At 73.9% G+C, this 113,273-nt stretch carries 98 protein-coding genes and 7 pseudogenes (1 of these 105 running past the window's edge); 48 read left to right on the top strand and 57 right to left on the bottom strand.

The window, feature by feature from the left end:
- From OG286_RS06995 to OG286_RS06975, 5 genes are all read left to right on the top strand, one after another.
- On the top strand, positions 1-1,121 hold the 3' portion of the coding sequence (locus tag OG286_RS06995) for an NAD(P)/FAD-dependent oxidoreductase (RefSeq protein WP_396322505.1). 88 nt of this gene lie to the left of the window's left edge; only the last 1,121 of its 1,209 coding nucleotides appear in the window; its start codon lies beyond the left edge, outside the window; the stop codon is at positions 1,119-1,121.
- 105 nt (positions 1,122-1,226) lie between these two features.
- Positions 1,227-3,821, top strand: a complete 2,595-nt coding sequence (gene nirB / locus OG286_RS06990; RefSeq protein ID WP_405362667.1) for a nitrite reductase large subunit NirB — start codon at positions 1,227-1,229, stop codon at positions 3,819-3,821.
- A complete protein-coding gene (nirD, locus tag OG286_RS06985; RefSeq protein WP_396322503.1) occupies positions 3,818-4,192 on the top strand; it encodes a nitrite reductase small subunit NirD in 375 nt (124 codons plus the stop codon). The genes nirB and nirD overlap by 4 nt, the downstream gene beginning before the upstream one ends.
- Before the next feature lie 141 nt (positions 4,193-4,333).
- Positions 4,334-5,692, top strand: coding sequence for a nitrate/nitrite transporter (locus OG286_RS06980; RefSeq protein ID WP_405362670.1), 1,359 nt, complete (start codon positions 4,334-4,336; stop codon positions 5,690-5,692).
- A gap of 171 nt (positions 5,693-5,863) precedes the next feature.
- On the top strand, positions 5,864-6,565 hold the full coding sequence (locus tag OG286_RS06975) for a TetR/AcrR family transcriptional regulator (RefSeq protein WP_405362672.1): 702 nt from the start codon (positions 5,864-5,866) through the stop codon (positions 6,563-6,565).
- A gap of 107 nt (positions 6,566-6,672) precedes the next feature.
- On the opposite strand, the gene OG286_RS06970 is transcribed toward OG286_RS06975, so the two are convergent.
- Together OG286_RS06970 and OG286_RS06965 are read right to left on the bottom strand one after the other, a co-directional pair.
- Positions 6,673-7,461: a DNA alkylation repair protein gene (locus tag OG286_RS06970; RefSeq protein WP_405362674.1), complete on the bottom strand. Its 789-nt coding sequence runs from the start codon at positions 7,459-7,461 to the stop codon at positions 6,673-6,675.
- Positions 7,461-8,180, bottom strand: a complete 720-nt coding sequence (locus OG286_RS06965; protein WP_405362676.1) for a hypothetical protein — start codon at positions 8,178-8,180, stop codon at positions 7,461-7,463. The genes OG286_RS06970 and OG286_RS06965 overlap by 1 nt, the downstream gene beginning before the upstream one ends.
- A gap of 167 nt (positions 8,181-8,347) precedes the next feature.
- Here OG286_RS06965 and OG286_RS06960 point away from each other — a divergent pair, with 167 nt between their 5' ends.
- From OG286_RS06960 to OG286_RS06940, 5 genes and pseudogenes are all read left to right on the top strand, one after another.
- A complete protein-coding gene (locus OG286_RS06960) occupies positions 8,348-8,974 on the top strand; it encodes a GyrI-like domain-containing protein (RefSeq protein ID WP_396322498.1) in 627 nt (208 codons plus the stop codon).
- 147 nt (positions 8,975-9,121) lie between these two features.
- Positions 9,122-9,415: pseudogene (locus tag OG286_RS06955) on the top strand (helix-turn-helix domain-containing protein); the annotation flags it as partial.
- Positions 9,416-9,505: 90 nt separating this feature from the next.
- Positions 9,506-9,982: a hypothetical protein gene (locus tag OG286_RS06950; RefSeq protein ID WP_405362678.1), complete on the top strand. Its 477-nt coding sequence runs from the start codon at positions 9,506-9,508 to the stop codon at positions 9,980-9,982.
- 128 nt (positions 9,983-10,110) lie between these two features.
- Positions 10,111-10,677 (top strand): universal stress protein, encoded by a 567-nt coding sequence (locus tag OG286_RS06945; protein WP_396322496.1) that lies wholly within the window; start codon positions 10,111-10,113, stop codon positions 10,675-10,677.
- Positions 10,678-10,685: 8 nt separating this feature from the next.
- The gene (locus tag OG286_RS06940; protein ID WP_405362680.1) at positions 10,686-11,072 is read left to right on the top strand and encodes a hypothetical protein; all 387 of its coding nucleotides are present in this window, start codon (positions 10,686-10,688) and stop codon (positions 11,070-11,072) included.
- Between the two features lie 5 nt (positions 11,073-11,077).
- On the opposite strand, the gene OG286_RS06935 is transcribed toward OG286_RS06940, so the two are convergent.
- Positions 11,078-11,800, bottom strand: a complete 723-nt coding sequence (locus OG286_RS06935; protein ID WP_396322494.1) for an alpha/beta hydrolase — start codon at positions 11,798-11,800, stop codon at positions 11,078-11,080.
- A 515-nt stretch (positions 11,801-12,315) separates the two neighbouring features.
- Here OG286_RS06935 and OG286_RS06930 point away from each other — a divergent pair.
- Together OG286_RS06930 and OG286_RS06925 are read left to right on the top strand one after the other, a co-directional pair.
- Positions 12,316-12,681 (top strand): annotated as a pseudogene (locus tag OG286_RS06930) (carbohydrate ABC transporter permease); the annotation flags it as partial.
- A gap of 135 nt (positions 12,682-12,816) precedes the next feature.
- Positions 12,817-13,347, top strand: a complete 531-nt coding sequence (locus tag OG286_RS06925; protein ID WP_396322493.1) for a nucleotidyltransferase domain-containing protein — start codon at positions 12,817-12,819, stop codon at positions 13,345-13,347.
- 109 nt (positions 13,348-13,456) lie between these two features.
- On the opposite strand, the gene OG286_RS06920 is transcribed toward OG286_RS06925, so the two are convergent.
- Together OG286_RS06920 and OG286_RS06915 are read right to left on the bottom strand one after the other, a co-directional pair.
- Positions 13,457-14,338, bottom strand: coding sequence for a VOC family protein (locus OG286_RS06920; protein ID WP_396322492.1), 882 nt, complete (start codon positions 14,336-14,338; stop codon positions 13,457-13,459).
- 90 nt (positions 14,339-14,428) lie between these two features.
- A complete protein-coding gene (locus OG286_RS06915; protein ID WP_396322491.1) occupies positions 14,429-15,070 on the bottom strand; it encodes an alpha-ketoglutarate-dependent dioxygenase AlkB in 642 nt (213 codons plus the stop codon).
- A 221-nt stretch (positions 15,071-15,291) separates the two neighbouring features.
- Between OG286_RS06915 and OG286_RS06910 the strand changes: the two are divergent.
- Positions 15,292-15,473 (top strand): annotated as a pseudogene (locus tag OG286_RS06910) (dihydrofolate reductase); the annotation flags it as partial.
- A gap of 17 nt (positions 15,474-15,490) precedes the next feature.
- Here OG286_RS06910 and OG286_RS06905 read toward each other — a convergent pair.
- Entirely contained in the window at positions 15,491-16,720 is a 1,230-nt protein-coding gene (locus OG286_RS06905) for an MFS transporter (RefSeq protein WP_396322490.1), read from the bottom strand.
- A gap of 11 nt (positions 16,721-16,731) precedes the next feature.
- On the opposite strand from OG286_RS06905, the gene OG286_RS06900 reads away from it, so the two are divergent.
- From OG286_RS06900 to OG286_RS06885, 4 genes and pseudogenes are all read left to right on the top strand, one after another.
- Positions 16,732-17,328, top strand: coding sequence for a CGNR zinc finger domain-containing protein (locus tag OG286_RS06900; RefSeq protein WP_396322489.1), 597 nt, complete (start codon positions 16,732-16,734; stop codon positions 17,326-17,328).
- A 69-nt stretch (positions 17,329-17,397) separates the two neighbouring features.
- Positions 17,398-17,487, top strand: a pseudogene (locus OG286_RS06895) (dihydrofolate reductase); the annotation flags it as partial.
- 140 nt (positions 17,488-17,627) lie between these two features.
- A complete protein-coding gene (locus tag OG286_RS06890) occupies positions 17,628-18,167 on the top strand; it encodes an ArsR/SmtB family transcription factor (RefSeq protein ID WP_396322488.1) in 540 nt (179 codons plus the stop codon).
- Positions 18,164-19,480 carry an MFS transporter gene (locus tag OG286_RS06885; RefSeq protein ID WP_396322487.1) on the top strand — a complete coding sequence of 439 codons (1,317 nt, stop codon included), beginning with the start codon at positions 18,164-18,166 and terminating at the stop codon, positions 19,478-19,480. Before OG286_RS06890 ends, OG286_RS06885 begins: the two co-directional genes overlap by 4 nt.
- 112 nt (positions 19,481-19,592) lie before the next feature.
- On the opposite strand, the gene OG286_RS06880 is transcribed toward OG286_RS06885, so the two are convergent.
- Positions 19,593-19,724, bottom strand: a complete 132-nt coding sequence (locus OG286_RS06880) for a hypothetical protein (protein ID WP_396322486.1) — start codon at positions 19,722-19,724, stop codon at positions 19,593-19,595.
- A gap of 1,085 nt (positions 19,725-20,809) precedes the next feature.
- On the opposite strand from OG286_RS06880, the gene OG286_RS06875 reads away from it, so the two are divergent.
- The 4 genes from OG286_RS06875 (at position 20,810) to OG286_RS06860 (ending at position 23,533) form a co-directional block, all read left to right on the top strand.
- The gene (locus OG286_RS06875; protein ID WP_396322485.1) at positions 20,810-21,193 is read left to right on the top strand and encodes a hypothetical protein; all 384 of its coding nucleotides are present in this window, start codon (positions 20,810-20,812) and stop codon (positions 21,191-21,193) included.
- Between the two features lie 118 nt (positions 21,194-21,311).
- Positions 21,312-22,502: a hypothetical protein gene (locus OG286_RS06870; protein ID WP_405362685.1), complete on the top strand. Its 1,191-nt coding sequence runs from the start codon at positions 21,312-21,314 to the stop codon at positions 22,500-22,502.
- Between the two features lie 82 nt (positions 22,503-22,584).
- Positions 22,585-22,971 (top strand): roadblock/LC7 domain-containing protein, encoded by a 387-nt coding sequence (locus tag OG286_RS06865; RefSeq protein WP_396322483.1) that lies wholly within the window; start codon positions 22,585-22,587, stop codon positions 22,969-22,971.
- A 187-nt stretch (positions 22,972-23,158) separates the two neighbouring features.
- Entirely contained in the window at positions 23,159-23,533 is a 375-nt protein-coding gene (locus OG286_RS06860) for a hypothetical protein (protein WP_396322482.1), read from the top strand.
- A 221-nt stretch (positions 23,534-23,754) separates the two neighbouring features.
- Here OG286_RS06860 and OG286_RS06855 read toward each other — a convergent pair whose 3' ends face one another.
- From OG286_RS06855 to OG286_RS06815, 9 genes and pseudogenes are all read right to left on the bottom strand, one after another.
- Positions 23,755-24,186, bottom strand: a complete 432-nt coding sequence (locus OG286_RS06855) for a DUF6188 family protein (protein ID WP_396322481.1) — start codon at positions 24,184-24,186, stop codon at positions 23,755-23,757.
- A gap of 127 nt (positions 24,187-24,313) precedes the next feature.
- A complete protein-coding gene (locus OG286_RS06850) occupies positions 24,314-25,438 on the bottom strand; it encodes an NUDIX hydrolase (RefSeq protein ID WP_396322480.1) in 1,125 nt (374 codons plus the stop codon).
- 108 nt (positions 25,439-25,546) lie between these two features.
- Positions 25,547-26,089 (bottom strand): MOSC domain-containing protein, encoded by a 543-nt coding sequence (locus OG286_RS06845; RefSeq protein WP_396322597.1) that lies wholly within the window; start codon positions 26,087-26,089, stop codon positions 25,547-25,549.
- 486 nt (positions 26,090-26,575) lie between these two features.
- Positions 26,576-27,019 (bottom strand): annotated as a pseudogene (locus OG286_RS06840) (SGNH/GDSL hydrolase family protein); the annotation flags it as partial.
- 179 nt (positions 27,020-27,198) lie between these two features.
- Positions 27,199-28,500, bottom strand: coding sequence for a glycosyltransferase (locus OG286_RS06835; RefSeq protein ID WP_396322479.1), 1,302 nt, complete (start codon positions 28,498-28,500; stop codon positions 27,199-27,201).
- The gene (locus OG286_RS06830; RefSeq protein ID WP_396322478.1) at positions 28,497-29,768 is read right to left on the bottom strand and encodes a glycosyltransferase family 4 protein; all 1,272 of its coding nucleotides are present in this window, start codon (positions 29,766-29,768) and stop codon (positions 28,497-28,499) included. Before OG286_RS06830 ends, OG286_RS06835 begins: the two co-directional genes overlap by 4 nt.
- A gap of 130 nt (positions 29,769-29,898) precedes the next feature.
- Positions 29,899-30,090, bottom strand: coding sequence for a YegP family protein (locus tag OG286_RS06825; protein ID WP_396322477.1), 192 nt, complete (start codon positions 30,088-30,090; stop codon positions 29,899-29,901).
- A gap of 294 nt (positions 30,091-30,384) precedes the next feature.
- Positions 30,385-31,986, bottom strand: coding sequence for a serine/threonine-protein kinase (locus tag OG286_RS06820; RefSeq protein WP_405362689.1), 1,602 nt, complete (start codon positions 31,984-31,986; stop codon positions 30,385-30,387).
- A gap of 277 nt (positions 31,987-32,263) precedes the next feature.
- The gene (locus tag OG286_RS06815; RefSeq protein WP_396322475.1) at positions 32,264-32,944 is read right to left on the bottom strand and encodes an HAD family hydrolase; all 681 of its coding nucleotides are present in this window, start codon (positions 32,942-32,944) and stop codon (positions 32,264-32,266) included.
- Positions 32,945-33,214: 270 nt separating this feature from the next.
- Here OG286_RS06815 and OG286_RS06810 point away from each other — a divergent pair, with 270 nt between their 5' ends.
- Positions 33,215-35,086, top strand: a complete 1,872-nt coding sequence (locus OG286_RS06810) for a serine/threonine-protein kinase (protein ID WP_405362691.1) — start codon at positions 33,215-33,217, stop codon at positions 35,084-35,086.
- Between the two features lie 141 nt (positions 35,087-35,227).
- Here the strand turns inward: OG286_RS06810 and OG286_RS06805 are convergent, their stop codons facing one another.
- Complete coding sequence (locus OG286_RS06805; RefSeq protein WP_396322473.1) at positions 35,228-36,640, bottom strand: MFS transporter; 1,413 nt, start codon at positions 36,638-36,640, stop codon at positions 35,228-35,230.
- A gap of 110 nt (positions 36,641-36,750) precedes the next feature.
- Positions 36,751-38,331 (bottom strand): class I adenylate-forming enzyme family protein, encoded by a 1,581-nt coding sequence (locus tag OG286_RS06800; RefSeq protein ID WP_405362694.1) that lies wholly within the window; start codon positions 38,329-38,331, stop codon positions 36,751-36,753.
- 157 nt (positions 38,332-38,488) lie between these two features.
- On the opposite strand from OG286_RS06800, the gene OG286_RS06795 reads away from it, so the two are divergent.
- The 3 genes from OG286_RS06795 (at position 38,489) to OG286_RS06785 (ending at position 43,181) form a co-directional block, all read left to right on the top strand.
- Positions 38,489-39,382: a LysR family transcriptional regulator gene (locus OG286_RS06795; protein ID WP_396322471.1), complete on the top strand. Its 894-nt coding sequence runs from the start codon at positions 38,489-38,491 to the stop codon at positions 39,380-39,382.
- A 343-nt stretch (positions 39,383-39,725) separates the two neighbouring features.
- On the top strand, positions 39,726-42,905 hold the full coding sequence (locus OG286_RS06790) for an SNF2-related protein (protein ID WP_405362696.1): 3,180 nt from the start codon (positions 39,726-39,728) through the stop codon (positions 42,903-42,905).
- A 57-nt stretch (positions 42,906-42,962) separates the two neighbouring features.
- Positions 42,963-43,181 carry a hypothetical protein gene (locus OG286_RS06785; RefSeq protein WP_405362698.1) on the top strand — a complete coding sequence of 73 codons (219 nt, stop codon included), beginning with the start codon at positions 42,963-42,965 and terminating at the stop codon, positions 43,179-43,181.
- Positions 43,182-43,310: 129 nt separating this feature from the next.
- Here OG286_RS06785 and sph read toward each other — a convergent pair whose 3' ends face one another.
- The 3 genes from sph to OG286_RS06770 all read right to left on the bottom strand — a co-directional run bounded on the left by sph (position 43,311) and on the right by OG286_RS06770 (position 47,569).
- Entirely contained in the window at positions 43,311-44,324 is a 1,014-nt protein-coding gene (gene sph, locus OG286_RS06780; RefSeq protein ID WP_405362700.1) for a sphingomyelin phosphodiesterase, read from the bottom strand.
- 72 nt (positions 44,325-44,396) lie between these two features.
- Entirely contained in the window at positions 44,397-46,493 is a 2,097-nt protein-coding gene (locus tag OG286_RS06775) for an MMPL family transporter (RefSeq protein ID WP_405362702.1), read from the bottom strand.
- Between the two features lie 113 nt (positions 46,494-46,606).
- On the bottom strand, positions 46,607-47,569 hold the full coding sequence (locus tag OG286_RS06770; RefSeq protein ID WP_405364886.1) for a deoxyribonuclease IV: 963 nt from the start codon (positions 47,567-47,569) through the stop codon (positions 46,607-46,609).
- Between the two features lie 554 nt (positions 47,570-48,123).
- Here OG286_RS06770 and OG286_RS06765 point away from each other — a divergent pair.
- Both OG286_RS06765 and OG286_RS06760 read left to right on the top strand, forming a co-directional pair.
- A complete protein-coding gene (locus tag OG286_RS06765; protein WP_396322465.1) occupies positions 48,124-49,218 on the top strand; it encodes a nitrous oxide reductase family maturation protein NosD in 1,095 nt (364 codons plus the stop codon).
- A 127-nt stretch (positions 49,219-49,345) separates the two neighbouring features.
- Positions 49,346-50,377, top strand: coding sequence for a methyltransferase (locus OG286_RS06760; protein WP_396322464.1), 1,032 nt, complete (start codon positions 49,346-49,348; stop codon positions 50,375-50,377).
- A 100-nt stretch (positions 50,378-50,477) separates the two neighbouring features.
- On the opposite strand, the gene OG286_RS06755 is transcribed toward OG286_RS06760, so the two are convergent.
- Positions 50,478-51,167 carry a class F sortase gene (locus OG286_RS06755; protein ID WP_396322463.1) on the bottom strand — a complete coding sequence of 230 codons (690 nt, stop codon included), beginning with the start codon at positions 51,165-51,167 and terminating at the stop codon, positions 50,478-50,480.
- Positions 51,168-51,370: 203 nt separating this feature from the next.
- Positions 51,371-51,778 (bottom strand): hypothetical protein, encoded by a 408-nt coding sequence (locus OG286_RS06750; protein WP_405364884.1) that lies wholly within the window; start codon positions 51,776-51,778, stop codon positions 51,371-51,373.
- Positions 51,779-52,062: 284 nt separating this feature from the next.
- Between OG286_RS06750 and OG286_RS06745 the strand changes: the two genes are divergently transcribed.
- Together OG286_RS06745 and OG286_RS06740 are read left to right on the top strand one after the other, a co-directional pair.
- A complete protein-coding gene (locus tag OG286_RS06745) occupies positions 52,063-52,530 on the top strand; it encodes a PPOX class F420-dependent oxidoreductase (RefSeq protein WP_405364882.1) in 468 nt (155 codons plus the stop codon).
- 89 nt (positions 52,531-52,619) lie between these two features.
- Positions 52,620-53,486 (top strand): hypothetical protein, encoded by an 867-nt coding sequence (locus OG286_RS06740; protein ID WP_405364880.1) that lies wholly within the window; start codon positions 52,620-52,622, stop codon positions 53,484-53,486.
- A gap of 169 nt (positions 53,487-53,655) precedes the next feature.
- Here OG286_RS06740 and OG286_RS06735 read toward each other — a convergent pair whose 3' ends face one another.
- The 7 genes from OG286_RS06735 to OG286_RS06705 all read right to left on the bottom strand — a co-directional run bounded on the left by OG286_RS06735 (position 53,656) and on the right by OG286_RS06705 (position 58,943).
- A complete protein-coding gene (locus tag OG286_RS06735; protein ID WP_396322459.1) occupies positions 53,656-53,988 on the bottom strand; it encodes a TcmI family type II polyketide cyclase in 333 nt (110 codons plus the stop codon).
- 5 nt (positions 53,989-53,993) lie between these two features.
- Positions 53,994-54,449, bottom strand: coding sequence for an SRPBCC family protein (locus OG286_RS06730; RefSeq protein ID WP_396322458.1), 456 nt, complete (start codon positions 54,447-54,449; stop codon positions 53,994-53,996).
- Position 54,450: 1 nt separating this feature from the next.
- Positions 54,451-54,711, bottom strand: a complete 261-nt coding sequence (locus tag OG286_RS06725; RefSeq protein ID WP_396322457.1) for an acyl carrier protein — start codon at positions 54,709-54,711, stop codon at positions 54,451-54,453.
- 39 nt (positions 54,712-54,750) lie between these two features.
- Positions 54,751-55,992: a beta-ketoacyl synthase N-terminal-like domain-containing protein gene (locus tag OG286_RS06720; RefSeq protein WP_405362713.1), complete on the bottom strand. Its 1,242-nt coding sequence runs from the start codon at positions 55,990-55,992 to the stop codon at positions 54,751-54,753.
- 5 nt (positions 55,993-55,997) lie between these two features.
- Positions 55,998-57,254: a beta-ketoacyl-[acyl-carrier-protein] synthase family protein gene (locus OG286_RS06715; RefSeq protein ID WP_405362715.1), complete on the bottom strand. Its 1,257-nt coding sequence runs from the start codon at positions 57,252-57,254 to the stop codon at positions 55,998-56,000.
- Positions 57,251-57,685 (bottom strand): cupin domain-containing protein, encoded by a 435-nt coding sequence (locus tag OG286_RS06710; protein ID WP_396322454.1) that lies wholly within the window; start codon positions 57,683-57,685, stop codon positions 57,251-57,253. Before OG286_RS06710 ends, OG286_RS06715 begins: the two co-directional genes overlap by 4 nt.
- A gap of 91 nt (positions 57,686-57,776) precedes the next feature.
- A complete protein-coding gene (locus OG286_RS06705) occupies positions 57,777-58,943 on the bottom strand; it encodes a SchA/CurD-like domain-containing protein (protein ID WP_396322453.1) in 1,167 nt (388 codons plus the stop codon).
- Between the two features lie 302 nt (positions 58,944-59,245).
- Here OG286_RS06705 and OG286_RS06700 point away from each other — a divergent pair, with 302 nt between their 5' ends.
- Positions 59,246-60,871, top strand: coding sequence for an FAD-dependent oxidoreductase (locus tag OG286_RS06700; protein ID WP_396322452.1), 1,626 nt, complete (start codon positions 59,246-59,248; stop codon positions 60,869-60,871).
- 68 nt (positions 60,872-60,939) lie between these two features.
- Here the strand turns inward: OG286_RS06700 and OG286_RS06695 are convergent, their stop codons facing one another.
- Positions 60,940-62,595 (bottom strand): APC family permease, encoded by a 1,656-nt coding sequence (locus tag OG286_RS06695; RefSeq protein ID WP_396322451.1) that lies wholly within the window; start codon positions 62,593-62,595, stop codon positions 60,940-60,942.
- Positions 62,596-62,987: 392 nt separating this feature from the next.
- Here OG286_RS06695 and OG286_RS06690 point away from each other — a divergent pair, with 392 nt between their 5' ends.
- Genes OG286_RS06690 through OG286_RS06660 form a run of 7 tightly spaced genes read left to right on the top strand, consistent with a single transcriptional unit; the run spans position 62,988 to position 68,175 of the window.
- The gene (locus OG286_RS06690; RefSeq protein ID WP_396322450.1) at positions 62,988-63,290 is read left to right on the top strand and encodes an urease subunit gamma; all 303 of its coding nucleotides are present in this window, start codon (positions 62,988-62,990) and stop codon (positions 63,288-63,290) included.
- Positions 63,291-63,304: 14 nt separating this feature from the next.
- Entirely contained in the window at positions 63,305-63,616 is a 312-nt protein-coding gene (locus OG286_RS06685) for an urease subunit beta (protein ID WP_396322449.1), read from the top strand.
- Positions 63,609-65,360, top strand: a complete 1,752-nt coding sequence (locus tag OG286_RS06680) for an urease subunit alpha (protein ID WP_396322448.1) — start codon at positions 63,609-63,611, stop codon at positions 65,358-65,360. The genes OG286_RS06685 and OG286_RS06680 overlap by 8 nt, the downstream gene beginning before the upstream one ends.
- Complete coding sequence (locus tag OG286_RS06675; RefSeq protein ID WP_396322447.1) at positions 65,360-66,025, top strand: urease accessory protein UreF; 666 nt, start codon at positions 65,360-65,362, stop codon at positions 66,023-66,025. The genes OG286_RS06680 and OG286_RS06675 overlap by 1 nt, the downstream gene beginning before the upstream one ends.
- On the top strand, positions 66,015-66,800 hold the full coding sequence (ureG, locus tag OG286_RS06670; protein WP_396322446.1) for an urease accessory protein UreG: 786 nt from the start codon (positions 66,015-66,017) through the stop codon (positions 66,798-66,800). The genes OG286_RS06675 and ureG overlap by 11 nt, the downstream gene beginning before the upstream one ends.
- The gene (locus OG286_RS06665; RefSeq protein ID WP_396322445.1) at positions 66,797-67,534 is read left to right on the top strand and encodes an urease accessory protein UreD; all 738 of its coding nucleotides are present in this window, start codon (positions 66,797-66,799) and stop codon (positions 67,532-67,534) included. The genes ureG and OG286_RS06665 overlap by 4 nt, the downstream gene beginning before the upstream one ends.
- Positions 67,535-67,569: 35 nt before the next feature.
- Positions 67,570-68,175, top strand: coding sequence for a DUF2254 family protein (locus OG286_RS06660; protein WP_405362721.1), 606 nt, complete (start codon positions 67,570-67,572; stop codon positions 68,173-68,175).
- 14 nt (positions 68,176-68,189) lie between these two features.
- Here OG286_RS06660 and OG286_RS06655 read toward each other — a convergent pair whose 3' ends face one another.
- From OG286_RS06655 to OG286_RS06645, 3 genes are all read right to left on the bottom strand, one after another.
- Entirely contained in the window at positions 68,190-69,116 is a 927-nt protein-coding gene (locus tag OG286_RS06655; protein ID WP_396322443.1) for a serine/threonine dehydratase, read from the bottom strand.
- Positions 69,117-69,283: 167 nt separating this feature from the next.
- Complete coding sequence (locus OG286_RS06650) at positions 69,284-69,601, bottom strand: hypothetical protein (RefSeq protein ID WP_396322442.1); 318 nt, start codon at positions 69,599-69,601, stop codon at positions 69,284-69,286.
- A complete protein-coding gene (locus OG286_RS06645; protein WP_396322441.1) occupies positions 69,598-69,888 on the bottom strand; it encodes an SAV_915 family protein in 291 nt (96 codons plus the stop codon). Before OG286_RS06645 ends, OG286_RS06650 begins: the two co-directional genes overlap by 4 nt.
- Before the next feature lie 232 nt (positions 69,889-70,120).
- Between OG286_RS06645 and OG286_RS06640 the strand changes: the two genes are divergently transcribed.
- The 3 genes from OG286_RS06640 (at position 70,121) to OG286_RS06630 (ending at position 73,355) form a co-directional block, all read left to right on the top strand.
- Complete coding sequence (locus OG286_RS06640; protein WP_396322440.1) at positions 70,121-70,552, top strand: helix-turn-helix domain-containing protein; 432 nt, start codon at positions 70,121-70,123, stop codon at positions 70,550-70,552.
- On the top strand, positions 70,545-70,967 hold the full coding sequence (locus OG286_RS06635) for a DUF4180 domain-containing protein (protein ID WP_396322439.1): 423 nt from the start codon (positions 70,545-70,547) through the stop codon (positions 70,965-70,967). Before OG286_RS06640 ends, OG286_RS06635 begins: the two co-directional genes overlap by 8 nt.
- Before the next feature lie 165 nt (positions 70,968-71,132).
- The gene (locus OG286_RS06630) at positions 71,133-73,355 is read left to right on the top strand and encodes an NADP-dependent isocitrate dehydrogenase (protein WP_396322438.1); all 2,223 of its coding nucleotides are present in this window, start codon (positions 71,133-71,135) and stop codon (positions 73,353-73,355) included.
- A 104-nt stretch (positions 73,356-73,459) separates the two neighbouring features.
- On the opposite strand, the gene OG286_RS06625 is transcribed toward OG286_RS06630, so the two are convergent.
- Positions 73,460-74,458 carry a YdcF family protein gene (locus OG286_RS06625; RefSeq protein ID WP_396322437.1) on the bottom strand — a complete coding sequence of 333 codons (999 nt, stop codon included), beginning with the start codon at positions 74,456-74,458 and terminating at the stop codon, positions 73,460-73,462.
- 70 nt (positions 74,459-74,528) lie between these two features.
- Positions 74,529-75,995 carry an MFS transporter gene (locus OG286_RS06620; RefSeq protein WP_396322436.1) on the bottom strand — a complete coding sequence of 489 codons (1,467 nt, stop codon included), beginning with the start codon at positions 75,993-75,995 and terminating at the stop codon, positions 74,529-74,531.
- Between the two features lie 145 nt (positions 75,996-76,140).
- On the opposite strand from OG286_RS06620, the gene OG286_RS06615 reads away from it, so the two are divergent.
- A complete protein-coding gene (locus OG286_RS06615; RefSeq protein ID WP_396322435.1) occupies positions 76,141-76,860 on the top strand; it encodes a TetR/AcrR family transcriptional regulator in 720 nt (239 codons plus the stop codon).
- A gap of 105 nt (positions 76,861-76,965) precedes the next feature.
- On the opposite strand, the gene OG286_RS06610 is transcribed toward OG286_RS06615, so the two are convergent.
- The gene (locus OG286_RS06610; RefSeq protein WP_405366037.1) at positions 76,966-77,940 is read right to left on the bottom strand and encodes a cytochrome c oxidase assembly protein; all 975 of its coding nucleotides are present in this window, start codon (positions 77,938-77,940) and stop codon (positions 76,966-76,968) included.
- Between the two features lie 295 nt (positions 77,941-78,235).
- Here OG286_RS06610 and OG286_RS06605 point away from each other — a divergent pair, with 295 nt between their 5' ends.
- Positions 78,236-79,435 (top strand): MFS transporter, encoded by a 1,200-nt coding sequence (locus OG286_RS06605; RefSeq protein WP_405364878.1) that lies wholly within the window; start codon positions 78,236-78,238, stop codon positions 79,433-79,435.
- Positions 79,436-79,501: 66 nt separating this feature from the next.
- Here OG286_RS06605 and OG286_RS06600 read toward each other — a convergent pair whose 3' ends face one another.
- The 8 genes from OG286_RS06600 to asnB form a co-directional block, all read right to left on the bottom strand.
- Positions 79,502-80,503, bottom strand: a complete 1,002-nt coding sequence (locus tag OG286_RS06600; RefSeq protein ID WP_396322433.1) for a 2-hydroxyacid dehydrogenase — start codon at positions 80,501-80,503, stop codon at positions 79,502-79,504.
- A 157-nt stretch (positions 80,504-80,660) separates the two neighbouring features.
- Entirely contained in the window at positions 80,661-81,686 is a 1,026-nt protein-coding gene (locus OG286_RS06595) for a 6-phosphofructokinase (protein WP_396322432.1), read from the bottom strand.
- A 364-nt stretch (positions 81,687-82,050) separates the two neighbouring features.
- On the bottom strand, positions 82,051-82,779 hold the full coding sequence (locus OG286_RS06590; protein WP_396322431.1) for a type 1 glutamine amidotransferase: 729 nt from the start codon (positions 82,777-82,779) through the stop codon (positions 82,051-82,053).
- Positions 82,780-82,828: 49 nt separating this feature from the next.
- Entirely contained in the window at positions 82,829-84,091 is a 1,263-nt protein-coding gene (locus OG286_RS06585) for a MurT ligase domain-containing protein (protein ID WP_396322430.1), read from the bottom strand.
- Positions 84,092-84,410: 319 nt separating this feature from the next.
- A complete protein-coding gene (locus OG286_RS06580) occupies positions 84,411-85,847 on the bottom strand; it encodes a GNAT family N-acetyltransferase (RefSeq protein ID WP_405362728.1) in 1,437 nt (478 codons plus the stop codon).
- 90 nt (positions 85,848-85,937) lie between these two features.
- Positions 85,938-87,359 (bottom strand): pyridoxal phosphate-dependent decarboxylase family protein, encoded by a 1,422-nt coding sequence (locus OG286_RS06575; RefSeq protein WP_405362730.1) that lies wholly within the window; start codon positions 87,357-87,359, stop codon positions 85,938-85,940.
- A 124-nt stretch (positions 87,360-87,483) separates the two neighbouring features.
- Positions 87,484-88,617 (bottom strand): hypothetical protein, encoded by a 1,134-nt coding sequence (locus OG286_RS06570; protein WP_405364876.1) that lies wholly within the window; start codon positions 88,615-88,617, stop codon positions 87,484-87,486.
- A 215-nt stretch (positions 88,618-88,832) separates the two neighbouring features.
- A complete protein-coding gene (asnB, locus tag OG286_RS06565) occupies positions 88,833-90,683 on the bottom strand; it encodes an asparagine synthase (glutamine-hydrolyzing) (RefSeq protein WP_396322426.1) in 1,851 nt (616 codons plus the stop codon).
- A 237-nt stretch (positions 90,684-90,920) separates the two neighbouring features.
- Between asnB and OG286_RS06560 the strand changes: the two genes are divergently transcribed.
- Both OG286_RS06560 and glmS read left to right on the top strand, forming a co-directional pair.
- Positions 90,921-91,205 (top strand): hypothetical protein, encoded by a 285-nt coding sequence (locus OG286_RS06560; protein WP_396322425.1) that lies wholly within the window; start codon positions 90,921-90,923, stop codon positions 91,203-91,205.
- Positions 91,206-91,241: 36 nt separating this feature from the next.
- Positions 91,242-93,068: a glutamine--fructose-6-phosphate transaminase (isomerizing) gene (gene glmS / locus OG286_RS06555; RefSeq protein WP_396322424.1), complete on the top strand. Its 1,827-nt coding sequence runs from the start codon at positions 91,242-91,244 to the stop codon at positions 93,066-93,068.
- Between the two features lie 153 nt (positions 93,069-93,221).
- Here the strand turns inward: glmS and OG286_RS06550 are convergent, their stop codons facing one another.
- On the bottom strand, positions 93,222-93,446 hold the full coding sequence (locus OG286_RS06550; RefSeq protein ID WP_396322423.1) for a hypothetical protein: 225 nt from the start codon (positions 93,444-93,446) through the stop codon (positions 93,222-93,224).
- Positions 93,447-93,854: 408 nt separating this feature from the next.
- On the opposite strand from OG286_RS06550, the gene OG286_RS06545 reads away from it, so the two are divergent.
- Both OG286_RS06545 and OG286_RS06540 read left to right on the top strand, forming a co-directional pair.
- Complete coding sequence (locus tag OG286_RS06545) at positions 93,855-94,058, top strand: cold-shock protein (RefSeq protein WP_042388274.1); 204 nt, start codon at positions 93,855-93,857, stop codon at positions 94,056-94,058.
- A 156-nt stretch (positions 94,059-94,214) separates the two neighbouring features.
- Positions 94,215-94,583, top strand: coding sequence for a hypothetical protein (locus OG286_RS06540; RefSeq protein WP_396322422.1), 369 nt, complete (start codon positions 94,215-94,217; stop codon positions 94,581-94,583).
- Between the two features lie 25 nt (positions 94,584-94,608).
- On the opposite strand, the pseudogene OG286_RS06535 reads toward OG286_RS06540, so the two are convergent.
- From OG286_RS06535 to OG286_RS06505, 7 genes and pseudogenes are all read right to left on the bottom strand, one after another.
- Positions 94,609-95,191, bottom strand: a pseudogene (locus OG286_RS06535) (amidohydrolase family protein).
- Positions 95,192-95,343: 152 nt separating this feature from the next.
- A complete protein-coding gene (locus tag OG286_RS06530) occupies positions 95,344-97,398 on the bottom strand; it encodes a SpoIIE family protein phosphatase (RefSeq protein WP_396322421.1) in 2,055 nt (684 codons plus the stop codon).
- A 278-nt stretch (positions 97,399-97,676) separates the two neighbouring features.
- A complete protein-coding gene (locus OG286_RS06525) occupies positions 97,677-98,852 on the bottom strand; it encodes a serine hydrolase domain-containing protein (RefSeq protein ID WP_396322420.1) in 1,176 nt (391 codons plus the stop codon).
- A 123-nt stretch (positions 98,853-98,975) separates the two neighbouring features.
- Complete coding sequence (locus OG286_RS06520) at positions 98,976-99,965, bottom strand: DUF1648 domain-containing protein (protein ID WP_396322419.1); 990 nt, start codon at positions 99,963-99,965, stop codon at positions 98,976-98,978.
- Positions 99,962-100,309, bottom strand: coding sequence for a GntR family transcriptional regulator (locus OG286_RS06515; RefSeq protein ID WP_396322418.1), 348 nt, complete (start codon positions 100,307-100,309; stop codon positions 99,962-99,964). Before OG286_RS06515 ends, OG286_RS06520 begins: the two co-directional genes overlap by 4 nt.
- Before the next feature lie 144 nt (positions 100,310-100,453).
- On the bottom strand, positions 100,454-100,816 hold the full coding sequence (locus OG286_RS06510) for a hypothetical protein (RefSeq protein WP_396322595.1): 363 nt from the start codon (positions 100,814-100,816) through the stop codon (positions 100,454-100,456).
- Positions 100,813-101,352 carry a hypothetical protein gene (locus OG286_RS06505; protein WP_396322417.1) on the bottom strand — a complete coding sequence of 180 codons (540 nt, stop codon included), beginning with the start codon at positions 101,350-101,352 and terminating at the stop codon, positions 100,813-100,815. Before OG286_RS06505 ends, OG286_RS06510 begins: the two co-directional genes overlap by 4 nt.
- 136 nt (positions 101,353-101,488) lie before the next feature.
- Here OG286_RS06505 and OG286_RS06500 point away from each other — a divergent pair, with 136 nt between their 5' ends.
- A complete protein-coding gene (locus tag OG286_RS06500) occupies positions 101,489-102,904 on the top strand; it encodes an amidase (protein ID WP_396322416.1) in 1,416 nt (471 codons plus the stop codon).
- Between the two features lie 16 nt (positions 102,905-102,920).
- Here the strand turns inward: OG286_RS06500 and OG286_RS06495 are convergent, their stop codons facing one another.
- The 4 genes and pseudogenes from OG286_RS06495 to OG286_RS06480 form a co-directional block, all read right to left on the bottom strand.
- Entirely contained in the window at positions 102,921-104,894 is a 1,974-nt protein-coding gene (locus tag OG286_RS06495; RefSeq protein ID WP_396322415.1) for an FUSC family protein, read from the bottom strand.
- Positions 104,895-105,017: 123 nt separating this feature from the next.
- Positions 105,018-105,182: pseudogene (locus OG286_RS06490) on the bottom strand (MFS transporter); the annotation flags it as partial.
- Positions 105,183-105,346: 164 nt separating this feature from the next.
- A complete protein-coding gene (locus OG286_RS06485; RefSeq protein WP_405364873.1) occupies positions 105,347-107,149 on the bottom strand; it encodes an aminotransferase class V-fold PLP-dependent enzyme in 1,803 nt (600 codons plus the stop codon).
- Between the two features lie 160 nt (positions 107,150-107,309).
- A complete protein-coding gene (locus OG286_RS06480) occupies positions 107,310-110,189 on the bottom strand; it encodes an ATP-binding protein (RefSeq protein ID WP_405364871.1) in 2,880 nt (959 codons plus the stop codon).
- Positions 110,190-110,382: 193 nt separating this feature from the next.
- On the opposite strand from OG286_RS06480, the gene OG286_RS06475 reads away from it, so the two are divergent.
- On the top strand, positions 110,383-113,181 hold the full coding sequence (locus tag OG286_RS06475) for an AAA family ATPase (RefSeq protein ID WP_405364869.1): 2,799 nt from the start codon (positions 110,383-110,385) through the stop codon (positions 113,179-113,181).
- Positions 113,182-113,273 lie beyond the last annotated feature (92 nt).

Raw genomic sequence — 113,273 nt, 5'->3', positions numbered from 1 at the left:
GCACCGGCAGGGTCACCGTCTACGGCGCCGAGGCCCGCGCCCCCTACAACCGGGTGCTGCTCGCCGACGTGCTCACCGGCCGCTACGACGCCGAGGCGATCGCGCTGCCGCTGGGCGGGGCCGAACCGCGCCCCGGCTGCGAGGTGGTGGCGCTCGACACCGCGGCCCGCACGCTCGGCCTCGCCGACGGCACCGTGGAACCGTGGGACGACCTGGTGCTCGCCACCGGCTCCAACCCGGTGCTGCCGCCCATTCGCGGCCTGCGCCGCGCGGACGGCCGCGGCCTCACCGAGGGCGTCCACACCCTGCGCAGCCTGGACGACTGCGCCCGGCTGGCCGAAGACGCCGTCGTCGCCCGCCGGGCGGTGGTGATCGGCGGCGGGGTGCTCGGCGTGAGCGCCGCCCGGGCGCTGGCCGTCCTCGGTGTACCCGTCGAAGTCGTCCACCAAGGGCCCTATCTGATCGAGCGTCAACTCGATGCCGAGGCAGGATCGGTGCTCCGGGCCGGCCTGCGTGCGCTCGGGGTCGAGACCTACACCGGCAACCGCGCCCGCGCCCTGCGGGGCGAGGAGCGCGTCACCGGCGTCGAGCTGGCGAGCGGCTACCTCCTGGAGTGCGACCTGGTGGTGCTCGCCTGCGGCACCCGGCCGCGGACCGCGCTCGCGCACACCGCCGGCGTCCCGGTCGCCACCGGAGTCCTGGTGGACGACCGGCTCGCCACCGCCGTACCCGGCGTGTACGCGATCGGCGACTGCGCCGAGCACCGCGAGACCGTCCACGGCCTGGCGCTCCCCGCCTGGGACCAGGCCGACGTGCTGGCGCTCCACCTCTCCGGCGCCGACCCGGACGCCCGCTACACCGGCTCCCGGCCGCCGGCCCGGCTCAGCACCGGCGGCCTGGAGTACGCGGCCTTCGGCGACGTGGACGAGACCCTCGACCCGGGCCTGGACGTGCTGCGGCTCACCGACGCGACCCGGGGCAGCTACAAGAAGCTCGTCCTGCGCGGCGACCGGCTGGTCGGCGCGATCCTGCTCGGCGACCTCTCCGGCGTCGACGGCCTGGCCGAGGCCTGGCAGCGCGACGACCCGCTCACCGGCCACCCCCTCCACCTGCTCACCTGAGCGCCCACCCCTTCCACCTGCTCACCTGAGCACTCCTGCTCACCCGCACACCCACCCCCCTCAACTCCCCACCCGCACGCCCGCACGACCCCGAGGAGTACTGCGATGACATCCCACACGCCCGACCGACCACGGGACCTCGTCCTCGTCGGCCACGGCATGGTAGGCCAGCGCTTCCTGGAGGCCTGGACCGAGCAGCCCGGCGCCGGGCGGTGGCGGGTCACCGTGCTCGCCGAGGAGCCGCGCCCCGCGTACGACCGCGTCCACCTCAGCGCGCTGTTCGACGGTCGGACACCCGAGGACCTCGCGCTCTGCCCGCCCGGTTTCCTCGCCGAGCACGGCATCGACCTGCGCCTCGGCGACCCGGTCACCGCCGTGGACCGGGCGGCCCGCACCGTGACCACCCGGTCCGGCCGGGAGGTCCGGTACGACGCCCTGGTGCTGGCCACCGGCTCCGTCCCGTTCGTGCCTCCCGTCCCCGGCAAGGACGCGGCCGGCTGCCACGTCTACCGCACCATCGAGGACCTCGACGCGATCCGGGCCGACGCCGAGCACGCCAGGACCGGCGTGGTGGTCGGCGGCGGCCTGCTCGGCCTGGAGGCCGCGGGCGCCCTGCGGGCCATGGGCGTGGCCACCCACGTGGTCGAGTTCGCGCCCCGCCTGATGGCCGTCCAGGTCGACGACGGCGGCGGCGAACTGCTCCGACGCAAGATCGAGGACCTCGGCGTCACCGTCCACACCGGCGCCGGCGCAAACGCCGTCGAGACCGCCGCCGACGGCCGGGTCCGCGCGCTCGCCCTCTCCGACGGCCGTGAACTCGCCGCCGACCTGGTGGTGTTCTCGGCCGGCGTCCGCCCGCGCGACCAGCTGGCCCGCGACTGCGACCTGCCCGTCGGTCCGCGCGGCGGCATCGTGGTGGACGAGCACTGCCGCACCGCCGACCCGGACGTACTGGCCGTCGGCGAGTGCGCCCAGACCGTGGACGGCCGGGTCTACGGCCTGGTGGCCCCCGGCTACCAGATGGCCGAGACCGCCGCCCGCGCGCTGGCCGGCAACCCCGGCCCCGGCTTCACCGGCGCCGACACCTCCACCAAGCTCAAGTTGCTCGGCGTCGACGTGGCCAGCTTCGGCGACCCGCACGGCAGCGCCGAAGGCGCCCTCGACGTGCTGTACAGCGACAGCCGTCTCGGCGTCTACCGCAAGCTCGTGATCGGCGCCGACGGCGCACTTCTCGGCGGTGTCCTGGTCGGCGACACCGAGGCCTACGGCACCCTGCGGCCGCTCTCGGTGGCCGGCAAGCCGCTCACCACGGCGCCCGAACAGCTGGTGCTGCCCGCCGGGTTCGCCGCCGCGGGCCCGATAGCGCTCCCCGACGAGGCGGTGCTCTGCTCCTGCCACAACGTCACCCAGGGCGCCGTCCGCGCGGCCGTCCACGAGCAGGGCTGCGAGAGCGTCGCCGCGGTCAAGAAGTGCACCCGGGCCGGCACCGGCTGCGGCAGCTGCATCAAGCAGCTCACCACCGTCGTCAACGAGGAGCTGGCGGCCACCGGCGTCGCCACCCAGACCGGCCTCTGCGAGCACTTCCCGCAGAGCCGAGCCGAGTTGTACGAGATCGTCAGGGTCACCGGCATCGCCGGCTTCTCCGAACTCCTCGACCGGTACGGCAGCGGCGAAGGCTGCGAGGTCTGCAAGCCGACCGTCGCCTCGATCCTGGCCAGCCTCGGCGGCGGCCACATCCTGGACGGCGAACAGGCCGCGCTCCAGGACTCCAACGACCACTTCCTCGCCAACCTCCAGCGCAACGGATCCTATTCGGTCGTGCCGCGGGTGCCCGGCGGCGAGATCACCCCCGAGGGCCTGATCGCCATCGGTGAGATCGCCCGCGACTACGGCCTCTACACCAAGATCACCGGCGGCCAGCGGATCGACCTCTTCGGCGCCGGCGTCGACCAGCTCCCCGGCATCTGGAGCAGGCTGGTGGACGCCGGCTTCGAGTCCGGACACGCCTACGGCAAGGCGCTGCGCACCGTGAAGTCCTGCGTCGGCGAGACCTGGTGCCGGTACGGCGTCCAGGACTCCACCGCCCTCGCGATCGAACTGGAGCTCCGCTACCGGGGGTTGCGCTCCCCACACAAGCTCAAGTCCGCCGTCTCCGGCTGCGCCCGCGAGTGCGCGGAGGCGCAGAGCAAGGACTTCGGCATCATCGCCACCTCGGCCGGCTGGAACCTCTACGTCGGCGGCAACGGCGGCATGACGCCGCGTCACGCCGATCTGCTGGCCGCCGACCTGGACCGCGAGACGCTGATCCGCACCATCGACCGCTACCTGATGTTCTACATCCGCACCGCCGACCGCCTGGAGCGCACCTCGGTCTGGCTGGACCGGCTGGAGGGCGGCCTGGACCACCTGCGCGCCGTGGTGATCGACGACTCGCTCGGCATCGCCGCCGAACTGGACCAGCTGATGGACGATCACATCGCCGGCTACCAGGACGAATGGGCCGCCACCCTGGCCGACCCCGACCGGCTGCGGCGCTTCTCCTCCTTCGTCAACGCCCCCGGCACCCCCGACCCGGCCGTCACGTTCGTTCCCGAACGCGGCCAGATCCGACCCGCCCGCCCCGGCGAGGACGGGCGCATCCTCACCACCCCCACCCCGGTCCTGGTGGCCGGTCCCCGACTGGAGGTGCTCACCCCATGACCGTGGAGATCCACGACGGCACCCGCTGGCAGCCCGTCTGCACCCTCGACGACCTGCAACCCGGACGCGGCGTGGCCGTGTTGCTCGACGGCGCCCAGGTGGCCGTCTTCCGCGACCGCACCGGCGCCCTGCACGCCGTCGACAACCGCGACCCGTTCAGCGGCGCGCACGTCCTCTCCCGCGGCCTGCTCGGCAGCCGCGGCGACCGGCCCACCCTGGCCTCGCCGATGTACAAGCAGGTCTTCGATCTCACCGACGGCCGCTGCCTGGACGAGGACACCGCCCCCGACGGCAGCCCCGCCGTCCTGCGGCTCTGGCCGGTCCGCAGCAGTGACCCCCGCGCCACTTCCCGGACGGAGAACGCGGCATGAGCAACCGAACCATCGAAAGGTGCGTGTGGGCGAATGCCCCTGCCGAGGGAAGCGAGGGGGACGCATGAGCGAGCGGAGCGAGCGAGTCATTGTGGGGTGCGTGTGGGCGAATGCCCCCGCCGAGCGAAGCGAGGGGGACGCATGAGCGCCGTCGTCGAGACGCAGTCCGCCGGCGGCAGAGCCGGCACCGGCCCGCTCACCCACTGGGACCCGGAGGATGCCACCTTCTGGGAGCGGACCGGAGCCCGGATCGCCCGCCGCAACCTGGTCTACTCGGTGCTCTCCGAGCACATCGGCTTCTCCGTCTGGAGCCTCTGGTCGGTCCTGGTGCTCTTCCTCGGCCCCGAGTACCACATCGACACCGCCGGCAAGTTCACCCTCACCGCCCTGCCCACCGCCCTCGGCGCCCTGCTGCGCCTGCCCTACACATTCGCGGTGGCGCGGTTCGGCGGCCGGAACTGGACGGTGGCCAGCGCCCTGCTGCTGCTCCTCCCCACCATGCTGGCCGCCCTGGTGCTCACCCCCGGCGTCTCCTACGGCACCCTGCTCGCCGTGGCCTGCGTCGCCGGGGTCGGCGGCGGCAACTTCGCCTCCTCGATGGCCAACATCAACGCCTTCTACCCGCACCGCCTCAAGGGCTGGGCGCTCGGCATCAACGCGGGCGGCGGCAACCTGGGCGTCCCGGCCGTCCAACTGCTCGGCCTGTTCGTCCTGGCCACCGCGGGCGCGGCCCACCCCAGGCTGCTGCCGCTGCTCTACCTGCCGCTGATCGTGCTCGCCGCGGCCGGAGCCTGGGCACGGATGGACAACCTGGCCGCCCCGCCGCGCGGCCAGGCCAGGGCGTTGCGCGAGGTGGCCCGCGACCCGTACGGCTGGGCGGTCTCCACCCTGTACATCGGCACCTTCGGCTCGTTCATCGGCTTCGGCTTCGCCTTCGGCCAGGTGCTCCAGGTCCAGTTCCACGACCGATTCGACACCCCCGTGAAGGCGGCCGCGCTGACCTTCCTCGGCCCGCTGCTCGGCTCGCTGCTGCGCCCGGTCGGCGGCCGGCTGGCCGACCGCTGGGGCGGCGCCGTCGTCACCCTGGTGACCTTCGTCGCGATGGGCGCCGGGACGGCGGTCGTCCTGGCGGCCTCCCGGGCCCACTCGCTGCCGCTCTTCCTCTCCGGCTTCATCGCGCTCTTCGTGCTCAGCGGCATCGGCAACGGCTCCACCTACAAGATGATCCCGGCTCACTACCAGGCCCGCGCCCGGGCGGCCGTCGCGGCCGGCGCCGACCCCGGCGAGGCCGAATCCGACTCCCGCCGCCGCTCGGCCGCGCTGATCGGCCTCGCCGGCGCGGTGGGCGCGTTCGGCGGGGTGCTGGTCAACCTGGCCTTCCGGCAGTCCTTCCTCGCCAGCCACAACGGTGACGCCGCCTACCTGGGCTTCCTGGCGGCGTACCTGTTCTGCTCGGCGCTCACCTGGGCGGTCTGGCTGCGGCCCCGCGCGGCGCGCTGACGGCGGGTCGATCGCGGGTGACCGGCCCCTGGGCGCTCGACGCCCCGGGGCCGGCGCCCGACCGGGCAGCGCCGGGCTTCGCCTTCCGGGGCGCCGGGCGTCGCCCGCTGCGACGCCGGGCTTGCCTTCCGCGGCGCCGGGCCCCTGCGTCGGGGTTGCTAGGGTCCTGGCATGGCACCAGGCAGCGCACAGACCCCCGGACGGCTGCGGCGCGACGCGCAGCGCAACCGTGACCTGCTGCTCGCCACCGCGCGCGACCTCTTCGCCCGGCACGGTCTCGACGTGCCGCTGGACCAGATCGCCAAGGAGGCCGGGGTCGGAAACGCGACGCTGTACCGGCACTTCCCCACCCGGGAGGCGCTGATCGGCGAGGTGTTCGCGGACGTCGCCGCGGTGCTCGCCGACGCGGGGGAGGAGGCCCTGGCAGCCGAGGACTCCTGGGGTGCGATCGAGCACTACTTCGAGCGGATCTTCACGCTGGTCGCCGCCGACCGCGGCCTCAACGACCTGGTCACCCAGGCCATCCCGGCCGTCCCCGCGATGACCGGGATCAGCCGGCAGAACGCCGAGACGGTGGGCGCGCTGGTCGCCCGGGCGCAGCAGCAGGGCACCATGCGCGCCGACGTCGTCACGCTGGACCTGCTCTTCCTGCTCGGACCCCTCTGCCGTGCCCTGCCCGCCACCACCGAGCTGCGCCCGGATCTCTGGCGCCGATACCTCGCCCTACTGCTGGACGGATTCCGCGCGCAGGCCACCCACCCCCTGCCGGTACCGCCGGTCGGCGAGGAGCACCTGGACGAGATGTTTGCCGGCCTCTGGGGCGCGGACAGGCCGGGAACCGGCGGGTCTGGGGTTGGCGGGCCGGAGGCCTGAGTCGCCCCGACGCCCGACCCGCCCCGAGGCCTGAGTCGCCCCGACGCCCGACCCGCCCCGAGGCCTGAGTCGCCCCGACGCCCGACCCGCCCCGAGGCCCGACGGCCTCACCCCCGCGGGCGGCGTCCGTGCAGTTCGCGGTGGGCCGCCAGCAGCCGGCCCGCGGCCGGCTCGTCCACCGGCCGGATCGCCTCGCGCAGGGTGAGCCCGGAGACCCGGTCCAGCCGCCGCCCCAGCCAGCCGGTGACCTCGGCGGGGTGGTGTTTGACCCCCTCGCGCAGCGTCCAGCCCACCGCCTTGCGGACGAAGAACCGGGGGTCGGTCAGCAGCGGATCGGCGAGTGCGGTGAACTCCTCGAAGTGGTGTGGGAATTCGCCCGGGTCGCGAAGCGCGAGGACGTACGTGAGCACTCCGCCGCGCCGCACCCACTGTTCCTCGTCGCGGCTCCAGCGCAGGAAGTCCGCCGCCGTATCCGGTGCCCGCAGCAGCAGTGCGCCGGCCACCTTGGACGCGAGCAGGTCGACGTGCGCCCAGGTCGCGCACTCCCGCAGCAGGCGCTCCAGAAAGGCGGTGTCCTCCGGGAGGAGGAGTTCGGCGCGGTACTCCAGGAGCAGCAGCGCGCAGGAGCGGGACTCGTGCACCGGCGGTGCCCACAGCTCCTCGGCGAGCTCCAGCACCCCGGCCCGGTCCAGCCCGGGCGCGGCCCGCAGGGTGTTCCGGACCAGCGCCCGCATCGCCGGCACCGGCACCCCGAGGTGGTCCAGCCCGCTCTTCAGGTACGCCCGCTCGGCCTCCGCCCGGCCCGGCACGGCACTGTCCTCCAGTGCGGCCCGCAGCCGCCCAGCCACCACCGCGGCCGGCTCCGGCGCCCGGCTGGGGTCTCCCAGGTGTGCCATCAACTCACCTCGTGGTAAGGAAACTTCAGTTCCGCAGCCCAAAGGTACTCGCAGGCCGGGCGGGCCCCGCGCGGTTCGGTCCGGCGGTAGACCTCCTGCCAGACCGCGCCGACCCGCTCGTTGCGGTACGCGATCCCCGGCCCCTCCCGGCGGTACCAGCGGACGACCTCCAGGAAGAACGGCCCGGTGTCGTCCTCGCCGTAGTACACCACGGCCCGGTCCCCGGTGGTCAGCCGCTCCGCGCGGAGCACGGGCCAGTCGCGCCGCATCAGCCCGTGGAAGTCCGCCACCTGCTCCGGCGGCACCAGATAGTGGGCCAGCCCGGTGTAGGCGTGCGGCGTGGGGAGGTCCGGTTCGTCCTCGAAGTACGCCATCCGCTGTACGGGCGCCTGCTCCACGGCCGGCCGGCCCGCGCGTGCCTCGGTGAGCGCCGTCAGCTCCCGTCGGACGGCCCGGACCTCCGCGACCTCGGCCGCGCGCCGGGGCGCGTCCCGGTCCGTCCAGGTGACCAGCTCGTACAGCACCGGACCGGAGTCGCCGGCGGCGCCGTACGTCACCGCCGGTTCGGCGGGCACCAGTCCGTGCGCCCGCAGCGCCGGCCAGTGCCGTGCGACGGCCTCCCGGGCCCGGTGGGCGCGGTCCGGGCGCACCAGGTAGGTGGTCAGCGTGCGGGCGGGGTGGCCGGCGAGGTGGTTCCTGGGGGAGTCGGGGGTGGTCACCCCGGGGACGGTAGCCGCTCCCGGGCCCGCGCGTTTGACCGTCCTGGACAAGTTCCGCCGCGCACCGCCGTGCCGGGTGGACACCGCCCGCCGCGCCCTGGTTCGTTGAGGCCCGCACCGCCGCCCGGGCGGGCAAGCCATCTGGCAGAGCAGGAAGTTGCCGCCTCATGACCAAGACCGACCACCGCCGGACGGACGCCGCCCTCTACAGTGCCAAGGCCGCCCCGCGGCCCGTCGACGTGCCATGGCTCGACTTCCTCGCCGTCGACGGCGTCGGCGACCCGGCGGGCGACCCCGCCTTCGCCGCGGCGACCGCCGCCCTCTACGCCGCCTCCTACACGCTCAAGTTCGCGGTCCGCGCCGAGACCGGCGTCGACTACGCCGTCCTGCCGCTCGAAGGACTCTGGCGCAGCGACGACCCGGAGTTCGACCCCGCCGACCCCGACGCCTACCGCCCCGAGGCCCGCACCCACTGGGCGTGGACACTGCTGATCCGCCAGCCCGTGCCGTACGGCGACGCCCAACTCGCCACCGCCCTGGCCAAAGCGAAGGCCAAGGCCGGCGCCGAGGCGGCCGCGGGCCTGCGCCGGGTGTCCTTCGCCGAGGGCCGGTGCATCCAGGTGCTGCACCGCGGGCCGTACGCGGAGGAGCCACGCACGGTGAAGCTGCTGCACGAGCACCTGGCCGCCGAGGGGCTCGCCCCCGCCGACCGGCACCACGAGATCTACCTCACCGACCCGACCCGCACCGCCCCCGAGCGGCAGCGGACCATCCTGCGCCAGCCGGTGGCTTGACGTTCACCAGAAGGAGGCGAGTCCGGACCGCAGTGTCGGTGGCGTGTGGCATGTTGATCGCATCGACCGAAGGGGCCCGGTCATTCGTCGGCTTCGGCCGGAGGAGGAGTCACGAGGACCGAGACACTCACCAGCCACGACGAGCGCCTGCGCCGCGCGCTCCCGCTTCTCGTCGCCGGACTGCGGGACGGCCGGGCCGAGCTCCGCCTGGAGGACCTCGCGAGGGCGGGCAACACCACGCCCGACTACCTGCGCCACGTCTTCCGGGACCAGGCCGGTGAACCGCTGCACCGCCACCTCCGCCGGCTCCGCCTCCTGCTCGCCGCCTACCACCTGCTCCACAGTGACCGTGCCGTCATCGGCATCGCGCTCGGCGCCGGCTACCACTCCCACGCCGCCTTCACCCGCGCCTTCACCGCGGTCCACGGCCGCTGCCCGAGCGACCTGCGCACCGACCCGGCCGGCGGCGCCCGCCACGGCGGGGGCCCGGATGCCACCGTCCCGCGGCGGCTCGCCGTCCCGGAGCGCACGGTGGCCTTCCCCGACCACCTCGGCCCGGCCGGCGGCACCGCCACCGCCTGGGAGCGCCTGCGCGACTGGCTCACCGGCGCCGGCCACGGCGCGGCGCTCTTCCCCTGCCCGTCCCGGACCAAGGCGCTCGGCGTCACGGTCGACGACCCCGGCCACTTCCTCGACGCCCGCACCCGTCCGGAGCCACCCGCCCCCGGCGCCCCGGTCCCCCGCGCCCCCGGTGCCGACTTCGCGGCCGCCGCCCGGACCGTCCCCGCCGCCTCCGGCCTCGCGCTGCGGCACACCGGCCCGCCCGAACTGATCCCCTTCACCTACCTGCGCCTCGCGGTCACCGCCGGCACCCACGGCCTGCTCCCCACCGGCCGCCCGCCCCTCCCCTACTACCTGGAGTTCACGCCCGCCTCCTCCCCGCACCCCGAACGGCAGGTCGCCGTCGACGTCTACGTCCTGCCGGGCAACCCGCCCGCGCCCGCCTGACGTCAGGGCCGCGTACGGATCCGCGCCCCGCGCGTCAGAACTCCGTCAACGAACGGCAGGCCCGCGCACCGCCCGGCTTTGCTGGAGCCGACAGCACATCAGCACCAGCCGGAAGGACGGGCAGGGCCATGGCGGACAACGGTGCCGGAGCCGACAGCGAAGCGCTCGACACGCACGAGGCACCCGAGGGCCACCGCCGGATCGTGGTCGGGGTCAGCGGCTCGCTGGGCAGCCTCGCCGCCCTGCACGGCGCCGTCGCCGAGGCCCGCCGGACCGACGCCGAGGTGCTGGCCGTGCACTGCTGGAGCCCGCCCGGCGGCGAGTTCGGCTACCGCCGCTCCCCGTGCCCGCCGCTGCTCAGCGCCTGCCGCGACGCGGCCGCCGCCCGGCTGCGGCAGGCCCTGGACGAGGCGTTCGGCGGCGGATACGCGGGTGTGCGGCTGCGAAGCCAGGCCGTGCGCGGCGAGACCGGCCAGGCACTGGTCCGCTCCGCCGACCGCCCCGGCGACCTGCTCGTCCTCGGTGCCGGCGGCCGCGGCGTGCTCTCCCGCGCACTGCGCCCGTCCGTGACCGCCTACTGCGTCCGGCACGCCACCTGCCCGGTCCTCGCCGTTCCCAAGCCGCCGCTGCAGCGCGAACTCGAAGCGCTCCAACGCCACCACACCCTCCTGCGACCGCTCGCCGTCGGGCGGTGACGACCCCCATGACCCGGCCCTCCCGGCTCCCCGCCGCGATGTCCGCCGCGGTGACCCTGCTCGCCGCCGCCGCCCTGCTGCCCGCGCTCGCCGTCCTCGGGGAGCTGCGCCCGACGTGGGTCGCCCTCGCCGCCTACGCGCTGCTCTGCGCCGCCGTCGGCCGCCACTCCCGCCCGGCCGCCGCCCCGCTGATCGCCCTGGCCGCCTGGCTCTTCCACAACGGTTTCGTCGAGCACCGCCACGGTGCCCTCGGCTGGGCCGGCCCCGCGCCCGAGGCCGGCCACCTCCTCCTCTTCACGGCGGCGGCGCTTCTCCTCTCCCTCCTCACCGCAGCCCGGAGCCCCGCCCGGGCGGCCGCCCGCGACGCCCGCGACGGCTGGCACCGGGCGGCCTGACCGGGCTAGGCCACCCCGGCCGCCTCCGCCAGCACCCGCGCCGTCGCCCGCCCGGCGCGCACCGCGTGCCCGGCCCGTCCGGGCACACAGCGCTGGAGGGCCGGGTCGTACTCCGCGAGGACCACCCCGGCGTGGTCGGAGTCCAGCTCCAGAAGGTGCGAGCCCTGCGAAAGGGCGGTGTTCAGCTCCCGCGAGCACTCCACCGGCACCAACGCGTCGCGCGTGCCGTGCACCAGCCAGAGCGGTATGGGGGAGGGGCGGCCGGCGAGCAGCGGCAGTGGCACCTCGCCGGTGGTGACGGCGGGGCGGACGTAGCTGGAGGCGATGCCGACCGCCGCCGTCGGGCGCACCTCGGCCGGCGTGCTCGGGTGGGTGGCCAGGGCGACCGCCTCCTTCCCGCCCATCGACCACCCGGCCAGCACGAACCGCGCCGGGTCGCCTCCGTATGCGGCCGCGTGCTGCCGCGCGTGGTCGAACGAGGCCCGCAGGTGCGCGGCGCCGCCGTCCTCCTCGTCCGACCGCCAGTCCGGGACCAGCACCAGCAGCCCCAGCTCCGCAGCCTCGCGTGCCAGCGGCCGCATGGCGTCCCGTTCGTCGGCCCCCCGGCCGTGCCAGAGCAGCACCACCGGCAGCGGCCCGCCGGCGCTCCCGGTCGGCCGGTGGATGTCCATGAGCCGGCCGGGGCCGTACTCGACGGTCTCGTGCGTGGTCCGGTCGTTGCTGGTCATACGGGGTTCGCCTCCGGTCAGGGCAGGGGTTGTCAGCTGGTAGTGTTCTTCCTGTTGCGAGAGAGATGATCTCTCGTCAGGCGTCAGTGGTGCTACCGGAGCACGTCCTACTTTCAGTAGGAAGAGTCCGTTCGACCCGGGCCTGGCGCTCCACAGTCGGACGAGGTCCGGTGCCGTTCCAGGTGCCGGGCCTCGTCCGCGTTCGCGGGGCATGCTGGCCGGTGGCCGGTGGCCGGTGGCCGGTGTGCGGCGCGGGTTGCGGGGCAGGGGCTCTGACCTGCTAGTGTTCTTCTCGTCGCGAGGGAGATCATTCCTCGTCAGGCGTCAGTGGTGCTACCGGAGCACGTCCTACTTTCAGTAGGAAGAGTCCGTTCGACCCGGGCCTGGCGCTCCACAGTCGGACGAGGTCCGGTGCCGTTCCAGGTGCCGGGCCTCGTCCGCGTTTCGCGGCGCCGCCGGGAAACCCGCGCGGGCGCCCCGCCGAGGGGCCTGGCCCGCTGAGGGGCCCCGGCGGGATGATGCGCGGCTTCGTCGCCGCAGTCCCGGTCTCCATCGAGGAGGCCGCCCGGATCGACGGCGCGAGCCGGACCCGCATCCTCTGGCGGATCCTGCTCCCGTTGGTGGCCCCCGGCCTGGCCGCGACAAGCGTGTTCTCCTTCATCGCGGCGTGGAACGACTTCGTCTTCGCCAAGACCTTCATCATCAGTGCCACCGAGAACCAGACCCTCCCCTCTGCGCTGCCGGTCTTCTTCAAGCCGGACGAGAACGACTGGGGCGGCATCATGGCGGCGTCCACGCTGATGACCGTGCCGGTGCTGATCTTCTTCATCGCGGTGCAGCGCAAGCTGGTCTCCGGGCTGGCGGGCGCGGTCAAGGACTGACGGCGGTCAGACGCGGACCGGCCATGGCAGGTGCCGGCCAGGGCCGGCCAGGGTCAGGGCCGGCCGGGGTGGGGATTAATGCGGTGTCGAGGGACGCGGGGCGGGTGTAGCGTCCCGATCATGGATGTGGCGCCCGTGAACCGGGAACGTGCCGACGGGCAACTCGCCCTGATCGCCGAGACGATGGGCCTCGCCCGCCGCCTCGGCATCGGCGTCTGGCTGCGTGGCGGCTGGGCGATGGACTTCTTCCTCGGTGAACTCACCCGGGACCACGAGGACATCGACTGGTTCGCCCCGGCCGCCGACGCCCCCGTCCTCGCCGCAGGCCTGCGCGAACTCGGCTACCGCCCGCTCGACGCCGGGCCGCCCGAGCAGCAACTCGACTTCATGAAGGACGACTTGGAGTCCAGCTTCGCCCTGCTGGACTTCGCCCCCGACGGCCGGGCGCTGGTCGCCGGCGGCCCCTGGGCGGGCACCCCCTGGCCGGCAGGCCTCCTGGACGCCGCACCCGGACGGCTCGGCGACGTCGAGTGCCCGATCGTGAGCCCCGAGGCGCAGATCGAGATCAAGCAGATGATGCCGGTCTGGGACGCGCGCAGGCCGCGCCGCGCCAAGGACGCCGCGGACATCGCCCGGCTGCGGGCGGCGCTGGACCGAGTCTCCTGACCGCCGGACCAACACATAGGGCTCGCGGTCGAGTCGGGCCCACAGCACAGCACAGCACAGCCGAGCCCAGGTCTCGGTGAGCACGGTACTCCGCGCCGTCCCGGTCGCGTCAGGCCGTCTCGGCCCGTTCCCCCCTCTCCGCGGCATCCGTCGGCTCGGCTCTCTCCGCCGGCTCCGCCGAGTCGCCCTGGGGCACGGTGATCAGGGTGAACGCCGCCCCGCCGTCGTCCCGCACCACGGCCACCCGTCCGAACGGTGTCGGCTCCGGCCCGTCCAGCACGCTCCCGCCGAGCCGGACCGCCCGCTCCACCGTCCGGTCGGTGTCCGCCGTGCCGAAGTACACCGCCCAGAGCGCCGCCGGACCGTCCGGATCCACTCCCGGGTTCCCGCCGATCCCGCCGGCCGGCTGCCCGCCGGCCCGGAACACCGTGTAGTCGCCCGCCGGGCGCGCGTACTCGTACCCGAGGACCTGGCGGTAGAACGCCCGGGCGCCGTCCGGGTCCGGGGAGAGGTGCTCGTTCCAGGTGAACGTGGCCGGCTCGTTGACCAGGCCCGCCCCCGGGTTCAGCCGGGCCTGCCAGAGGCCGAAGACCGCGCCGAGCGGATCCACCGCGAGCGCGCTGCGCCCCAACTCGGCCACCTCGCCCGGCTCCCGGACGATCCGTCCACCGGCCTGCCGGACCGCCTCGGTGACCCGGTCGGCGTCGTCCACCGCGAGGTAGGTCAGCCAGGCGGAGCCGTCGCCCCCGGGCCCTCGGGCGATCCCCGCGACCTGCGCCCCGCGCAGCGTCGCCACGGTGTACCCGCCCGGACCGTCGTCCGGCTCGTCCTCCGGCCCGTTCTCCGAGCCCTCGCCCGGGCCGTCGTCCGCCCCGACGAACTCCCACCCGAACAGCCCTCCGTAGAACCGCCGGGCCCGGCCCAGGTCCGGCCCGCTGGCCAGTTCGACCCAGCACGGCACGCCCCCCCGGTACCTGCCCGCCTTCGGCATGCCGTCCTCCTCGGTCCTCCCGCCAGCCTCCGCCGCGCCCGGACCTCCGGCAACCGGACCTCCCGGTAACCGGGGTGCCCCCCGCTGCGCTCAGGCCACTCCGCGCGGCCGGAACTGGATGCTGATCCGCGGGCCCACCGGCCGGGCCGTCTTCGGAACGGCGTGCTCCCAGGTCCGCTGGCACGACCCGCCCATGACCAGCAGGTCCCCGTGCCCCACCAGGTGCCGCACCACCGGTCCGCCCCCGCCGCGAGGCCGCAGCAGCAGCGCACGCGGCTCCCCGACCGAGACGATCGCCACCATGGTGTCCTCGCGTTCCCCGCGCCCGATCCGGTCCCCGTGCCAGGCCACGCTGTCCCGCCCGTCCCGGTAGTAGCAGAGGCCGAGTGTCCGGAACGGCTCGCCCAGCTCCCCCGCGTAGTGCGCGCTCAACGCCGCCCGCGCCGCCCCGACCACCGGATGCGGCGGCGCGTCCCCCTCCCCGTACGAGGCGAGCAGCCGCGGCACCTCCACCACCCGCTCGTACATCTCCCGCCGCTCCGCCCGCCACGGGACCTCCGCCGCCAGCTGTTCGAACAGCAGGTCCGCCCCCGTGACCCACCCCGTCACCACGTCCACCCAGGCCCCGGCCCCGAGCACCTGCCGCCGCACCCCGGCGAGCGTTCCGAGCGCGATCCCGCCCGGGCCGGCGTCGTCGAACAGCGAGGGCTGGAGGTGAACGGTGCTGCGCATGGCTCCAGCGTACGCCTGAATCGAACACATGCTCGATATTAAGGGGGCATCGGCGTCCCTGGCGACCGGCCGGCACCAGGCGCCCCGTCGCAGCTGAGGCCGAGCGTTCTCGGCGGAAGGCCGGCCGGTGAGCTTCCTGCTCGCCGAGGCCAGGGGGTCTGGTCGGAGCCGGCGCCCCGTGCGCTGCGAGGACGCCACGCGGCGTCCGTCCGGCCGGCCTCGTGCGTGAGCGACGGCCTCGGGCTGCGGATCAGGTCTGCCCCGGGTATGACGCTGGTACGACTCGGATCATTGCTGACATCTCGATCTCCTCGACGGCTTCGTCACCGGCCCTGGCGCCGGCCCGGACAGCGGTCTGGGCGCCGGCGGCGAGGCCCTGCGCACCTGGGCGCTCTCCGACAATCTTTTCGCGGAGACCGCTCAAGTTGACATCGTGCTGGACTCGGGCGAGTTGGCGGTTGCCGACGGGATCACGAAGGAGACCAGTGCTGCGAGGGCCGCCACGCTCGCTGCGAGTGCCAAAGTGCCTGGAAGAGACCAAGTCGCGACTGGTCCGGCAACTGCTGCCCCCAGGGCGAATCCGGTGATCTTCAGGCTGGCGCCGGTGGTGAAGATCTGGCCTCGCAGGTGATCTGGAGCCTCCCGGTGGCGGACTGCGAACAAGGCGGCCAGTTGGGGTCCTTCCCCTATGCCCACGATGAGTACGGCCACGATGAGTACGACTCGTTGACCCCACGCGGCCAACGCCAGCGCGGCAGCCTGGACCAGGGCACTGGCCCAGATGATCGTGTCGGGGGCGACTGCACGCGGGAACCCAGCGAGTACGACGTTGGCCGCCAAAGCTGCTATCGCCACGCAGGAGAGCAGCACCGCGCCGCGGCTGGCCCCGCCCAGAACACGTTCGCCGAGGAGCGGGATGCATGCCATCAGCATTCCCTGGGCGATGCAGGAGACGGTCGAGGTGAGAGTGGCTCGGGCCAAAGACGGTCTTCCGAGGATGACCCGTACTCCGGCAACAAGGTCGCTGGTCACCGAAGTTGCCTGCACTCCCAGCACTCGACCGAGACGGGAGGGCAGCATCCACGCGGCGGGCAGCGCCAAGGCGATGAGCACCACAGAGACCACCACGGCCATCGGGGCGCCCAGCGCCTCTGCCACGCCGCCAGCGAGAGCCGGACCGGCCAGACTCGCCATATTGAACGTCATGGCATCGAGCGCATTCGCCCGGGGCAGTTGGCCACCCTCCACTACACGCGGAAGTTGGGCCGTCCATCCCCCCGACAGGGCTGGCCCCAGCAGCCCTGTCACCGCTGCGATCAAGATCGTGACAGCGAACGGCCATCGGCCGAGGCCCCCAAGGATTATCCCCAGCCCCACCGCATACAGGACGAGGGCCCCAGCCAGCATGCGTCCCGGCCGATCCGCTCTGTCGAGGAGCGCCCCGAGTATCGGCCCCCCTACCGCGGCAGAGATCGTGATGGCCGCGAGCAGCGACGACGCGGCGATGGTCGATCCGGTCAAAGCAAATGCTGTCAGCATCAGCGCCGGTCCTGACATCTCGTCCCCGGCACGGGCTGCCACTGCTCCGACGAGATAGAAGCGGAGTGAGTAACGCTTTCCCATCGGCAGGACGTTACGGAAGTAACTCAAACCTCCGCAAGATGCGTTACATTCCACAGGTGTCATTCCACAGCGACGATTGGTCCACCCGGCACTCCGTGCTGACCACAGCCCGGCGCACCGCCGCCCTGATCAACGTCCTTGCTGGTGGCTGCCCCGACCCGACTGATGTCGCCGACGTGCTCCGCGCATACGGCGAGACCGACCCCGTCGACCTCACCACCCGCGATATCGCAGAGATGCAGGCAGCTGCCTCCCTGCTGCGGCAAGTCTTCGCCGCCGAGCACGCCGATGGCGCCGCAGCCACCCTCAACCAGCTCTTGACGGACCACACCGGACCGCTCCGCCTGACCTCACACAGCGGCAGCACTCCCTGGCACCCCCACCTCGACAGCGATGACAACGCCCCCTGGGACGAGTGGCTTCTCGCCTCGTCCTGCATGGCCCTGACCGTTCTCGTCTGGGACCGCCAACGTCCGCCCGGCAGGATCTGCGCATCCCCCACCTGCCAGAACGTCTTCATCACCCAGGGCAGCGGCCCGGAGCGTCGCTACTGCTCCCGCCGATGCGCGACCCGCGAACGAGTCGCAGCGCATCGACGCTCCCGCTCTGCCGAGCAGCCGAGCGAAGCCAAATAGGGCGCCAAAGCCAAGCGCAACATCGCTCAACCTTCGATGAGAATCACTCAATCTTCACTGCGACGGGTCACCGACGACCCCGGCGACCGGCGGCTCCTGCGCGAGGGGACCGCCCGCTCGGGCGCCGTCGTCCTCGGCCGCGGGCACTTCGACGTGGTCTTGGAGGATGCGACCGCAGCGGTCGAGCGAGGTCGGGAAGGAGAGTGCAGGAGCGAAGGCCGCACGTGCTGGACAGCCGATTCCAGAAGTCTGGGCAAAACCCCTTGCCTAATGGTCAAGAAGTGTTGACCATTAGGGACATGCCTACCGATGATCTTCCCGGGACGTTCCACGTCACCACTGACGAGCAGCTACGCGCCGTTTCCAATCTCACGCGTCACCGGATCATGGCCGTGCTCCGCTTCGAGCCCGCGACGATCACGCAGATCGCCGAGCGCGTGGGCCTTGCGAAGGGCAGTTCCAGCTATCACGTACGGCTGCTCGAACGGGCCGGCCTGGTGAAGGTGGTACGAACGCGGAAGGTCCGGGGGGTCACCGAGCGGTACTACGCCATGGCCGCACGGGCGATCGTGCTGCCGGATCGGGGCGAGGGAGAGCCGGATGTGCTGATGCGGCATGCGGTGGCGGACCTGGAGGCAGCGCCGGTGGATGGTGAGCGGCACGTCCGGATGGCGCATCTGCGGCTCACCGAGGAGCAGTTCGCGGAGCTGGGGGCGCGGCTGCAGGCACTGGCCGACGAGTACCGGGAGCTGTCCGATCCGTCGCTGCCGGACGCGTCACTCGTCTTCGCACTGTTCCACCCGACACCGCGCCAGCAGCCCGAAGGGGACGCCAAGTGACGTCAGACGTTCGGAAGTTGCCGACCGGGTTCGGACGGCTGTGGACCGCGCAGACAGTGTCCTCGCTCGGTGACGGGGTGTCGCATGCCGCGCTGCCGCTGCTCGCGTTGACGTTGACGCGGGATCCGATGGCGCTCGCCGTCGTCACGGCCACCGGAACGCTGCCGTGGCTGCTCTTCGGGGTGGTCGGCGGTGCGCTGGTGGATCGTTGGGACCGTCGGCGCACGATGTGGGTCATGGACGCGGCGCGTGCGGTGCTGCTCGCGATACCGGCGGCAGCGGCCGCGCTCGACGTGCTGAGCATTCCGCTGCTCGCGGCCGTCGCCTTCCTGCTCGGCCTCGGCGGACTCTTCTTCGACACGGCCGCGACGGCCTACCTGCCGGATCTGCTCGGCCGCGACCCCGCGCTCCTGGAGCGCGCCAACTCCCGTCTGCGCGGCGCCCAGACCGCCGCGTCCGGCTTTGCGGGGCCGCCCGCGGGCAGCGCCCTGCTCGCACTCGGGCGGGCGGTTCCGCTGCTCGCCGACGCGGTGTCGTTCGCGCTCTCCGCACTGCTCGTAAGGTCGCTGCCTGCCGCACCCCGGCCCGTACCGCAGGCCCGTGAGTCGCTGTTGCGGCAGGCGCGGGCCGGCGCCTCGTACGTATTCCGTGATCGGCTGCTGCTCGGGCTCGCGCTGCGTCCGGCGGTCGGGAACATCGCCTTCCTTGCCGTGGAGACCGTACTCGCCCTCTTCGCGCACGATCGCCTCGGCGTCGGCACCTTCGGCTTCGGCCTGCTCCTCACGGCGGAGGCCACCGGCGGTCTGCTCGGCGCGGGCATCGCCTCCTTCCTCGGCCGGCGACTCGGCACCGGCACCGCACTCACCTGCACGGCCGCAGTCGAGGGACTCGCCATCCTGGGCCTTGCCGTCGCCCCGAACCCGTACGTCGCCGGCCTCGCGCTCGCCGTCTGCGGGGCGGGCATGGGCGCCACGATGGTGCTCGGCCCCTCCCTCCGACAGGCGATCGTCCCCGCCCACCTGATGGGCCGGGTCGCCTCCACCTCCCGCATGCTCGCCATGTGCGCCGCCCCGTTCGGCGCCTTCCTCGGCGGCTGGCTGGCCACCACGTACGGCGTGCGCACCCCGCTCTACACCGCCGCCGGCCTCCTCCTCACCATGACCGCCGTCACGTCGACCATGACCAGCAACCGCCAGGTCGAGGCGGCGCTGCGTGCCGCTGCCCCGGCCGATGATCCAGATCACGCGAAATCCGGGGGGCCCGTTCAGGAGGGTGTCATTGAGGGCTCCGCGAGGTCGTTGAGCCAGTGCTGAGCCCAGCTCGGCGTTCCTCGCCTCGGCCTGGAGCATCGGGTGGCGCGTCCGCTCGTCCCACGGTCCGGGTTCCCCGTGGGCTCCGGGGACTTCGAGGCCGCGCGGCGAGGCCCTACGGGAGGTCGCGGCGGACGAGCGCCTCGGCGAACGGCTCGCCCGTGCGGCGGGCGAAGGCCATCCGCTCGCGGACCTCGCCGAGGGTGCGGGGGCGGTAGCCGCCGCAGCGGTTCTTGTGGAAGCGCACGCCGGCGTCGAGCAGGACGGACAGGGTCCGCCAGGCGGCGGTGTCGCGGCGGCGTGGCGCCTCGACGGCGGAGCCCCCGCGGATCAGGGGGCGGGTGCAGCGCGGGCAGGGGCGCTCGCGGGGTGGGTGTCGTCGTACGGCTGCTTGCAGGATGCGCGGCGGGTCAGGCGGACGAACGAGGTGTTGGCGTGGGCCACTCGGTGAGCCCAGGGCCACGACCGGCGGACTTCGACGGCTTCGCGGCGCAGGCTCCCCCGTGCCCGACCGGCGGGCCCCGTGTCCGACCGGCGGGCCCCGTGTCCGACCTCCAGGTCCCTCGCCCCACCCCACAGGTTCGATTTCTGAGCAGGCGTGATGTCCTGCTAATGTTCTTCCCGTCGAGAGGAAATGATCTCTCGGACAGGCGTCAGAGGTGCTACCGGAGCACGTCCTACTTTCAGTAGGAAGAGTCCGTTCAACCCGGGCCTGGCGCTCCACCCCGAGGGGGCCGTTCCGTACCGGAACGGCCCCCTCGTCGTTCCCCACGGTGCCGAGTGGACCTGACCTCACGCGCCGCGCCCCGTCCGGCGGCGACGAACGCCCTGAGCGCGCCGCCTCAGCGCCGTCAACACGTGCGCCGTCCGTCCCGCCCGTACCGCCGCCGGCCCTTGCCGACGGTTCCGGCCGCGCGCCGGATTCCCTCTGCGACGCGGCGCCCAGGCAGGCGGGTGCGAAGCGGCGACGCCGCCCGCCCCGGCCACGGCGTCCGGCGGTGCTGTCGACGGATCGGTCTTATCGCAGTCCGTGGCCGGAACTCTTCCTCGTGGCCGACAACCGGCCAAGGTCCCACTCCAGGTGGGCCGCTGGTTGGTGTCGCGAGGTCGGGCAGCGGGTGGCTCTCGCCAGCGCGTTTGGGCAGCCGGTCCGAGCTGATGAGCCGTCATAGCTTGGCTGAAATCAGCCCCTTGTGGTGTGAATATGCCATTGGAATGTTCGTCATACGGAATCGGCCAGTAGCCTTCCGTGTCGAACCCGCCACTCGTCGTGGCGGTCCGGCCGGCGCCGGCCCAGCGCGCCCGGCTGCCCAACCGCCCGAAGGAGCCCGAGTGCCGGGGATCGACGAATGCCTGTCCGGGGCCATGGCGATCGCCGGGGCCCGCGCGGCCAGCCTCATCGACTGGAGCAGCGGACTCGCCCTCGGCAGCGTCGGCGTCAGCCCCGCCGGCGACCACGAAACCTCGGCTGCCGAGGCAACCGACTTGGTACGCGCGGCTGTTGAGAGCGAGACCTTCACCGCGGCGGAGGATCGCCGGGTGCCGTTACAGGACATCATCGTCACTGCGGGCCGCAGTTACCACCTGATCTGCTTCATTGACACCGTCTTCGACAGCCCGCTCGTCCTGCACCTCTGGCTGGACCGGACCGAGGGCAACCTCGCCGCGGCCCGCTACCGGCTCCAGGCCCTCGCGGAGGAACTGGTGCTGGGATGACTGGTACGCCGATGACGAACGCCCTGCCGGGACAACCCGGTGCCGCTCCCGCCCGCGGCGTCGCGTTTCGGCCAGCGGGCCGCGGTACCGGGCCCGCCGCAGCCCCCGGGCGGCCGGCGTGAACGACGTCGACGCCATGGCCACCGGCGGGGCCTTCGCTGTTGTCGAACAGCTGGCCGGAGAGCGCGCGACGGGTGTGCTGCGCGGCCCCACCGGCACGCTCCACCTCGCCGACGGCCTGGTGGTGCACGCCGAGTCCGACCGCGCGCCCGACCTGGCGACCCTGCTCACCCGCTGCGGCCGGATCACCCGCGAGGCCTGGCAGGAGGCCGTCCGCTCCTTCGGCCCGCACGGCCGGGTCGGCGGCGCCCTGGTCGAACAACGGCTCCTCACCCGGGGCGAGTTGGAGGTCTGCCAGCTCGGCGTCCTCTATGACGCCGCGTTCTTCGTCCTCGGCGCCACGGGCACCCCGGCAGGCCCGTGGTCCTTCGAGCCGGGCGTACGGCACTGGCTCGGCCCGGTCGCGGCGGTGAGCGCCCGGCGGCTGCGGCGGGAGGTGGAGCGCCGGCACCGGCTGCTCGAGCGGATCTGGCCCTGGCCACAGCTCGACACCACGCCGGTCCGCCCGGCGGACACGGTCGGACCGGTCCGTCCGGGTGGCGCCCAGGAGCGCTGCGCCGCCCCGGGCACCCGCGTCGGGGGCCGGCCCTGTCCGCCCAGCCGCCGCCAGCGCGAACTGCTCGACCACGCGGACGGGCGAAGAACCCCGGCGGAGCTGGCCCGGCTGCTCGGCCGCTCGGCCTTCGCCACCACGGCCGACGTCCGCCGCCTCGCGGCCGCCGGGCTGCTGGCCACTCCGGTCCGCGGCGCCCCGCGCCACGCCGCCTGGGCGGCGGCCGCCGCCGGCCGCGCCATGGCCGCGGGTACCTCCGGTGGCGCGCGGCCCGGCCCGCAGCCCGAGCCGAGGCCGGGCCCGCAGCCCGGAGCGAGGCCCGCGCCGCAGTCCGAGCCGCAGTCCGAGCCGCGGGCCGGAGCGCGGCCCGGCCCGCAATCCGAACCGCGGCCCGGTCCAGTGCCCGGCCTGCACCGCCGTGTGCCCGGCGCGGCCCTGGCCGCGCTGCTCCCGGCGGGCGCCGCCCGCTCCGCCCACCACCGCCCGTCCACGGCCCTGGTCCACGCCCCGCCCCTGGCCCACCCGCCGGCCCCGGTCCACCCGCCGGGCCCGGCAGCGGCCCACCCGCTGACCGTCCCCGACCCGGACATCGCGCTGCTGACCCGGGTCCGAATCCTTCTGGAGGCCCGACTTTGAACCACTCTCCGCCCGCGACCCCGCTCTCACGGTCATGAGGCGGGCGCTCAAGCAGCGTGTCGGAAGGAGACAACTGATCGCCTTGGAGACGGACCTGTTGGCCGAACTGCGTGCCCTCAAGCACCGGGTCCCGCACCTCGCGGGCGGCCTGGTGGCCAGCGTGGACGGCCTGTTGGTCGCGCACGACACCCACGGGACCGAGCCCACCGGCCTGGCCGCGATGACCGCCGCCTCACTCGGCCTGGCCCAGCGGCTCGCCGACACCACCGGCCAGGGCGAGTTCCGTGAGTCGCTGGTCCGCGGCGAGCACGGGTACGTCGCCACCTACGCGGCCGGCGGCAGCTGCGTGCTGACCCTGCTGGCGCACCCGGACGTGAACGTCGGCCGCCTGCACCTGGAGGCCCGACGCTCCGCCCGGCGGATCGCCGGCCTCCTCAACGACGCGCTGACCCCGAAGGACCCTCCGTAAGCCCCTCCGACGACCCCTCCCAAGGGCCGCCCTCACCCCGCCGACCTGGATCCCACCGGGCCGGACCCGGTGACGTGGCTCCGGTGACCCGGATCCAGTGACCTGGACCCACCGACCTTTTCCGACCCTTCCGACCCTTCCGGCCCTTCTGATCTTCCGATCTTCCGAACGAACTGGAGACACCGCCATGACCGACGCAGCCGGCGCGCTCAAGCAGACCATGACCGTGATCGAAGGCGCCCTCGGTGCCGCCCTCGTCGACTACAACAGCGGGATGGCCCTCGCCACCCTCGACGGCCCCGGCGGCCTCGACCTCAACGTCGCCGCCGCAGGGAACACCGACGTGGTCCGGGCCAAGATGCGCACGATGGACATGCTCGGGCTGCAGGACGGCATCGAGGACATCCTCATCACCCTCAGCAGCCAGTACCACCTGATCCGCCCGCTCACCGGCCGCAGCGGCAAGGGCCTCTTCCTCTACCTCGCGCTGGACAAGAGCCGCGCCAACCTGGCGATGGCCCGGCACCAGCTCACGAAGATCGAGGCCGACCTGGAGGTCTGACGCCGCGAGGCCGGGGGCTCCCGCACCGGGGAGCCGTGTCCGGTGGAGGGACCCCGCGTCGCGCGGCGCGGGGTCCGTCCGGACGGTCGGTGACAACGCCCGGGCCCGGGCAGCGCCGAGGTCCGGGCGGTGCCAGATCCTGAGCGGCGCCAAGTCCTGGGCAGGGCCCGGGCGTGGGCGGTGTTCTCGGCAGCGCAGCCCACCGCCCCGGACGGACCGGCTCACCCGTCCGATGCCGCCAGGCCCTCCGGCCCCTCCCGCCCCTCCTGCCCCGCCGGCTCCTCCGCCCACGCCACCTCGCCGCCTGCCAGTCCCGCGCAGACGGCGCCGTCGGGCGTGAGCACGCTCCACGGCGCGACCTGCGCGTGCGGCGGCACGGACAGCACGGCGTCACCGTCGAAGGCCAGCTCCAGCCCGCCCGCCATGGTCACCCGGGCGGCACCGACCGTCCGGCCCACCAGGCCGAGCAGCGTCCCGGACGGGCGGAAGGTCAGGGCGGGGAAGAAGTGGTCCACCTCGGACGGCACCGCGAACACGAATTCGTGCGCCACCCGGACGGTCACCGGTCCGTCGAGCGTGATGTCGAGCCGGCCGCCGCCGCTGACCGCCTCGACCCGGCGTCCGGCCAGTACCTTCCCGATCGCGTTCTGCATGGGCCCAGTGTGGACCAGGAACTCCGTTCGGTCCGGCGGAGCGGCCTGCCCGCAGGGCCGTCAGCCTGCGGTCGGTCCGCCGGCCGCTCGCCGCCGGCCGCCCGCTCGCCGCCGGTCCGCCCGGCCGTCAGTCCGCCGGTCGGCCGCCGACCAGTTCGGCCGGGCCGCCCGGGCGGGTGCGGGCGGCGAGCGCGGCCGCCGTACGGTCCCACGACGAGGCGGACAGCAGGGCCCGCGCCTCGGCCGGGTCGCAGAGCCGCCACTCGACCAGTTCGTCCTCGGCCATCGTGATCGAGGCGAGCCGCTCCTCTGTTACCGTCCCACCGTCGAAGACGTAGACCAGTACGGCCGTGTCCCGCCGGCTCGCCGGGTCCGCGTCCCTCCCGGGCAGCCAGTCGAGGGCCAGCAGCCGGCCCGGTTCGCACTCCCAGCCCAGCTCCTCGCGCACCTCCCGGCGGGCCGCCGCCCGGGGCAGCTCCCGGTCCGCCTCGATGCCGCCGCCGGGCAGTACCCAGTACGGCTCCTCGCCGCCCGGGCCGGCCCAGGGCCGCAGCCGTACCAGCAGCACCCGCCCGGCCGCGTCGGTGAACAGCGTGCGCGCCTTCGCCCGGATCCGGGGGCGGGTGGCGATGTACGTCTCCCGGTCCAGCGGGGGAGCGGCGGGCTCGGCCTGGGGCAGGTCGGGCGTGCCGGTGAGCGTGACCCCCGCCGGCCCGGTGTACGCGGGCGCCGGCACGGCCGCCAGATGGTCGAGGGTGTGCCCGGCGGGCCGGCCGTCCTCCAGCTCCAGCGGCCAGGCCTCGCGCGGCGCCCGCAGGCAGGCGCTCACCCGGCGGGAGAGCCGGGGCGGCAGCGCGTGAGCCGCCTGCTCGGGCGTCAGCCACGCCCAGCCGCCGACCTCCGCGGTGTCCGGCGTGAAGGCGGCGCACTCCTCCGGGGTGAGCGGTTCGGCCCAGTAGAGGTGCGCGGCGATCGGCGGCCGGAAGTCGTCGAGCGTCCAGTCGATGCAGGCGAGCGGCCCGAGCCTGGGTGTGAACCCCAGCTCCTCCGCGATCTCCCGGACGGCCGTCCGGCGTGGTGAGAGGTCCTCCGGCTCCCAGCCGCCGCCCGAGATGGCCAGCGGATGCTTCCGGTCGTAGGGCAGCCGGACCACCAGTACCCGGCCCTGCCCGTCCGGGAACAGCACCCCGGCTGCGGCCAGCAACTCGCGCCCCGCACGACCGTCCTGGCTGCCCGAAGGCGGTGACGTCACCACAGCAAGTCCCTCCACCGAACCGGGCGGACCCCCGCCCGCCTGCCCACCACGACACCCCCGCCCATCTCAACGGTTCCCCGCCACCCCCGGGGATCGAACCAGGGGTCAGACCCGTTCGAGCGGCCGGTGCGGCCCCTCCGGCAGCTCCACGGCGATCGCGTCGCCGGGCCGCACCGTGCCGCCGGCCCGCACGACGCCCATGATGCCGGCCTTGCGCACGACGTTCCCGGCCTCGTCCCGGCCGACGACCTGCTTCAGCAGCCCGGCCTGGAAGTTGTCGATCTGCAGGCACGGATTGCGCAGCCCGGTGACCTCGACGACCGCCTCGCCGCCGATCCGCAGCAGCGCCCCGGTCGGCAGGCCGAGCAGGTCGATGCCCCGGGTGGTGACGTTCTCGCCCAGATCGCCGGCCCGCACGCCGAACCCCGCCGCGCCGACCTCGGCGAAGAGCTCCTCGTGGATGAGGTGGACCTGCCGGAGGTTCGGCTGGGTCGGGTCCTGGGCGACCCGCGAGCGGTGCTTGACCGTGACCCCGGCATGGACGTCCCCCTCCACCCCGAGCCCGGTGATCAGGGTGATGGCGGCCCGGTTGGGCTTGGTGAACGAGTACTCGCCGTTGCTGCTGACTGCTGTGACCGTTCCGCTCATTTCGGCGGTCCCCTCCGTTCGTGGCGCCGTTCGCGGCGCTGCCTCTGTTCGTGGTGCTGCCACTGTTCGTGGCGCCGTTCGTGGCGCCGCCTCTGTTCGTGGCCGTACCCCGTCAGGAGCGTAGCCCCGGGCCCCCGGCAGCGGGTCGCCCGCCCCGGCCCGCCCGATCGAGGCGAGCGCCGCCTCCGCCGCGCGGGCCATCCGCTCGTCCTGGCGGCCGGTGGCCCCGCGGAGCCGGGCGAAGCCCTCGACGGCGGCCAGCGCGAGCAGACCCGGGAGCAGATCGGTGCTGCGGTCGGCGACCCAGCGGGTGCCGCGGGTCGCCATCCACCAGAGGTCGGCCAGCGCGCCCGGCGGCGGCTCGGCGGGTTCGGCGGCGGGGGCCGGGCCGAGCGGGCGGCCGGCGGCGGCGAGCAGGTCGTGGAAACCGTGGGCGATCACATGATGCCCCTCGGCGCTGGGGTGGAGCCGGTCCACGCTCAGCAGCTGCCGCTGCGCCGTCCACGGCAGCTCGGCGATGTGCAGGTGGACCGTTCGGTGGCGCACGGAGAGGGCGTGCACCACCGTGTTCACCGCGCGCATCCGGCGGGCCAGCGGACGGGCGAGGGGCTGTGGCAGCCGCAGCAGCGTGCCCGGGTCGGGCAGGCACGCGGTGAGCACCAGCGCGCCGCTGCGGGAAAGTTCACCGAGAGTGGTGTCCAACTCCCGCGTGGTGCGGCCGATCTCGAACCCGGCGCGCAGGGTGTCGTTGCCCCCGACCACGACGGCCGCCACCGCCGGACGCAGCGCCAGCGCGGCGGGCAGCTGTTCCGTCGTCAGATCGGTGCTGAGCGCCCCGCTCCGCGCCAGGTTGGTGAACTCGACGCCGACCCCGGCCGGCGCCAACGACCGTGCGAGCAAGGCCGCCCAGCCCCGCCACCCGCCGGCCACCGGGTCGCCGACCCCCTCCGTGAGCGAGTCCCCGAGCGCCACGAACCGCACCGGCCCGGCCGCCCGCCGCTCGCCTGCTCCTCGCACCCCGCCCGGGAGCGTGCCGCCCGGGAGTGTCCCGCCCGGGGCCGTCCCGCCCGGGGCCGTCCCGCCACCCTCGTCCCCGACCACCGCCGTGCTCACTGCCTGCCTCCCGATTCCCCGTCCCTCGCCGCCGGAGCAGGAAGTCGGCCCGTCCGACGTCCTGTGCGCTGCCGGTTGCCCTCGCTCGCCCGGGACGCCGCCCCGGCACCGCCGCCCCCGCCTTCGCCCGTGCCCCCGGAGCCTCCGCCCGTCCCTGCCGCCCCCGCGCCGTGGGCGGCGAGGAAGGCGGCGACGGCCGCGGGCCAGCCGTACTGCTCCGCCTGCGCGCGGGCCGCGCCGCGGCGGGCGGCCTCGGGGCGGGCGAGGAGCACACGGACCGCCTCCGCGAAGCCCGCGCCGGTGTCCTCCGCGGCCACCCCGGCCGGCCCGACCAGCCCGGGGAGCGCCGAGGAGCGGCTGACCGCCACCGGTGTGCCGCAGGCGAGTGCCTCCATCGCGGCGAGGCCGAAGGTCTCCACCGGCCCCGGTGCGAGGACCACGTCGGCGCAGCCGAGCAGCCGGGCGAGGGCGTCGCGCCCGCCGACGTGCCCGAGGAAGTGCACGGGCAGCCGCAGCCGGGCGGCCCGGGCGGCCAGTCGCGAGCGGAGCGGTCCGGTGCCGGCCACCACGAGGACGGCCGGCACCCGGCTCGCGCGCAGTTCGGCCAGGGCGTCGACCGCCCGCTCGGGGTGCTTCTCGGCGGAGAGCCGCGAGCAGAGCACCAGCAGCACCTGCCCCGGCTGCGCGTACCGCGCCCGCTCCTGCGCCCGGTCCCCGTCGGCCGGCGGCCGCATCCCGGCGAGGTCCACACCGAGCGGTGCGCGCGCCAGGTTCCGTACGCCCAGGCGCCGGAACTCGGCCGCCGCCCAGTCCGTCGTGCAGACCACGGTGTCGTACGCCCGTGCAGTCCGGGCGTTGAGCCGGTCGGCGGCGGCGCCGGCGAGCGGGGCGGGCAGGCCCCAGGTGCGGAGCACCCCGGCGGCGCTCTCGTGCGACACCATGACCGAGCGGATGCCGTGCCGCCGCGCCCAGCCGCCGGTCCAGCGCAGGGTGGTGCGGTCGGAGACCTCCAGCCGGTCGGGCGTGAGCCGGGTCAGCTCGTGGGCGACGGCCCGCCGGTCGGTGAGCAGCCGGTACCCGCCGCTGCCCGGCAGGACGGGCCCGGGCAGGGTGACGACCAGGCCCTGCTCGGTCTCCTCCTCGCTGCGGTGCTCGCCGGGCACGACGAGTACCGGGACGTGCCCGGCGGCCCGGTAGCCGGCGCCGAGGTGACGCAGGGCGGTCCGCAGCCCGCCGGAGACCGGGGTGACGAAGTTCGCCACCCGGACGATCCGCAGCGGGCCCCCGTGCCCGGTCATGCCGACAGCTCCTGCGCCATCGAGGCGTCCACCGCCGCGTCCACTGCCGGGGCGTTCACCGCCGGGACGGCCGCCGTCGGCGCGACCGGGGCGACCGGGGCGGCATCCGCGGCGACGGCGACCCCACGGTGCTCCGCCAGCACCTCCGCGTAGTGCCGCAGCAGCAGGTCCCCGACCGCCTCCCAGGTGCGGGCGGTGACCTCCGCCCGCCCGGCGCGCCCGTAGCGTCCCCGCAGACCGGCGTCGGCGGCCAGCGTCCCGACCGCCCGGGCGACCGCGGCGCCGTCCCGGGGCGGTACCAGCAGACCGGTGCGGTGGTGGGCGACGAGGTCCAGCGGGCCGCCGGCGGCGGGGCCGACCACCGCGACGCCACTGGCCATCGCCTCCTGGATGGTCTGGCAGAAGGTCTCCAGCGGACCGGTGTGCACGAATACGTCCAGGGTGGCGAAGCAGCGGGCGAGTTCGTCGCCGGTCCGGCGGCCGAGGAAGACCGCGCCGGGCATCGCGGCCTTGAGCCCGGCGGCGGACGGCCCGTCGCCGATGACCACCACCCGGACCCCGGGCAGCGCCGACGTGGCGGCCAGCAGGTCGACCCGCTTCTCCGGCGCGAGCCGCCCGACGTAGCCGACCAGCACCTCCCCGCCGGGGGCGAGTGCCCGGTGCAGCGCCTCGTCGCGGTGGCGCGGGTGGAACCGGGCCGAGTCGACCCCGCGCGGCCAGAGCTGGACCCGGGGCACGCCGTGCGCCGTGAGGTCCTGCGCCGCCGGGGTGGACGGCGCGAGGGTGCGGGCGGCGGCCCGGTGGATGGTGCGGATCCGGTGCCAGGCGGCGGCCTCGCCGAGCCCGCGCCCGGCCCGGTAGGCGTGCGCGTAGCCGGCGAGGTCGGTCTGGTAGACGGCGACGGCGGGGACGCCGAGCCGGTCGGCTACCTGCACGCCGCGCGCGCCGAGCACGAATGGGCCGGCCAGGTGGACGAGGTCGGGCCGGTGCCCGGCGATGGCGGCGGTGAGCTGCCGGCTGGGCAGGGCGATCCGCACCTGCGGGTACCCGGGCAGCGGGACGGAGGGGATCCGGACGACCGGCAGTTCGGCGGCGGTCGGGCCGGCCCCGAAGGTGTGCGGCGGGCAGTCGGCGCCACGCGCGGGCGCCGGGGTGATGACGAGTGGCTGGTGGCCCCGGCGGACCAGATGCTCGGCCGTCCGCAGCACGCTGTGGGCGACTCCGTTGACCTCGGGAGGGAAGGATTCGGTGACGATGGCGACGCGCATGCCTGAGTTGTGTCCGGGGCCGGCGTGCAGGCGGCCAAAGGGATCTGTCGTACAAACGAACGCGGGTCGGCGATTTGTCCCGCCGACCCGCGTTCCCGCCCTCACCCCGCCGTCACCGGCGGGCGCCCGCTCAGGCCGGACCGGCCGCCGTCTCCTTCAGCTCCGCGTAGGGCGCGAGCTTGCGGATCGACTCGATGCTCCTGATGCAGTCGTCCCGGCTCTCGTGCGGGTCGCCGGTCACCACGACGGAGCCGTTGCTCGCCTTGAGCCGGAACCGGTGCATGCCGGTGTCGTCGGTGTACAGCTCGAACTTTCCTGCCATGGCAGCGTTCGCCTTTCCTTCGGGTAGCCCCCTCACGTGGCAACGTAGGCCCAAAGGGCTTCTGCTGCTTGTCAGATGAGGCATTCGGGCCTCCGCCGAACGGGTCACGGCCACTGTCCGGATCACCGATATCCACTTCCGGGCCCTGCCCGCCACCCGCCGACAGACCGCGTGACAGGCCCAACCCCTCCAGGGCCTGCCCGGCCCCCGGATCCATCACCGAGGCAACCGGGGGACCGGACGGGTGCTCACGACAGCCTTGTGTGCCCGTCGCCAGAGGCCACGTGCTGCCCGCTAATCCATGCGCCTCAACGTGCGACAGATTGCGTCGACCATCAGGCCGTTTGCCAGGAGCAGTAGCCACCCTCCGTCCATGAGCACGCTACGAACCTTGTATGCCGGGTTGTCATCCGAGATTTCCACGCCGAACGTCATCGCGAGAGGGAACAGAGCGCAGATTCCGGCGACGAGGATCCAGAGGAAAAGGAGCAGGAGTGCAGTCGTGCCCCACATCCTGACCTTGCGGTTCCCGGCCAGCCCCAGCAGGGACAGGACTGCGCAGACGAGCGCGGCCGCTGTGCCGATGAACCCGACCGATACCACCGGCCAGTCCGTGCCCACGCCGGGGATGCCGCTGGGAACCGGTTCCCACAGGTGGTGCAGGTCGAAGAACAGTGTCACGTGCGCCAATTGACTACTGGAGGACATCCCCCTCCAGGACTCCGACATGATCGGCAGGGAGGACGCCCAGGTGAGTGCCACCGCTGCCAGGAGGATCTCTGTCACATGGGCGGCGATCATGCCGCCCACCGAGGCAGGCCCGGTCCGTTTCGACGTCTGCTCCGGCGTGGTCGCAGTGCCCGGCAGGGCGGGGGAAGCCGCCGGCGCGGCCGGCGTGGCGCCGCCTTCGCTCTCCACGGTGCCACGGGTGGAATCGGGTCGGCTGGGGGAGTCGGTGCCGGCTGCTTCCGAGCCGGGGAAGGTGAGGGCGCGCAGGGCGTAGGTGCGCTGCTGGATCGCCGCGCGGGCACCGGTGATCCCCATCCAGATGCCCGGACCGAACGCGTCACCCAGCTCCTCCTCGCACCATTCCTGCACACGTGCCGGTGTCGGGCGCTGGGCAGGATCCTTGTGCAGGCAGGCGGTGATCAGCCCGCGTAGGGGCGGGGCCAGGGGGGAGACGTCAGGGGCGTCCGCGACGATGCGGTGGACAACGGCCCACTCGTTCTCCGCGGCGAACGCCTCACGGCCGGTGGCTATGAAGTACAGGGTGGAACCGAGCGCGAAGACGTCGGAGGCGACGCCTACTGCGTGGCCGGTGGCCTGCTCGGGCGACATGTACAGCGGAGTGCCGATCCGGGTGGAGTGACTGCTGTAGGTCACCGACTGGGTCAGGGACTTGACGATGCCGAAGTCGATGACCTTCGGTCCGCTCTCGTCCAGCATGATGTTTCCGGGCTTGAGATCCCGGTGCACCACCTTCGCGGCGTGGATGTCGGCGAGGGCGTGGGCGATGCCCCAGGCCAGTAGCATCACCTGGGCGGCCGGTAGCGGACCGTGGTCGATCACCAGGTCCCGCAGGGACGGCCCCGCCACATAGGTGGTGGCCAACCACGGCCGCTCGGCCTGGGGGGCGGCGTCGAGCAGCGGCGCGATGTGAGCGCCGCGCACCTTCTGCGCGGCACCCACCTCGCGTGCGAACCGCTGGCCGAACTCCGTATCCCTGGCGAACTCGTTGCGAACGATCTTCACAGCCGCCGGCTGCCCGCCCGGGGAGAGGGCGAGGAACACCTGCCCCATGCCGCCCTCGCCCAGCCGCGCCACCAACCGAAAGCCGCCGAGACTGTCCGGATCGTGAGCCTGCAGTGCAGGGAACCGAAACGCTGCCGTCGACATGTGGCCCTTCCCCCTCTTCTCCCCGCCCTGGAACGCCTCATGACCCGACCACCGGTGAAGGTGGGGCACGTCATGGCTTTCCGGCTGCAGCGTACTTCCGTCTCACCGGACTTCGACCTGTCTCACCGAAGATTGCCGGGTGCTCCGAGCAACACGCGACTGGGCCTGTGCTGCGGGGCGCGGTGGCCACGCCCGGGTCGGCTCGGACCTCGACGACCGACCCGGGCCGGACCCGTCGGCCACGCCGTCGCGGCGCCACCGGACCGTGCCGGGCGCGTCAGAAGAGGTCCAGGAGCTCCGTCAGGGAGGTGATGGAGGGTACGGGGGAGGCGGTCGCGTCCCGGTGCAGTGCGCGTCCCGCGTAGCCGAGGCGGATCGCCGCGGCGACCAGGTCGGGATCGTCGTCGACGAACAGGCACTCCGCGGGTGCGAGGTCCAGGGCGTCGCTGGCGTGGTGGTACATGCGCGGGTCCGGCTTGGTGCAGCCGAGGACGGCGGAGATGGCGTACGCCTCGAAGAACCGGTCGATCCCGAGTCCGGCGTGGAGCGCGGGCAGGTTGGGCCAGGCATCCGACACCACGGCCATCCGGACTCCCCGGCGGCTCAGCTCCCGCAGGGTCTCCTCGACCTCCGGGTACGTCTCCAGGAGTACGCGAGGGGGGACTTCGCGGCGCAGGTCGGCGAGCAGGTGCGGGGTCGGGTCCACGCCGAGGTGGTGGAGCATCACCCGGTGGTAGTCGTCGTAGTCGGGCGTCGACGACGAGGCGGCGAAGAAGTGGTCCCCCACCGCGATGGCTGCCGCGAACTCCTCCGCTGTGGTCGAAGGGGCATGGGCGAGGACGGTCTGCTCGAAGTCCGCTCGCGGGTTCCATCGGCCGCCGATCGGCCGTATGAGTACGCCGCCCGAGTCGAAGAGAACGGCGCGGAGACGGTCGGAAGAGGCCGGGGATGTCGTCACCCGTCCAGTCTGGTGGGCGAACGCCGTTGTCGACCCCCTTCGAATCGGACATCGGCAGCCACGCCCGCCCCGGCGAGGACGGGCCATTGCGCGTGCCGGACGCGCCGGTCGGGTCTCCCGCGCCGCGGGCTCCGTCCAGGGGGGCGATCGGCCTGCCCGGCCGCTGGTGGGCGGCCCCGAGCGCCGGCGCGGCGGCGGCGAACACGACCGTCCCGGCGGGGCGGTGACGGTCGGTCGCTATCATGGCGCCGGTCGACGAGGGGGTATGCGGTGGCAGCCGTACGCGACGGGGTGGCGGGCGAGGGGGAGCACGAGGGCCTGGTCATCGCCGGCAGATACCGGCTGGTCCGGCGGCTGGGTGCCGGCGGCTTCGGACAGGTCTGGCAGGCGTCCGACCTCGCTCTGCATGTCGACGTCGCGGTCAAGCAGGTCTGGCTGGCGCCTTCGATGAGCCCGGCCCAGGCCGAGGAACGGCTGGTCCGGGCGCAGCGGGAGGCCCGCAGTGCCGCCCGGCTGCGGGACCACCCGCACGTCGTCGCGGTGCACGACGTGATCGTGGCGGACGGTGTGCCGTGGACGGTGATGCAGCTGATCACCGGGGGCTCGCTGGCCGACCGGTTGGCGGCCGGGCCGCTGGAGCCCGAGGCGGTGTCCCGGATCGGTGCGGCGATGCTGTCGGCGCTGGGTGCGGCGCACGCGGCGGGCATCGTCCACCGGGACGTGAAGCCGGCCAACATCATGCTCGCCGATGACGGTCAGGTGCTGCTGACCGACTTCGGCATCGCGCTGCGGCACGAGGACACCGCGCTCACCGCGACGGGCGCCGTCATCGGGTCGGTCGAGTACATGGCGCCGGAGCGCCTCCACGGACAGGAGGACGGGCCGGCCGGGGACCTCTTCTCGCTCGGCGTCTCGCTGTACCAGGCGGTCGAGGGCTGGTCCCCGTTCCAGCGCGGCACCCCGACCGCCTCGTTGCTGGCCGTGGTCTCGGACGAGGCGCCGCCACCGTGTCGCGCGGGGGCGCTCGCGCCCGTGATTGAGGGCCTGATGGCCAAGGACCCCCGGCGCAGGCTCACCCTTCACGAGGCCGCCGCGCTGCTGGCTCAGCCCGCCGGCGTCCCCGGTCCCGCTCGGGTGGTCCCCGGGCCGGTGGTCCCCGGGCCTGTGCTATCCGGGCCTGTCGTGCCCGGGGCGGTGGGTCCCGTTCCCGTTACCCGTCCGGTGCTGACCGGTCCGGTACACCCCGCTCCGTCGCCGATGGCCGCTGTGCCCGGACCGATGGCGGGCGACGCCACGTCGGCCGGCGTCATCGACGCGTACGCCGCACTCACCGTTCCCGCGCCGCCGCCGCCCGCGCCGCCGCCGCCCGCGTCGTCGGCGACCGCTGCCGTTCCTGCGCCGCCCGCCACCGCGGTCGCACCGCTCACCGCCGTCACCCCCGGGACGGCCACCGCCCCGGGGCCGGCCTCGGGCCGGTCGTGGCGGCCGTGGGCGGTGATCACGGCGTCGCTCGTCGCGGGAGCCGCGGCGCTGGGTGTGGCGTTCGCCGTGCCCTACTTCTCCGAGGGTCGGGCGATGCAGACCAAGCTGCTCCAGAAGAGCGAGCTGCCGGCGGGCTACAAGGAGAACCTCGGTGCGGGGGACATGGGCTACGGGCGTCCTGTTGCGGGCACCTGGCCCTGCGAGGCCCGCAACCGGGAGACGCGGTGGAAGCACACCGCGGACGACACCGCGGAGTACTACTACAACCCGGCGGGCGGATCGAAGGAGCACTACTCGTTCAACGAGCAGCTCAAGAAGGCCGACGCCGCCGAGATCACCCGGTCAATGCAGGCGGTCCGGGACCAGCTCAGCAGCTGCCCGTCGTACACCGCGAACATCAAGTTCGGCAGTGACCCCCAGAGCTGCGAGGTCACCGTCAAGGCCCTGCCGGCTCCGGCGATCGGCGGGGACGTGGTGGCCCGCCGTGAGACGTACACCTGCACCTACGGCGGTACCACCTACGCACCCGCCGTCGTGGACAAGGTCACCACCAGCAAGGGTGGTTACCTCGTCGAGTTCTTCGCCACGGAGTCGTCCCCCTTCCCGCCCGGCGGTGTGGCCGAGGCTCTGATGACCAAAGCCCTCGGCAAGCTCCCCTGACGCCGGCACGACGACGCCGGCACGACGACGCCGGCCGGACCGGGCCCGGGGCGGGCCTCAGAGGCGCCCTGCGGGGGTGCCCCGCAAACGTTGGCATGTGACAGAGATGACCCGGCCGGGTGAGCCGGCCGCGCATTCGGGTCAGCGGTGGCCGGTCGCGGGGCGTGCGGCCGGTCCCGCCGCCGCATCGTCCGCCGGCTCGGGCGAAGCCGCCGGAACAGGTAGCGACTCCGGCATCGCCGCCGGCCCGGGCGCAGACCCCGGCCCCGACACCGGCGCCGCCCCGCCGCTCGGCCGCATGGCCGTCAGTCGCCGTTCGCAGGCCCGCCGCTGGACGACGGACAGGCCGGCGACTGCCGCCCCGAGGCCGAGCCAGCCCGCCGGGCCGGTCGCCATCACCACGCCGGTCAGCAGCAGCGGTCCGGCGGACTTCTGGACGGACTGGGCCATGCCGGCCACGCCCAGGTAGGAGGCCCGGGCCCGGTCGGGCGCTAGCGAGACCGCCAGCTCCCAGGAGGTCACCGACCGCACCAGCTCGGCGGCGGTCACCAGCGTCGCCGTGACCAGCAGGGCGATCGACGCGCTCCAGGGCCCGCCGCCGGTACCGAACGCCAGGACCGCGCAGGACGCGAGCACCGCCACCCCGTACAGCGTCACCGCGGCCGCCGCCCGGTGCGGCCCCTCGGCCCGCGCCGAGACCCGCAGTTGCAGCACGACCACCAGCACGGTGTTGAGTGCCAGGAAGGCCGGGACGAAGGCGTGCGGCGCCGAGGTGTGGTTCACCAGCCAGAGCGGCAGTCCGACGTTGAGCAGCGAGTCGTCCAGGCACATCGGGATGTCCAGCAGGACGAAGCGCAGGTAGCCGGCGTCCCGCCAGGGGCTGGGCGCCGGCCCCGCCGTCGTGGCGTCCGGTGCGGTGGCGGTACCGGCCCGCGCCGCCACCCGCCCGCCGCCCTGGGGCTCCCGGGTACGCCACACCAGCGCCGCGGTCACCGCGAAGGAGAGCGCGTTGGCCAGGACGAGCGCCCGGTAGGCGTTCTCCGTCCCCACGGCCAGGCCGATCGCCGCGATCCCGGCACCCAGCGCGTACCCGGCGTTGGCGGCACTGCGGGTGAGTGCCTGGTAGGTGGAGCGCCGCTCGCCCGTCGCCCGGGTGGCGAAGAGCATCTCCAGCGTCTTGGCCGCCCGCTCGGCCAGGCAGATGAGGGCGATCACGGGCATCAGGGTGGTGAAGCTGTCGCAGAGCAGCACCAGGCCCATCGCGCCCAGCCGCAGCAGGTGACTCCAGATCAGCAGCCCCCGCAGAGGGAACCGCTCGGCGAGCTGCCCCGCCAGTGGCGACCCGGCGATGCCCGCCACCGCGGCGACGCCCAGCAGCAGGCCGACCTGCTGGGCGTCCAGCCGCGTCACGAAGGTGAAGTAGAGCACCGAGGCCGCCGCCCACACGCCCGTCCCGGCCCGGTCCAGGAACTGGGCGAGCAGCATGATCCGCCCGTCCCGCCCGCCCGGCGGCCGTCGCAGCTGCGCCAGCAGCCCGCCCCCGTTGTCTCGCATGGCCCGCCACTCCCCGTTTTCCGTTCCGGTGCTCGGGGAGCAGCCTGCCGGAGATGAATCTCGACGTCAAGATACTTGATGTCGACAGACCTCCGGCCGTCAGGCGAGCCCTAGTGATGCCTGCCATCTCCCGTCCGGCTCCGGCCGGAACCGCCGAGCGTCTCGCGGAGCAGCCTGCGGTCGGGCTTGCCCGCATCGGTGAGCGGCAGGTGGTCCACGGCGTGGACGGCGGCCGGCGCGTACATCGCGCCCAGCCGGTCGGTGATCCGGGTGCGGACCAGTGCGCCGTCCGCGTGTCGGCCGGCCGCCGGGACGACCGCTACGTGCAACTCCTCGGTCCCGTCCTCCCGTTGGACACCGAAGGCCGCGCACTGGGCGACGGCGGGGTGGGCGAGCAGTGCCTGTTCCACCTCCGCCGGGTAGACGTGGCCGCCCACCACGATGACCATCTCCTTCAGCCGGTCGACCAGGTGGAGGTAGCCCGCGCCGTCGAGGTGGCCGACGTCCCCGGTGCGGATCCAGCCCTCGTGCAGCACCTCGGCGGTGAGGTCCGGCCGGCGCCAGTAGCCGCTCATCATCATGGGGGTGCGGACGTGGATCTCCCCGTTCTCGCCGGGGGGCAGGGCGGTCCCGGCCGGGCTGCGGATCTCGATCTCGACCCCGGGATCGGCCCGGCCGGCGGTGATCCGGCCGCCCGGTCCGGTGATCGTGTGCTCGTCCGGGCCGACCTCGGTGATCGACCCCGCCTCGGTCTGGCCGTACCAGCCGTGCAGGACCGGCCCGAACACCTCGGCAGCCTGCCGCAGCCGTTCGGCGGAGGCGGGGGTGCCTCCGTAGAAGAGCCGCCGGAGGGCGGAGAGGTCGGTGCCGGCCGCCGCCGGGTGGTCCAGCAGTCGGTACAGCAGGGGCGGCAGCAGCCACAGCTCGGTGATGCGTTCCCGCTGCAGGGCGGCGAGGACGTCCCCCGGTTCGAAGCCGGGCCGCAGCACGACGGTGCCTCCGGCCAGCAGGGCGGCGTCGGCGAGGATCCCGGCCATGTGGGCGAGCGAGGTGCAGGCGAGGGTGCGGGGCGGGGCGCCGGCCCGCATCCGGCCGGCGAGGCGGTCGAGCAACTGCCGGTAGGGGCCGTGCGCCATCGGGATGCCCTTCGGGGTCCCGGTGGTGCCCCCGGTGAAGCGCAGGCACCAGTCGTCCTGCGCCCGGACGGGATCGGCCGTCGTGGCGGGGGCGGCTGCTCGGGCCGCGGCACCCGGCGGCACGGTGGTGCCGAGCGGCACCACCACCGGCACCCGCACCCGGGCGAGCAGTGCCTCGGCCGCGCCCGACCGGGCCGGACCGACCAGCAGCACGGGTGCGTCCACGCTCGTCACGATGTCCGCCTGTACCGTGGCGGACATGCCCGCGCCCAGGAAGGCCACCCGTGCGCCGAGCAGGTTCGCGGCGTACCGTGCGACGATCGCCTCCGGCCCGTCGTCGGCGAGGAGTACCACGGTGTCCCCCCGGCGGACGCCGTGGCCGGCGAGGTTGGCGGCGAACTGCCGGACGTCGTCGTTGAGTTCACCGGCCAGGACGGTGCCACCGTCGGCGGTGACCAGCACCGGCCGGTCCGGGGTGCGGCGGAGGACCGCGAGGACGGCCTCGACGTAGCTCTCGAACCGACTCTCGGACGCCGGCGGCGGGTTGGCGGACATGCGGCAGCTCCTTCGGTGTGGCGGCCGTCGGGCGAGCGGCCCGGCCGGAACCTCTCCTCGGAGGCTAGGTGAGCCCCGTTCATCAACTCCAAGACCGAATAGGGCATGAGATGATGCCTTCGGAGTTATGAGCGATGCCCGGGGGAGGGGAGAGCCCGTGGATCTGCCCGCGCTGCGCTGCTTCCAGGTCGTGGCCCGGCACGAGCACATCAGCCGGGCCGCCGAGGAACTGCGCGTCGCCCAGCCCTCGGTGAGCAGGACGATCGCCCGGCTGGAGGCCGAGTTGGGGGTCCGGCTCTTCGACCGCCGGGGCCGGCGCATCCACCTCAACGACCACGGCGCGGCCTTCCTGCGCCGGGTCGACCGTGCACTTCGCGAACTCGACGACGGGAAGAGCGAGTTGGCGGACGCCGTCCAGGGAGGCGGCCGGGTGGCGCTGGCCACCGAGACCCTGCTGACCGCCACCGACCTGCTGGCCGGCTTCCGGGCCGCCCACCCCCGCATCGAGGTGAGGGTGCGGCAGTCCTCCGTCGATGCGATGGCGCGCAGGCTCCGCACCCGGGAGGTGGACCTCTGCCTCGCCTCCCAGCCTCTGGTGGGCCCCGGGCTGGTCTCCGAACTGCTGCTGCGGGAGGACGTGCTGCTCGCGGTGCCGCGGGGCCACCGGCTGGCCGGACGCGAGGAGGTGCCGGTCGGCGAACTGGACGGAGAGCCGTTCGTCACCCCGAGCCGGGGCCACTGGCAGCGCGCCCTCGCGGACCGGCTCTTCGCCGCGGCGGGCGTCGACCCGGTGATCGTCTGCGAGGGCGACGAACCCGGCGCCGTCGTCAACCTGGTCGCCGCCGGGCTCGGTGTCGCCCTGCTCCCCGCGATGGCGCGCGCCTCGGACGTTCGCGCGCCTCTGCGCTGGGTGCGGCTCGCCGGGCCCGACTGCCACCGCGAGCTGCGCCTCGTCCGCGACGGGGACGCACCCCCGTCCGCCGCCGCCGGGCTCTTCGGGGCCTTCGCCGTACGTCACTTCCGCCGGACCGGTGTGGGCACGGGAGGCTGAGCAGCCGTACCCGCGCCGGGGCGCGCTGGTGCGGCCGCGCGTGGTGTGCGCGCCGCCGGAACTGTCCTTCGTGCTCGTCGTGCTCGTCGTCGGGTCGGGGCTCGGCCGCCGGGTTGCCGGGATGGAGCCGGCCGCGAGCGCGGAAGCAGGCCGTAGCGTGCCCCTTTGCCCGCCGCAGGCCGCCCGCGGGGGCGGGCGCGGCGGGACGCCAGGCGGCCCCGGGGCGGGGGCACGCGGGGCCGCACCGGGGACGGCCCGCCCCGGTCCGCGCGCCCGCCCGGTTGTCCGACCTCGCGGTTAGGGTGGGAAGCCCGCTGTCCCGCCGTCCCGGAAGGCCCACCCGATGTACGCCCTGCATGCGCTCTGGCGGGCCGACGGCCGCCTCGCGCTCTGGGCGGAGGACGCACACGCGTACCGCAACGGCAGGCCGGCCGCCCGCCGTGCCGAGGGCGGCGCCCATCCGTTCGCGTGCCCGGCCGGCGAGGTCGCGCGGCTTCTGGGGGCGATCGGCCCGGGCCTCGACTGGCTGGCCGGGCAGGGCGCCGAGCGCTGGACGGGCCTTCTCCTGCCCACCCTCGGTGACCGGCCGGTCCCCTCGCCCGACCTGCCGGCCGGCAGCGCGCCACGCGGCCTCGCGCTGAGCCCCTGGCGGGTGCCGACCCTGCTGTTCGACGCCGCCGGGGCGGCCCAGCTGCTGGGCGCGGTCCACGACCCGCACTGGCCGGGCGCGACCGTCGAACTCCCCGGTGGCGGGCCCGGTGAGTCCGGTGGCGAGCTCGGCGGCGCGTCCGTCGAGCTCGCGTACGGCGCCTCGCTGCGCTGGCTGTCCGCCGTGCACGACCTCGCCTGGCGGCTGGTCGGGCGCGGGCGGCTGCTCCCGGTGCTCGGCGAGGAGGCGCCGGCGGCGTGGGCCGCGCGGTGGCGGCCCGCCCCCGACGTCGCGGCCCGGCGCGAGCTGGCCGCCCTGGCCGCCGGCTGCCCGCCCGTCTGCCGCGCCGAGTACCACGGGTCCGCGCCCGCCCAGGCCGGGCCCACCGGCTCCGGCCTGGCCACCGCCGTGCTGGACACCCTGGTCGACTGCGAGGCCCGGGCCGCCCTCGCGGACCTCGAACCGCCCGCCGAGCCCTGGCTCGCCGCCCTCTGGTCCGCCGACGGCCGGCTCCCGGGGCCGCCGCCGGCCGGCCTGCCCGAACGCCTCGCCGCCTGGCACGCCGCCCGCCCCGCGGGCAGCCCGCTGCGGCTCAACCTCCGCCTCACCGAGCCACTCGCGCCCGACCTCGAAGTCCCCGACCTCGAAGCCCGCGACGGGGGAGCCCCCGACCTCGGACTCCACGAGGGGCCCCGCGACCAGGCCGCGCCGGGCGAGGCCGCCCCCGACGTCTGGCGCCTCGACCTGCTGGTCCAGGCCGTCGACCGCCCGTCCCTGGTCGTCCCCGCCGCCGACCTGTGGTCCGAGGAGGCGGGGTACGCCGCCCTCGCCCGTACCGTCCCCGACCCGGCGGCCTCCTACCTCGCCGAGCTCGACCGTGCCTCCCGCGTCCACCCGCCGCTGCGCACCGCCCTGTTGAGCCCCCGCCCGACCGGCGTCGAGCTGGACCGCGAGGGCGCCCTGCGGTTCCTGCGCGAGGCCGCGCCCGCCCTCACCCGGGCCGGCTTCGGCGTGCTGCTCCCGGCCTGGTGGCAGCGGCGCCCCCGGCTCGGGCTGGCCCTCACCGCGGCCCCGGCCGCCATGCCGGGCGCGGTCAAGCGCACCGCGCAGATCGACCGGGACGACGTCCTGGACTTCCAGTGGCAGCTCTCCCTCGGCGAACTCACCCTCACTGAGGAGGAGCTGGCCGAACTGGCGGCGGCCCAGCAGGGCCTGGTCCGGTTGCGCGGCCGCTGGATCGAGGTGGACCAGGCCCAACTCGCCGTCGCGGTGCGGTTCCTGGCCGAGCGCGGCAGCGGCGCCATGGAGCCGGCCGAGCTGCTCCGGCTGGCCGTCGACGACCGCGCGGCCGTGGACGGTCTGCCCGTCACCGCCGTCCGGGCCACCGGTCCGATCGGCGAGCTGCTGGCCGGCCGGCCCGGCCCGGCCTCCCGCGTCCCCGACCTGCCCGCCGGTTTCACCGGAACGCTCCGCCCCTACCAGCGGCGGGGGTTGGCCTGGCTGGACGCCCTCGGTCGGCTCGGCCTCGGCGCCGTGCTGGCCGACGACATGGGCCTCGGCAAGACCGTGCAGACCCTCGCCCTGCTCGCCCTGGAACAGGAGCGTGGCGCGGCCGGGCCGACCCTGCTGGTCTGTCCGATGTCGCTGGTCGGCAACTGGCAGCGCGAGGCGGCCCGGTTTGCCCCGGGCCTGCGCGTGCACGTCCACCACGGCGCCGACCGCACCGTGCCCGACACGTCCGCCGACCTCGTGATCACCACGTACGGGCTGGTGCAGCGGGACGTCACCGAGCTGCGCCGGGTCGGCTGGCGGCGGATCGTCGCCGACGAGGCGCAGCACATCAAGAACCCGGCGGCCCGGCAGTCGCGGGCGGCCCGCTCGCTGCGTTCCGGCCCCCGGATCGCGCTCACCGGCACGCCGGTGGAGAACCGGCTCGCCGAGCTGCACGCCGTCCTCGACTTCGCCAATCCGGGGCTGTTCGGCAGTGCGGAGTCCTTCAAGGAGCGGTTCTCGATCCCGGTCGAGCAGTCCGGCAACGCGGAGGTGGCGGCCCGGCTACGGCGGCTGACCGGTCCGTTCCTGCTCCGCCGCAGCAAGAGCGACCCGCTGATCGCCCAGGACCTGCCCGCCAAGCAGGAGTTCACCGTCCGCTGCAACCTCACCACCGAACAGGCGGGCCTGTACCGGGCGGTGGTCGCCGACCTCCTGCAGCGCCTCGCGGGAATCCGCGGGGTGGAGCGCAAGGGTGCGGTGCTGGCGGCGATCGGCCGGCTCAAGCAGGTCTGCAACCACCCCGCCCAACTCCTCCACGACGGGACGGAGCTGGCGGGCCGCTCGGGCAAGGTCGAGCGGCTGGTCGAGCTCCTGGAGGAGGCGCTGGCCGAGGGCGACCGGGCGCTGGTCTTCACCCAGTACGCCGAGTTCGGCACCATGCTCCAGCCCTACCTGAGCCGCCGGCTGGGCGAGGAGGTCGCCTACCTGCACGGCGGTGTGCCCAAGGGACGGCGGGACGAGCTGGTCGAGCGGTTCCAACGCCCGGACGGGCCAAGGGTCTTCCTGCTCTCGCTCCGCGCGGGCGGCACCGGCCTCAACCTCTCCGCCGCCAACCAGGTGATCCACCTCGACCGCTGGTGGAACCCGGCGGTCGAGGACCAGGCGACCGACCGCGCGCACCGGATCGGGCAGCACCGCGACGTGCAGGTCCGGCGGCTGGTCTGCGTCGGCACCGTCGAGGAGCGGATCGACGGCCTGCTCGCGGCGAAGCGCAGCCTCGCCGACGCCGTGATCGGCGGCGGCGAGCAGTGGCTGGCCGAGCTGTCCGCGGAGCGGCTGCGCGAGCTGCTGACCCTCTCCGCCGACGCGATCGGAGAGTGACCGCCGTGATGCCCCGCGTGCGGAGAGCGACCGTCGTGATGACCCCGTCTGCGGAGAGTGACCACTGTGATGCCCGCACCTGGTGACCGCCCGCTGGCCGAGTGCCTCGACACGTTCTGGCAGGGCCGCGTCCCGTCCGCCCCGAGTGGCGCCGACGAGACCGACCCCGTCGCGCCGGCCGTCGACGACCTGGGCCCGTCCGGCCTCGCCGTCCGAGGGCGGCCCCTGGAGGCCGCCCTCGGACCGGCCTACCGGCGCTTCACCGGCAAGGGCTGAGAAACCGGCCGGGACACCCGGCCCGGGCACCCGGCTTGGGGCCCCCGACCCGGGCGCACCCAGCCCAGGACCCGGCTCAGGACCCGGCTCAGGACGCAGCCCGGGTACCCGGCCGGCGTGCGCGGCCGCTCAGCCCGCCGACAGCGGGTAGTGGTCGGACAGGTCGGTGTAGGTGTAGCTCTTGCCCCAGCTGCTCACCGTCCACGGTGAGCTGTGGAAGCGCACCACCGTGTTGGTGTAGCTCGCCGGCTGCGCGTGGTCGGCCCGGTAGAGGACGTAGTCGAGGTCCTCCTTGGGCTCACCGGGGTAGCGGTAGGCGGCGATCGAGTTGTCCACGGTGTCGAAGGAGTCGGCCCACCCGTCGCGGGTGGTGGCCGGCGACACGTTGGCGTTGCTGAGCAGCGACGGGTACTCGCTGCCGTGCGAGTCGATGTTGAGGTCGCCGGCGAGCAGCACCGGCTCGGCGGCCGGGATGTTCTTGCCGTCGATGAACGCCTTCATCGCCTTGAGCTGCGCCGCCCGGACGGCGGCCGGCTGGCCGGCGGAGCAGCCGGTGTCGGTGGACTGCAGGTGGGTGCCGACCACGTGCGTGCGCACGCCGTTGACGTCCAGCACCGCGTAGACGAAGCCCTTGTTCGACCACCAGTCGCTGCCGCAGGCGTCCTTGAAGATGTACTGCTCCTTGCGCAGGATCGGCCACTTGCTGAGCAGCGTCACCCCGCCGTCCTCCGGGGTGGACGAGGCGAAGCTGCCGCCGGTGGCGTCCCACCCGCTGGTCGACCGGCCGACGACCGGGGTGTGGTACGGGTACGCGGCGGAGGCCTGCGAGGTGAGCAGGTCGGAGGCGGCGTTGTCGAAGGCCTCCTGGACCACGACCACGTCGTGGCCCTGGAACACGTCCGAGGCGGCGATCGCCTTGGCCCGGTAGTCCTGGCCCCAGTTGGGGTACAGGTTCTTGCTCATCAGGAAGACGTTGTAGGTGAGCACGTTCAGTGCCGGAACCGTGGTGGCGGCCGTGCCGGCGACCGGGGCGGCCGCCGCCGAGGCGGCCGGAGCGGCGGCCACCGGGGCGAGCAGCGCGGCGGCGACGGTGCAGGCGGCGGCCAGCCGGGTGCCGTGACGAAGCGTGGTGGAAGTTGGCATGCCCGCAGTCAACGCGTAGCCGGTCACGTCCGGCAAGACTGCGGACGATAACCATATGAACTCGGCGGTAACTTAAAGCTGTCTGGTCAACTCGCTCTCGGGGCGGCTGACTTGCCTGGACAACTTTCCCGGCCACCACATGTGACGGTCCAGGTCCATGGTGAGCGCGGTGACCAGGACCGACCGCACCACCAGGGTGTCCAGCAGCACGCCGAGCGCAACCGCGAAGCCGATCTCGGCGAAGCCCACCACCGGTAGTGTGCCGAGCACCGCGAAGGTGCTCGCCAGGATCAGCCCGGCCGAGGTGATCACCCCGCCGGTCGCGGCCAGCCCGGCCACCGCCCCCTGCCGGGTGCCGTTGTGGGCGGACTCCTCCCGCACGCGCGTCATCAGGAAGATGTTGTAGTCGATTCCGAGCGCGACCAGGAAGACGAAGACGAACAGCGGGAACGCGTTGTCCTCGCCCTCAAAGTGGAAGACGTGCTCGAAGAAGAACGCGCTGATCCCGAGCGCCGCCGCGTACGACAGCACCACCGTGGCGATCAGCACCAGCGGCGCGGTCACCGCCCGCAGCAGCAGCGCCAGGATCACCAGCACCACGCCGAGCACCAGCGGGATGATCGCCCGGTTGTCGCTGGCCGCGGCCCGGCCGGCGTCCAGGATCACCGCGGTGGAGCCGCCCACCTTGGCGTCGGCGCCGGGCACCTCGTGGACGGCCGCGCGCACGCGGTCCACGGTGTCCTTGGCGGCCTGACTGTCCGGCGGATCGGCCAGCGTGGCCTGGAACAGCGCCTGCCCCTGCCGCTCCACCGGCACCGACGTCCCGGCGATGCCGGGGGTGGCCTGCGCCACCGTCCGGACGGCGCCCGCCTCGCCCGCCGTGCTGATCACGGTCAGCGGCGCGCCCGTCCCGCCGGGGAAGTGCTGCTCCAGCACCTGCTGGCCGACCACCGAGTCCGGCGTGCCGGTGAAGCTGCCGGCGGTGGACAGGCCGGTGGCGTTGAGCGAGACCAGCCCGACGCAGCAGGCCCCCAGAGCCAGCGCGGTGCCGATCCAGACCTTGCGGGGCCGTCGGCCGATCCACGTCCCGACGTGCGCCCAGCGGCCGGTCCGCGTCGGCTCCGGCGTGCCGAAGGCAGGCTTGACCGGCCAGAACACCCAGCGCCCGACGACCACCAGCAGCGCCGGCAGCAGCGTCAGCATCGCGGCCAGCGCCACCAGCACGCCGATCGCGCAGACCGGGCCGAGGCCGCTCGTGGAGTTCATCTCGGCGATCAGTAGGCAGAGCATCGACGCGACCACGGTGGCCGAGGAGGCCAGGATCGCCGGCCCGGCCCGGTGCAGGGCGAGCGCCATCGCCTCGTGCCGGTCCTCGTGCCGTCTCAGCTCCTCCCGGTAACGGGCGGTGAGCAGCAGGGCGTAGTCGGTGCCCGCGCCCAGCACCAGCACGATCAGGATGCCGGCACTCTGCGCGTTGACGGTCAGTCCGGCGTGTTTGGCCAGCAGGTAGATGACGGCCTGGGCGACGACCAGCGCCCCGGCCGCGGAGAGCAGTGGCAGCGCCCAGAGCACCGGACTGCGGTAGGTGAGCAGCAGCAGGATGATCACCACGCTGACGGTGGCGGCCAGCAGGGTTCCGTCGATTCCCGCGAACGCCTCGGCCTGGTCGGCGCCGATCCCGGCCGGTCCGGTGACGTGGGTGGTCATGCCCAGGCTGTTGTCGGCGGCGGTGGCACGCAGGCTGTCGACCGCCGGGCGCAGGTCCTGCCAGCCACCGGTGCCGATGTCGACCGGCACGATGGTCTGCATGGCCCGGCCGTCGGTCGAGACCACCGGGCCGATCACCCGGCCCAGCACGTGCGGCGCGTCGGCGAAGGCGGTCGCGTCCCGGGCCGCCTCGACCTGGTCGGTCGGGGTGATCCCGCTGTCGCGGGTGTAGACCACCACGGCCTGGGCCGTGTCCACCGGCTGGAAGGCGCGCTGCTCGTTGAGTACCTGGGTGGACTCGGCGTTGCCGGGCAGCCAGCTGGACGCCTGGTTGTCCTCGGCGTCGGTGAGCTTGCCGGCGAGCGGTCCCGCCGCCAGCAGCAGTACCAGCCAGAGCGCCAGCACCACCCATTTGCTGCGGCGTCCGCACGGGAGCGTGGCCAGTCTCCGGGTCGGGCTCATCGCAAACCCCCAGGGGCCTGAGACATCACTCGTTCCAGCCTGCCACCGCCCCGCCGACCCGGCAGCCCGGGACGCGTCCGCCGGCGGGAACGGGCTACGCCGGCGGGAACGGGCTACACCGGTACCGCGGCCCGCTCGCGCAGCTCCTTGAGCACGGCGATGTCGAGCGCGTGCCCGGTGCCGTCGCCGCCGTGCTTACGGTCCGGCGTCTCGACCACCAGCGGGACGCCGGCCGTCTCCGGGTGCTCGAACAGCTCGCGGAACGGCTCCGCCCCGATCCGCCCGGCGCCGATGTTGGCGTGCCGGTCCTTGCGCGCGCCGACCACGTCCTCCGAGTCGTTGGCGTGGATCAGCCGCAGCCGGCCCGGCCCGGCGGCCGCGACCAGCGCGTCCAGCGTCTCCCGGACGCCGCCCGGCGCGGCGAGGTCGTGGCCGGCCGCGAAGGCGTGGCAGGTGTCCAGGCAGACCCCGACCTTCGGGTGGCCGTCCAACGCGTCCACGTACGCGGCCAGGTCCTCCATCCGCGAGCAGAGCGAACTGCCCTGGCCGGCCGTCGGCTCCAGCAGCAGCCAGGGCGCGTCCTCCCCGAGCGCGTCCAGCTCGTCCAGCAGCGGACGGACGTCCTCGCGGACCTGCGCCATCGCCTCGGCCCGCCGGGAGCCGCCGCCCGGCGCCGTGCCGACCGCCGAGCCGGTGTGCAGCACCACGCCCAGTGCGCCGATCGCGTGGCCGCGCACCAGCGAGTGGCGCAGCGAGGCGGCCGAGCGCTCGCGGGTCGCCGCGGTGTCCGAGCCGAAGTTGATCAGGTACGGCGCGTGCACGTACGCCGGGATGCCCTGCTCGGCGCAGGCGGTGCGGAACTCCTCGTCCTGCGCCGGGTTGCCCGGGGGAGTGGCCCAGCCGCGCGGGTTGGCCACGAACACCTGGACGGTCTCGGCGCCGACCCGCCGCGCGTACGCGAGCCCCGTCCCGGCCAGCCCGCGGGCGGCCACCGGCACATGGGCGCCGACCGGGTTGCGGACGGCGGTGACCGGCGGTACGGCGGCGACGGGCGGGAGGACGGCGGCGGTGTTCATGGCCCCGAGCATGCCACGCGCCACGGACGCCCCGGCGCGCAGTCATCCGGGGCCGGCGATCGTATGCCGATGACACGCCAGGAACAGCTCTCCTCTGTACCCGATCGAGTGAATCGGACCTCGAATGCCAGGCCGGACGGCCCCGTCGGCGTCACTGCCCGTGACAGATCAGCGCACCGGCGCCCACCACCGGCACCCCGCTTCCCACCGGCACCCGCGCCCACCACCTGCACCCGTGCCCACCACCCGTCCGAAACCCACGCGCGTAACCCACGCGCCCGCCCGCACCCCCGCGGCCGGGCGGGCCGCCATGTCCGCCGGCGCGCCACCCCCGCCGCGCCGGCCCCCGCCCGCAGCCGTCCGGCCTGCCCCGCGCACGCCCGGCTTCCTCCGGTTGCCGACGCCCCGTCAGTCCCGCAGCCCAGCCCTGGTGGCGGGCCCACCCGTGCGCCCATAGCGTCGATGCGACCGACCCCACCGACCGTCATCTCCCGCACACACCGCGTCACCGCGCCGGCGTCCCCGCGAGCGCGCCAGAAAGCAGGTCACCACTCATGCCCACGCGACGGGTCCACCATCTCGCCGCGGCCACCGCTGCCGCCACGACCGCCCTCACCACCGCCCTGACCACCCTCGCCGCCGCGCCCCCGGCCCACGCCGCGGGCGCCCTGCACCTCGTCCAGCCGGGCGAATCGATTCAGCAGGCCGTCGACGCCGCCAGCCCCGGCGACACCGTCCAGCTGCTCCCCGGCACCTACCGCGGCAGCGTCCGGATCACCACCGCAGGCCTCACCCTGCGCGGCGCCGGCCCGAAGAGCGTGATCACCCCCGGCACCGCCGAGGACGGCACCGCCGGCGACTCCGTCTGCGCCACCGCCGGCCACGGCCTCTGCGTCGTCGGCACCGACGACCACCCGCTCGGCGGCATCACCGTCGAGGCCCTCGCCGTCACCGGCTTCCGCAAGAACGGCATCGACGTCAGCGCCACCACCGGCATGACCGTCCGCGCCGCCTACGTCCACGACAACGGCCAGCAGGGCATCAGCCAGGAGAAGTCGACCCGGGCCGTCATCACCGGCAACGAGTCCACCCGCAACGGCCAGTCCGGTGTCTTCCTGGCCAACTCGGTGGCCAACGAGGGCGGTGCCATGGACACCGACGGCGCCGTGGTCAGCGGCAACCTGCTGACCGACAACCGGATCGGCGTCACCGTCCGCCGCCTGCGTGACCTGGACATCGAGGCGAACGAGATCCACGGCAACTGCGGCGGCGTCTTCATCGTCGGTGACGAGGGCGTCCCCCGGGCCGGTGCGCTGAGCATCGCCCACAACCGGGTCGTCGCCAACAACAAGTACTGCCCGCCCAACCCGCGGCTCGACTACATCCAGGGCACCGGCATCCTGCTCACCGGCGCCGAGGACACCACGGTGACGGAGAACCAGGTCCGCGACAACGTCGGCGCCTCGCCGATGTCCGGCGGCATCGTGCTCTTCCGCAGCCTGGTCGGCGCGCCCAACGCGCGCAACATCATCACCGGCAACCACGCGGTCGGCAACGGCCCGGCCGACCTGGTGGACGCCGACACCGGCACCACCAACTCCTTCACCCGCAACCACTGCGCGGTCTCCATGCCCGCCGGTCACTGCTGAACCGCCGCGCGTCCCACCGGCTCCGCGACTCCCGCGGAGCCCGAGGGCGTGTCCGTGAAGGCCCGCCCGCCCGGCGACACCGGGACACCGGCCCAGCCCCCACCTCCCCTTTGCAGAAAGACGGCACATGACCACCACGCCCGCCACCACCCCGCCGGCCGCGATGCGCCTGCGGGAGCTCGTCTTCGGCGCCGCCTGCGCCGCCGCCGTCCGCGCGGCCGCCCGGCTCGGTGTCGCCGACGCGCTCGGCGACACCCCGACCACCGCCACCGACCTCGCGGCCGCGCTCGACACCGAGCCCAAGCAGCTGCGCCGCCTGCTGCGCGCGCTCACCTGCTACGGCATCTTCCAGGAGACCGGCGGCGACCGGTTCGAGCACACCGAGATGTCCCGGCTGCTGCGCGAGGACGCCCCCAACAGCCTCCGTTACATCTCCCTCTGGTGCACCGAGCCGTGGACGTGGGAGGCCTGGCCGAAGCTGGACGAGGCGGTCCGCTCCGGCCGCAACGTCTTCCCCGAGCTGTTCGGCAAGGAGTTCTTCGACTACCTGCACAGCGACGCGGGCGACTCGGCGAAGGTCTTCGACAAGGCGATGACCACCTCCAGCCGCCAGTCCGCCGCAGACTTCGCCGCCTACCTGGACCTCACCGGGATCGACTCGGTGGTCGACATCGGCGGCGGCCAGGGACACGTGCTGGCCAGCCTGCTGGAGAAGCACCCGGCGCTGCACGGCACCCTGCTCGACCTGCCCAAGGTGGTCGCCGGCGCCGACCCGCGGCTCCGCGACGGCGGCGCCTACTCCGCCCGGGCCCGCCTGGTGCCCGGCGACTGCCGGGTGGACATCCCGGTCCGCGCCGACCTCTACATCATCAAGAACATCCTGGAGTGGGACGACGAGAGCACCCGTCGCACCCTCGCCAACGTGGTCCGCGCAGCCCGTCCGGGCGCCCGCGTCGTGGTGGTCGAGAACCTGGTCGACGACAGCCCGTCGATGCGCTTCACCACCGCCATGGACCTCATGCTGATGCTCAACGTCGGCGGCGCCAAGCACTCCGAGGAGAGCCTGGTCCGGCTGATGGAGGAGGCCGGACTGGACGTCGCCGAGGTCCGCCCGGTCAACCCGTACCTGCACGCCTTCGAGGCCACCGTGCGCGGCTGACCCCGACCCGCGCACGACGAGACCGCCCGCACCGGGAGCCCCGGTGCGGGCGGTCTCGTCGTGGCTGCTCGTCGTGGCGATGGGGTCTCGTCGTGACGGCTCAGGCCTTGTGCGAGGACTCCAGGTGCGCGAAGACCACCACGTTGTCCAGGTAGTCCTTGCGCTTCTTGTCGTAGGTGCCGCCGCAGGTGATCAGTCGCAGCTGGGCGTCCGGCGTCTTCCCGTAGACCTTCTGGTCGGGGAAGGCGCTCTTGGCGAAGGTCTCCACCGAGTCGACCGTGAAGACGGCGACCGTGCCGTCCGCCCGCTGCACCTCGACCTTGTTGCCCGGCAGCATCAGGCTGAGCAGCAGGAACACCGCCGGGCCCTTGGTGGTGTCCACGTGCCCGGCCACCACGGCGCTGCCGCGCTCGCCGGGGGTGACGCCGTCGCGGTACCAGCCGACGAGGTTCTGGTTGTCCGGCGGCGGCGCGTTGAGCTGCCCGGCCGGGTCCAGCGTCAACTCGGTGAACGGTGCGTCCACGGCGATCTGCGGGATCCGCAGCCGGGTCGGAACGGACCGCTTCAGCGCCGGCCCGGACGCCTTGGCCGGTGCCGGGGAGGCCGCCGGTGAGGCGGACGCGGCGCCGGGGGACGCGCCGGCGGTGGCCGCCGGGGGAGCGGCCTGGCCCGGCGGAGGCTCGGCCGAGGGTGCGGCGTCCACCGAGTTGTAGATGAGCAGCAGACCGGCCGCCGCCGCGCCCATACCCGCGCGCAGCAGCCGGGACGTACCAGGGACCAGACCGGTCATGACTCCACTCCTCGGCCTTCACGGCGACTCGGCCTTCAACGCCGACCCGGCTTCAACGGCGACTCGGCTTCAAGTCGGCACAGCGGTGGCACCGCCGCCGGAGGACCGCCCCGCGTGCCCCCGCCGTGGCCGGCGCACGGAGCGGCGGCCACGGCGGGGAGGCGACGGGAGGTGACGGGCGGCGCCTGACCCGGCGACACAGGTCAGATCGTGGCTCCGGTGGCGCGACGGCCCTTGCGCAGCGCGATCGCGCCGGCTCCGAGACCGCCCAGCAGCAGGACGGCGCCGGCCCCGAGGCCGCCGCCGGACAGCGCCAGGCCGCCGCCGCCGGTGTGCACGCCACCGTGCGGGGTCTTCTCGTCGGCCTTGTGCTCCTCGCCCGAGGAGGAGCCCTTGTCCTTCTCCTCCCAGCTCTTCTGGCTGTCGGGGCTGGCCGACTTGTCCTGCTTCTCGTCCCAGGTCTTCTGGCTGTCGGGGCTGGCGGACTTGTCCTGCTTCTCCTGCCATGTGAGGTTCTTGTCGGAGCCGTCGGCGAAGGCGGCGGGGGCGCCGACGGTGAGGGCGGCGGCGACGACGACGGCCCCGGCGAGAAGCGTGCGTGCAGAACGCATGATGGTGATCCTTCCGGCGCGGCCCGCGACAGCCGACACGTCGTCGGGCAAGGGGACTCGCGGAGTGGTGCGCCTGATCCACCGTCAACCACCCCGGCGGCCGCTGCCACCCGAGCAGGGGGGTGACGGCGGTGCTTGTGCGCCCCTTCGAGTGGACTCATTGGAGTGTTCACCCGACTGCCCCGGCGATCCGGGTGAATCCGGCATGGACCCGGGCCGCGGGCCCGCCGTCCCGACGGGCGAAGGCCGGCGTGGATCCGGGTGCGCGCGGGCAGGCTTGGCGCATGGTCGAGATCTCGAAGGACGTCCGGGCGCGGATCGAGGCGGGGCACATCTGGTTCGTCGCCACGGTCAACGCCGACGGGTCGCCGCACGTCAGCCCGATGTGGGTGGGGACGGAAGGCGGCCTGGTGCTGTTCAACACCTCGGTCGGGCGGGTCAAGGAGCGCAACCTCCGGCGCGACCCCCGGGTCTGCCTGTCGCACGCGGACGCGGCCGACCCGTACGACCGGGTGCAGATCCGCGGGCGGGTGGTCCGGTTCGTCGAGGGGGAGGAGGCGGACCGGAACATGGACCGGCTGGCCGGGGTCTACCTCGGGGCGGAGCGCTACGAGTGGAGGATCCCCGGCGAGCGGCGAGTGGTGGTGCTGATCGAGCCGACCCGGATCAGCCGGGTGACCGGCGTCGAGATCCTCCCTCCGGGTGCTCCGGGTGCTCCGGGTGCTCCGGGGGCTCCGGGGGCCCGGGGGTAGCCCCTTCTCCCCGGTGGCCACCCCCGGGGAACCGGCCGCGACCTGCCGCGTCTATCTTGATGGTCCACTGACACGAGAGGGAGCGGTCGATGAGCACGGTCGGTCGGAAGGTTGCCGCGGTGGCGGCGACGGGGGTTCTGCTGGGCGTGCTGGCGGCCTGTGGCTCCGGGGGGTCGAAGACCTCCCACGACACGGCGAAGGGCAGCGCGAGCCCGGCGGCAGGCGCGACCGCGGGAGCGGCCACGACCGCTCCGGCGAGCCCCGGGGCGCGCCAGGCCGGCGCCGGGGGCCAGGCGGCGGCCGGCGGCGCGACGTCCGCAGCCTCCGGCGCCGCGGCCGGTACCTCCGGCTCGCCCGCGCCGGGCACGCCGGGCACGCCGGCCCAGGGCGGGGGAGCGGGCGCCGCCGGCGGCGGGGCCGCGCAGCCCGCCGGGGCGGACTCCGACACGCTGCTGCTCGACGACAAGCTCCTGCTCCAGCTGATGCCGGACCAGAAGGCCATGACCGGCTGGGAGGAGGAGAAGCGCCGGGTGGACACCGCCGACCACGCCACCACCTGCACCGGCGCCGGGTCGTGCAGCGGCAAGCCGCTCAGCGGGTCGGCCCGCTTCTCCTCCGGCGAGGTGACCGCGCGCTTCGGGATCGACACCCTCCCGAGCAAGGCGGCGGCCAAGGACAAGCTCGCGGAGGCGTACGCGGGGTACGCCGACGGCAGCAAGTACCACGCGGTCGAGCTGGCCGCGCTGGGGAGCGAGAGCCGCGCCTTCCAGGGCGATCTGGCCGGCCGGGACGGCGTCGCCATCGTGCTGCGCTCCGGCACGGTGGTCGCGACGGTGACCACCGAGGGCGGCCCGGTCGACCCCGCGGCCACCAGGCGGCTCGCCGCGCTGCTGGTCCAGCGCGTCGAGCAGGCCCAGGCGGGCCGTACCCCGGACGCCGCCCTCGGCACGGCCTGACGTACGCCCCGCCGCCCGCCCGACGCACGCCCCTGAGGCACGGCCCGACGCACGGCCCGACGCACGGTCCGGGCCGCCGGCGCTCAGGGTGGCCGACGCTCAGGGCCCCGTCCACACGCCGGTGCCCCGCAGGCCTTCCTGCGGGGCACCGTGCGGTCCGGGGCGCGGCTCAGTTGAGGCCGCCACGCTCCCAGCGGTAGAACTCGCGCGCCATGGCGTCCTTGGGCTCCCGCCAGGTGGCCGGGTCGTACGCCTGGACGTAGGCGGTGAGGGCATCGCTGACCGCCCGGAACTCCGGGTGGCCGGCGACCTGCGCGACGGCCGGGCCCGGGGGGCGGTCGGCCTCGATCAGGTGCAGGTAGACGTCGCCGAACTGGAAGAGGCTGCGGCCGGTGACGCCGATCAGGTGCGGCAGTTCACCGCGGTCGGACTCGGCGAACACGTCGGCGATGCCCGGGGCGGCGTCCGGCTTCATCCGGGCGACGATCAGTGCGCGGTGCATCCGGCTCACACCTCCCCGGCCTGCTTCTCGACCTTCTCGCGGATCAGCTGCATCTGGATGCGCGAGTTGCGGTTGATGTGGTTGACCATGCCGTCGTCGTCGACCGGGGCGGTGGGCTTCATCGCGAAGTCCTGGACCCAGCGCATCTTCGTGCCGGCCGGGACCTCCGCGTACTCCCAGCGGATGTCCATGAACTCGAACGGCCCGGGCTCGACCCGGCGGGCGCGCACCGCGAGCGAGGCCCGGTCGGTGGTGCGCTCGGAGACCCAGCTCCAGATCTGGCCGTTCTCGTCGGGGTGCATGGTGAGCCGGAAGCGCACGCTGTCGCCGTCCCGCTCCAGCACCTCGACGGAGGCGTACTCGCTGAAGAGCTGCGGCCAGTTCTCCAGGTCGTTGGTGATCTCCCAGACCAGGTCGAGCGGCGCGGCGATGACGATCTCGTTGTCCGTGTGTCCAGGCATCTCAGGCACCGGCCTTCGCGGTGAACGCGGCGTTCACCAGTTCCAGGAATTCGGCCGGGGTCTTGGCCGACTCCGCACCGTTGGTGACCTTGACGCCGTGCCGGTTCTCCAGTTCGCCGACCACGCCGAGCAGACCGAGGGAGTCCACGCCGAACTCGTCGAAGCTGACACCGGGGCGTTCCAACTCGATCGGGTCGATCGCGACACCGGCCCGGGCCTGGATCAGCGCGGCCAGTTCGGGGTGGCTGAGGGTGATGCTCACGGGAAGTCCCTTCTAGGTGAGCCAAATAGGGGTTGTCGGTCAGGCCCGGTCGTCGCGCCGGAGCAGCAGCGCGGCGTTGGAGCCCATCAGCCCGCGGCTGAGCACCAGTGCGGTGCGCAGCTCGGCCGGGCGGGCGCGGCCGGTCACCAGGGCGAGGTCGTGGCAGACCTCGGTGACGTTGGGGGTGGGCGGCACCAAGCCGTCCTCCATGGCGAGTACGGCCGCCGCCGCGTCGAGCAGCGGCGCCCCGCAGTAGGCCCGCCCGGTGCCCGCCTTGGGCGCGGTCACCGGGACGCGTTCGGCGTAGGGGCCGAGCGCGTCGGCCAGGGCGAGCGCCTCGGCGCGGTCGGCGGCCGGGACGCCCAGGGCGTCGGCGAAGACCACGTCGACCTCCTCGGGGGCGATCCGGGCCTGGTCGAGCGCGATCCGGATCGCCGCGGCCAGCCCCTCCCGGGACTCCTCCCAGCGGGAGGCGCCGGTGAAGGTGGCGCCGTGCCCGGCGATGTGCGCCCGGACGGTGGCGCCGCGCCGGAGGGCCGTCCGCTCGTCCTCCAGCAGCAGCATCGCGCCGCCCTCGGCGGGGGCGAAGCCGTTGGCGTCCGCGGAGAACGGCAGGTAGGCCCGGTGGGGCTCCTCGGAGAGGCTGAGCTCGGGGTATCCGAGCTGGCAGACCATCGAGTAGGGCGCCAGCGGTGCCTCGGCGGCGCCGGCCACCACCGCGTCGGTGCCGCGCTCGATCGCGCGGGCCGCGTGTGCGAGGGCGTCCAGGCCGCCGGCCTCGTCGCTGGCGACCACACCGCACGGGCCCTTGTAGCCGCCGCGGATCGAGACCTGGCCGGTGCTGGCTGCGTAGAACCATGCGATGGACTGGTACGGTCCGACGAACTGTGGCCCCTGGCCCCAGAGTTGCTGCAGCTCGCGCTGGCCGAACTCGCCGCCGCCGGAGCCGGCCGCGGTCACCACACCCACCGCGTACGGCTGTTCGGGGTCGGGGGTGAAGCCGGCGTCCGCCACCGCCAGGTCGGCGGCGGCCATCGCGTAGTGCGTGAAGCGGTCGGTCTGTACCAGGTAGCGGCTGTCGATCACGGACTGCGGGTCGAAGTCCCGGACCTGGCCCGCGATGCGCAGCGGGAGGTCGGCGCAGCCCTCGCGGGATATCCGGTCGAGGACGCTCACGCCCTGCCTGGTGGCCTTCCAGAAGGCGTCGGCACCGACGCCGTTCGGCGCCACCACGCCGAGGCCGGTGACCACCGCCCGGCGTTCCTTTTGACGTGACGTCATGGATCTCACCCCGTTCTGTTGAGCACGACGGCGGACTGGAATCCGCCGAATCCGCTGCCGACCGACAGGATGTGACGGAGCGGCAGCTCGCGCGCGGTGCGCGGCACGTAGTCGAGGTCGCACTCCGGGTCCGGAGTCTCGTAGTTGGCGGTCGGCGGTACCACGCCGTGGGCCAGTGCGAGGGTGCACGCGACCACCTCGATCGCGCCGATCGCGCCGAGCGAGTGCCCGACCATCGACTTGATCGAGCTCATCGGCGTCTCGTACGCGTGCCCGCCGAGCGAGCGCTTGACGGCCGCCGTTTCGTGCCGGTCGTTCTGCTTGGTGCCCGAGCCGTGCGCGTTGACGTAGTCGACGTCGGTGCGGTTCACCCGGGCGTGGTCGAGCGCGTCGTCGATCGCCCGGGACATCTCCAGCCCCTCCTGGGTGAGGCCGGTCATGTGGTAGGCGTTGCCGAAGGTGGCGAAGCCGCCGATCTCGCCGTAGATCCGGGCGCCGCGCCGGCGGGCGTGTTCCAGCTCCTCCAGCACCAGCACGGCGCCGCCCTCGCCGAGCACGAAGCCGTCCCGGTGGGCGTCGAAGGGGCGGGAGGCGTGCTCCGGGTCGTCGTTGCGTTCGCTGGTGGCCTTGATGGCGTCGAAGCAGGCGACGGTGATCGGCGAGATCGGCGAGTCGGAGGCACCGGCGATGCAGATGTCGGCGCGCCCCTCCTCGACCGCCTGGAAGGCGTAGCCGATCGCGTCCAGCCCGGAGGTGCAGCCGGTGGAGACGGTCTGCACCGGGCCGTGCGCGCCGGTGCGCTCGGCGACCGTGGAGGCCAGCGTGGACGGCGCGAAGGCCCGGTGCAGCTGCGGTTCGGCTCGGCGGTGGTCGACGTCCCAGCGGGCGCCGCCGGCGCTGACCAGGGCGTAGTCGTGCTCCAGTCGGGTGGTGCCGCCGACGGCGGTGCCGAGGGAGACGCCGATCCGCCACGGGTCCTCCGCGGCGAGGTCAAGACCCGCGTCGGCGACCGCCTCGTCCGCCGCCACCATCGCGAACTGCACGTACCGGTCGGCCCGTTGGACGTCCTCGGGGCTCAGTCCGTGCGCCGCCGGGTCGAAGTCGCACTCGGCGGCGATCCGGGAGCGGAACCCGGTGGGGTCGAAGAGCGTGATGCCCCGGGTCGCCGTCCGGCCGGAGGTGAGCAGCCGCCAGAAGGCGGGGACGCCCACGCCACCGGGTGCGACCACGCCGATCCCGGTGACGGCGACGCGCCGTGTCACGAAGCCACCTTGGCGTGTTCCGGCGGGCCGGAGGTGACGGCCCCCTCGGTCTCCTCGGTGTCGACGTGGCCCAGCTCCGGACGGGGGGCGAGCGGGCCGAGGTGGAAGACCATCCGGGCCTCGGTGTCGCCCACGTTGCGGAACCGGTGGCGCATGTCGATCGGGATCATCAGGCCCTGGTTGGGCTTGAGCGCCCGGGTGACCCCGTCCAGGTCGACCTCCAGGTCGCCGCTCACCACGAAGACGAACTCCTCGGAGTACGGGTGGTAGTGCTCGCCGATCCGCTCGCCGGGCTGCACGATGGCCAGGCCCATGAAGCCGCTGGTCGCGCCGCAGGTGGTGGGGGTGAGCATGGCGCGCAGGTCGCCGCCGCGCCGGCGGTTCTCCGGTGCCTCGTCGACGTGCACGATCCGTGGGTACTGCGTGGACATGGTTCTTCCTCCGAGTGTCGGTTCCGGATCTGGTCCGGCGGTGGTGCGGGTCCGGCGGTTCTTCTCGCGGCGGCGTCGTGCCGGCGCCCCGTCAGCCCTCCTGCGAACTGCGGTCGGTGACCGGGTTCATCGCGCGGGCCGCGAGGAAGGCGCTGAGTCCGGCGACGGTCCGAAGGTCGCCGTCGGCGCCGAGGTCGAGGAGCCGGCCGAGGACGGTGGCCTCGCGTTCGCCGGCGACACCGAGGGCCGCCGCCGGGTCGGCCTCGGCGGGTACCCGCAGGTCCACCAGGCGGACCACGACGTCCTCCCGGTGGAAGACGAAGGACGCGGCGACCGGGCCGGTCGGGTCCGCGGTGGCCAGGTTGTCGTGCTCGGCCAGCAGCGCGGCGACGGCCTGCCCGTTGCCGGGCTTCACCGGGTAGAGCACCGCGTGCCGGTGCAGCCGCCCGGAGACGGGGGAGCCCGCGATCGCCTGGTGCTCGGCGGGCAGCGCCGCCTTGGCGAAGAAGGCGCGCGCGGCCTGCGGGTCGCCCAGCTGGCGGGCCTCCTCAAGGTACGGGTTGATCGCCTCCTCGACGGCCCGGACCTCGGGCTGCATGGCGACGTGGCGCAGTGCGTCACCGAGGTTGCCGATCACCTCGACGGCCCGGACGACGCGGTTGCCGTGCATGAACAGCGAGGTGCGGCGCAGCCGGGTGGTCTCGTCGACCTCGGCCTTGGGGGAGGTGTAGCCGGACAGGATCCGGGCCACCTTCTGCTCGCTGCCGGGCTTCACGGTGAAGGTCAGCGCGTGCCGGGTCACCCCGTCCGGGCCGGGTGCGGCCTGCGGCGGGCCGACGTGCCCGGCCGGCGTGGTGCGCGGCAGGCCGGGCGGCACCTCCGCCGGGGCGCGGGTGCCGGTGACGCCGGCCGCCGAGGTCTCCCGGAGGATGGAGTAGCGCAGTGAGCGGAAGCTGTCGCTGACGCAGCCGTGCATCGGCTTGACCATCTCGCGGTGTGCCGGGCTGTCGACCCACTCCAGGAAGGTCTCCTGGTCCTCCCACTCACTGGTGATCAGCCACTGCCGAGGGTCGTTGATCGACTGGCAGAGCTGGTCGCTGACATGCCCGGGGACGGACGCCACCTGGTGGCGCAGCGTCTCGTACACGTCGAGGAAGCGCTGCTGGGCGCCGTCCTTGATCTCCAGCATCAGCATGACGCGCAGCCGCGTGTCGGTCTCGGCCTGCTGTTGCGCCTGCGGTTCGGACAGAGTCGTCATGATCCACTTTCTGCTTCTGGGGCGCCCGCGTCCGGCCGCGCGGGGCGGCGTCCGGCCGGTGGGCCCGACGGGGGAGGGCGGTGCGGTGGCGGTCGGCCCGGGCGTCGGCGTCAGGCCTGAGGTCGATCGTGCGCGGAGCCCGCGGGGTGGCGCGAGATTTGCGGGCCATCCGAGCGAAGGGGCGGCAGAACGACCCCGGGGAGGGGGATGGAGAGACGGGGCCGCCGTGTGTGCGTGCCCCGCCGAGGGCGGCGCCGAGCCCGAAGCCGGACCGCGAACTCCCGTACAGGCTGGAGTAATTGATGAATCCGAAGGTTGACGACCGGGTGCCGGTCCTGATCGTCGGCGGCTCGCTGGTCGGGCTGTCGGCCTCACTCTTCCTGGGCCGACTGGGTGTCAGACACCTGCTGGTCGAGAAGCACGCCGACACCTCGCGTCACCCGCGTGGCCGAGGCAACAACGTCCGCACGATGGAGCTGTACCGGGTGGCCGGGATCGAGCAGGCGATCCGCGAGGCGGCCTCGGTGCTCGCCGCGAACCACGGCATCCTCCAGGCCCCCTCGCTGACCGGCGAGGAGCAGGAGTGGCTGTTCCGGGAGATCGACCCGGGGGGCCGGCTGGCCCGGTTCAGCCCGAGTGCATGGTGCCTGTGCAGCCAGAACGACCTGGAGCCGGTGCTGGTGCGGTCCTCCCGCGAGCTCGGCGGTGACCTGCGCTTCGGCACCGAGCTGCTCTCCTTCGAGCAGGACGCCGACGGGGTGACGGCGCTGCTGCGCAGCCGGGAGACCGGCGAGGAGCGCACCGTCCGGGCGCAGTACCTGGTCGCGGCGGACGGCCCGCGCAGCCCGGCCCGGGATCGGCTGGGCATCGGCCAGACCGGCAAGGGCGAGCTGTTCCACAACGTCAGCATCACCTTCCGGGCCAAGCGGCTGGCCGAGGCGGTGGGCGACCGGCACTTCATCGCCTGCTACCTGACCAACCCGGAGGCCGACGGCGCGCTGCTGCCGGTGGACAACCACGAGGAGTGGGTGTTCCACGCGCCCTGGCACCCAGAGCGCGGCGAGCCGCTGGAGGCGTTCACCGACGAGCGGTGCGTGCGGCACATCCGGGCGGCGGTCGGCGTACCCGACCTGGAGGTGGAGGTCACCGGGAAGGCGCCCTGGCACGCGGCCGAACGGGTGGCCGAGCGGTACTCCGGCGGACGGGTCTTCCTCGCGGGGGACGCCGCGCACGAGATGTCGCCGACCGGCGCGTTCGGCTCCAACACCGGTATCCAGGACGCGCACAACCTGGCCTGGAAGCTGGCCGCGGTGCTGGGCGGCTGGGCCGGGCCGGGGCTGCTGGAGACGTACGGCCAGGAGCGCCGTCCGGTCGCCGAGGTGACGAGCGAGCGTGCCTCGGCGCGCTCGGCCGAGCACAGCCACCCCGGGTACGCGGTGGTGCCGGGCGTCGGCCGGCAGGCCGGCGTGCTGGCGGTGGCGCTCGGCTATCGCTACCCCGAGGGTGCGGTGGCCGGGGCGGATCCGGCGGGCGCGGTGGTGCCGGAGAAGTTCGAGTCGGCCGGCGAGCCCGGCAGCCGGGCGCCGCACCAGTGGCTGCTGCGGGCGGGTGTGAAGCTCTCCACCCTCGACCTGTACGAGCAGGCGATGGTGCTGCTCACCGGCCCCGAAGGCACGGCCTGGCACGAGGGCGCCCAGCGGGCGGCCGACCGGCTGGCCGTCCCGCTGGACGCCTACCGGATCGGTACGGGCGCCGAGGACGACCTGGCGCCCGAGCCCGGCGCGGACTTCGCCGAGCTCCACGGGGTCCGCCCGGACGGCGCGGTGCTGGTCCGTCCGGACGGCTTCGTCGCCTGGCGCTCGGAGGGCGCGGTGGCGGATCCGGAGGCGGCGGTGACGGCGGCGCTGCGCGCGGTGCTGAAGCTGTAGGGCGCCGGGGATACGGGACGGGCCCGCCGGGGTGAACCGGCGGGCCCGTCCTGTGGTGGGACCGAGGGTCAGTGACCGCCCGCGTCGACCACCTCGATGTCCTCGACGTTCCGCTCGATCACGTCGGCCGGCAGCGCGACCCGGATCGCCCAGAAGTAGATGCCGAGGGCGAAGACCGAGACCACGACCATGTCCCACCACATCGGAATGTGGCCCTGGCCGCCGAAGGTGCCCTGCCAGGAGATCACGCCGAGACCCACCAGGTACGCCGGCAGCCACTGGGCGGCCCGCCAGTCCAGGCGCGGCGCGTTCGGCAGGCCCTTGCGGATCGCGTACACGGCGTAGCCGCCGAGCAGCAGGTAGCCGATCAGGATGGCGAAGCCCAGGCGGTACAGGGTCTCCCAGCCGGACCAGTAGATGATCAGGCTGGCGACCACGAAGGACAGCGGGGCGATGACGGCACCGCCGGGCAGGCGGTAGGAGCGCTCCCGGTTCGGCAGGCGGCGGCGCAGCGCGCCGAAGGCGAGCGGGGCGCCGGCGTACATCAGCACGCTCGCGGAGGTGATGAAGCCGACCAGCTCGTGCCAGCTGGGGAACGGCAGGAAGCAGATCACGCCGGTGACGAAGGACATGATCAGGCCGAAGTACGGCACGCCGTTGCGGTCCACCTTCTCGAAGGCCTGCGGCGCATAGCCGTTCTTGCTCAGGCCGTAGGAGATGCGGGAGGTGGAGGTGGTGTAGATCAGGCCGGCGCCGCCGGGGGAGATGATGGCGTCCACGTAGAGGACGTAGGCCAGCCAGCCGAGGCCGACGGTCATGGCGAGGCCGGCGAACGGGCGGCTGATGCCCTCGAAGTCCAGGCCGGCCCAGCCCCCGGCGAGGCTGGCCGCGGGGATCGCGGCGATGAAGACCACCTGCAGCAGCACGTAGATCAGGGTGCCGATGCTGACCGAGCCGATGACGGCGCGCGGGATGTCGCGCTTGGGGTTGCGGCTCTCACCGGAGATCTGCAGGGCCTGCTCGAAGCCGAGCAGGGCGAAGATGATGCCGCTGGTGCTGATCGCGGTCAGGACACCCTTGATCCCGAACGGCGCGAAGCCGTGCTCGGTGAAGTTGCCGGGGTGGAAGTTGGTGATGGCCAGGACGAAGATCGTGGCCAGCGGCACGGCGATCTTGAACCAGGTGGTGATGCTGTTGGTGCGGGCCAGCACCTTGACGCCGAGGAAGTTGACGGCGACGAAGAGGGCCATGAGGAAGACGGCGACGATGAGGCCGCTGGTGGTCAGCGTCTCGTCGGGCCGCTGCAGGCCCTCGGCGAAGGACCAGTGCGTGGCGTAGTTGATCATGGCGAAGACCTCGATCGGCGCCACGGTCGCCGCCTGGAGCCACGAGAACCAGCCGAAAGACATCCCCGCCAGGCCGCCGAAGGCGTAGTGCGGGTAGCGGGCGGTGCCACCCGCGACGGGGAAGAGTCCGCCGAGCTCGGCGTGGACGAACGCCAGCAGTGCGATCGCGATGGCGCCGATGCCCCAGGAGATGAGGGCGGCGGGGCCGGCGACCATGGAGGCGTTCTTCGCGCTGAACAGCCAGCCGGAGCCGATGATCGAGCCGACCGAGGCCCACATGAGGCCGATCAGTCCGACCTCGCGGCGCAGCGAGCGGTGAGTGGGGGTACCGGTGTCGGTACCCGTGCTCGGCGGGGAGAGCTGGTTGAGGGATGCCATGCGAAATCTCTCTGTGGTGTGGGGGCCCCGGCGATCGGAGCGCGGAGAGTTGCCACACAGTAGGCGTATTCATAGGCCTCTGCACAGATTTCATTACTGAATGTTTACCTACTTGGCCGGACATCCTCGCAGGTAGGGGGCATTCAGTTCATACATGTGTTACATAACTGATGAGTAGGTTCAGTACTTGAGCGGGAATTGAGCTTCGCCTCAAGATCTGGCAATCTGGACGGCGAATAGGGTTATAGAAATAGCGCCCACTGCATAGTGATACCGGCCCGGGCTGGTGGGGCGGCCTGCCCCAGGGGTGGTTCGTCCGCTACGGTATGCGCCACCACCGCGGCACAGCGTCGTGTCCGCGCGCTCTTACCTCCCCTCGAAGGTGCGCGCAGATGAAACTCACCCCCCACGAGCAGGAGCGCCTGCTCATCCACGTGGCCGCCGATGTGGCCCGCTCCCGGCGGGGCCGCGGCCTGCGGCTCAACCATCCCGAGGCGGTCGCACTGATCACCTCGCACGTCCTCGAAGGTGCCCGCGACGGCCGGACCGTCGCCGAGCTGATGGACTCCGGCCGCGAGGTGCTCACCCGGGACGACGTCATGGAGGGCATCCCCGAGATGATCCCGGACGTCCAGGTCGAGGCGACCTTTCCGGACGGCACCAAGCTCGTCACCGTCCACGGGCCCATCCAGTGAGCGCCGGCGGAAGCATGACGCCGGGTCAGATCATCCACGGAGAAGGCGAGATCGGCCTCAACCTCGGGCTGGACGTGACCCGGCTGACCGTCCTCAACGGCGCCGACCGGCCCGTCCAGGTCGGCTCGCACTACCACTTCGCCGAGACCAACCCCGGACTCGCGTTCGACCGGGCGGCCGCCCGCGGCCTGCGCCTCAACATCCCCGCCGGCACCGCCGTCCGCTTCGAGCCGGGCATCCCGGTCGAGGTCCAGCTGGTCCCGATCGCCGGCCGCCGCGAGGTCGCCGGACTGCGCGGCGAGACGGCGGGAGCCCTCGATGACTGAGCACCTCGCGGCCGGCCGCCCCGCCCTCCGGCTCACCCGCGAGCGCTACGCCGACCTCTACGGCCCGACCACCGGTGACCGGATCCGGCTCGGCGACACCAATCTGCTGATCGAGGTCGAGGAGGACCGCAGCCGCGGCGGCGACGAAGCCGTCTTCGGCGGCGGCAAGGTGATCCGCGAGTCCATGGGCCAGGCCCGCACCAGCCGCGCCGAAGGGGCCCCGGACACCGTCATCACCGGCGCCGTGGTGCTCGACCACTGGGGCGTCGTCAAGGCCGACATCGGCATCCGGGACGGCCGGATCACCGCGCTCGGCAAGGCCGGCAACCCCGAGACCATGGACGGCGTCCACCTCCGGCTGGTGATCGGCCCGGAGACCGAGGTGATCGCCGGCAACGGCAGGATCGTCACCGCCGGCGCCGTCGACACCCACGTCCACTTCATCTGCCCGCAGCTGGTGGACGAGGCACTGGCCTCGGGTGTCACCACCCTGGTCGGCGGCGGCACCGGGCCCGCCGAGGGCACCAAGGCCACCACCGTCACCCCGGGCGCCTGGCACCTCGGCAGGCTCTTCGCGGCGATGGACGGCCTGCCGGTCAACGTCGGACTGCTCGGCAAGGGCAACACCGTCAACGAGGCGTCGATGCACGACCAGCTGCGGGCCGGCGCGCTCGGCTTCAAGATCCACGAGGACTGGGGAGCCACCCCGGCCGTGATCGACGCCTGCCTGCGGGTCTGCGACCGGACCGGTGCCCAGCTCGCCCTCCACACCGACACCCTGAACGAGGCCGGCTTCGTCGGCGACACCCTCGCCGCGATCGCCGGCCGGGGCATCCACGCCTACCACACCGAGGGTGCCGGCGGCGGCCACGCGCCCGACATCATCACCGTGGTGAGCGAGGCCAACGTGCTGCCCAGCTCCACCAACCCGACCAGGCCGCACACCGTCAACACCGTCGACGAGCACCTCGACATGCTGATGGTCTGTCACCACCTCAGCCCGCACGTGCCCGAGGACCTCGCGTTCGCGGAGTCCCGGATCCGGCCCTCCACCATCGCCGCCGAGGACGTCCTGCACGATCTCGGTGCCATCTCCATCATCAGCTCCGACTCCCAGGCCATGGGCCGGATCGGCGAGATCGTGCTGCGCACCTGGCAGACCGCCCACGTGATGAAGGCCCGGCGCGGCGCGCTGCCCGGGGACGGTCGCGCCGACAACCACCGGGCCCGGCGCTATGTCGCCAAGTACACCATCAACCCCGCCGTCGCCCAGGGGCTGGACGGCGAGATCGGCTCGGTCGAACCCGGCAAGCTCGCCGACCTGGTGCTCTGGTCGCCGGCCTTCTTCGGGGTCAAGCCCGACCTGGTCGTCAAGGGCGGCCAGATCGCCCGGGCGCAGGTGGGCGACGCCAACGCGTCCATCCCCACGCCCCAGCCGGTGCTGCCGCGGCCGATGTTCGGCGCCACCGGGCGCTCGGCGGCGGCCAACTCGCTCAACTTCACCGCGCAGGCCGCGATCGACGACGGCCTGCCCGCCCGGCTGGCCGAACAGCTCGGCGTCGCCAAGGAGTTCACCGCGATCCGGAACACCCGCGGGGTCACCAAGGAGCAGATGGTCAACAACAGCGCCCGCCCCGACGTCCGGGTCGACCCCGACACCTTCACCGTCACCGTCGACGGCGAGGTCATCACCCCCGAACCGGCCACCGAACTGCCGCTCGCCCAGCGGTACTTCCTCTTCTGATGGCCCTCGCTGCCCTGCTGATGCTCGCCGACGGCCGGTTCCCCGCCGGCGGGCACGCGCACTCCGGCGGCGCCGAGGCGGCGGTCAAGGCCGGGCGGGTGTACGACAGTGCCACGATGGCGGCCTTCCTCACCGGGCGGCTGCACACCACCGGCCTGGTCGCCGCCGCCCTGGCCGCCGCGGCCGCCGCCGGACAGGACATCGTCGTCCTGGACGCGGCGGCCGAGGCCCGCACCCCGTCGCCGGCCCTGCGCGCCACCAGTCGCCGGCTCGGCCGCCAGCTGCTCAGGGCCGCCCGCGCCGCCTGGCCGCACGACCGACTCGACCGGCTCGCCGGCGAGTTCCCGCGCGGCGCGCACCAGCCGGTGGTGCTCGGCACCGCCGCGCTGGCCGCCGGGCTCGCCCCCGCCCAGGCCGCCTCCGCCGCCGTGTACGAGAGCGTCAACGGGCCGGCCACGGCATGCGTGCGGCTGCTCGGCCTCGACCCGTACGAGGTCGCCGCCGCGCTCGCCCGCCTCGCGCCGCAGCTCGACGCCGTCGCCGGCGCGGCCCTCGCCGCGGCGCTGCGCGGCGACCCGGACGCGCTGCCGGCCGCCTCCGCCCCGCTGCTCGACGTCTACGCCGAAGAGCACCACTCCTGGAAGGTCCGTCTCTTTGCATCGTGACCACGTCGACCCCGTCGACGCACCCGTCCGCCACACGTACGCCGCCGCCGGCCGCCGCCGCGCCCTGCGGATCGGCCTCGGCGGGCCGGTCGGCTCCGGCAAGACCGCCACCGTCGCCGCCCTCTGCCGCCTGCTGCGCGAGGAACTGTCGCTGGCCGTCGTCACCAACGACATCTACACCACCGAGGACGCCGAGTTCCTGCTCCGCAACGCCGTCCTGCCGCCCGAGCGGATCAGCGCGGTCGAGACCGGCTGCTGCCCGCACACCGCCATCCGCGACGACATCTCCGCCAACCTGGAGGCCGTCGAGGAGTTGGAGGACGCCGTCGGCCCGCTCGACCTCGTCCTCGTCGAGTCCGGCGGCGACAACCTCACCGCCACCTTCAGCCGCGGGCTGGTCGATCACCAGATCTTCGTCATCGACGTCTCCGGCGGCGACAAGATCCCGCGCAAGGGCGGCCCCGGCGTCTCCACCTCCGACCTGCTGGTGATCAACAAGACCGACCTGGCCCCGCTGGTCGGCGCCGACCTCGGCGTGATGGCCCGCGACGCCGCCGCCCAGCGCGGCGAGCTGCCCACCGTCTTCTGCTCGCTCACCTCGGCCGAGGGCGTGGCCCCCGTCGCCGCCTGGGTCCGGCAGAAGCTCGCGGCCTGGCGCGAGGCCGACCGGCGCGAGACCACGCAGTACGGGGCCGACCCGCGTGAGGCCACGCAGCACGGGGCCGACCGGCGCGAGGCCGCGCGGCACGCGACCGACCGGCGCGAGGCCCGGTGACGGCCGCAGTCCTCGCGCGGGCCCGCATCCTCGCCGAGCCGGACGGGCGGGGCACCACCGCCCTGCCCGTCCTCTCCGGCGCCGGCCCGCTCGCCCCCCGCCGCACCCGGGACGACGACGGCGCCGCCCACGTGGTGCTCGTCGGCTCGATGGCCGCACCGCTCGGCGGCGACCGGCTCGCCCTCGCCGTCGACCTCGCCGGCGGCGCCGCGCTCACCGTCACCAGCGCGGCCGCCACCATCAGCCTGCCCGGGCCCGGGCCCGCGTTCTACGACATCGCGTTGACCGTGGGGGAGGGCGCCCGGCTCGACTGGCGGCCCGAACCCGTCGTCGCCGCGAGCGGCAGCCACCTCGTCCTGCACACCCGGATCACCCTCGCCGCCGGCGCCCGGCTGCGCTACCGCGAGGAACAGATCCTCGGCCGCCACCACGACTGGGCCCGTGGCGCCGCCCCCGGCCGGCTCACCTCCCGGCTCACCGTCCGCCGCGCCGGCCGGCTCCTGCTCGACCAGCAGACCGACCTCGGCCCCGGCGCCCCCGGCTGGGACGGCCCCGCCGTCCTCGGCGGCCACCGGGCCACCGGACAGCGGCTCACCGTCGGCCACCCGCCGCCGCCACCGCCCGGGCGGCCCGCCGGGGGCGACGCCGCCCTGCTCACGCTGCCCGACCCGGACGTCGCGCTGCTCACCGCCGCAGCCCCGGACGGGCTCGCACTGCGCCGACTCCTGGGGTAGCCCACCCGGGGCGGGCGTGGCGTACCGGCGCGGCTGTGAGCACCCGCCCTAGCCGCAAGCACGACGCGGTGCTCCACCTCGTCCCCCGGATCGGCGACTTCATCACCCCCGGCACCCCGATCGTCCGGGTGGCCGGCGCCCGACCGCCGCGCCCGCGGCGGATCGCCCTGGCCTTCAACGTCGGCGTCGACCGGACGATGCACCAGGACCTCGGCTTCGGGTTCCGTCAGCTGGTCGACATCGCCATCCGTGCGCTCTCGCCCGCCGTCAACGACCCGACCACCGCGGTGCAGTCCATCGACCGGATCCACCAACTGCTCGCCATGCTCGTCCACGAGAGCTTCGGGGACCTCTGCTTCCGCGACCGGGCAGGCGCCGTCCGGCTGGTGGAACCGGTACCGGACTGGCGCTGCGTGGTCGACCTCGCCTTCACCGAGATCCGCCTCTGCGGCGCCGGGCACCCGCAGGTGACACGCCGCCTCGCCGCCTCCCTGGACGACCTGCTGCGCATCGCCCCCGAGCATCGGCGCACCCGACTCATTGAGCAGCGCGTCCTGTTGGACCGGGCCGTGGCGGAGAACCTGTCCGACCCACGGGCCCGGACGTTCGCCCTGGTGCCGGACCGCCAGGGCATCGGCTGAGCCGCCGGCTGCCGCTAGCCGCCGGTCACCAGGTCGGACGGGTCGGTGTTGGCGCCGCAGAGCAGGACGGCGATCCGCTCGCCGTCGGTGCCGTCCACCGCGGCGAGGGCGGTGGCCGCCGCGTGTTCGACGGCGATCCGGCGCTCGTCCCAAAGGTCCTGCCGGGCCCGGACGATGGCGGTGTCCGGCACCAGCACCGAACGGACGCCGTCCTGTCGGGCGGCATGGACGGCGAGTGCGGTGGCCCGGCGGGCGCCCAGGGAGTCCGAGGCCACCGACTCCACCGGGACGTCCACCGGACTCCCCGCCGCCAGCGCCGCGTTCAACGCCCGGCTGCCCGCCGGCTCCACCGCCACCACCCGGACGTCGTGCTCGCGCGCCGCGGCCGCCACCCCGGCGAACAGTCCGCCGCCTCCCACCGACACCACCACCGTGTCCAGGCCCGGGAGTTGGTCCCGGATCTCCTCCAGCACCGTCCCGGCCCCAGCCGCGATCAGCGGGTGGTCGTAGGCGTGCGAGGCCAACGCGCCGCTCGCCGCCGCGAACTCCTCGCACGCGGCCAGCGCCTCCGCGTACTCACCGCCCGCCAGCCGTACCTCGGCGCCGTAGGAGCGCAGCCGCGCCATCTTCACCGGCGGCGCCGTCTCCGGCAGGAACACCGTGGCGCGCACGCCGAGTTCACGGGCCGCCCAGGCACAGGCCAGGCCCGCGTTCCCGCCCGACGCGATGGTCACCCCGGCGGCGGGCAGGGTGCCCGCCCCGGCGTGCGCGAGCAGGAAGTTCTGCGCGCCGCGCGCCTTGAAACTCCCGGTGTGCTGCAGGTACTCCAGAGCCAGCCAGACCCGCCCGCCCTCGTCTCCCGGCGCCACCACCACCGGTCGCACCCGCCCCGCGATCCGCTCCCCGGCCGCCTTCACGTCGCTGTACGTCAGGTGGTCCACGCCGCTGCTCTCCTCCGCACCCGGGGGTGGAGGACGACCTCCACCGCGTCTCCGCCGACGGTACGTGGTCACCGTGGGCGAGAGAAGATCACGACCGGCCGGGGGCGGGGGCTTCACGGATCCCCCGCGACACCGACGCGGGGGCGCGGGGGCGCGGGGGCACGTGGCTACGGCACCGGCCGGAGCGTCGGCGGCCGGGGGACGAGGGCGCGCAGGACCAGCTCGATCCGGACGTGGGCGGCGCCGGCCCGCAGCAGGGCCGCGGAGATGGCCCGTAACTCCTCGGGGCCGGTGCAGGCGAGGCGGAGTTCGAGGTCGGCGTCCCCGGCCAGGGCGAGTCCGCTCTGCACGGCGGGGAACTCGGCGGCCAGCCGGTCGAAGTCGAGCGGGACGGGGCCGAAGCCGACCCGGGCGAGGGCGTGCAGGGACCGGGCTCCCTCGGGCTGCGGCGCGGCGCCGCCGGGGACCAGGTGGAGGGCGGTCACCGGGGCTGGAGCTGGGCCGCCGGGGCAGGGGAGCAGGTGGCGGGCACGGGCGGCGCCACCAGGCGCGGGTCCAGGACCACGGTGTCGACGCCGAGCGGTGCGGCGAGTGCCCGCAGTGCGGGTTCCGCGAGCTCGGTGGACGCCTGGCCCGGCCCGAGCAGGGCGGTCAGGGCCTCGGCGGAGCTGAAGCCGACCGCGCAGCGGCGGCCGTCGCGGAGGCGGAACAGGCGAAGGGCGGTGGTGCGTCCGGTGACGGTGACCGGGACGTGCCAGACGACGCGGGCCATGCGGGTGCTCCCGAGTGGTGGAGGGGCCTGCCGGAACTGCTTCTCCGACGTTAGGGGGCCCGCGGTCCGCCGGGCGCCGTCCTGACGCGGTGTTGACCGAATGCGGCGCCGCGTTGACGGACTCCTGACGTTCGCCCGGCCGTCCTTCCTCAAACATCCTTATTCTTCCCTCTGGCCATGCTCGGTATGGTAGTTTGCGGAGTAATAGAGCAGTCCAAGGAGGGTGGCACGCGTGCCGCAGTACTACTCGGTGGAACAGGTGGCCGAGCTGCTCGGGCTGCATGTCCGGACCGTGCGCGGCTACGTCCGCGACGGCCGGCTGAAGGCGGCCCGGATCGGCAAGCAGTACCGGATCACCGAGGAGGACCTGGCGGCCTTCACCGGCACCCCGGCGACGCCCGCTCCGGCCGCCGCGCCGGAGCTCCATGCCGAGGCCTCGACGATCGTGCAGGTCGACGGCATCGGTACCCGGGAGGCCGCCTGGCTCGCCAACACCGTGATGGCGGCGATCGCCGGCCCCCGTGAGGGCAGGCCGCTGAAGCTCCAGACCGTGCACGACGAGGAGCGGTCGACGCTCAAGGTGATCATCCTCGGGGGGCTGGCCGACACCGCCGAGCTGCTCGTCCTCATCAATGCGCTGACCAGGGAGAATCGTCATGTCTGAGCACCACGAGGCCACCGACACCGTCGAGCCCGCCGCGGCGGTGGCCGCCAGGGCGGAGGCCGTCGAGGTCGCCGGGGCCACCGTGCTGCGCCTGCCCGCCGAGGGCCCGGCGGTCCGCGGCGAGCGGGACGCGATGGACCTGATCGGCGACGCGATGGGCCACGACGCCGCCTGGGTCGTCGTCCCGGCCGCCCGCCTCGGCGACGACTTCTTCCGGCTGAGCACCCGGGTCGCCGGCGAGATCTCGCAGAAGTTCGTCAACTACCGGATCGGCCTGGCCGTCACCGGCGACATCTCCGGACACCTGGCCGCCAGCAGCGCCCTGCGCGACTTCGTCTACGAGAGCAACCGCGGCAACCAGCTCTGGTTCGTCGCCGACGCCGAGGAGTTCGGCGCCCGGCTCGCCCGGGCCTGACCCTTCTCCGCTTGCCCCGCGCCCGTCCCGGGACCACGGTGGACCTGACCGCCGCCGACCCGGGGCGGGCGCCGGCGCGTGCTCCGGAGCGGGGGGTGGTGGAGCGGAGGGGCGATCACGAGATATCTTGACATCAAGACGTTGGAGACGTGAAGCGGAGTACCGATGACTGACTCGACCATCATCTATACGCACACCGACGAGGCGCCGGCCCTGGCAACGTATTCGTTCCTGCCTGTGGTCCAGGCCTACGCCTCGACGGCGGGCGTCCGGGTGGAGACTCGCGACATCTCCCTGGCCGGGCGGATCATCGCGAGCTTCCCGGAGCGTCTGGAGGAGGGCCAGCGGATCGAGGACGCCCTCGCCGAGCTCGGCGAGCTCGCCAAGACCCCGGGCGCCAACATCATCAAGCTGCCGAACATCTCGGCTTCCATCCCGCAGCTGAAGGCGGCCATCGCCGAGCTGCAGGCGCAGGGCTACGCGCTGCCGGACTACCCGGACGACCCGCAGACCGACGAGGACAAGGACGTCCGCGCCCGGTACGACAAGGTCAAGGGCAGCGCCGTCAACCCCGTCCTGCGTGAGGGCAACTCGGACCGCCGCGCCCCCGCGTCGGTCAAGAACTACGCCAAGACGCACCCGCACCGTATGGGCGCCTGGACGGCCGACTCCAAGACCAACGTCGCCACCATGGGCCAGAACGACTTCCGCTCCACCGAGAAGTCCGCCGTGGTCGCCGCCGACGGCTCGCTCCGCATCGAGCTGGTCGGCGAGGACGGCACCACCACCGTGCTGCGCCCGTCGGTGCCGGTCCTGGCCGGCGAGGTCGTCGACGCCTCGGTGCTGCGCGTCGCCGCGCTGCGCGAGTTCCTGGCCGCGCAGGTCGCCCGCGCCAAGGCCGAGGGCGTGCTGTTCTCGGTGCACCTCAAGGCCACCATGATGAAGGTCTCCGACCCGATCATCTTCGGCCACGTGGTCCGCGCCTTCTTCCCGAAGACCTTCGCCACGTACGGCGAGGCGCTCGTCGCCGCCGGCCTCAACCCGAACAACGGCCTCGGCGGCATCCTCGCCGGCCTGGACGGCGTGCCGCACCTGGGCGAGGAGATCAAGGCCTCGTTCGAGGCCGAGCTGGCCGAGGGCCCGGCCCTGGCCATGGTCGACTCCGACAAGGGCATCACCAACCTGCACGTGCCGTCCGACGTCATCGTCGACGCCTCGATGCCGGCCATGATCCGCACCTCCGGCCACATGTGGGGCCCGGACGGCAACGAGGCCGACACCCTGGCCGTGCTGCCGGACAGCAGCTACTCCGGCGTGTACCAGGCCGTCATCGACGACTGCCGCGCCCACGGCGCCCTCGACCCGGCCACCATCGGCTCGGTGCCGAACGTCGGCCTGATGGCCCAGGCGGCCGAGGAGTACGGCAGCCACGACAAGACCTTCGAGATCCCGGCCGCCGGCACCGTCCGCCTGGTCGACACCGAGGGCAACGTGGTGCTGGAGCAGGCCGTCCAGGCCGGCGACATCTTCCGCGCCTGCCAGACCAAGGACCTGCCGATCCGCGACTGGGTCAAGCTGGCCGTCACCCGCGCCCGCGCCACCGGCAGCCCGGCCGTCTTCTGGCTGGACGAGGGCCGTGCGCACGACGCCGTCCTGATCGGGAAGGTCAAGGCGTACCTGCCGGAGCACGACACCGAGGGCCTGCAGATCGAGATCAAGACGCCGGTCGAGGCGACGAAGTTCTCGCTGGAGCGCATCCGCCGCGGCGAGGACACCATCTCCGTCACCGGCAACGTGCTGCGTGACTACCTGACCGACCTCTTCCCGATCCTGGAGCTGGGCACCAGCGCCAAGATGCTGTCGGTCGTCCCGCTGATGAACGGCGGCGGCCTGTTCGAGACCGGCGCCGGCGGCTCCGCCCCGAAGCACGTCCAGCAGCTGGTCAAGGAGAACTACCTGCGCTGGGACAGCCTGGGCGAGTTCTTCGCGCTGGCCGCCAGCTTCGAGCACCTGGCCCAGTCCACCGACAACGCCCGCGCCCAGGTGCTGGCCGACACGCTGGACCGCGCCACCGGCACCTTCCTCAACGAGGACAAGTCGCCGAGCCGCCGCCTCGGCGGCATCGACAACCGTGGCAGCCACTTCTACCTGGCCCTCTACTGGGCCCAGGAGCTGGCCCGGCAGACCGCCGACGCCGCCCTGGCCGAGGCGTTCGCGGGCCTGGCCAAGTCGCTGGCCGAGCAGGAGCAGACCATCGTCGAGGAGCTCATCGCCGTCCAGGGCGCCCCGGTCGAGCTCGGTGGCTACTACCAGCCCGACCCGGCCAAGGCCGCGGCCGCGATGCGCCCGTCGAAGACCTTCAACGACGCGCTGGCCAACCTCGGCTGAACGCAGCCCAGTCGAACCGGGAGGCCCCGGGGTCCGCTCCTTGGGACCCCGGGGCCTCCCGGCGTTCGTCCCGAGGACACGGCGACCGGCCCGCCGGCCGGGCCCTACCAGCGCCAGCCGGCCACCGCCCCGGCTGCCGCGAGCAGCAGGCCGGCCGCGCCGTTCACCCGCGGGTAGAGCAGGGCGGTCGCGACCACCTCGCGCAGGACGGCACTCGGCCAGTAGTACGCGGCGGTCGGCGCCCCGACCACCTGGCCGGGCACGCCGGCCCGGCGGGCGGCGATGGCGGAGCGGAGCACGTGGAAGCTGCTGGTGACCACGGTGCAGTGGTAGCCCGGGTGCTCGCGCTCCATCAGCTCGCGGCTGAAGGCCAGGTTCTCGGTGGTGCTGGTGGCCTTCTCCTCCCGCCGGATCCGCTCGCCAGGGCAGCCGCGGGCGAGCAGGTGGGCGGCCATCGCGGCCGCCTCGGTGCAGCTCTCGTCCGGCCCCTTGCCACCGGTGACCAGCAGCAGCGGTGTGTGCCCGGCCGCCTCCTCGGCCCGGTACAGCGCCAGCGCCCGGTCCAGCCGGGCGGCCAGCAGCGGTGGCACCTCGCAGCCGTCGAGCCCGGCGCCGAGCACGACCACGTAGTCGGCGCCCGGGCGGACGGCCAGCCGCCGGTAGAGCAGGGTGTATCCGAGGAAGCAGAGCAGCAGGAACGCGCCGTAACCGCCGAGCAGGACGGCGGCGCCGGCGGCCGCGCGCAGCGCCCGCACGCTCAGGTAGGTGGCCGAGAGCAGCAGCCCCAGCAGCCCGAGCAGGGCCGCACCGGTGAGCAGGGAGAGCAGGCTGGCCGGCCGGGTGCCCTCCCGGCGGACCATCGTGACCCCGTTCGCCACCAGCAGCGCGGCCGCGACGATCCCGCTCAGCCAGACCGCGCCTGCCACCCCGGCGGTGACGGCGCCCGCCGCCGGCGCCGAGAAGTGGCCGACGGCGCTCACCGTGCCGACCGCCACGCAGAGGCCGGTCAGCCCGAGCAGCACACCGTTGCCGAACCGTCGCGGTTCCTGGATCCGGGAGAGCAGCACCACGGCGAGCAGGGCGGCCATCAGAAGGGCTTGCATGCACCGGATGGTAAGCGGACGCCACCGCCCGCCGGGTGCTGCCCCGGTGGGCGGTGGCGGTACGGAGGGGTCAGTGCTCGCCGCCCGGGCGGGCGTTCCGGGGGAGCAGGAAGGCGGCCAGGAAGGCGAGGGCCAGCAGGCCGGCGGTCAGGCCGAAGGTCCAGCCGGCCGCGTGCCGGAAGCCGTCCGAGCCGGCCCAGCCGAAGAACGCGGTGCCGAGCAGCGCGACGCCGATCGAGCCGGCGAGCTGCTGCTGGGCGTTGAGCACTCCGGAGGCCGAGCCGGTCTCGGAGTCCTCGACGCCGGCCAGGGCGATGTCGAAGAACGGCGCCATGATCAGGCCGAGGCCGAAGCCCGTGACGGCCAGCGCGGGGGTCAGCTCCCAGCTGGTCAGGCCGCCGGACCAGTGCTCGACGGAGGCCCAGAGGCCGAGCGTGCCCGCGGCGGCGACGGCCATGCCCGCATGCAGGACGCGCCGGCCGTACCTGGGGGCCAGGAAGCCGCCGGAGAGGATCGCGCCGGCCACGATGCCGAGCGAGAGCGGGATCATGGTGAGGCCGGAGTGCAGCGGGCTCCAGCCGAGGCCGAGTTGCAGGTAGAGGGTGAAGGTCAGCAGCAGGCCGGAGAGCGCGGCGAAGAAGACCAGCCCGGTGGCGAGCGCCGAGGTGAAGGCCCGTTTGGCGAAGAGCGAGGGCTCGATCAGCGGGGTGCCGCCGCGTCGCAGCACCCGGCGCTGGTGGACGGTGAACAGCCGGAGGACCGGCAGCGAGGCGGCCATGGCGAGGTAGGTCCAGAGCGGCCAGCCCAGCTCGCGTCCCTGCACCAGCGGGTAGACCAGCAGCAGGACGGCGGTGCTGAGCACCAGGACGCCGACCGGGTCGAGCCGGCCGGTGCCGGCGGTGCGGGTGGTGCGGTCGGCGGGCAGGACCCTGACGGCGGCGAGCGCCGCGAGCAGGCCGAGCGGCAGGTTGATCAGGAAGACCATCCGCCAGCCGGTGCCGAACAGGTCGGCGTCGGTGAGGTAGCCGCCGAGCGTCGGCCCGAGGACGGAGGAGAGCCCGAGGACGGGGCCGAAGAGGCCGAACGCGGCGCCCATCTCCTTCGGCGGGAACATCGCCTTGATCAGGCCGAGCCCCTGCGGGATCAGCAGGGCGGCGAAGAGGCCCTGGACGGTGCGGGCGGCGATCAGGGTGCCCGGGCCGGCCGAGGCGGCGCAGAGCACCGAGGCGAGCGTGAAGCCGGCCGCGCCGGCGACGAAGAGTTTCTTGCGGCCGAGGAGGTCGCCGAGCCGGCCGCCGGTGATCAGCAGGACGGCGAAGGCGAGTGTGTAGGAGGCGGAGATCCACTGGATCTGCGCGTCGCTGCCGCCGAAGTCGCGCCGGATGGCCGGGGAGGCGACACCGACGATCGTGGTGTCGAGGAGGTCCATCACCTCCGCGGCCAGGATCACGGCGAGGGCGGCCCAGCGCAGGCGGTAGCCGGCCGGTGCGGGCTCGGCCGCCGTGGCGGCCGGGGGAGGGGCGGTCTGACTGGTCATGGGTGGGCTCTCCGGATGGTCGGAGCCGGACGAACCGCGTTCGTCCGAACGAACACTGTTTTCTTGCGACGAACAGTGTTCTCCCATGGAACGGTGTTCGTGTCAAGTAGTGTGGGACCCGTCGCCGACCACGAAGGAGCCCCCCATGACCAGTGCCGCCCCGCGTCCGAGCTGGTCGGCGCACTGGCAGGAGAAGGAGAAGACGGCCTCCAGGCGCCAGCCGCTGAGCCGTGAACGGATCGTCGAGGCCGCTCTGCGGATCGTCGACACCGAGGGCATGGACGCGCTGAGCATGCGCAGGGTCGGCCAGGAGCTCGGCACCGGCGCCGCCAGCCTCTACGCCCACGTCGGCAACAAGGACGAGCTGGTCGAGCTCGTCCTCGACCTGGCCTACTCCGAGATCGCCCTCGAGCAGCCGGACCCGGGCGACTGGCAGGAGCAGGTCAAGCGGCTGATGCGCCGCTCGCGGGACGTGCTGCTCGGCCACCGCGACCTCGCCAAGGCCGCCGTGGTCGCCAACGTCCCGGTGACCCCGCACGCCATGGACGTCGCCGACACCATGCTGGGCATCCTGCGGGCCGGCGGGCTGGACGAGCAGACCGCCGCGTACGGCGTGGACCTGCTCGGCCTGTACACCACCGCGACCACCTTCGAGGCCTCCACCCGGAGCGGCCACACCGAGGCCGACGCCGATGCCTACACCGAGCGGGTGCGCGAGTACTTCAGCACGATCCCGGCCGACCGCTACCCGATGGTCACCTCGATGGCCGCCGCGCTCACCCGCAACGTGGGTGACGAGCGCTTCGAGTTCGGCCTGGACATCCTGGTCGCCGGCCTCGCCCGGCAGGCGGCCCCCCGCGGCTGACCCCGTTGAACGACGGAACCCCGCGGCTGACCCCGGGAACGACGGAACCCCCGCCCGGGCATCGGGCAGGGGTTCGTCGGGGGAGCGGGGCACCCGGGAGCGGGCTCAGCCGGCGTCGGCCGCCGGCGCCGGGCGCTGGCCGCGCTTGTCCAGCGAGGCCAGGTACGCGTTGTACGCCGCCAGCTCGGCGTCACCGTTGCGGTCCTCGGCGCGGTCCCGGCGGCGGGACACCCGCTGTTCGGAGCGCATCCACTGGTAGACCAGCGCGATCAGCACGATCGCCGTCGGGATCTCGCCGAACGCCCAGGTGATGCCGCCGGCCAGCTTCTGGTCCGCCAGGAGGTCCGTCCCGGGCGGCGCGCCGGCCTCGGTGAAGGTGGTCACCAGCGAGTGGCTGGCCATCATCACCGCCACACCGAAGAAGGCGTGGAACGGCATACCCATGAACAGCTCGATGATCCGCATCACGTGGCCGGGGCGGTTCGGGCCCGGGTCCACGCCCATGATCGGCCAGAAGAACGCCAGCCCGGTGGCCAGGAAGTGCACCATCATGAAGATGTGCCCGAGGCGGTACTGCATCAGGAAGTCGAAGAGCGGGGTGAAGTACACCCCGTAGAGGCTCGCGATGAACAGCGGAATGGTGAACGCCGGGTGCGAGATGACCTTGACGTAGGTGCTGTGCAGCAGCGCCACCAGCAGCTCGCGCGGGCCGCGCGGGCGCCCCTTGCCGGCCGGGCGCAGGGCGCGCAGCGCCAGCGTGATCGGCGCGCCGAGCAGCAGCAGGATCGGCGAGAGCATGGAGAGCACCATGTGCTGCATCATGTGCGCGCTGAACAGCACCATGCCGTAGTCGTTCAGCCCGGTGCAGGTGACCAGGATCACCGAGCCGGCACCCGCCACCCAGCCGACGGTCCGGCCGATCGGCCAGCGGTCGCCGCGCCGGTACAGCCGCACCACGCCCGTCCCGTACAGCGCCAGCGCGACCAGGCTGCCGATCAGGAACACCCAGTCGGGCGACCAGGTCATGACGTTGGAGAGGGAGAACGGCCCCAGCTCTGTCATCCCGCCGTGGTGGTGCATGCCTGACATTCCGTCGCCCATGGGCGGGTCCTGCTTTCCCTCGTCGCGGCCCCCTGGTGGGTCCGGTTCGCCCGTTTTGCTTGCGTCTACAGACTAGGCGGGCCTTACCCCGGGGCTTCCCCCGGCCCCCGGCTCCGCGGACGTGGGCGGCCGGGGGGTTCGCCGGCGGGCCCGCCGGAAAGGTTTGCTGCATGGCGATCCTCCACGGCCTCCCGGGCCGGGGCCGAGCCGGGCGGCGGCCCGAGCCGGGCGGCCCCCGTAGCGAAGGGCTCCCTGCCACATGACCGCCGGACGTGTGCGAGTCCTCGCAGCCTTCGTCTCGTTCGGCACGTTCTGGGGTGCCTGGGGCGTGCTCCTCCCCGAGGTGCAGCGCCAGGCCCGGGTCGGCGACGGCGAACTCGGCGTGGCGGTGCTGATGATCGGGTTCGGCGCGCTCTGCTCCATGCGGCTCGCCGGTGCGGTCATCGACCGCTTGGGCCGGCCCGCGGTGACGGGCTGCCTGGTGGCCATGGCGCTGGTCGGGTTCCTGCCGTCGCTGGCGACGTCGGAGTCGACGCTGATCGGCAGCCTGGCGCTGACCGGTGCGGCCTCCGGCGCGATGGACGTCGCCGTCAACGCGTCCGCCGTGGAGGAGGAGGCCCGCACCGGGGCCCTCATGACCGTCGGCCATGCGTGCTTCTCGACCGCGGTGGTGGTCTCCGCTCTGGTTACCGGCGCCCTGCTCGGCGGCGGGCACGGACGGCGCAGCGTGTTCGCCGGGGTGTCCCTCATCACGCTCCTCGTGGCCGTTGTCGTGCACCTCCTCGACCGGGACGCCACGCCGGCGGGGCAGGTCCGGGCCTCCGGGCCCCGGAGGACGGTACGGACCCGCCGCCTGCTGCTGCTCGGAGGGCTCTGCGCCCTCGCCTATCTGGTGGAGAACGCCTGGCAGAGCTGGACGGCCGTGCTCCTGCGCTCGGCCTTCGCCAGCAGCGCCGAGGTCTCCGCCCTCGGCCCCGCCCTGTTCGCCGGGTCTGCGGCCGCCGGCCGGGCCCTGGGGCACGGACTGCTCGCGGGCACGTCACAGCGGGTCGTCCTCACGGCGGGCGCGCTCGTCGCCGCCACCGGCACCTTCGTCGCCGCACTCGCTCCGAGCGCCGCGCTCACCCTGGCGGGCGTGGTGGTCGCCGGCCTGGGGACATCCGTGTGCGCCCCCACCATCCTCTCGCTGGCCGGCGCCGGCGCCGATCGCGCTTCGCGGGCGTCGGCGATCCCGCTGGTGACGACCGTGGGCTACGCCGGCTTCCTGCTGGGCCCGGCCGCCGTCGGGCTCGCGGCATCGGCGACGAGCCTGCGCACCTCCCTGGCCGGGGTGGGAGTCGTCGCCGTCGTCCTGGCCGGCTGCGCCGCCCTGGTCCGCACCGCGGCCTCCGACCGTCCCCGGTCGGAGCCGACGGCGCCCGCGCGTGCCGTGGCGGAGGACGGCGGGGAGACCTCGGCCGGCTCCCGCGGATGAACTCGCAGGCCGCGAAGGGTCCGCCCGTACCCGCAGGACGGTCCGGGTCCGGACGCTCCTTTCTGGTCAGGTGCCGGTGGCCGGGACGAGGGTGTTCTCGTTGGTGCGGCCGGCTTCGTGGTCCTCGATGTTGCGGGCGGTGGCGTCGATGATCTGGCCGACGGCGGTGCGGGTGAAGTAGGCCTGGTGGGAGGTGACCAGGACCTGGGGGAAGGTCATCAGGCGGGCGAGGGTGTCGTCGCTGATGCCTTCGACCGAGCGGTCGTAGAAGAAGACGCCGGTCTCCTCCTCGTAGACGTCGAGGCCGACGCCGGAGAGCCGGCCGGCGCGCAGGGTCTCGACCAGGGCGGCGGTGTCGACGAGGCCGCCGCGGCTGGAGTTGACCAGGATGGCGTCGTCCTTCATGCGGGTCAGCGCGGCGGCGTCGATGAGGTGGTGGGTGGCGGGCAGCAGGGGGACGTGCAGGCTGACGAGGTCGGAGCGGGAGAGCAGCTCTGGCAGTTCGGTGTAGGTCATGCCGAGGGCGGTGCAGGCCGGGTTGGGGGCGATGTCCCAGCCGAGCAGCTCGGTGCCGAAGCCGTGGGCGATCCGGGCGAAGCACTCGCCGATCTTGCCGGTGCCGATCACGCCGACCGTCATCCCGTGGATGTCGCGGCCGAGCAGCCCGTCGAGGCGGAAGTCGAACTCGCGCGAGCGGTTCGCGGCCCGGGTGAGCCGGCGGTTCACGGCCAGGGCCAGGGCCCAGGCGTGTTCGGCGACGGCGAAGGGGCTGTAGTGGGAGACCCGTGCGACGGTGAGGCCGAGTTCGGCGGCGGTCTCCAGGTCGATGTTGTTGAAGCCGGTGGAGCGCTGGGCGATCAGCTCGGTACCGCCTGCCGCGAGGAGGGTGAGGGTGCCGGCGTCGAGGACGTCGTTGACGCTGCTGCTGACGGCCGGGTAGCCGGCGGCCAGTGGGGCGGTGTCGCGGTTGAGGAAGACGCTCAGGCAGCGCAGCTCGTGCCGGCCCGCGAACGCCTGCTCCAGCAGCGGCCGTTCGTCGGCCTGTACGCCGTACGCGAGGATCTCCATCGGCTGGTTCCTTCCCGTGGTCCGACGGTTGTCCGGCGGCGCCCCGCCGGTGGTCCGCTCCACCGGTCACGCTAGCCCGCGGGCGGGGCCGTCGGGCGGGAACGACACCGGCCCCCGAGCGGGTGCTCGGGGGCCGGTGGCAGGGGGCGGGGGAGGGTCAGATGACCGTCTCCGCCTCCAGGTATCGATCCTGCGGCACGGTCTTCAGCTCGGCGACGGCCTCGCCCAGCGGCACCAGGTTGATGTTGGTGCCCTGCAGCGCGGTGATGTGGCCGAAGGCGCCCTTGTGGACGGCCTCCACGGCGTGCCAGCCGAACCGGGTGGCCAGCACCCGGTCGTACGCGGTCGGGGTGCCGCCGCGCTGGGTGTGGCCGAGGATCACCGGGCGGGCCTCCTTGCCGAGCCGGTGCTCCAGCTCGCGGGAGAGCTGGGTGGCGATGCCGGTGAACCGCTCGTGGCCGTAGATGTCCTTGCTGCCCTCTTCCCAGTGCATGGTGCCGGGCTCGGGCTTGGCGCCCTCGGCGCAGACCACGATCGCGAACTTCTTCTGCCGGTCGAAGCGTTCGCGGACGACGGCGGTGAGCTTGTCGATGTGGAAGGGGCGCTCCGGGACGACGATCGCGTGGGCGCCGGCGGCCATGCCCGCGTTGAGTGCGATCCAGCCGGTGTGGCGGCCCATGACCTCGACGACCATGACGCGCTGGTGCGACTCGGCGGTGGTCTTCAGCCGGTCCAGGGCCTCGGTGGCGACCGAGACGGCGGTGTCGAAACCGAAGGTGACGTCGGTGCAGGCGATGTCGTTGTCGATGGTCTTCGGCACGCCGACGATCGGCAGTCCGGCGTCGCTCATCAGCTTGGCGGCCTTGAGGGTGCCCTCGCCGCCGATCGGGATGACGGCGTCCAGGCCGAGGTCCGAGCAGTACCGCTTGGCGCGTTCGACGCCGTCGCGCAGGTGGCTCGGCTGCACCCGGGAGGAGCCGAGGATCGTGCCGCCCTGGGCGAGGATGCCGCTCACCGATTCCAGGGTCAGGGGGCGGTGGACGCCCTCCAGGAAACCGCGCCAGCCGTCCTCGAACCCGATGATCTCGTCGCCGTGGTCGACCACCCCCCGGTGGACCACGGAACGGATCACCGCGTTCAGGCCGGGGCAGTCACCGCCGCTGGTCAGCACTCCAATACGCATTGCTTTGCAACTCCCGAGCAGAACCGAGGAACGGCCGGACTACAGGCTGGGACGACGAACCGTCACCGTAGCGGCCCCGTTCCACGCCGTGATGGCGGGGAGATGACCGTGGGGTGAAGGACCGGCCGATCCGGACAGAACATCCGAAACCGGCCGGGAGTGTCGAGCATACGGCCCCTGCGTCCGGCCGGGCAGGAGCCGACGCGGGAGCGGCGCCGTCGGCGCCCCCGCGCGGAAGTGCAGCCTGCTGCCGAGGAGGGTGTGCAGCCGGCAACCCCATTGTCGTACGTCCGGGCCCGTCCGTGGACCGGGTGACCGCATCGCGGGCACCCGGTCGGAGTGGACCGGCGCACGACAGCGCGTGTTACGCGGGGCGCGATGTGGCCGCGATGCGCTCGGCGCGCAGCGCGTCGTACCAGGTGGTGTCGGCCGGCGGCAGGGCGTTGACGTCCAGCGCCAGCTTGATCAGCATGTCCGCCACGGCGGGGTTGCGGGCCATCACCGGCCCGTGCAGGTAGGTGCCGAAGACGGTGTCCCGCCAGGCGCCCTCGGTGCCGTCCCCGGTGCCGTTGCCCCGGCCCGCGGTGACGGTGGCCAGCGGCTGGACGCCCTGGCCGAGGTGGGTGACGCCCTGGTGGTTCTCGAAGCCGGTCAGCTGCGGCAGGCCGAGGCGCGGGTCGACGTCGGCCAGCACGTCGCCGACGCAGCGGGCGCCCTCGCCGCGGGTGGTCCAGACGTCGAGCAGGCCGAGGCCCGGCTCGCGCTCGCCGAGGTCGTTGACGAACTCGTGGCCGAGGATCTGGTAGCCGGCGCAGACGGCGAAGATGATCGCGCCGTTCTCGGCGGCCCGGACGAGGCCGCTGTCGTTGCGCAGCCGCTCCGCGGCGAGCCGCTGCGGCCGGTCCTCGCCGCCGCCGATCAGGTAGATGTCCCCGCTGGTGGGCACCGCCTGGTCGGAGCGGACGTCGATCCGGGTCACGTTGAGATGGCGCTGGCGGGCCCGGCGCTCCACGACCAGGGCGTTGCCCCGGTCGCCGTAGGTGCTGAGCAGGTCCGGGTAGACCCAGACCACGCGCAGGCTGCTCTCACTCATCCTCGAAGGCCTTCCGTCACGCAAACTCGATGGGGCTGCTGGGCCGGCATCAGCCGGCCACGACCTTCCGCAGCTGCTGGAAGGCGGTGTAGTTGGCGATCGCCTCGATCCGGCCGGGCGGGGCCATCCGGACGGCCTGCTCCAGCGAGTCCACCACGTGGAACTGCAGCCCGGCGACCTCCAGGCGGACGGCCAGGTCCAGCTTGCGCTGGCCCATCACGAAGACGGGGTGGCCGGCGAGGCGCTCGTAGTCGACGTCCCAGAGCCAGGAGGTGTCGGTGCCGTCGGCGTCGAGCGCGTTGACGGAGAGGATGACCGGTGTGGGCGGGCCGTCGATCAGCGAGAAAGTCTCCAGCCAGCCGGCCGGGTTCTTGGCCAGCAGCAGCCTTATGTCGCGGCCCTGGTACTGGACGACGTCGTAGCGGCCGGCCACGGCCGTCACCGACTGCATCCGCTCCAGCGCGACCTGCGGGGAGACGCCGAAGACGGCGGCCACGGCGGCGGAGCTGGTGGCGTTGGCCAGGTTGGCCCGGCCGGGGAGCTGGAGCCGGATGGGCCAGGCGCCGCGCTGCGGGTCGATCACGTGGGTGCCCTGGAGTGCCCAGTGCGGGTTGGGGCGGCGGAAGCCGCACTCCTGGCAGAACCAATCCTCGCCGGGGCGCTGCATCACGCCGCCGCAGGCGGGGCAGGACCAGGCGTCTTCCTTCCAGGCCTGCCCGGCAGCCACCCAGACCACCTTCTTGCAGGAGGAGGCGGCCCAGGTCACCAGCGGGTCGTCGGCGTTGGCGATGACCACGGCCTCGGTGTCCTGGAGGCCCTCGCGCCACTTCTCGGCCATCATCCGGGTCTCGGCGGCGCGGTCGAGCTGGTCGCGGGAGAGGTTGAGCAGGGCGATCGCCTTCGGGTGGGTGTCGCGGGCGACCCCGGCCAGGTACTTCTCGTCCACCTCGATGACGCCGAAGCGGGCCTCCGAGCCGCCGGCCAGGGCGGAGGTGATGCCGGCCGGCATGTTGGCGCCCAGGGCGTTCGAGACCACCGGGCCGGCGGCGCGCAGCGCCTCGGCGATCAGCCGGGTGGTCGTGGTCTTGCCGTTGGTGGCGCTGACCAGCACCACGTCCAGGTGGTCGGCGAGAGTGGCGAGCAGATCGGGGTCGAGCTTGAGGGCGATCTTGCCGCCGATCACCGAGCCGCTGCCTCGGCCCGCCTTCTGGGACAGGGCGGCGGCCACCTTGCCGGCCGTGACCGCGATCTTGGCGCGGGCGGGCAGCGAGGCGTCGCGTGCGCCTGTGGGCTCCGATTCGGTGCCTGCCATGCTCAGTGGTTCCTCCTTGCTGCGGCACCGCCCGGGGCCGGATAACGGGCCGTCGGGCGGCGGGGACGGGGCCAGCCTACCGACTCCGCCGCCCGGCTCGACGATCCGGACCCCACGCCGCCAGCTGCGACGGCCCCGGCGGCCCGGCCCGCGGGCCCCTGACGTTCCGTCAGAAAAGGCGGTGTACGGACGGGCCTTCCGCTGCTGGGGACGCCGTTCCGGGCCCCGGCGGTTCCCGGCGGGCGGGAGCGCGACCGGGCCGGACGGCGGGGTCGCCGTCCGGCCCGGGGTGCACCGTGAGGATGTGGTGAAGAAACGATCACCTGCCCGGCCGGGTCGGCCAGGGGACGGGGAGCTCCTCGGCCGCCTCGGCCAGGTGGGCCGTGATCACCAGGGTGCCCTCCTCGACCTGGTAGTCCAGCGGGGCTGCCAGCTTGCGCATGGTGGCGATCAGCCCGGTGTTGGAGGACTGCGTGACGGCGTACACCGTCTCCACATCGGCCTCCAGGGCCAGCGCCGACATCCGCCGCATCAGGTCCAGTCCCAGCCCGCGCCGCTGCCAGGCGTCCTCGACCAGCACCGCGACCTCGGCGCTGCCGTCGTCCCACATCAGGTGCCCGAGGGCGACGATCCGCCCGTCGGTGGCCTCCACCGCCAGCGTCTGGCCGTGCCGGGCGTTCAGCAGGTGGTCCAGGTAGCGGTCGGCGTCCCGGACCGGGCCGTGGTAGCGCTTGCGCAGGGTGTCGGGGGAGCAGCGGTGGTGCATGGCCAGCGCCGCGGCCTTGTCGCCGGCGTCCGCGCGCCGCACGGTCAGGTCGGCCCCGGCGGGCTGGGCCAGCCTGGCCCGGACGTCCGGCACCCGGGGGCCGAGCAGGGTGTCCAGCTCGACCAGGGCCTGCGCCCGGGCGAACTCGGTCGGGGTGAACGGCAGGTGCGGGCGGCTGAGCTCGATCAGGTCGCCGGACGGCACCGGCAGCCGCATCACATGCCCGTCCACCCCGGTGCCGCCGCGCCCGGCCGCGCCCGGGTACTGCCGGATGGTGCACTGCCCGAAGAGCTGGCGCAGGGCGATCGGCAGCTCGGCGGCGTCCAGCGCGGTGCGGGTCGCCAGCGCCAGCACGTGGGTGGGCACGTCCACCAGGTCGTGCGCGTCGGCCGGGGCGCTCCAGATGTCGTGCCCGCCGGCCGCCGCCACCAGTGCGGCCAGGTCGGCCCGGGTCAGTGCCTGGGGCGCGCGGACGAAGAACTCGTCCACGGTGCCGCTGGGCAGCGGGTGCGACTGCATCGAGACGATGTTGACCTGCCGCTCCGCGAAGGCCGTGCAGACCCGGGCCAGGCTGCCGGGGGAGTCCTGCACGGTGGTGCGCACCCGCCAGAGCGTGGTCTGCTCGAAGTCGTGCAGCGGCCCCTTCAGCGGCTCCTTCGCGGCAGCCGGCGCCCCGGCTGCGGCCGGGGGTGCGGGCGCGTCCGGGGCCGGCGGCCCGTGCAACTGGTGGCGGTGCGACCACCAGGTGTGGAAGAGCGCCGTGGCCACCAGGGCGACCGCGGAGGCGGCCAGCACCACCGGGCCGTCCGGGCCGTGCACCACGAGCTTGGCCACCAGGTCGGCCGCGGTCACCGAGAGGAAGACCGCGGCGAGCTCCACGGTGTCGCGGCGCCAGCGAGGGGTTCTGGTGTCGCGCCGCTGGGCACGGGAGGGGTTCGGCGTCGAGGTGGCGGTCGGTCCGGTCGTCGTCAGCTGCTCCGTGTGCTCCATGCCATCAATCTGCCGCCCCGGTGTTTCACGATCACGAATCCCCCGTGACCTGTCGGTTAATGTCGGTGACTCGCCGGCTCGCGGCCCGCGTCAGAGCAGCTCGCGGGCGGCGGCCTTCACCTCGCTGAGCAGCAGTTCGAGGTCCGCCTCGGTGGTGTCCGCGTTGAGCAGGCAGGCGCGGAGCATCTCGCGGCCGCCGAGCCGGGCGCCGGTGACGAAGACCCGGCCGCGCCGCTGGACCGCCACCGGCAGCTCCCGGTTGACGGCGTCGAGGGCGGCCTCGTCCAGCCCGGGGGCGCGGTGGCGGAACGCCACGATCGATGTCTGCACCTCGGCCAGCAGCTCCAACTCACCTTCCTTCTCGACGAGTTCGCCGAGATGGCGGGCCAGGGCGGTGCACCGGGCGATGTCCCGGGAGAGACCGTCGCGACCTCGGTGGGCGATGGTGGCCCACACCTTGAGAGCGCGGAACGGGCGGGTCTGCTCGGAGCCGTACTCGGAGAACCAGCCGAGCGCGCCGGCCGCCTCGTCGCGCAGGTAGGAGGGCACGAGGCTGAAGGCGGAGCGCAACTCCTCGGTGTCGCGGACGAGTGCGCAGCCGCAGTCGACCGGCACGCCGAGCCACTTGTGCGGGTCGAGGGCGAGCGAGTCGGCCCGCTCCAGCCCGGCATAGCGGTGGGCGATCGCCGGGTCCAGCGCGCCGAAGGCCCCGTACGCGCCGTCCACGTGCAGCCACAGGCGCTGCTCGGCGCAGAGGTCGGCGATCGGGTGGAAGGCGTCCACCGCCCCGGTGCCGACCGTGCCGGCCGAGGCGACCACCAGGAACGGCAGCAGCCCGGCGGCCCGGTCGCGCCCGATCGCGGCGCGCAGCTCGGCGACGTCGAGCAGCCCGTCCGGGCCGGTGGCCACGGCGCGCAGGTGCCTGCTGCCCAGACCCAGCAGCTCGGCGGCCTTGCGGACGCAGGAGTGGGTCTCCCCGGTGACGTAGCCGACCAGCGGCGGCATCCCGGCGAGGCCGTCCTCGCGGACGTCCCACCCGGCCGCGCGGGCGGCGCGGTTACGGGCGGCAGCCAGGCAGACGATGGTCGCCATCGAGGTGCCGGAGGTCAGCAGCCCGCCGCCGGCCGGGTGCGGGAACCCCACCAGCTCGGCGATCCAGCGGACCACCGCCCGCTCCAGGTGGACGTCGGCGTGGTCGCCGCCGGCCGAGCTGGGGTTCATCGCGGAGGCGGCGAGGGTGGCCAGCACCCCGGCCGGGGCCGGGGCGGAGTTCACCCAGCCGAAGAAGCGCGGGTTGCCGTTGCCCATCGGGTACGGCAGGACGTCGCGCCCGATGGCGGACAGCAGCTCGGTGAGCGGGCGGCCGTCGGTCGGCAGCGGCGCGTCCAGCAGGGCCTGCCGGGCGTCGTCGTCCATCGGCTGCCAGACCGGGCGGGCGGGCAGCTCGGCGAGGTAGTCGCTGACGAGGTCGGCGGCGGAGTGCGCGGCGGCGCGGAAGTCCTCTGAGGTCACGGGGTGCTCCAGCGGGTGGGGGAGGCCTCGTGGCGCGGCGTCCTCGGCGCACCTGATCGGGCCCGATCCTACGGAAGGGGGCCCGCACCGTGCGGTGCGGGCCCCCTTCGTGCGGCGCGGGTGCTCAGTCGAGCGAGGCGGAGAGCCCGCCCGCGGAGCGGCAGTAGCCCTGCATCTCCTTGTCGGTGATCTTGGCGCAGAGCCGGCCGGCCGCGCCGCCGTCCGTGTAGTTGACCGTGTAGTAGCTGACCAGGCCCTCGGCACAGGCCTTGCGCTGCCAGCCGTCCGCGGCGGTGGCGCACTGCTGGGCGGCCCAGTCCTCGCGGTCCAGGTTGTACTTCATGGTCCGCGAGCCGACGCCCCGGCTGCAGTCCACGGCCCCGCCGGAGGCCTTGCCGTTGAGGCACCACTTCAGCGCCTCGCCGTACACCTCGGGGTGGTTCGGGTAGTCGTGCGAGGAGAGGTAGAAGGTCGGCGCGTAGAAGTAGCAGGCGGACTGGAACAGCGACGGCTGGTCCTTGCACGGGTACAGCGGGTCCTGGGCGAGCTTGTCGGCGGGCAGGTTCGCCTTCGCCTTCTCGTCCTCCTCGTCCGGCCCGAACAGCTGCATGAACAGGCCTTCGGAGCAGCGGATCCGGTTCTGGTCGGTGGTGAACTTGTTGCACAGGTCCCGGGCCTTGGCCACGTCCTGCTTGGCGACGAACATCGTGCCGTGGCCGACGCCGTGGATGCAGGGCCCGCTGTTCTTGGGCGCGCAGAGCTTCAGCAGGTCCACCTCGGGCTGGGCGGAGGCGTTCAGCATCTCCTCCACCGCGCCGTGCAGATAGCCGGCCGCGCAGGTCTCGTGCGGGAAGGAGATGACCTTCTGGAAGTCCGTGTTGTACCGCTTGACCGCCTGGTGCCCGAGCTCGTGCGCGATCGGGTGGCAGAACCGGACGGTGTACGGCTGGGCCTTGGTGATCTTGTCCAGGTCGGCCAGCGCGACGCCGGGGTCGGTGGCCTCCATCTCGGCCATCAGCTTGTTCCGCAGCGTCGAACGCGTCCAGACCGCCGGGTCGCCGGTCGGGGTGGCCGTCGCCCCGGCCTGCTGCGCGCCGGAGGGCGGTGCACCCGAGCCCCCCGCCCCGGCCGTGCCGGGGGTGGCCGACCCGGCCGCCGAGGTGCCGGCGGCGGGCGTCCAGTCGGTGACGGCCAGCGACCCCAGGCCCAGGACCCCCAGCAGGAGGGCGGTGAGAATCGCGAATGCTCGCGGTTGCATGACGGAGATCCCCCGGCGGATCGAGACGGACGGTTCGCTCCCCATCCTGACGGCACGGCGCTGCGAAGCCGTGTTTTCAGCCGCCATTCGGGAGGTGTCGGCGACGCTATCGCACGTCGTACCCGGTCAACGAAGCGGGATGGCCGGGGGTCACCACCCGGACGGCGCAGCCGCGGACGGGGCCCGCGCCGTGCCGTCCCGGTGGTGACGGTGGCTCAGAGTTCCAGCGAGACCTTGTACTCCGTCAGCCAGGTGTTGAGGTCCAGCGCCAGGTCGGCCCCGAGCCGGACGGACTGCGGGTCGGTCTCCGGGGCGAGCGCGTCGGCGAGCGCCCGGCGGTCGAGCAGTCCCAGGACGGGGGCTTTCGGGTCGGTCGCCAGCTCGGCGAGCTCGGCCCGCAGCAGCGCCGGGTAGCGCGGGTCCTGGACGACGGGGTACGGGCTCTTCAGCCGGTCGGCGATCGCGTCCGGCAGCACGTCCCGGACGGCGGCGCGCAGCAGGCTTTTCTCCCGGCCGTCGAAGGACTTCATCGCCCAGGGCGTGTTGAAGACGTACTGGACCAGCCGGTGGTCGCAGAACGGCACCCGGACCTCCAGGCCGTTGGCCATGCTCATCCGGTCCTTGCGGTCCAGCAGGATGCAGACGAAGCGGGTGAGGTTGAGGTACGAGATCTCCCGCATCCGCCGCTCCACCGGGTCGGCCTCCGGCAGGTGCGGGACTTCGGTCAGTGCCTCGCGGTACCGGGCCCGCCGGTACTCGTGCACGTCGAGCTTGCCGATCAGCCCGCGGTCCAGCAGCTGCTCGCGCGGCCCGGTGCCCGTCCCGCCGAGCCGGGTCACCGCGCCCGCCCACGGGAAGTCGTCGGCGGCGACCAGCCGCGGGTCGTGGAACCAGCGGTAGCCGCCGAACAGCTCGTCCGCGGACTCGCCCGAGAGCGCCACGGTGGAGTGCCTGCGCACGCCGCGGAAGAGCAGCAGCAGCGAGATGTCCATGTCGCCGAAGCCGCCCGGCATGTCCCGGGCGCGCAGCACGGCGGCGCGCTGGGCCGGGTCGGTGAGCTCGGCGCTGTCCAGCTCGATGACGCTGTGGTCGGCGCCCACGTGCCGGGCCAGCAGCCGGGCGTACGGGCCGTCCGGGGTGGACCGGACCTCGTCGGCCCGGAAGTGCTCGCTCTGGCCGGTGAAGTCGACCGCGAAGGAGCGCACCGCGCCGGCGCCGGCGGCGCGCAGGGCCCTGGCGGCCAGGGCGGTGACGGCGCTGGAGTCGAGGCCGCCGGAGAGCAGCGAGCAGAGCGGTACGTCCGCCTCCAGCTGGCGGTGGACGATGTCGTCGAGCAGGGCCCGGACGGTGGCCACCGTGGTGTCCAGGTCGTGGGTGTGCTCGCGGGCCTCCAGCGCCCAGTAGCGGCGGACCGAGACGCCCTCGCGGCGGACCCTGACCACGTGGCCGGGCCGCACCTCCACGATGCCCCGGTAGACCGAGCGGCCGGGGGTCTTGGTGACGGCGAACATCTCGCGCAGCCCGTCGAGGTCGACCACCGGCCGGACGTCGGGGTGGGCGAGCACGGCCTTCACCTCGGAGCCGAAGATCACGCCGTGCGGGGTGGGGCAGTAGTGCAGTGGCTTGACGCCCATCCGGTCCCGGACCAGCAGCAACTCCTCGAGGCGGGCGTCCCAGATCGCGAAGGCGAACATGCCGTTCAGCCGCTCGGCCAGGCCCTCGCCCCACTCCAGGTAGGCGTGCAGCACCACCTCGGTGTCGCTGCGGGTGCGGAAGCGGTGGCCGGCGGCGGTCAGCTCGGCCCGCAGCTCCCGGTGGTTGTACACCTCCCCGCTGTAGGTGAGGGCGGCCAGCACCCGGCCGTCGTGCTCGACCGTCATGGGCTGGGTACCTCCCTCGACGTCGATGACGGCGAGGCGGCGGTGGCCGAGCGCGGCGTGCCGCTCCAGGTGGACCCCGCCGGCGTCCGGGCCGCGGCAGAGCTGGGTGGCCGTCATCGCGTCGAGCACTGGACGTTCGGTGGTGAGGTCGCGGTCGAAGGCGACCCATCCGGTGATCCCGCACATCAGCAAGCCTCCGGTCTTCCGACACGTATCTCCGATGCGTGTGCGGAGAGTCACGCTACGTGGCGATCCGGTGCCGCTACAAGGGTGTGTCGACAAGGTGACGAATACATGCTGCGGCTTCCGGGGGGCGCCGGTCGGGTGTCCGGCGGTGTTCCTTGCGCCGAAAGTCTCAAGATCTGCCCGAATTCGGGCAGGATCTTTGATCTCTCCGGTCGGCCCGGCCTAGAGTCCTCACTCGTGTCCAGCTCACCCGGCGCCTCGCACCCTCACGAAGACCTGCTCGCCCACCTCACCCGGACCAGCCCGCTCGGGCCCCGCGAGGCGGCGCGGGTGGTGGCGGAGGTCCTGGCGTACTTCTCCGAGACGACCGAGGAGTACGTCCGCCGCCGCCACGGCGAGCTCCAGGCACGCGGCCTGACCAACGAGCGGATCTTCGCCCGGCTCGCGGAGGAACTGCCCGCCCGGCGGGTCGCGGCGCCCGGGCTCTCGGCCCGGCAGCTGCGCCGGATCGTCTACGGCTGAGCGCCGCCCCCCTTGTCTCACGAAGGAGTCATCCCCATGTGCGGAATCGTGGCCTACATCGGCCCCAAGGACGCGACCCCCTTCCTGCTGGAGGGCCTGGCCCGGCTGGAGTACCGCGGCTACGACTCGGCCGGCGTGGCCGTCACCGGCCGCACCGGCGGCCTCAAGGTCCGCAAGGTCAAGGGCCGGGTCGCCGACCTCGCCGCCGCCGTGCCGGCCCGGTTCAAGGGCGCCACCGGCATCGGCCACACCCGCTGGGCCACCCACGGCGTGCCCAGCGACGCCAACGCCCACCCGCACCTGGACAACGCCGAGCGCATCGCCGTCGTCCACAACGGCATCATCGAGAACGCCGACGAGCTGCGCGCCCGGCTCACCGCCGACGGCGCCGTCTTCCGCTCCGAGACCGACACCGAGGTGCTCGCCCACCTGATCGCCGCGCACGCGGCCGAGGGCGCCGAGCTGGAGGACGCCGTGCGCGCCGCGCTCGGCAAGGTGGTCGGCACCTACGGCATCGCCGTGCTCGACGCCGAGCAGCCCGACCGGATCGTGGTCGCCCGCAACGGCAGCCCGATCGTGCTCGGCATCGGCGAGAAGGAGATGTTCGCCGCCTCCGACGTCTCCGCGCTCGTCCGCTACACCCGCCAGGTCGTCCACCTGGAGGACGGCGAGCTGGCCACCGTCCGGGCCGACGGCTTCCGCACCTTCACCGAGGACGCCCGCACCACCCACCGCCAGCCGTCCACCGTGGACTGGGAGATCGACTCCTACGACACCGGCGGCTACGAGCACTTCCTGCTCAAGGAGATCCACGAGCAGCCCGGCTCCGTCGAGCGCACCCTCAGCGGCCGGCTCGACGAGCGGTTCGCCACCGCCCACCTCGGCGGCCTCAACCTGGACGCCCGCGAGCTGCGCGAGATCCGCCGGGTCAAGATCCTCGGCTGCGGCTCCGCCTACTACGCCGGCGAGATGGGCGCCCAGCTGATCGAGGAGCTGGCCCGCATCCCCGCCCACAGCGAGCCCGCCTCCGAGTTCCGCTACCGCAACCCGGTGATCGAGGCGGACACCCTGTACGTCGCGGTCAGCCAGTCCGGCGAGACCTACGACACCCTGGCCGCCGTCCAGGAGATCAAGCGCAAGGGCGGCCGGGTCCTCGGCGTCGTCAACACCGTCGGCAGCGCCATCGCCCGCGAGTGCGACGGCGGCATCTACCTGCACGCCGGGCCGGAGATCTCGGTCGCCTCCACCAAGGCGTTCACCTCCACGGTCGTGGCATTCGCCCTGCTCGCCCTGCACTTCGGCCGCATCCACGACCTCTCGCCCGCCGACGGCCGCCGCATCGTGGCCGGCCTCAAGGCGCTGCCGGACCAGATCCGGGAGATCCTCGCGCAGAGCGACGACATCGCCGGACTCGCCGCCGAGTACGCCGAGTCCGAGGGCGTGATGTTCATCGGCCGGGTCCGCGGCTTCCCGGTGGCCCGCGAGGGCGCGCAGAAGCTCAAGGAGATCTCCTACGTCCACGCCGAGGCCTACCCCGCCAGCGAGCTGAAGCACGGCCCGCTCGCGCTGATCAGCCCCGAGCTGCCGACCGTCGCCCTGGTGCCGGACGACGAGCTGCTGGACAAGAACCTCACCACCCTCGGCGAGATCAAGGCCCGCTCCGGCCGCGTGGTGGCCGTCGCGCACCGCCGCCCCGAGGCCAAGCTCGCGGACCACTGCATCCTGGTGCCCAAGAACGAGCCCGAGCTGGACCCGCTGCTCCTCAACATCCCGCTCCAGCTGCTCGCCTACCACGCCGCGGTGGCGCTCAAGCGGGACGTCGACAAGCCGCGCAACCTGGCCAAGAGCGTGACCGTCGAGTAGACCGCCGTGCGGTTGCCCCGGGCCCGGTCGCCGTGCGGTGGCCGGGCCCGGACGTGCGGAAGCCCGCCGGGCTTCTGGGGCTCGGTGGGCTTCCGGGGTGCTGTGCCGCCGGACGGGCCGGCGGCGTCAGACGTCAGAGGGGACGGGGGAGTGTCACAGCAGGTAGAGCTTGGCAAAGGGCGCAGTGATCCTCTTCTCCTGCGAGCCGAAGTCGACCAGGACCGCGGTTGCCCCGCCCTCGACGGCGACGACACGGCCGAGGCCGTACTCGTCGTGGGACACCCGATCGTCGACGGCGAAGTGTTTCGGTGGCGGGGGCACCTTGGCTCGGAAGGGACTGGTGGGCAGATGGCGCCTGGGCACGGGTGCGTTCGTCATTGCTGCCAGTATGCGCCCCGAAGGGCACCGAACGCGCCGGGACGGCGGCCCGAATTCCTCCGCCGGGCGAGGTCCTTGGACCCCGGCCGCTGCCGCGCGTCGGGGTCCGCGAACTCCACCCGCTCGGTCGGGCCACCGGAGCCGCCCCGGACACGCCCTCGACGTGGGGGTGGACGGCCGGCGGGGTGCGGGCGAGTCGTGCGAGGAAAAAACGCCGTTCGGGTGCGCTACCTGCTACAGTCGACGTCAGTTGCAGTTTTGGTTCCCATGAACTTTGTGTGCGCCTGCCGGTTGTGACCGCTGGCGCATTTTTTGTTTTCCCGATTTCTTCTTCGGGTGGGCCTCATCGCGGCGACACGGGCCCCTGCGAGGTGCAGGACCCGCATTTGCCTTTCAAGGAGATTTTTCATGGCTAATGGCACTGTGAAGTGGTTCAACGCGGAGAAGGGCTTCGGCTTCATCGAGCAGGAGGGTGGCGGCCCGGACGTCTTCGCCCACTACTCGAACATCAACGCCCAGGGCTTCCGCGAGCTGCTTGAGGGCCAGAAGGTCGAGTTCGACGTCACGCAGGGCCAGAAGGGCCCGCAGGCGGAGAACATTCGCCCGCTGTAGTTATAACCGCTGAGCGGCACCCGCCCTTTTCCGGGCGGTGACGGCCGAACAGCACGGGCCTGCACCGAGCCATTCGCTCGGTGCAGGCCCTTCGGCGTTTTCCGGCCCCGCCGCGGGCCACTGCCCCCGGCGAGGCCGCTCCGTTAGTCTGGAGGCATGCCGAAACCGGATCCGCTGCTGACCAGTATCACCGCGATGGTGGAGTCGACGGGCAGCAATCAGATGCCGATCACCGTCGTCGTGCCCGGAGCGGTCATCACCGGACGGCTCGCCGCCGAAGCCGTCTGGCGTGAACGGGTCGCGGAGGTCCTTGAAGCCTCCGACCGCCTCAAGCCGTTCGCGCCGCTCTTCGCCGACGCGGCCGCCCCGGCCCCCGGCGCCGCCCCGGTGACCCACCTCCACCTGCACCTGGCGAGGATCCTCCAGGGTGACTTCGGTCTCCCGCACACCGGCGGGATGTACCGGATCGCGATCGAGGACGTCTCCAGCTGGACCCTCGGGGACCTCGGCTACTCGGACCAGTGACCGGCTCCGGGGCCGCCCCCCCGGCTCAGCCCGCCCGGTGGACCGCCTCGCCGCCGACCACGGTGAGGTCGACCCGGGCGCCCAGGCAGGTCTTCGGGTCCAGGGCGAAGAGGTCCTCCGAGAGCAGGACGAGATCGCCCGGCTTGCCGGGGGTGATCGAACCCAGGCGGTCGTCCAGGAAGTTGGCGTAGGCGCTGCCGAGGGTGTAGCCGCGCAGGGCGGCGGCCAGCGAGACCGTCTCGCCGGGCATCCGGCATCCACGGCTCGCCTCCGGCCAGCCCCCGGCGGGTCACGGCGGTGTAGAGGCCGACCAGCGGGTCCATCTCGGCGACGTTCCAGTCACTGGAGAAGGCCAGCACCGCGCCGGCGTCCTGGAGGCTGCGCATCGGCCAGGCCTTGGACCAGCGCTGCCCGCCGACCGCCTCGGCCCAGTCCTTGCCCGGGCCGGCGATGTCGGGGGAGCAGTGCCGGGGCTGCATGCAGGCGACCACGCCCAGCTCGGCGAAGCACGGCACATAGGCAGGGTCCAGGCACTCCACGTGGACCACCTGGTGGCGGGCGTCGCGGGGGCCGTTGACCCGGCGGGTGTGCTCGACCGCGTCCAGCACGGTGCGGGTGCCGCGGTCGCCGGTGGCGTGCACGAAGGCGGTGCTGCCTGCCCAGCCGTCCGGTGAGCTGACGCCCGGGCAGATCGCGATCACCGGGAAGGTGATGACGAGGACTCCGGCCAGCAGGACGTCGGGGGTACGGCAACCGCCGGTCAGGCGCTGGGGGATTCGGTGGCGGGGGGCTCGGCGAGGGCGCGGAAGGCGATGAGGGCGATGTCGTCGCGGGCGTCGGGGACTTCGGCGAGCAGACGGTCGAGGAGGGCGTGGAGCGGCAGGTCGTGGGCCTGTTCGGCGGCGGTGGCCAGCCGGGCCAGACCGGTGGCCAGGTTTTCGCCGGGCACCTCGATCAGCCCGTCGGTGTAGAGCAGCACGGTGTCGCCGGGGCCGATCGGCGTGCGGTAGGTGTGACGCGGTTCGGCGGGGGCCACGCAGAGCGGGACGTCGGCCTCGTCGGCGTCGAGGAAGCGCGGCGGGCCGTCGGCCGGGAGCAGCAGCGGAGGCGGGTGGCCGGCGTTGGACCAGGCCGCCTGCCAGCTGCCGTCCGGGGTCGGGGCGAGGTGGAGGTGGACGGCGGTGGCGAAGACGGCGACACCGAGTCCGTCGGCGGCGGCGTCCAGCCCGGTGAGGGCGTCGGCCGGGGTGTGCAGGTGGGTGCGGTTGTAGGCGATGGAACGCAGCATGCTGCGCAGCTGGCCCATGGTGGTGGCGGCGGTGAGGTCGTGGCCGGCCACGTCGCCGATGGTCAGGGCGAGCGACCCGTCGGGCAGCGTGAAGGCGTCGTACCAGTCACCGCCGACCTCGGCGGCGCGGTTGCCCGGCTGGTAGCGGGCGGCGAGTTCGGCGCCGGGCACGGTGGGCGGGGCGGTGAGCAGGGCCCGCTGGAGGACGAGGGCCGCGTGCCGGGTGCGCTGGAGCTCCAGGGTCTGGCGCAGCGGCACCTGGGCGCGCTGGAGCACCTCCTGGAGCAGCTCGATGTCTGCGCGGCCGGGCGGCGGGGTGTCGTCGCAGCCGGCCGCGGCGGCGAGGGCGACGGTGGCGCCGTCGATCACGATGGGCAGCAGGGTGAGGCTGGTGGCGCGGGCCCGGGCCAGCCACCGCGCCGACTCCTCGGGGACCAGACCGGGCGGGACGCGGCCGGCCGGGAAGGTCATCAGGGCCGGAGCCCGGTCGGCGACGGCCCGCCGGGCCGAGGGCCCGAGCAGGAAGGTCTGCTGGTGCAGCGGCGGCAGCGGTGGCAGGCCGGGCCGGGCGGTGGAGGCGATCCGGGTGCCGCGGATCTCGTCGGGCTGGGACGAGTGCTCCCGGCCGGAGAGCACGAAGACCGTGCAGGCGTCGGTGAGGTCGGGCACCACCAGATCGGCGACGGCCGCGAAGGCGTCCTCGGTGCGGGAGGCCTCGGTGACCGCGACGGCCCGGGCGAGCAGGCGTTCGCGCAGCCGGTTGCGCCAGCGGTCCTCGACGTCGGAGGTGGCGCCGATCCACTCCACCAGCTGCCCGTTGCGCACGATCGGCACGGCCCGGGACGCGACGTGGCGGTACTCGCCGGAGGAGGTGCGGACCCGGAAGCTGTGCTCGAACATCGTCGGCTCGCCCTCCGCCGCGTCGAGCCAGCGCTGGGCCAGGGCCTCCCGGTCCCGGGGGTGGATGAGCTCGAACCACTCCTCGTCCATGGTCTCCCGCCACGGGTACCCGGTCAGCTCCTCCCAGCCCGGGACCAGCTCGGCCATCGTGCCGTCCGCGCGGGTGAGCCAGACCAGCTGGGAGACGGCCGACATCAGCGCCTCGTAGCGCTGGAGCGCGTACAGGCGGTCCAGCGAGAGCCGCTCGGCGCGCTGGGCGGAGTGCACCTCGGCGGTGGTGTCGATCGCGCTGACCAGGACGCCCGCCCCGAAGCGGGAGGAGACCGGCGAGCAGCTGTAGACGAAGTGCCGGTGGCCCTCCGGGTCGTCCTCGGACGTCTCCACGGTGCGCGGCGTGGTGACCTGGCGGGCCGTCCCGTCGGCCCGGACCTGGTCGAGGGTCTCGAAGAAGCGCTCCACCCCCGGCTCGGTGAACACCTCCCGGATCGGCACCCCCACCGGCCGTGGGCCGAACAGGTCGTGGAAGGCGTCGTTGCGGTACACCAGGCGGTGCTCCGGCCCCGCGGTGAGGGCGATCGCCACGATGGCCCGGTCGAAGACCTCCGGAGTCAGCTGAGGCTCGGGCACCCGTGTCGTCCCCTTCGGCGGTGCACGGCCGGGGCACGCGCAGCGCCGCGGCCGCTCGGTGATCGACGGCATCGACGGCCGGGAGGCGAACAGCGGTGACCGACGACGGCCGTCACCCGCACGCTACCGGCGGAGCGGGCGCCTGCGCGCCGCAGAGCCGCCCCGACGGCCGACGTGTCGCACACGGAAGGCGTGCGGCACGCCCCGGCGCGGCTGATCCGGGTGCCGCGCGAGGGACCGGCGACGCCCGGCCGGGCCCTCCGGCGGCACCGGGCGGATCACCGGCCGGTCGTGGCGCGGGCGGCCTCGGCGGCGCGGACGGCCGCCCCGGCCAGACGGTGGTTCTCCGACGCGCCGCCGCCCTCCCCGAAGGCGAACCGGCGGCGGGTGTAGCTGTACGCGAGGCCGCTGCGGGGGTCGGCGAAGGACTGCGCGCCCACCGCGCCGCTGTGGCCGAAGGCCTCCGGGCCGAGGAACGGGTACCGGGCGCTCTGCGCCTCGAAGCCGAGGCCGAAGTGGTCCCGTTCGCCGGTGACCAGGTCGGTGCCGTGGGTGCGGACCCGGCCGAACTCCGCGATCGTCTCCGGGGTGAGCAGCGGAGGCCGGCCGTCCAGCCCGCTCGCCGCCGCCGCGTACAGGCCGGCCAGGCCCCGGGCGTTCCCGACACCGCCGCTGGAGGCCGAGCCGAGCGCGCGCACCGCACGCGTGTTGGCGTACGCGACCAGGTCGGTGGGCGGGGTGGCGTTCAGGTTGAAGGCGATCCCGGTGAGGCTGTCCGGCGCGGGCGCCCCGGCCGCCGCCACCGCCTCCTGCTCCGCGGTGAGCAGCGCGGGCAGGACCGGCAGGTAGCGCGGCTCCAGCCGGGCCGGAAGGCCGAGGTGGAAGTCGAGCCCGTACGGCGCCCGGATCCGCTCCTCGTACAGCTCCTGGACCGAGCGGCCCGTCCGGCGGCGGACCACCTCGCCGGTCAGCGCGCCGATCACGAACGCGTGGTAGCCGTACGCCGACCCGGGCTGCCAGTATGGCTTCTGCGCCGCCAGCCGGGCGGCCAGCCGCCGGTCGTCCGCCAGCTCCTCGGCGGTGAAGCCGCCGTCGACGCCGATCAGCCCGGCCCGGTGCTCCAGCAGCCGGCGCAGGGTGATCCCGGCCTTGCCCTCGGCGGCGAACTCCGGCCAGTGGCGGGCGACCTCGTCGTCGAGACCGAGCACGCCCTCCTGTACCAGCAGCGCCACCACGAGGTGTGCGGCGCCCTTGGCCGAGGAGTAGAGGGCGAACAGTGACTCGCCTGATACGCCCTCGCCGGTCCAGAGGTCCACCACGCGGCGGCCGTCGAGGTGGACGGCCAGCTGGGCGCCGCCGACGTCCGGCTCGGCGGCCGCGACGGCGGCGAACTCCGCGCGCACCTCCTCGAACCCGGGCGCGACGCTTCCCTGGACGGTGGCACTGCTCGACATGGCTCCCCCTCGGTACCGGCCTGGTCAGGCCTCTGATCACCGGCCTGCCGAGGCGTCAACCTCCGTCCGGCGGCTGGCATTCCGGGGGCTAGGGTCGGTGCGGGAGCCGGGGTCGGTCCGGCGTCACCTCGCGGAGTGCCGGGTGGCGAGCGAGTTGAGGAGCGCGGCGCCGCGCTCGGCGTCGTCGACGCTGACGGCGAAGTCGGTCCCCTTGCGCGAGCGGACGACCAGGCAGTCGCCGCCACGGAGCATCACCGTGGTGCCCAGGCCGCTGAGGCGGTAGCCCCAGCCACCGACCTGGGCCGGGGTCCGCTTCTCGGCGCGGGCCGACTCGATGGTGTCGAGAGGCCAGCGGCGGACCGGCCAGCCGGCCGGGCCGAAGGCGACCTCCAGGCCCTTCGGGGTCACCAGGGCCTGGACGGAGGAGCAGGCGAACATCGCGACGGCGGCGACGGCGAGCGGGAGGGCGACGGCCCACAGCGGGACGGCCAGGCCGGCGGTCGCGGCGATCGCGGTACCGGCGGCGGCCAGGCCGACCAGGGTCGCGGTCAGCTGGAGCCAGGGGTTGACGGTGCGGGAGAGCCAGGCGAAGCGCTCCCCGGCGGGGACGTCGAGCTGCGGGCCGACGGCCGTCCCGTCGGCCCCGGTGGCGGACGGTGGCGGGGTGGCGCGGCGACCGGCGAGCCGGCCGAGCAGGCCGGCCAGGGCCGAAGCCGCCAGGATGGCGACGACCTCGGGGCCGACGGAGCCGGCGTCCGTCCAGGAGGTCCGGTCCAGATTGGCGTGCACGATCGACGCCTGCGCGCCGGTGAGCAGGACACCCCCGGAGAGCAGCGCAGCTCCCGACCAGGACCGCGCCGCCGGGCCGGCCCGCCGGACGGTCAGGGCCAGCGCCAGGACCATGACCACCCAGATCCCGGCGGGGGCGAGCGGTACCGCCCAGAAGGGCATCGAGTCGTCGGGGCGGCCGCCCGCGCCCCAGTGGGTGGCCACTTCGTCCGGCAGCCGGCCGGCCGCCGCCAGGGGCAGTGCGACCAGGGCCGCCGGCACCCCCGCCGTCCAGGCGGCCGCGCTCCACCACACACCACGTTTCCGGTTCCCCCCGCCGTTCACGGCAGCCTCCTGATCAGTTCGACGAGATCGGTCCTGCTGTAGCCCAGCCGCGCGGCCTCGGCGACCAACGCGGCTGCCTGGGCGAGTAGTTCGGCCCGTTGGTCGGCGCCCGCGGCCACCGTCACGCCGCGGCCGCGACGGAACTCCAGGACGCCCTCGTCCCGGAGTGTGCGCAGGCCGCGCAGGACGGTGTTGGCGTTGACGCCCAGCGCCCGGGACAGCTCCCGGGCGGGCGGCAGCCTGTCGCCCGGCGCGCACTCGCCCTCGGCGATGGCGCGCCGGATCGCACCGGCCACCTGCTCGTGCAAGGGGCGGCTGTCGGAGAGATCCAGCTTCAGCAGCATGATGCTATCGACAGTAGCACCATTTGGGAGCGAGTGGCTTCTTCGGGAGCACGGAAGGGGCGGGGGACGGCGTGGCCGGGGCAGACGGGGCGCAGGCGGGGCCGGCCGGTTCCGGAAGGATCCGGGACCGGCCGGCTGGGTGGCTCAGTAGTCGACGCTGGGGGCGGCCGCCGTGGGGCCGAGGTCGGGGTGGTCGCGGAGTTCGACGGCCTCGGCGTGGGTCTCCAGTTCGAGGACGACGAGCTCGTTGCCGCCCGCGTGCCAGAGCGGGCCGGGGGCGTAGAGGGTGCGCTGCGGCCCCTCGTGGGTGTAGCGGCCGAGCAGGAAGCCGTTGAGCCAGAGCAGTCCGCGGCCCCAGCCGGGCAGGGCGACGAAGGCGTCGGCGGGGGCGTCGAGGGCGGTGGGAACTCGGGCTGCTCGGCAGGATAGTTGGGCCGGCCGGGCAGGCGGCGGGTTCGGCGGTCCGGGCGCGCCGGGGCGGTCCGGTGCGCCGGCCCGGAGCCTCAGGTGCCGGCCGGCGGGGAGGGCTCGGCGGGCGGCGGCAGCGGTGAGGAGCGGGCGCGGTTGGCGTTGAAGTGGGCGAGGTAGTAGGTGGCGCCCTCGTACTCCAACTCCATCGGTGGCGGGTCGGTGACCGGCCTGATCCGGCGGACGAAGGGCTCGCCCGGTACGTGGACCTGGGCCGCCAGCCTCGGTGTGCCCCAGAACCGCACGTACGACTCGGCGTCCTCGGCCGTCCAGAGCGGCCCGCCGCCGAGCGCCCGCAGCAGCGCCGGGCTGTGGACGGTGGCTACGCGGAAGTTCTCCAGGAACCTGCGCGGGACGACGATCCCGGTGTAGCGGCGGCCGTTGCCCCGGTGCCGGCCGACGACGTGCACGTCCGGGCCGCCCCACCGCAGCGGTGCGATCCAGACCTTGGCCCCGGCGGCGAAGTGCCGCAGCCCGGTGCGGATCTCCAGCCCGCCCTCGCCGTGGGTGGTCTCCCGTGCCACGTTGGCCACCACACAGAGGCCCGGCGCCTCCTGGTCGTTCCCGTTCGTCATGCCGCCATCATGGCGGGGCCGGACCTGTCCGGGGTAGCGGATGTCCGGGGGAGCGGCGGGCTGTCCGGACGGAGGCCACGCGCCTAGACTGCGGAACTCGCGCGGTATTACCGGCCGGTAGGGGATGGGGAGTCGTATGGCGGAGGAGCGGGTCCACGCGTTCGGGGACGACGCGCTGGGGGAGCACGACGCGGTGGCGCTGGCGGCGTCGGTACGGGCCGGGGAGGTCAGTCCGGCGGAGCTGGCGGCGGCCGCGGCGGCGCGGGCGGAGCGCGTCGACGCGGCGTTGGCGCCGGTCGCGTTCGCCGCATACGGGCAGCCGCGGACGGCGCCGGCCGGTGACGGCGGCGCGCTGTTCGGGGTGCCGAGCTATCTGAAGGACAACGTGGACCTGCGGGGAATGCCGACCGGGCAGGGGAGTTCGGCGTTCCGGGCCAAGCCGGCACGGCGGACCGCGGGCTTCGCCGAGCAGTTCCTCAGTACCGGGCTGGCCGTCATCGGCAAGACCCGGCTGCCGGAGTTCGGCCTCAACGCCTCGACCGAGTTCGCCGAGGCCCGGCCGGTGCGCAACCCGTGGCGGCCCTCGCACTCGCCCGGGGCGTCCTCGGGCGGGGCGGCCGCGCTGGTCGCGGCCGGCGTCGTCCCGATCGCGCACGCCAACGACGGCGGCGGGTCGATCCGGATCCCGGCGGCCTGTTGCGGGCTGGTCGGGCTGAAGCCGACCAGGGGCCGGCTGGTCGCCAACGACCAGGGCCGGCGGCTGCCGATCGACCTGGTCACCGACGGCGTGGTCACCCGTTCCGTCCGGGACACCGCCGCCTTCTTCGCGGAGGCCGAACGCCACCACCGCAACCCGGCGCTGCCGCCGCTCGGCCTGGTGGAGGGGCCCGGCGAGCGGCCGCTGCGGGTCGGGCTTGTGCTCGACTCGCCGGTGGCGGTCACCGACGGGCCGACCCGCAACGCGGTGGAGCGGACGGCGGGGCGGCTGGAGGCGCTGGGGCACAAGGTGACGCCGACCACGCTGCCGTTCGGCGAGGAGTTCTCCCGGGACTTCACCCTCTACTGGGGCTGCATCGCCTTTCTGATCGCCACCACCGGCAAGCTGCTGCTGGACCCGGGCTTCCAGGCCCGCAAGCTGGACGGCCTCACCACGGGTCTGCGGCGCACCTTCCACCGCGAGTTCATGAAGACACCGGGCGTGCTGCGCCGGCTGCGGCAGACCGAAGCGGCGTACGCGGGGCTGTTCCGGGACCACGACGTCATCCTTTCGCCGGTGCTCGCGCACATGGCGCCGCCGATCGGGCACCTGAGCCCGAACGTCGCCTTCGAGGAGCTGCTGGACCGGCTGCACCGCTACGTGGCGTTCACTCCGGTGAACAACGTGACGGGCGGCCCGGCGATCTCGCTGCCGGCCGAGCCGGCGGGCAACGGCCTGCCGGTCGGCGTGCACCTGTCGGCGGCGCACGGCCAGGAGCGGCTGCTGCTGGAGCTGGCGTTCGCGCTGGAGGCGGACCGGCCCTGGCAGCGGATCCAGGACCAGGGCGTCTCGTAGGCCCGTCCCGGAGCCGTCAGCCCGGCCCGGGGGCCGCGATCACCCGCGCGGCCCGGACCTCCTGGTGCAGCGGGGCCAGCACGCCGTCCCGCTGTTCGTCCGGCTCGTCCGGGCCGTCCGCCGTCACCGGGGCCGCCGGCGCCGCCCCGGCGCGCAGGGCGCCGGCCAGGTCGCCCAGCTCCCGGACGATGGCCGCGACCTCGGCCGTGGGCGGCGGCGGGACGCCGTGGTCGACCCGGACCCGGGTGGCGGTGGTGGCCTCCACGATCCGCTCGACGGCGATCACGAGCGGCCACCACGCGGCGGCCAGCGCTCCGGTCGGCGGCGGTTCGGTGAGCGCGCGCTGGAACTCCGAGCGGACGGCGGACAGGTCGCGGTAGAGCCGGCGCCGGTAGCGCAGCCGGGCGGCCTGGTCCCGTCCGGGGGCCGCGGGGAAGGCCAGCGTGACGTAGGACGCCGTGTCCGCGACGGCGTCGGCGAGCCGGTCGCCGATCCGGGTGTGCCAGGACTCCGGCCAGAGCAGGTAGCCGGCGATCAGCGAGATCGCGCAGCCGATCAGCGAGTCGTAGAGCCGGGGCAGCACCAACTGGAAGCCCTGGTGGTTGATCTGGTCGGAGAGGAGCAGGATGACCGGGGTGATGGCAGCGGTCTGGAACGCGTAGCCCTTGGCCGAGGCGGCGGGGATCAGCATCGCGAGGAACGCCGTCATCGGCACGTCCCACCACCCGCGGGGCACCTCGGCGAGGACCGGGATCGCGATCAGCAGCCCGGCCGCGGTGCCGAGCGCGCGCAGCACGGCGCGCGAGAAGACGGAGCCGAAGTCGGGCTTCATGACGAAGGTGACGGTCAGCGCCACCCAGTAGGACCGGGGCACGGGCAGCACCGAGACCACTGCCTGGGCGAGGCCGATGCACAGGGCCAGCCGCAGGCCGTACCGCCAGGACGCCCCGGAGAGCAGCGCGGCCCGCGCGGTGCGCCGGGCCCGCACCCGGAACGCGGCGGGGAGGCCGAGGCGGTCGGCCGGGCCGAACGGGTCGGGCGAGGGCTCGTGGGCGACGGCGGCCGCGTAGCGCAGCGCGTGGTCGATGGCGCGCTCCGACGGACCGGTCGGTGGCGGCAGGTCCAGCAGGCGCGCGCCGGGCCGGCCCCGTTCGACGGCGGCGGCCAGCTCGCGGACCGCCGCCGGGTACGCCTGCGCCAGCGGGCCGAGCGAAGCCGGCCGCAGCTTGGCCGCCGAGCCGGCCTCGACCACCGGCATCACCGCGTTGAGCTGGGCGATCAGCCGGGCGAGCGCGGGGGAGCGGCCGTGCCGGCGGGCGCGGTGGGCGAGCAGCAGGTCGTAGGACCGGTCGAGCGAGTGGGTGACGGCCTGCCGCCGCTCGTCGTGCGCGGGCGTGCCCGCCGCCTGGAGGAAGTCGGCGACGGTCCGGTACGTCCCGGCGACCGCCGTCCGCTCCGGTACGCCGCCGCGCAGCGGCCAGGCGACCAGGGTGAGCACCAGCACCACCGCGCCGCCGAGGGTGAGCAGCAACGGCGGCTTCCACCAGGGGGCGGGCATCGGCAGGCCGGCGCCGATCACGGCGTTGAGCAGGAGCAGCAGCCCCGAGGCGGAAGCGACGGCGCCGATCGAGGAGATCATGCCGGAGACCAGCGCGACCGTCGTGAGCACGGCGACGGCCGTCCAGCCCTGCCCGTACACCAGCGTCCCGAGCGTGACGCCGAGGGCACCGAACAGCTGGGGGACGGCGATGTTGAAGAGCCGCATCCGGTACGCGTCGGCGGTGTCGCCGATGACGGCGGAGAGCGCGCCCATCGACACCAGCGCGCCGTAGCCGGGCTCCCCGGCGGCCAGCCCGACCGCGAGCGGCGCGGAGAGCGCGACGGCGGCCCGGGCCACGGCGGCCCACGGGATCGGCGCGGAGTGCGGCCGCAGGCCGGCGGTGAGCCAGCTGGGGGGTGCGAGCCGGGCGGCTCGTGAGCTCCGTGCCATACGAGAAACGTACGGCTCCGGGGGAGGTCGGGCCCGGTCGGGCAGGTCGGCTCCGGGCGCCGCCGCCGGAAGCGTGGGCAGAACAGTTTCACTTTCCTACCGGATACACCGTTCTGGGCTCGCCGCCATCCGGCGGGCGGCGAACGCCCCGGCGACACCGCCGCTCGCCGCGGACGCGATCAGCCCGCCGACGGTGCCGGAGGCGAGTCCGACCTCGCGGATCAGGAAGGCGACCTGGATCGACTGGTACCCCATCAGGGTCAGGTTGGAGGCGGCGCCGAACAGGGTCGGCGGAACACCCTGCCAGCCGGAGTTCCGTGGCAGGATGGCCCGCCCTGATCGGAGGTCGCTTCGTGTCTGACCTGCCGTTCGTCGACCTCTACCTGCGAAAGTCCCGGATCGTGCTGCACATCGTCCAGTGCGCTCCCGTCGGATTCAGTGTTCTGAGACGATCAGTAGTCTGCGGGGTCGTCGGGGTGTGGCCGCAGGCAGGCCGCGGAGATGGCGAAATGGCGCAGGGCCTCGAAGCCCTCGGGCAGGTCGAGGTGGCCTTCGGCCGGATGGTCGTGATGCTCGGGACGTCCGGCGACGAGGCGACGCGCGTGCGCGAGGTAGCCGGCGAGATGCTCCTCGCCGTGGCGGACCGGTGTGTCGGCGGGCTTCCCGCCGGGGCCGTGCTGGGTGTCGAAACGGAAGTCGGCCAGACTCAGCGGGGGTTCCGGCGTGGCGTCGCGGTGGCGCCAGAGGCCTGCGCCGGGGGTGAACCGGTAGTCGGGGAGCAGGCGGTGTCCGTCCGTGGCTATGAGGTCGACCGCGTCGATGATGTAGTCCCGGACGGTGTCGGACATGAAGTACGGAAAGCTGACGCGTGTCCAGCCGGGCTTGATGCCCTCGTGGCCCTGCACGATGATCTCGTCGCGCAGGGCCGCTGAGTGGTCTTCCCCGATCCCCAGCAGCCGGTGGCCGTAGGGGCCGGCGCACGAGCAGCCGCCACGGGCCTGGATGCCGAACAGGTCGTTGAGCAGCGCGACCACAAGGTTGTGGTGCAGGTAGCGGTCCTTGTGCCGGACCAGGAACGAGACGAGCGGCAGGCGTCGTACGTGGGTGGTGCCGAGGATGACGATGTTCGGGTTGTCCTGCCAGCGGTCCAGGACCGCCTGCCAGGCCCGTTCCTCCGTGGCGTGGATCAGCTCGGTACCGACCGCCTCCTTGACTCCGAAGGCGAGGCCGGCACGGATCGACTCGACGATGGCAGGGGTGCCGCCCTCCTCCCGGGCGACCACGTCCTTGAGGTAGTACTGGTGCCCGGGGTCGACGAAGGCGACGGTACCGCCGCCCGGCATGGTGGGCACGCGGTTGCGGACGAGGTCCCGCCGGACGACGAGCACCCCCGGGGACTGCGGGCCTCCGACGAACTTGTGGGGTGACAGGAAAACGGCGTCCTTGTGGTCGCCGCGGCCCGGTGCCGACTCGGTGACCCGGATCGGCAGGTACGGCCCGGCCGTGGCGAAGTCCCAGAAGGCCAGCGCTCCGTGGGCGTGCAGCAGGGCGGCGATGCGGTCGGTGTCGGTGAGGATGCCGGTCACGTTGGATGCGGCCGAAAAGCTGCCGATCCGGAGCGGTCGGTCCGCGTGGCGGACGAGCTGGGCGCGCAGGTCGTCCTCGTCGATCCGGCCGTCCGCGTCCAGCCCGATGACCACGACGTCGGCGACCGACTCCCGCCAGGGCAGCTCGTTCGAGTGGTGCTCGTAGGGGCCCACGAAGACGACCGGCCGCCGGTGCGGCGGGACGACGTCCCCGGGGCCGGGCCGCCAGGCGGGCTCGACCGGGCTCTGCAGCTCCAGGATGCCGACGAGCTTGTTCACGGCGGCCGTGGTCCCTGACCCGCAGAAGAGCACGACGTGGTCGTCGGTGCCGCCGACCGCGCGGTGGATCAGCCGGCGGGCGTCCTCGCGCAGGCGGGAGGTCTGCCGTCCCGTGGCGGAGCTCTCCGTATGGGTGTTGGCGTAGCGCGGAAGGACCGCGGCGCGGAGCCAGTCCTCGACGAAGTCCAGCGAACGCCCGGAGGCCGTGTAGTCGGCGTAGGTGATGCGCCGCGGCCCGTAGGGCCCCGGCAGTACGTCGCCGTCACCGATGAGGCCGCGCCGGATCCGGGACAGCAGCGCCGTGGCGGCGTCCGGCGGTGCCGCTGTGTCCGACCGGCCGGGAGTCGCGTGTCCGGCAGACTGCTTCCCGTCCAAGGCGTCCGGATGCACGCCCGGCTTGTTCCGGCGGGACCGACCGATCAGCCCGAACGGTTTCCTGAGGGTCGTGATGACAGCGTTCTCTTCCACGGAAGGCCTTACGACGGTGTCCGGCCGAAGGTTCAACGTGACGCTGGTCACGGGTGGCACACGCGGCGCCTCCCCGCGTCCGTCAGGTCTCCTGGCGAACGCGGCCCTGCCGGGCGGCCTCGGCGGCGATCTCGACCCGCGACCGGAAGGAGAGCTTGGCGAGGATGTGCGAGACGTGCGTCTGGACCGTCCGGGTGGAGAGCATCAGCTCGGCGGCGATCTCCGGATTGGTGCCGCCGTCGACGATCCCCTGGGCGACGCGCAGTTCCGTCGGTGTCAGGCTCTGCCAGCCGGAGGAGGCCCGCGGCCGGGGGCCACGCGCACCGAGGCGCAGCCCGGCCGCGCGCAGCCGGGCCTGCGCGCGCCGTAGCCCCCAGCCTGCGCCGAGGCCGGTGTACACGGCCGCCGCCTCGTCCAGCCGACGCCTGGCGTCCGCCGGACGCCCCTGCCGGGCCAGCAGTTCGGCCGCGTCCTCCAGGGCGTTCGCCCGTTGCAGCGGCCGGGAGGACGCCGCGTAGTAGTCGGCGGCGGTCAGCAGCGGCGCCGGATCGGCCTCGAGCAGACCGGCGGCGTGCTCGGCGGTGTGCTCCCAGTAGGCGACGCCGGGCGCCCGGGACGAAACGGTGCCGGTGGCCGCGGTTCCGGCGGCGGCCGCGGTCTCGGCGGTCGCGCGGTCACCGACCGCCAGCGCCAGACGGACGACGACGGGCAGCCAGGCGAAACGGTCCTCCGGGTCCGTCGCGGTCTGCCGGTCGAGGACGGGCAGTAGGGCCGCCAGCGCCTGGTCCGGCCGCCCGGCACGTTCCGCGGCGATCGAACGCGCCATCACGAGCCACCGCGCGGCTCCGGGGTCGGCGGGAGCGCGCAACGGGCAGTCCCGCAGGAGCCGCAGCCGTGCTTCGGACACGGAGGTGTCATCCCGAAGGCCGGCCACCAACGCGGCCAGGCCGTGCACCCGGACGGCGGCGGGCGGGAGCTCCTCCCCGGCGAGGTGCTCGGACGCGGCCAGATGCTCGATCTCGGCGAGTGCTTCGTCCCACTGCCCGGTGCGGAAGAGATGGGCGGCGATCGAGACCGCCGCGTGCTGACCGTGCGTCCGGGGGCTTTCGCCGAGGCGGCGAAGCGCGGTGATCTCCGTCTCGGCCTCGGAGATCCGGTCCCGGAGGCCGGCGATCACGAGTCGTTGGGTCCGGAGCAGCCGCTCGACCCGGGGATTCGCGCCGTCCACGCACAGGGCCAGGCCACGCTCGCTCAGGTCCACGGCGCCGTCGAGGTCGCCGTCCCGGGCCCGGGCGATCACCGTCCGCATCCAGGTGGCGTAGGCGACGGCGAAGGCCTCCCCCGAGCGGCCACCCACGGCGACCGCGCCGACCGCCGCCTCGGCGGCCTCGTCGAGCCGGCCCGACCGGAACAGGTAGAAGGAGCCCTCGGCCTGCAGCCGCGCCCTGGACCGCTCGCTGATGCCGTCGATCCTGGTGGCGGAGGCCACCAGCTCCGCGGCCTCCCGGGCCCCGGTGCCGGTCGACGACCGGGCATACAGCGCCTCGCCGAGCAGCCAGGAGGCCTCGGCCGCCGCCTCGGGTTCGACGGAGGGCGCGGCCAGTAGCCGACGCGCGATCACCTCGGCCTCGTGGGGCCGGCCCAATGCGTTGAGTGCCTCGGCCATGCACAGCCACAGGCCGGTCCGGTCGGCTGCCCGACCGGCCCCGGCGTCGGCTCGGGTCAGGATCTCCAGAGCGGTGGCCGGCGAGCGGGTGACCAGCTCGCGGGCGTGGCGCGCCACCCATCCGTGCAGCCAGGAGTCCGTGGCCACGGAGGTGGCCCGGGTCAGGTGGCCGGCCACCTGGTCGAGTGGCGCACCGGCCAGGTCGAGCGCCTCCGCCGTCTGGCGGTGCAGCGCCCCGCGCAGAGCCGTCGGGGTGCTCGCCACGAGCGCCTGCCAGACCAGCTGGTGACGGAACCTGAGCCGCTCTCCGGCCGGATCCAGCACCGCCCCGGCGAGGGCTTCCTCGAGCAGGGGAACGAGGGTGACGAGCGGACGGCGCGACACCGCTGCGAGATCGGCCGGCCGGAACTCGGCGCCCAGTACGGCGGCGATCCGCAGGACCGCGCGCAGCTCGGCGGACAGCCGCTGGAGACGGTCGGTGATCGCCGTCCCGAGCGAGAGGTCGCCATGGTCGGACGCGACCTCGAACCCGTGCGGCCCCCTCGTCAACGAGCCCTGGCGGTGAAGCAGGGCCAGCACCTCGGTGAGGTGGAGCGGATTGCCACCGGCCCTGCCGAGTGCCTCCAGCAGGGCCGGTCCCACCGGGCCGCCCAGCTGACGGGCCGCGAGGGCCGCCACCTCGTCCGGGAGCAGCGGCTCCAGGTCCACGATGAGACCGCCGCAGTGTCGTAGCGCCCTCGTCGCGGCGGCCTCGGCTTTCCCCCCGGTGCCGGGCGTGACGGCTGCCGCCACCATGAGCGGAAACCGTTCGGCATGGTGGGCCAGGCGCGTCCAGAGTGCCGCCGAGGTCTCGTCCGCCCACTGGAGGTCGTCCACCACGACGAGGACCGGGTTCGTCGCGCACTGCTGCTCCACCACCTGGAACAGCCGCTCGGTCGCAGCCGACACCGGATCCGTCATGCCGGCGGCCGTGCGCGGTGCCGAGGCCGCCACCGCGGCCCGGTACGCCGCCCGCAGTTGGCCGGAGGACGGTTGGTCCCGCTCCAGGAGGTCCAGGAACGTCCCCAGGGGGAAGTTGCGCTCCGACTCGTTCGCCGTACCCCGGAGCACGGCGAAGCCCGATTCCACGGCACGGTCGGCACAGGCTCCCAGCAGGGTGGACTTTCCGCTCCCGGCTTCACCCCGGATCAGGACGGCGCGTCCCTGGCCGGCTGCCGCTCTGGACAGTACTTCGTTGAGCTGCGACGACTCGGTCCTCCGACCGATTGGCGCTGCTCCCGCCCGGGTGGTTCTCATTTGCAGGATTATCGCATCGACGATCATCGGCGATGCATCGGCGAGATGTCGGCCGGTCCTGAGCCTCCGTTCCCTCGGTCCTGGTGTCCGTTGGCGGTCTGGGACACTTTGTCTGGTAACGGGGTGACCCGGCGAGCGCCGCCCGAGGCGCTGAGCAGCTGTGATGGCCGGGCGACGGGAAAGTGAAGCTGGAATGGCACTGACGGTGCAGGGCCGTGAAGCCGAGCGGACGCGCCTTGAGCTCGTGGTTCGACAACTGGCGGCGGGCACGGGCCAGGCGATGGTGTTCCGTGGTGAGCCGGGCATCGGGAAGTCGGCCGTTCTCGACCTCGCCGATGCCCTGTGCCGGTCCGCCGGGATCACGGTCCTGCGCGGTGAGGCCGGTGAGATCGACCGGTCGCTGCCGTTCGCCGTGCTGAGCCAGTGCCTCGACGTGGGTGCCGCGGAACACCCCGGGGTCGCTCGGATCCGCGGCCTGCTGCGGGGCGACGAGCGGGTCAGCGCACCGGCGGGGGCCGTCGGCCAGGAGTTCCTGATCGCCGAGGCCATCCTGTCGACGCTGGACGACTGGTGCTCGGCCGAGCCGCTGGCCTTGCTGGTGGACGACCTGCACTGGGCGGACCTGGCCAGCCTGGCCGTCATCCGTCGCCTGGCACGCGCGTTGGACCAGCTGCCTCTCCTCGTAGTGGTCACGTGCCGTCCCGCACCGGACGATTCCGCCATCGCCGCGCTGCTGCGCGACCTGGAGGAGTGCGGCGTCCCGACGACCGATCTCGCTCCCCTTGCCGAAGCCGGAGTCGCCGCCCTGGTCGCCGACCTCGCCGGTGGTGTTCCGGGCGACCGGCTGCGGTCCCTGGTCGCGGGCGCGGCCGGCAACCCGCTCTACGTGACGGAGCTGATCAGGGACCTGTCGGGTACGGGCCGCATCGAGCTCCGGGGATCGACCGCCGAGATCAGCGCGGAGACGCCCCTCGTACCGGCTTCGCTGAGTGCCACGATCCTCCACCGGCTCGACACCCTGAGTGCGCCGACCCGCGAGATGCTCCGCGTGGTGGCACTGCTCGGCCGCGCCTTCAGTGCGGCCGAGATGACCGCCGTCCTCCAACTCCCGGCCACCGACCTGGTGGAGCCGGTGGTGGAGGCGCTCGCGGCGGGAGTGCTCGAGGAGCGCGGGAGCGGGCTGGGGTTCCGGCACGACCTGATCCGACGGGCCGTGGTGCAGAGCCACTCCCAGGCGGTCAGGACGGCTCTGCACGAGCAGATCGGGGTCTCGCTGGCCGAGGCGGGCGCGGCCGTCGAGCGTGTCGCGGAGCACGTGCTGGAGGCCGGGCCGTTGAGCCGGCGGGACGTGGCGTGGCTGCGCGCGTCGCTGGATCCGCTCCTGGTCCGGGCACCGGCGCTCGCGGTCGAGCTGTTGCGCCGTGCCACCGCCACCGCGGGCGACGACTTCCAGGATCTGGACGTCGAACTCGCTCGGGCACTGCTCTGGGCCGGTCTGCCGGCGGAGGCCGAACGCGCCGCTAGAGCCGCACTCGCGCGGTCCCTTCCGATCGGCCGCGCGGGTACCCTGCGCGGGTGGCTCGCGCAGGCCCTCATGGAGCAGGGTCGGCTGGAGGACACGGTGGCCGAGGTCCGTTCGGCGCTCGCCCTGGAGGGTCTCCCGCAGAACCAGGCGGCCCGCTTCCACGCTGTTCAGGCGCAGGCGCTCCACTTCATGAGCCGCATGGAGGAGTCGGAGGCGGCCGCTCTCCTGGCGGTGCGGAACGGGCGGGAGAGCGGCGACGGCTTCGCCACGGCGTACGGTCTCACGACCCAGGCGGCGGTCCTGGTGGTCACCAGGAGGGTCGAGGAGGCACTCGCCCTCACCACTGCGGCCCTCGACAATCTCGGGGCGACGGGGATCTCCTCCGATTTCCAGCTCTCCCCACACCTGGCCCGGGCCTACTGCCTGGCCGACCTGGACCGCCTGACGGAGGCCCACGCCCACCTGCGCACGGGCGCGCGCGAGAGCGAGCGGGCCGGTGTGGCGCTGCTGACCGGGTACCAGTCCGCCATCGCCAAGGTCGAGTTCCTGTGCGGAAACTGGGACGACGCCCTGGTCGCCGTCCAGAGCGGTCTGGACTCCATCGATCCCCTGGACATCGGCCCCGATCTGCACGCGGTCGCGGCGTTGATCGAGGTGCGCCGCGACCAGCGGTCCGAACACACCGACACCATCGTGAACGCGTCGAAAGCCCGGCCCGCGCGCTCCCACACGGAGTTCCTGCACTGGTGGGCTCGGGCCCTGGTGCTGGACGCCGAAGGCGACGGCGCGCGGGCCTTCGACCTCCTCGAGTCGTACCTGTGGGCGTCAGGAGGACTGCGCAGGGTGGTGAACCTCGACCACCTCTTCCCGGACGCCGCCCGGATGGCCTTCTGCCTGGGCCGCTCGGACCGGCTGGCCGCGCTCGCCGCGTCCACCCAGGAGATGGCCGACTTCCAGCCGTCCCCGAACAAGCTCGGCACCGCCGCGCTCTGCCGGGGGCTGGCCGACGCGGACGGCTCGTTGCTCGCTGAATCCGCCGCGGCGTACGACACGGCGGGGCGCCCGCTGTTCGCGGCGTTCGCCCGCGAGAACGAAGCGGTGCTGTCGGCCCGCGCCGGCTTGTCGGACCGGGCCACCGCCGCCTCGGCCGAAGCCGTCGACGGCTATCTCGCACTCGGCGCCTCGTGGGACGCCCGCCGCACCCGGGAGCGCCTGCGGGCGGAAGGGATCACCGTCGGGAACCGACGGACGGTGGCCAGGAGCGAGACGGGCTGGGAGGCCCTGAGTGCGACCGAGCGCACCGTGCTGACCATGATCGCGGAAGGCTGTTCCAACCCGCAGATCTCCGAGCGCCTGTACATGTCCCGCCGGACGGTGCAGGTGCACGTGTCGCGCATCATGGCGAAGCTCGGCGAGTCCTCGCGGGTGGGGCTCGCCGTGACGGCGACGTTGCGAGAGGCTCGGTGAGCAGCGGGGCTGGGCGCCGATCCGTCCCTGTCGGGGGACGGATCGGCGTGCACCGGCGCAAGGCCCGCGGGATCGTCTTCCTGCCCCGCCGG

It is taken from the genome of Kitasatospora sp. NBC_00039, assembly GCF_045160625.1.
Lineage (GTDB): Bacteria > Actinomycetota > Actinomycetes > Streptomycetales > Streptomycetaceae > Kitasatospora.
This window is presented reverse-complemented; position numbering and strand designations above follow the sequence as displayed.

What these genes read in the sequence shown, in the direction of transcription:
- nirD (WP_396322503.1), top strand. Translation starts at nt 3,818, where the DNA reads ATGACCGTGGAGATCCACGACGGCACCCGCTGGCAGCCCGTCTGCACC.
- OG286_RS06790 (WP_405362696.1), top strand. Translation starts at nt 39,726, where the DNA reads ATGTACGCCCTGCATGCGCTCTGGCGGGCCGACGGCCGCCTCGCGCTC.
- OG286_RS06775 (WP_405362702.1), bottom strand. Translation starts at nt 46,493, where the DNA reads ATGAGCCCGACCCGGAGACTGGCCACGCTCCCGTGCGGACGCCGCAGC.
- OG286_RS06585 (WP_396322430.1), bottom strand. Translation starts at nt 84,091, where the DNA reads ATGGCAGGCACCGAATCGGAGCCCACAGGCGCACGCGACGCCTCGCTG.
- OG286_RS06900 (WP_396322489.1), top strand. Translation starts at nt 16,732, where the DNA reads ATGCGTTACATTCCACAGGTGTCATTCCACAGCGACGATTGGTCCACC.
- OG286_RS06730 (WP_396322458.1), bottom strand. Translation starts at nt 54,449, where the DNA reads ATGCCTGGACACACGGACAACGAGATCGTCATCGCCGCGCCGCTCGAC.
- OG286_RS06750 (WP_405364884.1), bottom strand. Translation starts at nt 51,778, where the DNA reads ATGCGTTCTGCACGCACGCTTCTCGCCGGGGCCGTCGTCGTCGCCGCC.
- OG286_RS06975 (WP_405362672.1), top strand. Translation starts at nt 5,864, where the DNA reads ATGGCACCAGGCAGCGCACAGACCCCCGGACGGCTGCGGCGCGACGCG.
- OG286_RS06960 (WP_396322498.1), top strand. Translation starts at nt 8,348, where the DNA reads ATGACCAAGACCGACCACCGCCGGACGGACGCCGCCCTCTACAGTGCC.
- OG286_RS06825 (WP_396322477.1), bottom strand. Translation starts at nt 30,090, where the DNA reads ATGGCAGGAAAGTTCGAGCTGTACACCGACGACACCGGCATGCACCGG.
- OG286_RS06675 (WP_396322447.1), top strand. Translation starts at nt 65,360, where the DNA reads ATGGCCCTCGCTGCCCTGCTGATGCTCGCCGACGGCCGGTTCCCCGCC.
- OG286_RS06685 (WP_396322449.1), top strand. Translation starts at nt 63,305, where the DNA reads ATGACGCCGGGTCAGATCATCCACGGAGAAGGCGAGATCGGCCTCAAC.
- OG286_RS06515 (WP_396322418.1), bottom strand. Translation starts at nt 100,309, where the DNA reads ATGCTGCTGAAGCTGGATCTCTCCGACAGCCGCCCCTTGCACGAGCAG.
- OG286_RS06755 (WP_396322463.1), bottom strand. Translation starts at nt 51,167, where the DNA reads ATGACCGGTCTGGTCCCTGGTACGTCCCGGCTGCTGCGCGCGGGTATG.
- nirB (WP_405362667.1), top strand. Translation starts at nt 1,227, where the DNA reads ATGACATCCCACACGCCCGACCGACCACGGGACCTCGTCCTCGTCGGC.
- OG286_RS06630 (WP_396322438.1), top strand. Translation starts at nt 71,133, where the DNA reads ATGACTGACTCGACCATCATCTATACGCACACCGACGAGGCGCCGGCC.
- OG286_RS06545 (WP_042388274.1), top strand. Translation starts at nt 93,855, where the DNA reads ATGGCTAATGGCACTGTGAAGTGGTTCAACGCGGAGAAGGGCTTCGGC.
- OG286_RS06695 (WP_396322451.1), bottom strand. Translation starts at nt 62,595, where the DNA reads ATGGCATCCCTCAACCAGCTCTCCCCGCCGAGCACGGGTACCGACACC.
- OG286_RS06720 (WP_405362713.1), bottom strand. Translation starts at nt 55,992, where the DNA reads ATGACGTCACGTCAAAAGGAACGCCGGGCGGTGGTCACCGGCCTCGGC.
- OG286_RS06820 (WP_405362689.1), bottom strand. Translation starts at nt 31,986, where the DNA reads ATGTCGACGGCAGCGTTTCGGTTCCCTGCACTGCAGGCTCACGATCCG.
- OG286_RS06475 (WP_405364869.1), top strand. Translation starts at nt 110,383, where the DNA reads ATGGCACTGACGGTGCAGGGCCGTGAAGCCGAGCGGACGCGCCTTGAG.
- OG286_RS06805 (WP_396322473.1), bottom strand. Translation starts at nt 36,640, where the DNA reads ATGCGAGACAACGGGGGCGGGCTGCTGGCGCAGCTGCGACGGCCGCCG.
- OG286_RS06700 (WP_396322452.1), top strand. Translation starts at nt 59,246, where the DNA reads ATGAATCCGAAGGTTGACGACCGGGTGCCGGTCCTGATCGTCGGCGGC.
- OG286_RS06690 (WP_396322450.1), top strand. Translation starts at nt 62,988, where the DNA reads ATGAAACTCACCCCCCACGAGCAGGAGCGCCTGCTCATCCACGTGGCC.
- OG286_RS06735 (WP_396322459.1), bottom strand. Translation starts at nt 53,988, where the DNA reads ATGCACCGCGCACTGATCGTCGCCCGGATGAAGCCGGACGCCGCCCCG.
- OG286_RS06760 (WP_396322464.1), top strand. Translation starts at nt 49,346, where the DNA reads ATGACCACCACGCCCGCCACCACCCCGCCGGCCGCGATGCGCCTGCGG.
- OG286_RS06705 (WP_396322453.1), bottom strand. Translation starts at nt 58,943, where the DNA reads ATGACGACTCTGTCCGAACCGCAGGCGCAACAGCAGGCCGAGACCGAC.
- asnB (WP_396322426.1), bottom strand. Translation starts at nt 90,683, where the DNA reads ATGTGCGGGATCACCGGATGGGTCGCCTTCGACCGCGACCTCACCACC.
- OG286_RS06635 (WP_396322439.1), top strand. Translation starts at nt 70,545, where the DNA reads ATGTCTGAGCACCACGAGGCCACCGACACCGTCGAGCCCGCCGCGGCG.
- OG286_RS06800 (WP_405362694.1), bottom strand. Translation starts at nt 38,331, where the DNA reads ATGTCCGCCAACCCGCCGCCGGCGTCCGAGAGTCGGTTCGAGAGCTAC.
- OG286_RS06595 (WP_396322432.1), bottom strand. Translation starts at nt 81,686, where the DNA reads ATGCGTATTGGAGTGCTGACCAGCGGCGGTGACTGCCCCGGCCTGAAC.
- OG286_RS06915 (WP_396322491.1), bottom strand. Translation starts at nt 15,070, where the DNA reads ATGCGCAGCACCGTTCACCTCCAGCCCTCGCTGTTCGACGACGCCGGC.
- OG286_RS06980 (WP_405362670.1), top strand. Translation starts at nt 4,334, where the DNA reads ATGAGCGCCGTCGTCGAGACGCAGTCCGCCGGCGGCAGAGCCGGCACC.
- sph (WP_405362700.1), bottom strand. Translation starts at nt 44,324, where the DNA reads ATGCCAACTTCCACCACGCTTCGTCACGGCACCCGGCTGGCCGCCGCC.
- OG286_RS06620 (WP_396322436.1), bottom strand. Translation starts at nt 75,995, where the DNA reads ATGACCAGTCAGACCGCCCCTCCCCCGGCCGCCACGGCGGCCGAGCCC.
- OG286_RS06935 (WP_396322494.1), bottom strand. Translation starts at nt 11,800, where the DNA reads ATGACCAGCAACGACCGGACCACGCACGAGACCGTCGAGTACGGCCCC.
- OG286_RS06505 (WP_396322417.1), bottom strand. Translation starts at nt 101,352, where the DNA reads ATGACGAACGGGAACGACCAGGAGGCGCCGGGCCTCTGTGTGGTGGCC.
- OG286_RS06745 (WP_405364882.1), top strand. Translation starts at nt 52,063, where the DNA reads ATGGTCGAGATCTCGAAGGACGTCCGGGCGCGGATCGAGGCGGGGCAC.
- OG286_RS06770 (WP_405364886.1), bottom strand. Translation starts at nt 47,569, where the DNA reads ATGAACACCGCCGCCGTCCTCCCGCCCGTCGCCGCCGTACCGCCGGTC.
- OG286_RS06600 (WP_396322433.1), bottom strand. Translation starts at nt 80,503, where the DNA reads ATGGAGATCCTCGCGTACGGCGTACAGGCCGACGAACGGCCGCTGCTG.
- OG286_RS06615 (WP_396322435.1), top strand. Translation starts at nt 76,141, where the DNA reads ATGACCAGTGCCGCCCCGCGTCCGAGCTGGTCGGCGCACTGGCAGGAG.
- OG286_RS06550 (WP_396322423.1), bottom strand. Translation starts at nt 93,446, where the DNA reads ATGACGAACGCACCCGTGCCCAGGCGCCATCTGCCCACCAGTCCCTTC.
- OG286_RS06610 (WP_405366037.1), bottom strand. Translation starts at nt 77,940, where the DNA reads ATGCACCACCACGGCGGGATGACAGAGCTGGGGCCGTTCTCCCTCTCC.
- OG286_RS06835 (WP_396322479.1), bottom strand. Translation starts at nt 28,500, where the DNA reads ATGACCGGGCACGGGGGCCCGCTGCGGATCGTCCGGGTGGCGAACTTC.
- OG286_RS06625 (WP_396322437.1), bottom strand. Translation starts at nt 74,458, where the DNA reads ATGCAAGCCCTTCTGATGGCCGCCCTGCTCGCCGTGGTGCTGCTCTCC.
- OG286_RS06680 (WP_396322448.1), top strand. Translation starts at nt 63,609, where the DNA reads ATGACTGAGCACCTCGCGGCCGGCCGCCCCGCCCTCCGGCTCACCCGC.
- OG286_RS06845 (WP_396322597.1), bottom strand. Translation starts at nt 26,089, where the DNA reads ATGAGCGGAACGGTCACAGCAGTCAGCAGCAACGGCGAGTACTCGTTC.
- OG286_RS06945 (WP_396322496.1), top strand. Translation starts at nt 10,111, where the DNA reads ATGGCGGACAACGGTGCCGGAGCCGACAGCGAAGCGCTCGACACGCAC.
- OG286_RS06500 (WP_396322416.1), top strand. Translation starts at nt 101,489, where the DNA reads ATGGCGGAGGAGCGGGTCCACGCGTTCGGGGACGACGCGCTGGGGGAG.
- OG286_RS06855 (WP_396322481.1), bottom strand. Translation starts at nt 24,186, where the DNA reads ATGCAGAACGCGATCGGGAAGGTACTGGCCGGACGCCGGGTCGAGGCG.
- OG286_RS06580 (WP_405362728.1), bottom strand. Translation starts at nt 85,847, where the DNA reads ATGGAGCACACGGAGCAGCTGACGACGACCGGACCGACCGCCACCTCG.
- OG286_RS06740 (WP_405364880.1), top strand. Translation starts at nt 52,620, where the DNA reads ATGAGCACGGTCGGTCGGAAGGTTGCCGCGGTGGCGGCGACGGGGGTT.
- OG286_RS06570 (WP_405364876.1), bottom strand. Translation starts at nt 88,617, where the DNA reads ATGCAACCGCGAGCATTCGCGATTCTCACCGCCCTCCTGCTGGGGGTC.
- OG286_RS06970 (WP_405362674.1), bottom strand. Translation starts at nt 7,461, where the DNA reads ATGGCACACCTGGGAGACCCCAGCCGGGCGCCGGAGCCGGCCGCGGTG.
- glmS (WP_396322424.1), top strand. Translation starts at nt 91,242, where the DNA reads ATGTGCGGAATCGTGGCCTACATCGGCCCCAAGGACGCGACCCCCTTC.
- OG286_RS06495 (WP_396322415.1), bottom strand. Translation starts at nt 104,894, where the DNA reads ATGGCACGGAGCTCACGAGCCGCCCGGCTCGCACCCCCCAGCTGGCTC.
- OG286_RS06710 (WP_396322454.1), bottom strand. Translation starts at nt 57,685, where the DNA reads ATGTCCACGCAGTACCCACGGATCGTGCACGTCGACGAGGCACCGGAG.
- OG286_RS06590 (WP_396322431.1), bottom strand. Translation starts at nt 82,779, where the DNA reads ATGAGTGAGAGCAGCCTGCGCGTGGTCTGGGTCTACCCGGACCTGCTC.
- OG286_RS06645 (WP_396322441.1), bottom strand. Translation starts at nt 69,888, where the DNA reads ATGGCCCGCGTCGTCTGGCACGTCCCGGTCACCGTCACCGGACGCACC.
- OG286_RS06540 (WP_396322422.1), top strand. Translation starts at nt 94,215, where the DNA reads ATGCCGAAACCGGATCCGCTGCTGACCAGTATCACCGCGATGGTGGAG.
- OG286_RS06480 (WP_405364871.1), bottom strand. Translation starts at nt 110,189, where the DNA reads ATGAGAACCACCCGGGCGGGAGCAGCGCCAATCGGTCGGAGGACCGAG.
- OG286_RS06525 (WP_396322420.1), bottom strand. Translation starts at nt 98,852, where the DNA reads ATGTCGAGCAGTGCCACCGTCCAGGGAAGCGTCGCGCCCGGGTTCGAG.
- OG286_RS06940 (WP_405362680.1), top strand. Translation starts at nt 10,686, where the DNA reads ATGACCCGGCCCTCCCGGCTCCCCGCCGCGATGTCCGCCGCGGTGACC.
- OG286_RS06765 (WP_396322465.1), top strand. Translation starts at nt 48,124, where the DNA reads ATGCCCACGCGACGGGTCCACCATCTCGCCGCGGCCACCGCTGCCGCC.
- OG286_RS06830 (WP_396322478.1), bottom strand. Translation starts at nt 29,768, where the DNA reads ATGCGCGTCGCCATCGTCACCGAATCCTTCCCTCCCGAGGTCAACGGA.
- OG286_RS06890 (WP_396322488.1), top strand. Translation starts at nt 17,628, where the DNA reads ATGCCTACCGATGATCTTCCCGGGACGTTCCACGTCACCACTGACGAG.
- OG286_RS06920 (WP_396322492.1), bottom strand. Translation starts at nt 14,338, where the DNA reads ATGCCGAAGGCGGGCAGGTACCGGGGGGGCGTGCCGTGCTGGGTCGAA.
- OG286_RS06860 (WP_396322482.1), top strand. Translation starts at nt 23,159, where the DNA reads ATGACCGACGCAGCCGGCGCGCTCAAGCAGACCATGACCGTGATCGAA.